Below are 94,705 nucleotides of genomic sequence, written 5' to 3'. Positions count from 1 at the left end.
GCTCGATTTCATCGCGCTGGCGCCCCAACTCGGACCGGATCGAGCCAAAAAGCTCAGGATCACGATCCGAAAGAGACTGGGTGAAAAAACCGGTGTCACGAAGATTGGCGTTCATGGGGGCTCCACATGGCTGGGAATAATCTTGCGGATTTCCTATCGGAAACGACATACATGCAAAAGTCGTAAAGCGACGAATTGGCCCGTTATGGCGTCAAGTCTGGCCTATCGGGGAAAGGTATGTTTGTTTCGGAACCAAATGTGCAGCACCGGAAACCCGTTTACATGATTCAGAGAATCGCCTTTCTTGCCAGCGACGCCAAGGTGGCCCAGATTGCGCGGGATGCGCTGGTCGCCCGATACGGCAATGCCGCGCCTCGGGACGCAGATGTTGTGGTCGCGCTTGGGGGCGACGGGTTCATGTTGCACACCCTGCACAACATGCAACATCTGGATACGCCGGTTTATGGCATGAACCGCGGAACCATCGGCTTTCTGATGAACGAGTTCAGTGAAGGTGACCTGATGGAGCGGCTGGCCGCCGCCGAGGAGGAGGTCATCAACCCGCTGGCCATGCGCGCCATGGATCAGTCCGGCAAGATGCACGAAGCGCTTGCAATCAACGAAGTGTCGTTGCTGCGCGCTGGACCGCAGGCCGCGCGGCTGAAAATCAGCGTGGATGGCAGGGTTCGCATGGCTGAACTCATGTGCGACGGGGCTTTGTTGTCCACGCCTGCCGGATCCACTGCCTACAACTACTCGGCCCACGGCCCGATTCTGCCGATCGGGTCGGATGTTCTGGCGCTGACCGCGATTGCCGCATTTCGCCCGCGCCGCTGGCGCGGCGCTCTGTTGCCCAAGATCGCGCATGTCAGGTTTGATGTGATCGAAGCGGATAAACGCCCGGTCATGGCGGATGCGGATTCGAACTCATTCCCAGACATAGATTGGGTAGAAATCCGGTCCGAGCCGTCAATCACACACCGAATTCTGTTCGATCCCGGCCATGGTCTTGAGGAGCGTCTGATTTCGGAGCAGTTTACCTAAACTGTCCAGTTTGAACATTTTTTCGGTTTGTGTGAACCAGTTCACAGGAAAGTGCTTTATCATTCGTTAATCTGAACTTGCCCGGAGAACACGCTAAGGCGGGAGTGAGTGGCCGCCAACAGCGTATTCGAAATGATTGCGCAGTTTTCGCGCTGGCGAGGGTGGGTGGTGCTACGCTCGTCATCAGAAATTCGGGCATATTTTAGTATGCGGACCCCGGGCACAAAAACCCGGGGTCTATTTTTGTCAGCTGCGTTGTCAGGGTTTAGGCCGAGGCTCAGCGTGCCCCTGATTCCATTCTGTCCCACAGCGGAAAACACATCTGCCCGACGCGGGCTTCGATCGCGGCCGCGGCATCAACCGCCAGGTCTTCACGCCACCGCCGCGCAGCGATCTGCACATTGATCGGCTGAGGGCCTTTAGGCAGGCTGGCAAGCCGGGCGGGAACGCATGCGGCCGGCAGACCCAGAAAGTTCATCGCGTACGAGTAGACGGCGCAGCCGAGAACCTCGTGAACACCTTCGGCCCCCTCTGTGTCACGATCGGGTCCAAAGAAGGGTTGCGGCAGAAATGGGGACAGAACCAGCGCGTAGTCCTCCATGAACAGTGACCATTGCCTTGCATAGTGGCTGCGTTCCGCCAGCATGCGGATCAACTCGGTTCCCACGATCGGCGGAAATTCCTGGAAATACACTTCAAAGACATCCCGGATGGTCTGCGACCCGACCGCTTCGATGTCGCTTTTCATCAGGGTCAGAACCTCGCCCATCAGTGCGCGATACCCATTGCGTCCGCAGTCGAACACATCCGGCGTTTCGACTTCGTCTACCTGATAGCCCGCGTCCGTCAGCGCATCGCGTGCGGTTTCCAGCGCCTTTTCAACTTCGGGGTGCAGGTCGTAGCCGTATGTGTTCTTCGTAAATGCAACCCTGATCGGGGTATCCGGGTTCTCGGTCCGCCAGGGCAGGGGAACGTGGAACGGATCCCGCGGGTCAGGGGTAATCAGACAAGGCATGGACAGGTGCAGGTCGGCAGCAGAACGTGCGATCAGCCCCTGCACCGACATGGACTGTGCCAGTAACCCGCGTTCGGCCTGTTGGCTGGGGTTCCAGGCTGGTACCCTGCCCAGACCGGGTTTGACCGTCACCGCGCCGTTGGCAGCTGCCGGAAATCTCAGACTGCCACCGATGTCGTTGCCATGGCCCAGTGCGCCGATGCCGGCCATCACTGCAGCGCCTGCACCGCCAGACGACCCGCCGGGCGAGATGTGCCTGCCCCAGGGGTTGTGCGTGCGACCATAAAGCGGATTGTCGGTGTCCGCGCGGAACGAGAATTCAGGTGTATTCGTCCGGCCGATCACGACCGCGCCTGCCTTCAACAGATTGGCAACCACCGGGGCGTCGTCGGGTGCGATGACATCCTTCAGGGCAGAAACGCCATTTGTTGTCGCGTGGTCCTTCTGGTCCACATTGACCTTGATGGTGACGGGAACACCGTGCAGCGGGCCTGCAGACGCGCCTTTGGCGCGCGCCTTGTCCAGTTCTCGTGCGCGTTTAAGGGCTTGCACACTCAGGTCGTCTACGACCGCATTCAGGTCCGGGTTGATCTCGTGCATCCGGTCCAGCGCGCCTTGCACAGCGGCCTCGGCGCTCAGTGCGCCGCTGCGGGTTTGGCTGGACAATTCGGTGGCGGTTAGTCGCCAGAGTTCTTGATCTGTCATGGGCCCTCTCTGTCTCAGAGTGACAGTAGGGAGCCGGTAACAGGTTGCAAGCGAAAGGCGAAAAGCGGGCGACGGTTTGTCGCCCGTTTCTGGGTTACTGAGCGTAACCGATGGTTTTCAGGGCTTCGGCGATCTCATCCAGAATGGCCGGATCGTCGATGGTTGCGGGCATCTTGTAGTCCTTGCCATCTGCAATCGAGACCATGGTACCCCTAAGGATCTTGCCCGACCGCGTCTTGGGCAAGCGGTCGACCACGACAGCAAGCTTGAACGCCGCAACAGGCCCGATCTTTTCGCGCACCATTTTGACGACATCCTGCACGACCTCGGCGTGATCTTTATCGCAGCCGGCGTTCAGGCACAAAAAGCCAACTGGCATCTGCCCTTTCAGCTGGTCCGAGACGCCGATGACCGCGCATTCGGCGACGTCGGGATGGGCGGCCAGGACCTCTTCCATCCCACCTGTGGACAGGCGGTGGCCGGCCACGTTGATCACGTCGTCGGTGCGCGCCATGATATAGAGATAGCCGTCCTCGTCGATCATCCCCGCGTCACCGGTTTCGTAATAACCGGGGAACTGATCCAAATAGGATTTGCGGAACCGGTCCTCGGCGTTCCAAAGGGTCGGCAGAGTGCCGGGCGGCAGGGGGAGTTTGACCGCGATGGCCCCAAGCTCGCCCGCCTGAACCGGGTGGCCTGCCTCATCCAGAATCTGCACGTCATATCCTGGCATCGGCTTGGCGGGTGATCCCAGCTTGACCGGCAGTTCCTCGATCCCCAGCGGGTTGCCGGCAATGGTCCAGCCCGTTTCGGTCTGCCACCAATGGTCGATCACCGGAACTTTCAGTGCGTTCTGCGCCCATGTGATCGTGTCCGGGTCTGCACGTTCACCTGCCAGGAACAGTGCCCTCAGGCAGGTCAGGTCGTAATTCTTAAGCATGTCGCCGGAAGGGTCTTCGCGCTTAACAGCGCGGATGGCTGTCGGGGCGGTGAAGAAGCTGCGCACGTTGTGTTCAGAAATCACCCGCCAGAAAGTGCCCGCATCCGGGGTGCCGACCGGTTTACCTTCGAACACGATCGTCGTGTTGCCGTGGATCAGCGGCGCGTAACAGATATAAGAATGACCGACGACCCAGCCCACGTCCGAGGCGGCCCAGAACACATCGCCCGGATCGACGTTGTAGATGTTCTTCATCGACCAGTTCAGCGCTACAAGGTGCCCTGCGGTAGGGCGCACAACACCTTTGGGCGCGCCGGTCGTTCCCGACGTATAAAGGATATAGGCTGGATCGTTGCCATCAACCGGCACACATTCCGCCGGTTCAACGCCGTATTGGAAACCATGCCAGTTGAAATCGCGCCCTTCGATCAGCTGTGCCACTTCCTGTTCGCGCTGGAAGATGACGCAGAATTCGGGCTTGTGACTCGCCATCTCGATGGCGCCGTCCAGTAGCGGCTTGTAGTGCACCACCCGACCGGGTTCCAGCCCGCAAGACGCCGCAATGATCGCCTTTGGTTTCGCGTCGTCGATCCGAACGGCCAGTTCATTGCTGGCAAAACCGCCAAACACGACCGAGTGAACAGCCCCCAACCGCGCGCAGGCCAGCATCGCCTCAAGCGCTTCGGGGATCATGGGCATGTAAATGATGACCCGGTCGCCTTTCTCGATCCCCTTGGCCCGCAGCGCCCCGGCCAGCGTTGCAACGCGGTTGCGCAGTTCGACATATGAGATTTCGCGTTTCGTATGGGTGATCGGGCTGTCGTAGATTATGGCCGTCTGCTCACCCCGACCGTTTTCGACATGCCGGTCCACCGCATTCCAGCAGGTGTTGACCTTGGCGTCACAGAACCATTCATAGAGCGGGGCATTGTCGTCAAACAGCGCTTTGCTTGGCGGCTGTACCCAGTCGATCCCCTTGGCGGCGTCCATCCAGAACGCCTCCGGATCGGATTTCCAACTCTCATAGATGTCCTGATAAGCCACGGCATCGTCCTCCTCAAAATCCCTTGCCAGTGTGTTAGGCATCTGCCGCCTGTCGGACAAGCGGCTGAAATGACGACGCGTCAGTTTACCGCGAATTATTTGCAGATACCGGGAAAATGGGCTGCAAAGTTTTGCAAATCGCCTTCCCGATCAAGGTGAATTCGCAACAAAGCCTTTGTTTTGCAAAACTGCAAATTATTAGTTGCAAATGGCCGCGGAATCACGGAGCGTTCAGTTTCCGGTCTTGGCGTATCGGGGCAAGCTGTCCTGAATATCCAGCCACGGCAGGTGATCTGTATGGAACACGTGAAACCGGGGCGAAACTGTTTCCGGGTTTTCCAGCGTCGCGATGTAAAGGTGGATGTTCACCGTGTCCCCTGCATTGCGGTACGCCATCTGAGTTCCACAGGCCGCGCAGAACAGCCGCTCGACATCCGGAGATGAGCGATAGACCGCAGGTGGATCGCCAGACCAGGTCACCGATTCATGCGGCAATCCGAAAAATGCGGTAACAGGGGCGGCGCAGTTGCGGCGGCAATCTGTGCAGTGGCAATAGCAACTCCACGCTATGTTGCCGTCACTTTCCCAACGAACGGCCTTGCAGTGACAATGCCCCTTCATGGTGCCCCCTCCCGAAAACGGCGGCCTATGTCAGAGCCACCCCATTAACCGTAATGCGCGACCGGGGTTCCGGCAATGGCCGCCATGTTCAACAAGCCGCGCGCCGTGATCGAGGGCGTCACGATATGCGCCTTGTTGCCCATGCCCATCAGAATGGGGCCGACCTCGATTCCGTCCGCTTTCATCTTCAGAATGTTTCGCACCCCGCTGGCGGCATCCGCGTGGGCAAAGATCAATACGTTGGCGGCGCCCTGAAGGCGCGAATTTGGGAAGATACGCGAGCGAAGCTCGGGGTCCAGCGCAACATCCAGGTTCATTTCACCTTCATAGGTGAAGTCCCGAGGTTTGGAGTCCAGAATATCCAGCGCGGCGCGCAGACGTTTGCCAGAACCTTCGGCCTGATTGCCGAATTGCGATTGCGAGCAGAATGCGATTTTGGGCTCAAGTCCGAAACGACGCACGTGGCGGGCCGCCCCGATTGTCGTTTCGGCAAGTTCTTCAGGTGTGGGCAGTTGCCGGACATGTGTGTCGGCAATGAAAAGGGGACCGTCTTCCAGAATCATCAGGGACAGCGCGCCCTGCGCACGAAGATCTCCGTCGTCCAGAACCTGTTCGACATAGTTCAGATGCCAGCGGTATTCGCCAAATGTGCCACAGATCATGCTGTCGGCTTCTTCACGCTGGACCATGATCGCGGCAATCGCGGTCGTGTTGGTCCGCATGATCGCCTTGGCCAGATCCGGTGTGACGCCCCTGCGTTGCATGACCTGATGGTAAGAGTTCCAGTAGTCGTAGTAACGCGGGTCGTTTTCCGGGTTCACGATCTGAAAATCCTGCCCCGGCCGGACAGTCAGGCCCAGCTTTTCGCAGCGTGCATCGATCACCTCGGGTCGGCCAATCAAGATCGGTGTTTCCGTAGTTTCTTCCAGGATCGCCTGTGCCGCGCGCAGAACCCGTTCGTCTTCGCCTTCGGCAAAGACAATTCTGCGCGACGCTGCGGCTGCGGCCTCGAACACCGGACGCATCAGCAGGGCCGATTTGAAAACAGTCTGGTTCAGGCTTTCCTTATAAGCCTCGATATCCGAGATCGGCCGTTTGGCCACGCCACTGGCCATTGCCGCCTTGGCAACCGATGACGATACAACGCCCACCAGACGCGGATCGAACGGTTTCGGAATCAGATAATCCGGCCCGAACGTCAGTTGTTCTCCCTGATAGGCGGCAGCGGCTTCCGCGCTGGTGGTGGCGCGGGCCAGTTCGGCGATGCCATCGACGCAGGCAATCTGCATGTCATCGTTGATCTCGGTCGCGCCGATATCCAGGGCACCGCGAAAGATGAAGGGAAAGCACAGCACGTTGTTGACCTGATTGGGAAAATCGCTGCGGCCCGTTGCGATGATCGCGTCCGGAGCAACCTCTCGGGCGGCATCCGGCAGTATCTCAGGGGTCGGATTGGCCAGGGCAAAGATGATCGGGCGATTTGCCATCTTTCCGACCATCTCGGGCTTCAGGACATTCGGGCCGCTGAGTCCCAGAAACAGATCTGCATCGCCAATTACATCATCCAGTGTGCGCAGGTCTGATTTCTGCGCGAACTGATCTTTGTGTGGGTTCATATCTTCGGCCCGGCCTTCGTAGACCAGCCCGTGAATATCGCACAGCCAGATGTTCTCGCGCTTGACCCCCAGTTTGACCAGCATCATCAGACAGGCAATGCCCGCCGCACCGCCGCCAGTTGACACCACCTTGATGTCTCCGAACTTCTTGCCGGCAACGTGCAGGGCGTTCTTGGCCGCGGCGCCAACGACAATGGCCGTTCCGTGTTGGTCATCGTGAAATACCGGGATGTTCATCCGCTCGCGGCACAGTTTTTCGACGACAAAGCAATCCGGTGCTTTAATGTCCTCCAGATTGATAGCGCCGAAGGTCGGTTCCAGCGCGCAGACGATATCCGCCAGCTTTTCCGGGTCGGGCTGGTCCACTTCGATATCGAAACAGTCGATACCAGCGAATTTCTTGAACAGAACCGCCTTGCCTTCCATCACCGGTTTCGAGGCCAGCGCGCCAATATTGCCAAGCCCCAGAACCGCGGTGCCGTTTGACACGACACCCACCAGGTTCCCGCGCGACGTATAAAGCTCGGCATTGGCGGCATCCGATTTGATCTCAAGGCTGGCCTCGGCCACACCGGGCGAATAGGCACGCGCCAGATCGCGGCCATTGGCCAGCGGTTTGGTTGCTTTTATCTCAAGTTTTCCGGGCTTCGGGTGGGCGTGATAGTCAAGCGCGGCCTGCCGCAGGCTGGGTGTGTCGGACATCGGTGAACAAGCTCCTTCCCGGAATTTGGTTTAGTGTTAAACTATATTTTCTGACTTGGCTATGCGGTCTAATGCGTAGGCCGGAATTGGCCGAGAGTGACAGGCTGGTTGAAATTGTTCGTGGTTCTTTTACACGGAGTGGACTTTCACTGCAGCGAAGCGCAAAATCAGGCATGAGCATAAAAGACAACACGCGGCCGGAGAAGGCCGTTTCAGGCAACCAATCTTCATTTGGAATGGAAAAGTCCGGATTCCGCGTGGCAATCGCGCTGATGGCCCTGATCCTGTGCGCCGTTGTGATTTGGCCCCTGCAGGCCGAGCAGCTCAACCAGGAAGGGGGGCCGTTCGAAACGATTTCGGCCGCCGCGCTGCTTGCTGCCGGGCTGGCGGCACTGGTGCGGTTTCCCGGATTGAAACGTCTGTACATCGGTGTGACCTGCCTGCTTCTGGCCGAGCGAGAGCTGGAAGCAGACATTTATTCCGAAGGAACCGTGCCGTTTATGATACTGAGCGGCCTGGATGACATTCTGGACATGACGCTGATCCGGGTCGTGCTTGCGGTCATCATACTGGGCGGTGCCATTTGGCACGGGGTGCCCAACGCACGGCTTGCGCTGAAACAGCGCGCGCCGTTTTTGCTGATCTTCGTTCTTGCCGGGCTGTCGGCTGTGGTGGCCCAGCTTCTGGAAGAGGTCTCGGGACTTTTTGACGAGACGCTGTCCCCGATTATGGCGATCCGTCTGTTTGCGCTGGAAGAAACGCTCGAGATGTTCTTTTCGATTGGCATTTTGGCCTCTGTTCTGATCGGATGGCCCAAATCGAATATTGAAGAGAAGCCTGATGACCAGCAGCAAAAGTCCGACACTCGCTGAATTCCGTCTGCCCACGAACGAACTGCGCGACGACATCCCGTTTTATACCAGAACGCTGGGGATGCGGATGGATATGATCTATCCCGCCGATGACCCCCGTGTTGCGGTGTTTTCGGGCCATGGCTTGCGATTGCGCATCGAAAAGGACGCGCCCGAGGCGCCCGGGACCTTGCGAATCCTGACCGAGGATCCGGATCGGTTTGCCGATGGCGAGCGTGTGCTGGTCGCCCCCAATGGAACTCGCATAGAAATTGACGACCGCAACCCGCCGCTGGTGATGCCGGAAACGGTGCATTCCTTTGTCGTGCGCAGGCTAAAGGACCAGGCGCCGTGGATCATTGGACGGGCGGGTATGCACTATCGCGATCTGGTGCCTGATCGGCTGGGCGGGTCGATCATCGCCAGCCACATCCGTATCCCCGATGGCGGCCCGGTGCCCGACATGGTGCACTTTCACAAGGTCGGGTTTCAGCTGATCTTCTGTATCCACGGCTGGGTCGATGTTGTGTACGAGGATCAGGGCGAAAAGATGCGCCTGACGGCGGGCGATTGCTTTATCCAGCCTCCGGAAATCCGTCACCGCGTGCTCGAGGCCTCGGACAATGTGCAGGTGATTGAGATCGGTGTACCCGCGGAACATGTCACGGAAATCGATCATGACATGGATCTGCCCACCCCTCATTTCCGGCCCACGCGGGAATGGCAGGGGCAGCGGTTTGTGTACAATCAGGCCAAAGATGCCGAGTGGGGGGAGTTCCGCTTGCCGGGATATATCTGCCGGGACACCACGATTGCGGAAAACACTAAGGGCGTTGCCGGGGTTCAGGTGGTAAAACGGGGGCAGGGCGATCCGGTCTGGGCCAGTCATGATACCGATATCCATTTCACCTTCGTGATGAACGGTCAGGTGACGCTGGAAGGGGAAGGACGTGATCCCTATCGGCTGGAACAGGGCGACGCCTTTGTGATCCCGCCGGGGATGCGCACGCGCCTTGCGGACCCGTCCGATGATGTCGAGCTGCTGGAGGTCACATTGCCCGGGACCTTCAATACAACGCTGGGTTAAGCCAAGATCGGATCAGGAAACATGCGCCGGGGGCTTCAAATCCCCCGGCTCTTTCCATTAGGGTATGGCATTCTGACCAGATGATCAAAAATTGGGAATCACCATGCCTTTGAAAGACGCCGCCCTGTCCGTCCGGGAAAACGCGTACGCGCCGTATTCGAAGTTCAAAGTGGGCGCGGCGATCCGGTCGAAGTCCGGAGTGATCTTTTCCGGCTGCAACGTGGAAAATGTCGCCTACCCGGAAGGCACCTGTGCCGAAGCGGGTGCGATTGCCGCGATGGTGGCCGCGGGTGAGCAGGAACTGACCGAGGTTTATGTTGTCGCCTCAAGCCCGCAACCGGTACCGCCTTGTGGCGGATGCCGTCAGAAGCTGGCGGAATTCGGCAAGCCGGACGTCAAAGTGACGCTTGCGACAGCAACCGGAACTGAGCTTGAGACAACCATCGGACAGCTTCTGCCCGGCGCGTTCGACGCCTCTCATATGGAGGATGTCTGAACCTATGGACGCCCGTTCGATCATCGCAAAACTGCGCCGGGGTGACGTTCCGACCAGTGCAGAGCTGAACTGGTTCGCCCAGGGTTTGGCCGATGGTGCCGTCAGTGACGCGCAGGCCGGGGCGTTTGCCATGGCAGTTTGCATGGGCAGTCTGGGCGCACAGGGCCGCGCCGATCTGACCGTCGCGATGCGGGACAGTGGAGAGGTGCTGAGCTGGGATCTGGACGGTCCGGTGATCGACAAGCACTCGACCGGTGGGGTCGGGGATTGTGTCAGCCTTGTGCTGGCGCCGGCGCTGGCCGAATGCGGGGCCTATGTTCCGATGATCTCGGGGCGTGGCCTTGGCCATACCGGCGGGACACTGGACAAGCTTGAGGCCATTCCAGGGGTCAGCACCCAAATCAGTCAGGACCGGTTGGAGCAGATATTGCGCGAAACCGGTGCGACCATCGTCGGCGCAACCGGCCAGATTGCGCCTGCGGACAAACGCCTTTACGCGGTGCGCGACGTGACGGCGACAGTTGAAAGCCTGGATCTGATCACGGCGTCGATCCTGTCGAAAAAGCTGGCAGCGGGCCCGGATGCGTTGGTGCTGGACGTGAAGGTCGGTTCCGGTGCGTTCATGAAAACGCTGGATGATGCCCGAAATCTGGCGCGGGCCTTGACCGAAACAGCAAACGCCGCCGGTTGTCGCACTTCGGCAGTGATCACCGATATGAACCAGCCTCTGGCCTCGGCGCTGGGCAATGCGCTGGAAATAGCCGAGGTGATGAAGGCGATGACCAGCGGCCAACCGACGCCTCTTGCCGAGCTTTCCGCCGAACTGGGCGGTGTGCTGCTTAAAGATGCAGGGATGTTTGCCTCGATTGACGAGGGGCGCAGGCAAATCGCCGATGTGATCAGGGATGGTCGGGCGGCGGATCGATTTGGCCGCATGATGGCGGCGGTGGGCGGTCCGGTCCATCTTGTCGAAAACTGGGAACGCTTTCTGCCCGAAGCGAATGTCATTCAGGAAGTTGCGGCCCAACACAGCGGCTATATCACAAGCATAGACGGCGAGGCGCTGGGTCTGGCCGTCGTCGCGCTGGGTGGCGGGCGGCAGGTCGAAGCCGACGTCATTGACCCGGCAGTGGGCATTTCTGACATCGTGCGATTGGGGCAGCAGGTATCACAGCGCGAGCCACTGGCCGTGGTGCACGCCGCACGCGAAGACGCGGCCCGGCAAGCCGCAGAGGCGATTTTGCAGGCCATCACGATCAGCGAAGCGCCCGTACCGGCCCCCGATCTCGTCCATGAAAGGATTACCGCATGAGACGGGCTTTCCTTGTCGTCATGGACTCTGTCGGTATTGGCGGCGCACCGGATGCGGATCAGTTTTTTAACGGCGAGGTCCCGGATACGGGCGCCAACACCGTGGCCCATATCGCGCAGGCCTGCGCGGAAGGGCGCGCCGAAGATGGTCGATCGGGTCCGCTGCACCTGCCCAACCTCGACGCGCTGGGGTTGGGAGCGTCTGTGCGTCTGGCCTCGGGCGATGAAACACCGGGGCTCGAGGTCGAACCAACCGGCCTCTGGGGCTGCGCGCACGAACATTCGCTGGGCAAGGACACGCCTTCGGGCCACTGGGAACTGGCCGGACTGCCGGTGCCGTGGGACTGGCACTATTTCCCGGACACTACGCCCGCATTCCCCGCTGATCTGAGCCGCGCGGCGGCAGAGGCAGCCGGAACAGACGGGATACTGGGCGATTGCCACGCCTCGGGCACGAAAATCATTGCCGAACTAGGAGCCGAACACATGCGGACGGGCTGGCCGATCTGCTACACCTCGGCCGACAGCGTGTTCCAGATTGCCGCGCATGAGGAAAGCTTTGGCCTCGACCGTCTGCTGCAGATGTGCCGGACGCTGGCCCCGATGCTGCATGACATGAAGATCGGCCGCGTTATCGCGCGCCCGTTTATCGGCTCGCCCGAGGGCGGGTTCACCCGAACCACCAACCGCAAAGATTTTGCCATTCTGCCGCCCGCGCCGGTTTTGACCAACTGGGCTCAGGATGCCGGCCGCCGCGTTCACGCTGTGGGCAAGATCGGCGACATTTTCTCGATGCAGGGGATTGATACTTTGCGCAAGGGCTCGGACGCCGAACTGATGGGGCACCTGTCTGATCTGGTGGACGAAGCTGAAGACGGCAGTCTGACCTTTGCCAATTTTGTCGAGTTTGACAGTCTCTATGGACATCGCCGCGACATCAGCGGCTATGCCCGCGCGCTGGAATGGTTCGACCGCGAAATCGGCGCGATCCTGATAAAACTGCGCCCGGGTGACCTTATGGTGCTGACCGCCGATCATGGAAATGATCCTAGCTGGACCGGCACAGACCACACACGCGAAAAGGTGCCGGTGCTGATCGCAGGGCGGGGCGCAGGGCAGATCGGTGCGGTCAATTTCGCCGATGTCGCCGCCAGCATCGCGCATCACCTGAACATTCCGGCACATGGACCGGGACGGAGTTTTCTATGACTGTCGCAGACCTGCCCAAGATCGAGTTGCATCTGCATCACGAAGGCGCGGCTCCGCCCGCCTTCATTCGCCAACTTGCGCATGAAAAACGCATTGATCTGAGCGGTATTTTCAAGCCCCACGGCTCCTATGACTTCCGCGATTTCGCCCATTTCCTGAGCGTTTATGAGGCTGCCTGCGAAGTACTGAAATCGCCCGAGGATTTCCGCCGACTGACCCTGGCTATTCTGGAAGAAAGCGCTGCCAATGGTGTGGTGTATTCGGAAACCTTCCTGAGCCCCGATTTCTGCGGCGGTGGCGATGTGCACGCCTGGCGCGATTACCTGAATGCCATTCAGGACGCCGCGGATGAGGCTGAGCGCAAGTTCGACATCACCCTGCGCGGCGTCGTCACGTGTGTTCGCCATTTTGGCCCGGACAAGGCGAAACTCAGCGCCCGTTGCGCGGCCGAAACCTCAGGCGACTGGATCACGGGCTTTGGCATGGGCGGCAACGAAGGGGTCGGCGCGCAGGGCGATTTCAAGTGGGCGTTTGATTGCGCCCGCGAGGCAGGATTGCGGCTGACCACCCATGCGGGTGAATTTGGCGGACCGGACAGTGTGCGCGATGCGGTGCGCGCCCTGGGGGTCGAGAGGATCGGACATGGTGTGCGCGCTATCGAAGACCCCGACCTGATGTATGAACTGGTCGACCGGGACATCACGCTTGAGGTTTGTCCGGGGTCCAATGTGGCGCTGGGCCTGTATCCGGATTTCAGCGCCCATCCGATCGCAAAGTTGCGCGATGCGGGCGTCAAGGTCACCGTCTCAACCGACGATCCGCCGTTTTTCCATACCACCATGCGACGTGAATATGAGATGCTGAACGCAGCTTTCGGCTGGGAGGCCGAGGATTTCAGCGCAATGAATGATACGGCCCTCAATGCGGCCTTCTGTGATGAAGACACCCGTGCGCGGGTCCAAAAAAGACTGGAGAAAACATGAGCGAACATCTGACCGTCGTTGATCATCCGCTGGTGCAGCACAAATTGACGCTCATGCGGGACAAGGGTACATCGACCGCCGTTTTCCGGCAGTTGCTGCGGGAAATCACCCTGTTGCTGGCCTATGAGGTCACGCGAGAACTAAAGCTGACGACCCGCAACATCGAAACCCCGATGGAGGAGATGGACGCCCCCATTCTGGCCGGTAAGAAACTGGCATTGGTGTCGATTCTGCGCGCTGGCAACGGGATGCTGGACGGTGTGCTGGAATTGATCCCGTCGGCGCGGGTGGGCTTTGTCGGATTGTATCGCGATGAAAAGACGCTGAAACCTGTCCAGTATTACTTCAAAGCGCCCGAAGGACTGAAAGACCGCCTGGTCATTGCTGTGGATCCGATGCTGGCCACAGGCAACAGTTCAGCCGCTGCGATTGATCTGCTGAAAGAGGCAGGCGCGACCGATATCCGTTTCCTCTGTCTGCTGGCCGCGCCCGAAGGGGTCGCGCGGATGAAAGAGGCCCATCCGGATGTGCATATCGTGACGGCCGCGCTGGATCGCGAACTGAATTCCAAGGGCTATATCATGCCCGGATTGGGCGACGCCGGCGACCGGATGTTCGGTACCAAGTAAGCTGTCTGCGGCGTTTCGGGTGTAAGGTGAGGCACGAAATCCCTGCCCCGCCTACGGCGTATTCGGGGTATTCGTGTCGGAGAGTGTTCAGGTAAATCCCGAACGCTTTATTCACCACAGATGTTTTGCAGCCGGACCCAGTCGCGGTCAGGCAGGACCTGCTCCTGGGATCGGCCCACCATCGGGTCGGCCTCGATCAGGCCCAGAACCGTTTCGCCGGTGATATCACGCGCGTAGGCGTAAGGTGTCGAGGGCAGGGCTGCCTGAGCAAACACGGCCAGCAATTCCTGATCGGGCAGGGATGGGCGCGGTTCCGAAAGGACCTGCTCGGTGTAACTGTCGATGATCTGCGGTGTCAGTTCACCGGTCGTCAGCAACCGGAATGCGGTTGTCGGGCCGGTGCGGTCCAGCAGGTCATCAAGCGGGTCATGTGCCTCGGCCCGAGCGCGTTCGGCGATGACATATCCTGCCGCCACCGCCGGGTCTTCATGATCCTCGACCAGCGTTCGGCTCAGCAGCACCGTGCCGCCGGGCAGGCTAAGGCTGTTCTGCACCCCGGCAGGCAGGATCACGATCTGCCGTACACCGGTCCTTTTTGCCAGCATATCCAGCGCGGCCTTGGCATCTTCCGATACACAGGCGCGCCCGGAGACCCTTTCGATGCGTTGCAGGATGGTATCGCCGATGTCCTGCCGCTTGATCTTGGGAACGACTGAAACAACGTGGCTTTGCAAGGCAACCGGCAGCCAGAGCAACAGCAGGGCCGCCACGGCGGCGACTACCCCGCCGACACTCAGCCAGCGCAGTCGGCCAGGGTGCGGACGTGACCGGTCGATTGCACGTTGCAGCCTGTCGATCGCTTCGATCATCGTGGTTTCGGATTCGGCCAGTTCCAGCGTTTCATCCGGGTCGCCGTCAGGGTTGAAAATGGCCGGGTAGCCGCCCGGATTTTGTCGCTCCAGCGCGGCCAGGGACCAGTGGGTCAGCGCACGGTCATTGAAATCCGATATCGTCAGCGTGGCCTCGCCAATTGACACGACCACCTCGCGCCGCTGCATATCGGGCGAGGGCCGCCACAGACCGGTGGCTTCGATCCGCTGGTACTGTTTTAGGGCCGTCATCGGGGCGAGGTCTGCTCAAAATTATTTTGATCCAGCTTAGCATGATAAATTTACGCGGCGCAAACCTGTTGAACCGTATTTGGCACTTGCGCCCGGTATCCGGATGCGGGGAAATACGCGGGTCCGGCAGCGAAGGCGAAAATTGAACAGAATGCAGACAGGCAACCCATCTTCACCCGTTTTGGCCTCTGGCCTCATGATCGGCGCAATGGCCATCATCGGGGTGATCGACAATGTCGTGGTTCTGGTGGCCGAAACGATCGGTCTGTGGCAATTCCACCTGAGCCGCGCAATATTGATGCTGCCGCTGGTGCTTCTGTTGTCACTGCTTGGGTTGGGCGGATTGCGCCCGATCCGCCCGGGCATTGTTCTTTTGCGAAGCGTCCTGATGACGCTGGCCATGCTGTTTTACTTCTCGTCGCTTGCTTTGATGCCGGTTGCTCAGGCGTTGGCGGGGTTGTTTACGTCCCCGATTTTCGTGTTGCTGATTTCGGCCCTTGGTCTGCGGCAGAAAATCGGGCCCTGGCGAATTCTGGCTGCGCTGCTCGGGTTTCTAGGATTACTTCTGGTTCTGCAACTCAATCCGGCGGATTTCGATGCCAGAACCCTGTTGCCGGTTGCAGGCGGGTTTTTCTATGCGCTTGGGGCGATCCTGACACGGTCCCACTGCGCGCAGGAAAGTACGGTCGTCATGCTTGGGGGGATGGTAATTACACTTGGTATTGCTGGCGCGCTGGGGCTGACGGGGTTCTCGATCTTTCCGGTCGGTGCGGAACCGGGCCCGGAAGGGTTCGTGACCCGTGGCGTGGTCTGGCAGATACAACCCTCGCTTCTTTGGGTGGTGGTCCAGGCCGTAGGGTCAACCATAGCCGTTTTCATGCTGATCAAGGCGTATCAGGTTGGTGAGCCATCCTATGTCGCAATCTTCGAATACTCGGTGATGATCTTCGGTCCTGCGTTTGCGTGGGCGGCCTTCGGCCAATCAATCGATGGCATCCAGATCGTCGGCATCGGGCTGATCGTGCTGACCGGAGCCCTGCTGGGCTGGCGTTCGATGCGCGCGTCGGCGGAACAGGCCGTGGCGTGATCGTTTCCCGGCGCAGGTCGTATGTGTTTGTTCACATCCCCAAAACGGGCGGCACGTCGCTTGCATCGGCGCTGGAACAGAGGGCGACGAAGGATGACATCCTGATCGGAGACACGCCCAAGGCGCGGAACCGTCATCGACGGCAAAAGGGCTTACAGGCCAGGGGGCGGTTGTGGAAACACTCCACGCTGGCGGATATCGACGGGCTTGTCCCGCCCGAGGTGTTGGAGCGCATGTTCACTTTCACGCTGGTCCGCAACCCATGGGATCGGTTTGTCAGTTACTACCATTGGCTGCGGGACCAGAAATTTGACCACCCCGCAGTGTCGCTGGCAAAGGTGTCGTCTTTTGAAGAATTTTTGCTGAAACCGGCCACGCTTAGGTCAATTCAGGCGCATCCCGCGCGGCGCTACATGACGCGGGCAGATGGGCACGAGCAGTGCCGAGCCTTTATTCGGCTTGAGAAGTTCGAGGAGGATGCTGAACCGTTGTTCGAGCATCTCGGTTTCAGGCTGACCCTTCCGCATCTCAACGGGTCCGAAAGAGAGGTGGATTATCGGCAGTACTATTCCACGCGAACCCGAAATGCGGTGTCGGATGCCTGCGCGGAAGATATCGGAAGATTCGACTACCGGTTCCACTCCTGATCCCGTCACCGTTTCCGAATTTCCGGCAAGCCTGTGAAAAACAATCGCATTGTTTGCTGATTGTGGGTCAATTGGGCCGGAACAGGCTCAATTCGGGCTAAAATATGTCAAAACTAAGACAGCGCGCCTGATCACATGATACCCACGTTTCAATGTTTATCTGTGCCAAGGGGGGCTGGGCACGTGTTTGAAGTAGTGAGTGTTACTGATTTATCAGATCATGCGCGGAAGATGGACGACGTCCTGTCGCGCAATGCAACGTTGTCGCGCCGGGGCGGGTTTGTCCACGGCACCAAGATTGCAACGACCCGAGGCTGGAAGCCGGTGGAACGCATTGCGGCAGGTGATCTTGTCCGAACATTGGACCATGGTTTCAAGGAAGTACGCCGAATTGCGACTGACAGGGTGAGCATCGCAACGGGCGAAACGCGCGCAGAATATCTGCCCGTCTACGTGCCGTCGCGTGCGGCGTATAATGGGCGTCCTGTCTGGCTGATGCCAGAACAGGGGGTGGCGCTGGACATAAGCCGGATTGAACCGGGCACCGAAGGCGTGTCTGTGATCCCGGCCCGGATGCTCAGCGGAATGTGCCGGATGACCTCGCAAGCACCGTCCACAACCTTCGATGTAAGCACGTTTTTTTTCGATTGTGACGAGGTGGTCTTCCTTGAAGGCGGGTTGCAGGCCTATTGCCCGGCAAGTCGCTTTGGATCGCGCGGGTCCCCGGATCAGCCTTCATACCAGATCGCCGAGGCGCAGGACGCCGACCACCTTGTCGATCTGATCGCATACAAGGGCGAACTATCAGCCCTTGCAAACCCGTTGGGTGCGCTGCCCGCGCCCATCCCGCAAGAACCGATTTTTCCCGTCAGGCCACAGTTGGGAGTGCGCCGCCCGGGAAGACCCGGCAGGCCGAATGTGCCAGCCCTGTTCTTGCGGCCTGAATGGCAGACCTAACCAAACACTAAGAAAACGATGCAGGCGCGTATTACGCGCCTGCATCACTTGTTCAGGCGGCCTTGGCCTCGGGCGCGAAGCGGCCATAGAACGTCTGGCCCTTATCGGCCATCTCACGCAGCAGCGGCGGGCAGGCGAACCGTTCGCCGTATTGCGCTGCCAGCTGGTCGCAGCGTTCGGCGGCGTAAGGTGCGCCAATGATGTCCAGCCAGCTTAGTGGGCCACCGGACCACGGGGCAAAACCCCAGGCCAGAATGGCACCCACGTCACCTTCGCGGATATCCTCCAGAACACCTTCTTCCAGCGCGCGGACCGCTTCCAGAACCTGTGCGAACATCAGGCGTTCTTGCACTTCGATCAGGTCGGGCTGATCTTCGGCCAGCGGGTATTTGTCTTGCAGACCTTTCCAATACCCGACGCGCTTGCCCTTTTCGTCATAGTCGAAGAAGCCTGCATTTGCCTTGCGGCCCAGACGTCCCTGTTCTTCCATCCAGAAGATCAGATCGTCCGAGGGGCTTTCGGGATAGGCATCGCCCATCGCCGCCTTGGTTGCGCGGGCAATCTTGGCGCCCAGATCAATCGAGGTCTCATCGGTCAGCTGTACCGGCCCGACCGGGAAACCCAGTTGACGTGCGGCGTTGTCAACCAATGCAGGGCTGACGCCCTCGGTAATCATGCGCGCACCTTCGTTGATGTACGGGATGATGCAGCGGTTGCAGTAGAAGAACCGCGCGTCGTTGACGACGATCGGTGTCTTCCGAATCTGACGCACGTAATCCAGCGCCTTGGCAACCGCACGATCCCCGGTTTCCTTGCCTTTGATGATCTCGACAAGGAACATCTTCTCGACCGGCGAAAAGAAATGGATGCCGATGAACTGATCCGGCCTCACGCTGGCCTTGGCCAGATCGGTGATCGGCAGGGTCGAGGTGTTGGAGGCAAAGATGCAATCTTCGGGAATGATCGCTTCGACCTTTTTGGTCATGTCGGCCTTGACTGCGGGGTCTTCGAATACCGCTTCAATAATCAGGTCGCAGCCTTTCAGATGCTCCAGATCGGGCGTCGCGGTGATGCGGGCCAGCATGGCTTCTTTCTTTTCAGCCGTGACCTTGCCGCGCTTGATACCTTTGTCCAGGTACGCTTCGGTATAGGCCTTACCCTTGTTGGCGGCCTCCTGATCGCGGTCGATGAGAACGACTTCCATCCCGGCCTGAGCGGACACCAGCGCGATGCCCGCGCCCATCATGCCCGCGCCCAGAACACCGATCTTCTTAACCGACTGGTCCGGCACACCCTGAGGTCGCACTGCGCCTTTCTCCAGCGCTTCCTTGTTCAGGAACAGGCTGCGGATCATCGCTGACGAGGACGGGTTCATCAGGATCGAAGTGAACCAGCGCGCCTCGATCCTCAGGGCTGTGTCGAAATCGACCAGAGCACCCTCGTAGACCGCGCTCAGCAGGGCCTGAGCGGCCGGGAACGCGCCTTGTGTCTTGCCGTTGACCATCGCCGAAGCGCCAACGTAGTTCATGAAGCCAGCCGGATGGTACGGCGCACCACCGGGCATCTTGTACCCCTTTGCATCCCAAGGCTTGACCAGATCCGCATCGCTGGCGTTCAGCACCCATTCCTTCGCGGCGGCCAGCGGGTCTTCGACGACCTCATCGACCATTCCCGCACCCTTGGCCTTGTTCGGCTCCAGTGTTTTGCCTTCCAGCAATAGCGGAGCCGCACCAACGGCACCCAGCTTGCGGACCATGCGGGTGGTTCCGCCCATGCCCGGGAAGATGCCGATCATGATTTCGGGCAGGCCGATCTTGGCCTTCGGGTTGTCGGCGCAGAAAATGCGATGACAGGCCAGTGGCACCTCAAGCCCGATCCCCAGCGCGGTGCCGGGCAGGGCGGCGGCAATCGGTTTGCCGCCCTTTTTGGTCTTCGGGTCCATTCCCGCCAGTTCGATCTTACGTAGAATGCGATGCCCGTTCATTGTGAAATCGAACATGGCCTGCGCTGGTTCATCGCCCGACTTCTCGCGGATCGATCCCAGCACGTTCAGATCCATACCGGCGGCAAAGCTGTCCTTGGCCGAGGTGATAACCGCACCCTTGATGTTGTCATCTGACAGAACCTGATCGATCATCTCTTCGATCAGGGCCAGCGCCTCGACGCGCAGGATGTTCATGCTTTTCTCGGGCACGTCCCAGGTGATGATGGCAACGCCGTCGGCGTCCACTTTCATGGTGAAATCAGTCATGTCTCGTCTCCGATCTGGTCAGCCGTCAGCGGGCTGCCGTCTTTGCGGGTGAAGCGAAAGCCGTGTGCATCGAACTTCACCATCATGTCTATGTCGCTGTAATATCCGGTCTCGGCCGGCGTCCGTGTGCCCACCACCAGAAAGGTCGCGGGCGCATCGGTTTTGTTTACAAGGTGATGGCCATTGGCCTCACCTGCGGGCCAGGCGGCGCAATCGCCGGGCTGCATCTCATGCTCGCCATCGTCATCTATCAGCACACAGGTGCCGCTGAGCATGATCGCAAACTCGTCCTGCTCCATATGGTAATGGCGCAGCGAAGACATGCCATCGGGTTCCAGCCGCACGATGTTGACGCCGTACTGTGTCAGCCCGCCTGCATCCCCCACAGGCTGAACAAAGCGGCCATTGCCAGCTTTGGCCAGCTTGCCGGGGTAACCCGAACCGCCCCGGAAAGGGATTTGAGAGAGATTCAGCTTGGGCATCAGACTCGCTCGATAATGGTTGCGGCACCCATGCCGGACGCAATGCAGAGCGTGGCCAGACCGGTTTCCTTGTCCTGACGCTCCAACTCATCCAGAAGCGTGCCGATGATCATTGCGCCGGTTGCACCCAGTGGGTGACCCATCGCGATCGAGCCGCCGTTGACGTTGACCAACGCCGGGTCGACGTCGAATGCCTGCTGGAAGCGCAGCACGACTGAGGCAAAGGCTTCGTTCACTTCGAACAGGTCCAGATCGCTGATCTTCATGCCGTTGTCGGCCAGAATTTTCTCGGTCACAGGAACCGGGCCGGTCAGCATGATGGTCGGGTCGGTACCGATCTTGGCAGTTGCCTTGATGCGCGCGCGCGGCTTGAGGCCGTACTTCTCACCGAACTCCTTGTTCCCGATCAGAACAGCCGCTGCACCGTCCACGATGCCCGAGCTGTTTCCTGCGTGGTGGATGTGGTTGATTTTTTCCAGATGCGGGTATTTCAGCATGGCCACCTTGTCGAAGCCGGGCATCTGCTCACCCATCATCGCAAATGAGGGGTTCAGCGCGCCAAGGCTCTGCATGTCCGTGCCGGGGCGCATATATTCGTCGCGGTCCAGAATGGTCAGCCCGTTCTGGTCCTTTACGGTGATAACCGACTTTTCGAACCGGTTGTCTGCCCATGCTTCTGCTGCGCGCTTTTGGGATTCAACCGCCAGGGCGTCGGCGTCATCCCGGCTGAAGCCATATTCCGTCGCGATGATGTCGGCCGAAATACCCTGCGGGACGAAATACGTGCTCATCGCCAGAGACGGATCAACGGCGATGGCGGCACCATCGCTGCCCATGGGCACGCGGCCCATCATTTCGACACCGCCAGCGATGTAAGCGTCGCCAGCACCGCCTTTCACCTGGTTCGCAGCCAGGTTCACCGCTTCCATGCCAGAGGCGCAGAAACGGTTGATCGCCAGGCCGGGGATCGACTGGTCCAGATCGGACGCCAGCACGGCCGAGCGTGCCAGACAGCCGCCCTGTTCCATCACCTGCGTGACATTGCCCCAGATCACGTCCTCTACGGCGTGGCCTTCGAGGTTGTTGCGCTCTTTCATCGCGGTCAGGGTCAGGGCGGACAAGCGCACCGAGGTTACCTCGTGCAGGCTGCCATCCTTGCGGCCCTTGCCGCGCGGGGTGCGCAGAGCGTCATAGATATAGGCTTCGGTCATGGGTCTTCTCCTCAAGCTCGATCCGACGGGTTGCCGGGCATCAGGTCATAGGGGTGTTTCCAGCCGGGCTGCTCGCTGAGGCGTGTCAGCCAGGCGTCGATATTTGGCCAGTCGGCGCGGTCGAAACCGAATGGTTCCGGATAATACAGGTAGCCGCAGCAACTGAGATCTGCATTTGTCACACCGTCCCCGACGATCCAGTCACGACCGGCCAGATGCTGGTTCAGAATCTCGTATGCCGCCTTAAGCCGACCTTGATTGAACGCGATCACATCCGGGTTGCGGTGCTTTTCCGGCAGGAAATTGATCAGAAAACGAGTGAGGCCAGCCATTGAACTTAGTTTGTGATTATCCCACAACACCCAACGGAAAATCTCGTAGTTCTCTTCCCGGTTCCTGCCGCCGAACTTCCCTGATTTCTCAGTCACATATGCCTGAATGGCGCCGGACTGACTGGTGCGGAAATCACGATCAATCAGAAAGGGCGCTTCGCCCATTTCGTTGGCCTCCGCGCGAAATTCACGCGTGCGGGTCTCGCCATTGAAGAAATCGACAAAGACCGGCTCCCACTCCAGCCCCGACATCTCCAAGGCCAGCGCCGCTTTGTAAGAGTTCCCGCTTTCTCCGAAACAATGCAGTTTGATAGTCATGCGATTACCCCTCCCAAGGCGCATGTGGTCAGGTTGGAATTGAGTATTTTGGAAAAGATGAAGAGCCGACATTTACCTTTGATCAACCTTGGTCTGTTTCAATCAACGAGCGGTACAGGCTGGAGAGCCGATGACCGCAAAAGGTGAAGTCGTCCCTGTCCTGATGGCGAGTGCGCCCGGTGGCAGGGGCGCATCAGGCCTTCATCTTTTCAAAAATACTCCCGCCGGAGGCGTCCGGCCTCGATGCGATCGCAGGCGAAGAATTGGCGTATTGCCTCACCGCTTTCGCGCTTCCAGTTCGGAATTGAATATGCGCAGCCGGTGAGTCAGGTTCTCCTCGTCAATGACACTGTTGAAATTCTCGAACAGAAAAGACAGCGCTTCACCCTCGTCCAGCCCCGCTTCGCGGGCGAAACCCTTGAGACGGCGATACCCGTCTTCGGTCATTGCAACCGGAAAGCGGCGGGTTAAGCGAAAGCGTTTCGGCATGTCTTGTCCTCCGGGGACCTGGTTCCGGGCGAAAGTACCCGGAACCAGACTGAGTTCAGAAATTTGCCGCGTCCAGCGCCATTACAGTATCCGCGCCGGTTTGTATCCGGGCCAGATGCATGGATGTGGCACGCAGACGGCGCGCCATATAGAAGCGACCGGTGTTGATCTTTGTCTCGTAGAAGTTCTTGTCCGATGCGCCACTGTCTAGGGCTTCCCGTGCAACCTTTGCCATTTTCGCCCACATCAGGCCCAGGCAGACATGGCCGAACATGTGCATGAAGTCATATGACCCGGACAGCGCGTTGTTCGGATTCTTCATGCCCTCCTGCATGAAGTACATGCCAGCGGCTTGCAGGTCTTTCGACGCAGCTTTCAGCGGTTCGATGAAGGCTTTGTCATAAGCTTCGTCCTTGCCACCGTTTTCCTTGCAGAAAGATTTGACCATTTCAAAGAAGGCCATGACATGCTTGCCGCCATCCTGTGCCAGCTTACGGCCCACAAGGTCCAGCGCCTGAACGCCATTCGCACCTTCGTAGATCATCGCGATCCGGGCGTCGCGTGTGTATTGCGACATGCCCCATTCCTCGATGTAGCCGTGGCCACCATAGACCTGTTGGGCCTGAACGGTCATGTCATAGCCTTCATCCGTCAGGAAGCCTTTGATGACCGGTGTCAGCAGCGAGATCAGCCCGTCCGCGTCCTTATCACCCGAGCGGTGCGCCTTGTCGATCATGGTCGCGCCCCAGAGGATGAACGCACGTGCACCCTCGGTGAAGCTTTTCTGATCCATCAGGTTACGGCGGATGTCGGGGTGAACGATCAGCGGATCGGCGAGACCGTCCGGGTTCTTCACACCTGTTACGTCGCGGCCCTGCAGGCGGTCTTTGGCATATTCGACAGCGTTCTGATACGCAGCTTCGGCCTGAGACAGGCCTTGCATGCCCACACCCAGACGCGCTTCGTTCATCATGGTGAACATGGCGCGCATGCCTTTGTGTTCTTCTCCCAGCAGCCAGCCGGTCGCCTCGTCATAGTTCATGACGCAGGTTGAGTTGCCGTGGATGCCCATCTTCTCTTCGATCTTGCCGACCGAAACGCCGTTGCGTTCGCCCAGGCTGCCGTCTTCGTTGACGATGAACTTGGGCACGACGAAAAGCGACACGCCCTTGATCCCTTCGGGGCCGCCGGGGATTTTTGCCAGCACCAGGTGGATGATGTTGTCGGCCATGTCGTGATCGCCGGCCGAGATAAAGATCTTCTGACCCGAGATTTTATAGCTGCCGTCGCCCTGCGGTTCTGCTTTGGTGCGCATCAGACCCAGATCGGTGCCGCAATGCGGTTCCGTCAGGTTCATGGTGCCAGTCCATTCACAGCTGACCATGTTGGGCAGGTACATGTTCTTCTGCTCGTCGGTTCCGTGCGCCAAGATCGCAGACGCCGCGCCGTGCGTCAGGCCCTGATACATGGTGAATGCCTGGTTGGAGCCCGAGAACATCTCGCCCACGGCAGTTCCGAGAACATAGGGCATGTTCTGACCGCCATATTCTTCCGGCATGTCGAGGCCCGTCCAACCGCCTTCCTTCATCTGCTCGAAGGCATCTTTGAACCCGGATGGCGTATAGACGATACCGTTTTCCAGCCGACATCCTTCGGTATCGCCAACCACGTTCAGCGGGTGCAGAACATTTGTGGCGATCTTGCCCGCTTCCTCCAGCACGGCGCCGGTGAACTCGGCCTCCAGATCGGAATATCCCGGAATGTCCGAGGTCGAGACTTTCAGTACATCGTGCAAAATGAACTGTGCGTCTTTGATTGGCGCGTTGTAGACGGGCATGTGAAGCTCCCTTAATTCAGATGTCCGGGGGCGGGCGAGATTATTCGGCCGCCTTCTTTTCCTGTTTCATCGAGACGATGACCTTTTCGCCCCAGCGCAACTGCTCTTTCAGATCGTCGATGGCCTGTGTCAGTTCTTCGCGGCGTGCTTCCATGTCTGCCAGACGTTCGCACGCGATCTCATAGGTGCGGGACATCTGTGTCAGTTGCTGATCACCGACGTGATACAGGTCCAGAAGCTGCCGGATTTCTTCCAGGCTGAAGCCAAAGCGCTTGCCACGCAGGATCAGTTTCAGACGGGCACGATCGCGTTTGGTGAACAGACGTTTCTGGCCTTCACGGATAGGAAACAAAAGTTCCTTGGCCTCGTAAAACCGCAAGGTACGTGGTGTGACATCATAGGTCTCGCACATTTCGCGGATGGTCATCAGGTCTTCGGTCATGGTTCAAACTCTCATCACTGGCGTCGTGAAAAAGATTTGCGCAGTTGATGGGCCTCTTACAACATGCAGATGACGTTTACGTAATGCGAACGCTACGTCACAAAAAAGTTGACGTAACATCCGTTCGCGTAAATCCGCGTTTCGGTAATCTTCTTTCCCCTGGGTAAGGGGAAATCTCGCGATTCCACGCTGCGTGTATCGACGTTCTCCACAAGAAAAATCCCGCAGCGGGACCACGGGAGCTTCAGTTTCGACCGAAATGACGCTTGAAAGGTTGTCAGCCCAGAGAATTGGCCGTCTGGTCGCGCAGTTGCTTGAGGGCGTCCATGGCTTCGTCCAGTTGCTGCCTTTGCTGGCGCAACTCCTCCATTTGCCGGTCAGCCATTTCCACAAAAGTTGCCATCTGAGCCTGGTTGCCCTGATGTTCATAGATCAGCAGCCACTGCCGGATCTCTTCCAGCGGGAACCCAAACTTGCGTCCGCGCATGATCAGCGTCATGCGCGCGCGCTCACGGGGGCCGTAATACCTGGAGCGGCCTTCGCGGTCAGGTTGCAGCAACTCGATATATTCGTAGTAGCGCAGGGTACGGGGCGTTACGTCGAACTCGGCGCACATTTCTTTGAATGACAAACGGGTGTCGGACATTCCTCATCTCCTTGCCTGCAACCTATGGAGTCGTAGCGGCAAGCGCAACAGTCGGGCTTGCCCTTTCGCTGAACTGACGATCATAAAGGGCGCGGAAGAAGGAAAATACCGAATGGTAGAAAAATTGGGTTTCGCGCGCCAGTTCATCGAGGCGATTCCACATGCCAGGGCATTGGGCATGGAGCTGACGTATGTCGGTGCCGGAGAAGCCGAGATCACCATGCCGTACAACGCGGAACTTGTCGGGGATCCGCGCACCGGCGTCATTCATGGTGGGGCGGTGTTCGCTTTGCTGGACACTTGTAGCGGTGCGGCTGTCATGAGCCATCCGTCCGCGCCGGGTGCCACGGCGACAATTGACCTGCGCATAGACTACATGCGGGCGGCTACGCCGGGGCAGAACATTACAACGCGCGCCAAATGCTATCACATCACGCGCAATGTGGCCTTCGTGCGTGCGACCGCAACGGATGACGATCAGGAACATCCTGTCGCAACCGCATCGGGGTCTTTCACCGTGGAGGGCAGGTAAATGGCGCGCAATCGACCGGAGCCGATGCAGGTGGTCAAGAACCGCCGGGACGCCGCACTGAACGCCATGGTCGATGGGGTGCCGTATATCCGGTTTCTCAACATCACCTTCGACCGGCGTGGGGATGAACTGACGGGTGTTCTGAATTTTGACGAAAAACTGATTGGCAATCCGCTGCTGCCCGCGCTGCACGGTGGGGTCACTGCCGCGTTTTTGGAAGTGACCGGCGTGATCACCCTGTGCTGGGAGACCGTGTTTCCCCGCATCGAAAGCGGAGAGATGAGTGCCGAAGACATTCGGGATGCCAGTTTGCTCCGATACCCGAAAACCATCGATTTCACGGTCGACTACCTGCGTTCGGGCTTGCCGCGCGACGCCTATGCCCGCGCTTACATCAGCCGTTCCGGGCGGCGTTATGCTTCGGTCCGAGTTGAGGCGTGGCAGGACAACCATGCGCGCCTGTTCGCGCAGGCTTCGGGGCATTTCCTGATGCCGCAATCGGATTCGGACGAAGGATAGCCTTGGATGCGGGATGCCTCGGCACCCATCACGCACAGACGGGTGCTGAAGATCGCAGCACCTATCGTTCTGTCCAATGCCACTGTCCCGATACTGGGGGCGGTTGATACTGGTGTTGTCGGGCAGATGGGGCTGGCCGCCCCGATCGGCGCTGTCGGAATGGGCGCGGTCATCCTGTCGGCCATCTACTGGATATTCGGCTTTTTGCGGATGGGCACCACGGGATTGGCTGCACAGGCGCGCGGGGCCGGAGACACGGCGGAAACCGGCGCGCTTCTGATGCGCGGTTTGCTGTTGGGCGGCGCTGCGGGGCTGTTTTTCATTCTGACGCAGGTCTGGGTGCTGTGGGGGGCATTTGCCCTGTCCCCCGCAAGCCCCGAAGTCGAAGCCCTGACCCGGCAATACCTGGAAATCCGGATCTGGGGGGCGCCGGCGACAATTGCGCTTTATGCCGTTACAGGCTGGTTGATCGCGATCGAGCGGACGCGGGGCGTGTTTGTGCTGCAGATCTGGATGAATGGCCTGAATATCCTGCTGGATCTGTGGTTCGTGCTTGGGCTGGGCTGGGGCGTCGAGGGCGTCGCGCTGGCGACACTGATCGCCGAATGGACCGGGTTGGCACTGGGGCTATGGCTCTGCCGTCAGGCATTTGCCGGCAATCAGTGGAGAGACTGGCCGCGCATTTTCGACGGCGCACGGCTGCGGCGGATGATGCAGGTGAACGGCGACATCATGGTGCGGTCCGTCCTTTTGACCGGATCGTTCACCACTTTTCTTTTTGTCGGGTCGGACCTAGGCGACGTCAATCTGGCTGCCAATCAGGTTCTGCTGCAGTTTCTGGAAATCACAGCCTTTGCGCTGGACGGTTTCGCCTTTTCGGCCGAGGCGCTGGTTGGCGGGGCGATCGGGGCAAAGGACCGCTTTCAGGTTCGGCGTGCGTCCGTGATGGCGTCACAATGGGGCGTAGGCGGCGCTTTCGCGCTGGGTCTGGTTTTCTATCTGGCAGGACCCGCGCTGATTGATGTGATGTCCACCTCGCCCGAGGTACGTGAGGCCGCGCGCGAGTTTTTGATCTGGGCTGCGATTGCCCCGGTGATCGGCGTGGCCAGCTGGATGTTCGACGGTATCTACATCGGCGCGACCTGGACCCGGGACATGCGCCAGGCGATGATCCACTCGGTAGGGATCTACGTCCTGTCCCTGTTCATTCTGGTGCCTGCATTTGGCAATCACGGGCTGTGGGCCGCGTTGATGGTTCTGAACATCGCGCGTGGCGTCACGCTGGGATGGCGCTATCCGAAGCTAGAGGCGCAAGTCGCTTAAAGCAGGGTCAGCAGGTTTTCGGGCGGACGCCCGATTGCGGCCTTGTCACCGCGAATGGCAATGGGGCGTTCGATCAGGATCGGGTTTTCGGCCATGGCACGGATCAAGGTATCGTCCGGCGTCGCTTTGTTCAGCCCCAGTTCCCTGAAGCGCTTTTCACCTGTGCGCATCATGTCGATTGCAGCAATGCCCAGTTTCGCCTGCACGGCCCGCAATTCGTCTTCTGACGGTGCGTCCTCCAGATACTTTCGGACACGGGGTTCTGCGCCGTTTTCTTCAAGCAGTGCAAGCCCCGAACGCGATTTCGAACACCGCGGGTTGTGCCAGTATTCCATCACAGCCAATCCTCTCGTTTGCTGCCAACCGCCTGTGCGACATTTTCAAACCCGTCCCGGGCCAGAAGTTCGTCCAGACCCCGGGCGATTTCCGATGCCAGCGACATGCCGCCGTAAACCATGGCCGTATAGAACTGGACGGCCGAGGCACCGGCGCAAATCTTTGCATAGGCCTGTTCCGCGCTGCTGATGCCACCCACGCCGATCAAGGGAATGCGTCCTTCGGTCAGTTGGCTGAGCTGCGCAAGAACGCGGGTCGATTTTTCGAACAAAGGCGCGCCAGACAGGCCACCAGCCTCATCCTTGTGTGCGCTTCTCAGCCCGTCGCGAGACAGGGTGGTATTCGTGGCAATGACCGCGTCAATTCCGGTTTCCAGCGCGATATCGGCGATATCTTGTATCTCTGGTGCCGTCAGGTCCGGAGCAATTTTCAGGAATACGGGAATCGGTGCCGGCAGCGCGTCTCGCGTTTTGACAACACCCGCCAGCAAAGCGCCAAGCGCGGCCTTACCCTGCAAGTCTCGCAGTTTCTCGGTGTTGGGGGACGACACGTTGACCGTGGCAAAATCCAGATGGGCGGCACAATGGGCCAGTACTTTGGCAAAATCACCGGGGCGGTCGTCGCTGTCCTTGTTGGCGCCAAGGTTCAATCCGATGACCGCATCGCGGGGACGGCTCGCGAGACGGCGAGCCATGACGTCCATTCCTTCGTTGTTGAAGCCGAAACGGTTGATGGCCGCCTTGTCTTCGGTCAGGCGAAACAGGCGCGGTTTCGGGTTGCCCGGTTGTGGACGCGGTGTCACCGCACCGACTTCAATAAATCCGAACCCGGCCCGCGATAAAGGGCCCAGAACCTCGCCATTCTTGTCGAATCCAGCGGCCAGGCCGACCGGATTGGCCAGCGTCAGACCGGCGACTTGCGTGCGCAGGCGTTGTGAGGTGACAGGGCCGGCAGCCGGGACCAATCCGGCTTTCAAAGCCCGGATCGACATCCTATGGGCAGTTTCGGGGTCCAGCCGGTGCAGGGCTGACAGCCCAAGCTTTTCGATCAGTTTCATCCGAAGGTCCCTCCGACCTGTGCTGGCGAACAACGGATCAGCCGCGAGGTCGAAACAGCCGCCTGACGATGCACCACGGCGGTGCGATAAACGGGGTCGGTTACCATCTCAAGGAAGGCGTGCGCGCTGGGATATCGGGCGATGAACACAGCATCCCAGATTTCGTCGGCGGGGCCTATCAAAGTGGTTTCAAATCCACCGCGCCACAAAATGGACGCTCCGATGCGGGCAACAATGGGCGCGGTTTCCGATCCGTAGTTCTGGTAGGCCTCAGCGCCGGTCAGGCCGGCATATGCCAGCGCGTGTCCGGAAGGGTATTCAGCCTGCGCGCGAAACCTGACCAGGTTGAGCATCTCGATCGGCTGATCGCGATCCAGTGCCTTGAACGCTTCGAACTGCTCACGATCAGGATCGATGAAGCCGGTCATACCATCTCCTTGGGGAACTGGTGTAGCGTTCCGTCAAAGGGCAGGGCGCGGGTCCAGATCACATCGGTCATCCGGATCTGCCGGTAAAGGTGGGGAAACAAGGCACCCCCGCGCGAAACTTCCCATCTCAGATCATCGCCCATGGCGTCGGCGTCGCAGGCCAAGAGGACAAGGCCATCAAGTCCGGCAAAATGCTTGGCGGCGGTTTCGGCGGCCTGTTGGGCCGTCGAGAAATGGACAAATCCGTCGGTAACGTCAATCGGCGCGCCGTCTGACGCGCCCTGATCCTGCAGCGTGGTCCATTCATCGGACCTGAAAATCTTGTAAATCAGCATGAGGTGGTGATGCCTTGCACGGCGTGGGGAATCAAGGCGGATTTCCCCCTTTGACTCTTTGTTTCAGTCGGCGCACGATCCCTGCAATCAACGACAGGGAGTTTCATTAATGTTGATCCGTTTTCTGGCATCTACTGCCATTGTGGGCCTGACCGCAGGTGTTGCGGCCGCCGACTACAAACTGACCATTCTGCACACCAATGACTTCCATTCCCGGTTTGAGCCGATCAACAAATATGACAGCGGCTGCGACGCCGAAGACAATGCCGAAGGCAAGTGTTTCGGCGGTTCTGCGCGCCTTGTGACCGCAGTGGAAGAAGCCCGCGGCCGCGCTGAGAATTCGATTCTGGTGGATGGCGGAGATCAGTTTCAGGGTTCGTTGTTTTATACCTACTACAAGGGCAAAGTCGCGGCCGAGTTCATGAACCGGCTGGGTTATGACGCGATGACCGTGGGCAACCACGAATTTGACGACGGCCCTGAAGTGCTGCGCGGTTTCGTCGACTCCGTCGATTTTCCGGTTCTGATGTCCAACGCGAACATTGCTGACGAAGAACTGCTGACCGACAAGATCGCGAAGTCGACGGTTATCGAGGTTGGCGGTGAAAAGATCGGCCTGATCGGCCTGACGCCTCAGGATACGGACGAACTGGCCTCACCCGGGCCAAACGTTACATTTTCCGACCCGGTTCCGGCCGTGCAGGGAGAAGTGGACAAGCTGACCGGCGAAGGCGTCAACAAGATCGTTGTTCTAAGTCACTCGGGCTATGGTGTGGACCAGCGCGTGGCGCAGGAAACCACCGGCGTTGACGTGATCGTAGGGGGGCATTCCAACACGTACCTGTCGAACGTGTCCGACAGGGCCGTCGGGCCTTACCCGACCGTCGTGAATGACGTTCAGATCGTTCAGGCCTACGCCTATGGTAAATTCCTGGGCGAGTTGAATGTGACATTCGACGACGACGGAAATGTGATCGAGGCCGTTGGTGAACCGCTGATCATGGACAACACCGTGACCGAGGATCAGTCCGCGCTGGACCGGATCGCCGAATTGGCGGTTCCTCTGGATGAAATCCGCAACAAGGTTGTGGCCAATGCTGCTGATGCGATTGAAGGCGACCGCGCGATCTGCCGCGTGCAGGAATGCCAGATGGGCAATCTGGTTGCCGATGCAATGCTGGCCCGTGTGGCGGATCAGGGCGTTCAGATCGCCATCGCCAATTCCGGTGGTTTGCGGGCCTCGATCGATCCGGGCGAAGTGACCATGGGCGAGGTTCTGACGGTGCTGCCGTTCCAGAACACATTGTCGACCTTCCAGATCAGCGGTCAGGGGGTCATCGACGCCCTGGAAAACGGCGTGAGCCAGGTTGAAGAAGTCAAAGGCCGCTTCCCACAAGTGGCCGGTCTGGCCTTCACATGGGATCCGTCGGTTGCCCCGAACGAGGGACGCGTAACCGAGGTGATGGTGGCCGAGGGCGATGGATTCGTGCCGATTGACCCGGCGGCGACATATCTGGTCGTGACCAACAACTATGTCCGTAACGGCGGTGACGGCTATTCCATGTTCGAAGGCGACGACAAGAAAGCATATGACTTCGGGCCGGATCTGGCGGATGTCACCGCTGAATATCTGGCCGCGAACGCGCCTTATAAGCCTTATCTGGACGGACGCATCAAGCAGAAGTAAGCATCCCGGCACCAATGACAAAGGCCGCATCCCTGATGCGGCCTTTTCTGTTCGGTGTGTTTTGTGTCAGCTAAGGTCGTATTCCGGCCAAAGCTCGGGATCGAAGCCGTTCAGCATCGGCTGGATGTGGTCTGCGACCTGATTCCAGCCGCCGATTGATTTGGTCGAAATCTTCTTTCGAACCTGATCGATGCTGGCTGTGCGCACCTGCTTTTTGTTCTTTTCCGGGTGCATCATCGTCTCGTGCCATTCGAGGCCAAGGAAGTCCGCAACCTGCCGGCTATAGGTTTCGGGGTCAGCGACGAGCTTTTCATACGGCACGGTCAGAATCCGGTCGCCGAAAATGGTTTCCCAATGGGCGATGTACTTGCGGTACATATTCGCGGAATGCCCGATTGCTTCCAGATTGGACGCATATCTCATACCCGGTGCCGGGAAGCGCCTGATCCATTTCGACAAACCGACATCGCGCGGATCGCGCATCATGTTGATAACTTTCGCATTCGGGAATGCGGAAAGTAAGAAGCCTACCTGCTGGTAGTTATGAGGCAACTTGTCGACAAACGCGATTGATGTCTCCGGGACCGGTGGCATCAGGCGGCGGAAATCTCGGGCAAACTCCTCCGCGTCTTTCGCGTCATAGGCTTTGCCTTCATGGATAAAGTCGTAGGACAAGTCCGGCCCTACAGTCAGTTCCCCACACCCTGCGACATCCGGAATCGAACTCAGCATCATTTCCATGAGCGTCGTCCCGGAGCGAGGTTGGCCGATGACAAAAATCGGGGTCGGCCCATCGACCACCTCGGAGGAGATCGGAGTGTCAATTTCGGGGAACAACTGCACAATGCGTCGAAGTTTCTGGCTTTCGTCGCCGAATTTGTACGGATTCAACTCGTGTTGCAATTCGTTGGCCCGCGCAAACCCGGGCATTGCGGCAGTCAGCCCATGCAGAACGGATGTGATTTGCGCCTTGGCGAACTCAAGCTGCGAGATAGGATGATCGCTGTTGTCGATGGCAGCAGCTACAAGCGGTTCCAGGTCGCGCGCGCGGTCCTCGTCGGCCATGTTGGACAACTGCAATAGTGACGCCACATGAGCGGGATCATTGGTGATGATCCGGTCGAGAATCTCGGCGGCATCCTTTTTCTTGCCTTCCTGATGAAGAATCGATGCTTTTTGGAATGCGACTGCGTTGTCGTCTGGCGCCAGTTCATAAGCGCGATAGGCGTCCTGCCTGCAATTGTCGCTGAACCCAATTCTGTCGTAAGCGCGGGCTCGGGTCGTCAACAGCGTGACATCGTCCGGAGATTTTTTGAGTTTTTCGGTCGCATGCTCAACAATCTCGCGCCAGTTGGATCCTTTGAGTTGGATCTCATCCACAACGCGAACAAGCTCTGCGTTATTGGGAAACTGCTCCAGCATTTTCTCGGCATAAGCCAGCGCGCGCGGGATCTGGCCCGTCTGCATCAGAGCGTTTGCAAGGTTTTCAGCAAACTGAGGGTCATCGGGTTTGCGACGCGCGGCTTCGACGAAATGGGGAATGGACTTCTTGTACTGTTTCAATTCGGTGAAAACAAAACCCGCAATGGCTTGAAAGTCCGTATCCTTTGGAAACTTCTTGATCCCCAACTGCGCTTTTTTAAGTGCCTGCGGCAACTTACCTGCCTCGAGATCACCAAGCGCTTTGCCCTTTAGGGATTTAGCTGTTTGATTTGCCATGTGACCTCGTGTGAACCTGAGCCTGGAGAAAAAAATGTCAGTGGTTCATTACCTATGTGCGGACGGTTTGCAATAACTCTTCCCAACGACGCAATGGCGCAGCTGTTTTCTGCGCGCCCGGCGAACAGCCTTCCGGGCGTTCCCAATTTCAATGTGTGCCCGACCAATCAGTTGCATGTCGTGCGGACCGGTGAAGGAGGCCGCCAGCTTGATCCGATGCGTTGGGGGTTTCTGCCGCATTGGTACAAGGCGCAAAATGATGGCCCGTTGCTGATCAATGCGCGCGCTGAAACACTGGCCCAGAAACCCGCGTTCCGCGCGGCCTGCCGCGAGCGGCGTTGCCTGATTTTGGCGACAGGTTTTTATGAATGGACCAAATCCGACCAAGGACAGAGGTTGCCTTGGTATATCTCGCGCCGCAACAACGAACCGATTGCCTTCGGCGGTGTCTGGCAGGACTGGGGTCCTGAAGGTGAACGCCAAAGCACCTGCGCCATCGTCACCACTGCGGCCAACGGAAATCTGGGCAAGATCCATCATCGGATGCCATTGATCCTTGAACCCGACGACTGGGCGCTTTGGCTGGGTGAAGCGGGTAAAGGGGCGGCCCGGCTGATGCGTCCCGGTGCGGAAGATGTGTTGACCTATCATCGGGTTGATCCTGCGGTGAACTCGAACCGGGCCAGCGGCGCAGAACTGATCGAACCAGTCGAGGAGTGAGCTGGCTTTTCTTTCAGCCAAGCCCAAGATAGACCGCAGATATGGTTCTGAAATTCACCACCCTGCCTGACCTCTACACACACGACTTCGATACCGTGATCGATGTGCGAAGCCCTGCGGAATACGCCGAGGATCATTTGCCGGGTGCCATCAATCTGCCGGTTCTGGACAATGAAGAACGGGCGAAAGTCGGCACGATCTACGTTCAGGAAAGCCCGTTTCTGGCCCGCAAGCTGGGCGCGGCTCTGGTGTTTCGCAATGCTGCCGCGCATATCGAAAACAGCCTCAGCCAGCACGAGGGAGGATGGCGGCCTCTGGTCTACTGCTGGCGCGGAGGGCAGCGGTCAGGGTCGTTTACTTGGATGCTGCAGCAAATCGGGTGGCGTGCCGACGTAGTTGAAGGTGGCTACCGCACCTACCGCCGGCTGGTGAACCGCTATCTGTACGATGACGTCCTGCCGCACCGCTTTGTGGCGCTGGACGGATATACAGGAACGGCAAAAACCGAATTGCTCGCGCATCTCGCAAAGCGAGGCGTGCAGGTTCTGGACCTTGAGGCGCTGGCCAATCATCGCGGCTCGTTGCTGGGTGAAATGCCCGGAGGACAACCCAGCCAGAAAGGGTTTGAGTCCGCATTATCCGCCGTGCTTTGTCGGATGGACGCCAGTCGGCCAGTGGTCGTCGAGGCCGAGTCGTCCAAAATCGGAAGTCTGATCCTGCCGCCAAGCCTTTGGAACGGGCTGCGTGCGGCTCCACGTATCCGAATTGATGCCCCGCTTGCGGCGCGGGCAGATTATCTGGTCGCTGCCTATGATGACATTCTTTCAGATCACGAGCGGATGCGTGACCGGCTGTCACCGCTGCGCTTTCATCGCGGCCATGACTTCGTCGATAACTGGCTGTCCCTGATGGAGGCCGGAGATAAACGTGGTTTGACGCGGGCGCTGATGGATCAGCACTATGATCCGGCCTACGCCAAGTCGCAGAAAGGTAGGGGCGCTCAGGTCATTGCGGAGCTTCAGGCCGACCGGCTGGACACCGACAGTCTTGCCGATGTCGCCGCCCGGATCGAACAGGTTCTGGCCCGGCTTTAAAGACGCAAGCCCGGGGCCTCGGTTAACCGACCGACAATAGCTGCCGGATATCCCGCGTCACGAAGTACCGCGCACAGGTCCTGAGCCTGGTCCGGGGCGACCGCAGCCAGCAATCCTCCGGCGGTTTGGGGGTCGAATAACAGGCCTGCTTTACCTTCCGCAGGCAGTTCCGGAGCAATTGCCCTGTTGTCAGCGAAAATGCTCGACCGGATGCCGTTCGAATACAACTCTTCAGCGCCGACCATTGCAGGCACGGCCTCAAGATCCAGTGCTGCACCGCAATCCGAAGCCTCGCACATTCCCTTCAGGTGGCCGGCCAGACCAAAACCCGTGACATCCGTCATCGCATGCGCGTGCCTGAGGATTTCGGCGGCTGTGCCCTGTGGGTGGGTCATGTGGCGAAATGCGGCCGCGACCCACGCGCCATCGGCCTGACCAGCCATTTCAGCGGCCATCAAAACACCGCTGCCAATAGGTTTGGTCAGGATCAGTGCATCCCCCGGCAGACCACCGGCCAGAGTAATAGGTTCCTGGGCGCAAAGACCGGTGATGGTGAAACCGATGGTCATCTCATCGCCCATAGAGCTGTGGCCGCCAACAATCTCGGCACCAGCCTGCCGCAGAACGTCGCTGGCGGTTGTCATGATTTCCGTCATCGTGCGGTGCTGCAACGTAGCGGACATGCGGGGCAGGATCACAGTTGCAGTCGCCGCCTGCGGCGCCGCACCCATCGCCCAGATATCACCAAGCGCGTGCACGGCCGCGATGCGCGTCATCAACACGGGGTCTGCGGTGAAGCTGCGCAAGTGATCCGACGTGATGACCTGACGCGCCCCACCCGTTGTCAGCAGGGCCGCATCATCGCCGGGCAGGGGGGTGACATCCGTGCGTTCGGGCGCAGGCAACGTCTGCAAGGCTTGCTGCAAGGCGCCACGCCCAACCTTGGCACCACAACCGCCGCACATCGGTTTGTCACCCAATGCTTCGCGCAAACCGTCCGCATGATGCCTGGGCAGTTTAGGTATTGCCATCTGCGGCAGGTCGCGAAATCTGTTCATGAATTTCTGGTCGATGTGGTTTTTCCAGTTCCACATCAACGGACCGCTGAATGACGTTCCCAACTTTTCCGCAAGGGCGGACTTCCTGCCCAGCGAAATCAGTTTCAGATAATCTTTCTGCGGCACGTACCGCCGCATCCGTCCCGCTCCCAATGCCGCGCGCAGATTGTCAAACAGAACCGGCGCTTCACGGACCGCATAGACACCGGCCTTGGGGCGCGGGTTGTCGGACAGGTGTGCGCAATCACCGGCGGCAAAGATCAAGGGGTCGCTGGACTGCAGATGCGCGTTGACGCTGATGTAGCCATCCTGCACCTCCAACCCTGTTTCAGCGATCCAGTCATAGGGTCGCGCACCTGCGGCTCCGGTCACGAACGCGGCTGGGATGTGGCGGCCATCCTCCAGTTCAACATAATCCTTGCCGATCTGGCGAATGGAGGCGTTTTCGAAGATCTCGATCCCCAGGCTTTCCATCGCCTGTCGGATGGTTTCCCCGGCCTTGGGGCCTGTGGCCGTCAAAGCCTTGGCGTTGTCGATCAGCGCGACTCGGGCGTCGCGGCCCTGCACCCGCAATGCATGCGCCATCGCCATGACCAGTTCGATCCCGGCAACACCGCCGCCAATGACCGCGACCGACGCGGGCCCGGGCGTCTTCAGGTAGTCGCCCCAGCGTGCCGCAAATAGGCCAAGAGGTTTCGCCGGCACCGCATGTTCTGCAAATCCGGGCAAGGCGGGCATGTCAGAAGTTATGCCCACATTGACCGAAGCGACATCAAACGAAACAGGCAGGTGTCCTGATACGTGAACAACCCGGCTTGCCGGATCCAGGCCGTTTACCGCGCCCAGAATGATGCGCGCCCCGGCAAATCGCGCCAGCTTTACCAGATCGATGTCCAGCTCGTCCCGCCTGTAATGCCCGGCCACATAACCCGGCAACATGCCGGAGTAAGGCGCGGTCGGGCCGGGATTGATGATGGTCAGTCGCGCGCCGGGCAAGGGGTTCATTCCCCACTTGCGCAGCACAAGCGCGTGCGTGTGGCCCCCGCCGATCAGAACCAGATCGCGGGTCAGCGGCAACGAAGGTGTATGCATCAGGGTCAGTTCGCTGTGTGATCCGGGACGTCTTCGACCTGCTCGACCGCGTGGGTGGCCCAAAGCTCATCCTCGCCTGCATCCGGCAGATCGCCGGGCGATTCATGGCGATGAATGTGCCATTTGGCAATGAACAGGGCCGTGATCGGCGCGGTCAGGAACAAAAACAGCGTTATCAGCAGCTCGTGCAGCGACGCGTGATCCTCCAGTAGGACGGAATGAAAGATCGACGCCAGCAGAACGCCCCCAACGCCCAGAGTTGTGGCCTTTGTCGGCGCGTGCAGCCGGGACATCGGATCCTTCAGCTTGATCATGCCAAACGATCCCACGAAACCAAATATGCCCGAGACGATCAGGAAGAAAGCGATGAGAAATTCGAAAATGAAACCCATGTCGCCCTCACTCGATAATGTTGCCACGCAGCATGAAGCGTGCGTAAGCCACCGTTGAAACAAAGCCCAGCATGGCGATGATCATGGCGGATTCAAAGAAGATCTCGGTTCCCAGCCTGAGACCGTAAAGGATCATCAACGCGATGGTGTTGATGACCATGGTATCCAGCGCCAGTACCCGCGTGCCGACACCGTCGGCCGTTACGATCCGCCACAGGCACATCATGATCGCCGCGCCAAAACAGGCAAAAGTAAAGTAGATGGCATAGGTGATCATTCGAAAATCTCCTTGAGGCGACGTTCATAGCGTTGCTTGATCTGGTCCCGAACCTCGTCAGTGTTCGGGGCGTCAAGGCAATGGACCAAAAGGTTGTGCCCCTGCGCAGACAGATCGCAGCTGACGGTGCCCGGCGTCATGGTGATCGTTCCGGCCAGCACGGTAATCGCCTCGGGTGTGCGCAGTTCAAGCGGAATACAGACCCAGTTTGGTTGCCGATCACTGTCGCGCTTGAACAGGATGATCCGGGCGACCGCGATATTGGCCATCACAATGTCCCATAGAACGACAAGCATGTATTCCACGATCATCGGCCAGTTGCGCAGTATGGGACGGTCCGGCCAGTAGGGCTGCGTGATGAACGGGATGATGATCCCCAGAATCAGACCAAACACCAGCGAATTCAGCGAGGGTTGGTTGGCAAGCAACATCCACACAAACGTCAGCAGAATGGTCAGATGCGGGTGCGGAAATATCCGGTGTAGCAGTTTGATCATTCTTCACCTCCCATGACGGCCGAGATGTAATTTTCGGGCGAGAACAATTGTCCTGCCGTGCCTTCAGCGTAGGTCAGCGCCGGGCCAGCGAACAAGGTCAACAGCATCAGGCCAAGGACCAATCCGAATACCGCCGTGAATGCCAGCGCCGGTTGAGGTTCGGGCGCAGGCAGAACGACGTCTTCATCTTCATCTTCATTTTCGGTCTCTGCTGTGGTGTTAAGCTGCGCGTCGTGGCTTTTCCAGAAGATCAGCGAACCGGCCCGGGCCAGTCCGACGATGGTCACAAAAGACCCGATCAGGATCACCGCCCAGATTGCGTTGGCGTCCGGGGCATCCCGCGCGGCGTCCAGTACCAGCAGTTTACCAACAAAACCGGACAGTGGCGGCATACCGGCCAGCGCAATTGCGCCCACGAAGAACAGCGCCGAAATCAACCCGCTTTGCGGCATCGGAGTGCCGGGCTCAATGGCACCGCCGCGCCGCTGCATCAAAAGGTCGGCCACAAGGAACAAAAGCGCCGTCGCCAGTGTCGAGTGGAAAATGTAATATAGCGCGGCAGCGGTTGCGCCGGGCGAGAACAGCGAAATCGCAATCAGCAAAGTGCCCATCGACGCAATCGCGCAGAATGCGACCAGGCGCGCGATGTGCTGTGCTCCCAGAATGCCGATTGCTCCAACCGCCAGAGTGACCAATGCAGCCGGTTGCAGCCAAGCTCCGACCAGGCCTTCTGTCACTGCGACGTCGGGACCAAAATCCAGGGTATAGACCCGCAGGATCGAGTATGCGCCCACCTTGGTCATGATCGCAAACAGCGCGGCCACAGGCAAAGGCGCGTTGGCATAGCTGGCGGGCAACCAGAAATGCAGCGGCAGAACGGCGGCCTTGATGCAGAAGACCAGCAGCAGCAGTACCGCGCCGACCCGCAGCAAAGCTGTATCTTCAGGTGGAATTTCGGCCACGCGCAGCGCCAGATCGGCCATGTTCAAAGTGCCGGTCACGGAATAGATGGTGCCAAGTGCAAACAGGAACAGGGTCGAGCCAAGCAGGTTGTAGGTGACGTACTGAACCCCGGCTTTCAACCGTACAGAACCACCTCCGTGCGTCATCAGGCCGTAAGAGGCGATCAGCAGAACTTCGAAGAAAACGAACAGGTTGAACGCGTCTCCGGTCAGAAAGGCGCCACAAACACCCATAAGCTGGAAGTGGAACAGGGCGTGAAAGTGCTTTCCCCTGTCGTCCCAGCCGGAGGCAATGGAATACAGCACGATGGGAAGGGCCAGCAATGCCGTCAGCAGCACCATCATGGCCGACAGTTTGTCCAGCACCAGCACGATCCCGAATGGCGCGGGCCAGTTGCCCAGTTCATAGACCTGAATGTCGCCGCCCGACGCTTTTGCGGTGATGGTCAGGGCGATACCCAGCAGGCCTACGACACCGGCGACCGAAAAGATGCGCTGCAGGTCCAGATGGAATCGCAGTACCATGATGATGAAGGGGGCCAGGATCGCGGGCAGGACGATCGGCGCAACGATCCAGTGATTCATGCGTCTTCTCCTGCGCCGTCCACGCTGTCCTGCGCGCTCATGTCGATGTGGTCATCCATGGACGACAGATAGGCGGACAGGGCGATCATCACGATCACCGCCGTCATACCGAACGAGATCACGATGGCCGTCAGCACGAGTGCCTGCGGCAGCGGATCGGTGTAGGGCACGTCCTTGTACTTGTTCAGAACCGCCGGCGCATTCAGCGCCAGCCGCCCGGTGGCAAACAGGAACACATTGACTGCATAGGTCAGCAAAGACAGGCCCAGAATGACGGGGAAAGTCCGGCGACGAAGGATCAGGAAGATCCCGGCTGCGGTCATGACGCCTACGGCAGAGGCTACGAGCGCTTCCATCAGGCCTGCTCCTTCTCTTGGTCTTCTTCTGGCGGATCATCCCGAAGCGGGTTGATATCCATCGGGAACTCCTGCGCCATGCCCGGTTGCCATGCAAACCGTGACAGGCTGTCCAGCGCCAGCATGACAGCACCCAGAACGGCGAGGAATACGCCGGTGTCGAACAGGATGGCAGTGGCCCATTCGAACTCTTCCAGCGGCGGCCAGTGAATGTAGCCGAAATCGCTGGTCAGGAACGGCCTTTCATTGAACCACGCGCCCAGTCCGGTCGCAGCGGCTATCAGAACGCCCCAGCCGATTGTTCCGTGGTAAAAGAACCTCTGCCGTTCAATGGCCCAGGTGTATCCGCTGGCCATGTATTGCATCAGGTAGGCGATCGCGACGATCAGACCCGCGATAAAGCCGCCGCCGGGCTGGTTGTGGCCGCGGAAAAAGATGTAGGCGCCCACCATCAGGGCAATCGGCATCATCACGCGGGTTGCAACCACCATCATAAGCGGGTGCGAGTCGCCCGATTGCGGCCAGTGCGGTTTGCGGTTCAGAAGATAGGCCCGGACATTTGTGCTCAGAACCGCCTCGGTCAGGGCAAAGATGATCAGCGCGGCAATGCCCAGAACGATGATCTCGCCAAAGGTATCAAAGCCCCGGAAGTCGACGAGAATGACGTTGACCACGTTGGTGCCGCCGCCGCCCTTGTACGAGTTCGCCAGATGGAAATCCGATATCGTCGGAAAAGCGAAATCGCGCAGCATCAGCGCATAGATCAAGGCGCCGCTGCCGATCCCGGCCACGACAGAGATCGCCGCATCCCGCCAGCGGCGCTGGGCGCTGCTGTCCCGTGGGGTTTCGGTTGGCAGAAAGTTCAGCGACAGCAGCAGCAGGATCATTGTCACCACTTCGACCGAGATTTGCGTCAGCGCCAGATCCGGGGCGGACAGGTAGTTGAACGCCATTGACACGATCAGACCCACAACACCGATCAGCACCAGTGACAACAGGCGGTTGCGGTGGAACCACATGATCGCGAGCGTTGCTCCCACCAGACAGATCCAGCCGATAATCGGTATGATTGGTGCGGGCAGCGGCACCCGGGTCTCAAGCCCGATTGTGCCGGTCGAATAGGCGTAAAAACCCATCCCCACGGTAAAGGCGATCATGATGATGGCATAGCGCGAGATGACGCCATTGTGCAGTTCGTCCGTGACCCACTGGCTGAGCTTTGTCAGCGCGCCGATCACTGCGTCGAAGATGTCTTTTGCCTCGGGCCGGGGCAGCGCATTCCAGACCTGTTCTCCGCGCTTGTGCAGCGACACCAGGAAAAAACCTCCCAGCGTTGCCACGATGGACATGTAAAGCGCCGGAGTAAAGCCATGCCACAGTTTGAGCGAATAGTAGGGCAGCTTCTCTCCGCCGATCACCGCGCTGGAGACAACGGCGACCAGCGGGCCAACGATGGCGGCGGAATACAGACCGATCAGCACAACCAGAACCACAAGAAATGCGGGGGCCAACCACAGCCCGACGGGCGGATCATGCGGATGTGCCGGGTAATCGTCCCGCTCGGGGCCAAGAAAAACGTGGCCCACAAAGCGGAAGGAATAGGCCGCTGAGAAAAGCGCCGCCAACAGGGCCAGACCGGGCACTAGATAATGCGAGTTCAGCCATGTTGTATGGACTGTTTCCTCAAGCATCATTTCCTTGGAAAGGAACCCGTTCAGCGGTGGCAGGCCAGCCATCGACAGGGCTGCAATCGTCCCGATGGTGAAGGTGATCGGCATCAGGTGCCGCAACCCGCCCAGCCGTTTGACGTCACGGGTTCCGGTCTCGTGGTCGACGATCCCTGCGGTCATGAACAGGGCGGCCTTGAAAGTTGCATGGTTGATGATGTGGAAGATGGCGGCCACGGCGGCAATCTTGGTGCCAAAGCCCAGCAGCATGGTCACAAGACCCAGATGCGACACGGTCGAAAACGCCAGCAAGGCCTTGAGGTCATCCTTGAACAGCGCAATGCAGGCACCGATCAACATCGTTACCAGACCGGTTGTTGCCACGATGTAGAACCAGGCCTCGGTCCCGGCCAGAACCGGCCACATCCGCGCCATCAGGAACAGCCCGGCCTTTACCATCGTGGCCGAGTGCAGGTAGGCCGAAACCGGTGTTGGTGCGGCCATCGCGTGCGGCAGCCAGAAATGGAACGGGAACTGCGCTGACTTGGTGAAACAACCCAGCAGGATCAGGATCAGCGCGGGCATGTAGTAGGGCGACGACTGGATCAGCTCCTTGTTCTGGAGGATAACGCTCAGGTCGTAGGACCCCACGATATTACCAAGGATCAGCATCCCGGCGATCATCGCCAGCCCGCCTGATCCGGTGACAGCCAGCGCCATGCGCGCGCCCTGACGCCCCTCGGGCAGGTGCCGCCAGTATCCGATCAGCAGGAAGGAACTGAGCGACGTGAGTTCCCAGAAAATCAACAAAAGCAGAATGTTGTCGGACAGAACGATGCCCACCATCGCGCCCTGGAACAGAAGAAGATAGGTATAGAACTGCCCCATCGGGTCTTCGCGGGACAGGTAGAACCGCGCATAGAGGATGATCAGCAAACCGATCCCCAGGATCAGCAGGGCAAACAGAAACCCCAGCCCGTCCAGCATGAAATTCGCGTTCAGTCCCAGCCCCGGTATCCAGTCGAACCTGGCCGTCACCACCTCGCCGCGCATGACGGACGGAATGTGGATCAGCAGCCCCATCAGTGCCAGAAATGTGGTCAGTCCGGCAGCCGAGGCCGCCGCGTTTCGTCCCGCCCGGATCAGAAGGGCTGGGAACACAGCTCCGAGGAAGGGAAGGGCCGCGATAAGGAATAGGGACAAGTGCGATACTCCGGTCTGGGCGGTCAAAGTGGTATTGATTTTGTAAGGATAATTCTCTGACTGTCCAGCGATTGCAAGATTATGCGCCCGTTTCGGCGTGAAGGGCGCGCGGATTTTCCTTTGGGGCGAAAATGACGCGAACTTGATCCGGCCGATGCCAATTCGATGCGGCAATGTGCTTCGCCCTGTGATAAAACCGATTTGTCGGCATGGGAGCGCGGCGTGGCAGAAAAAGTGAACCTAACGCGAAGGCGGGTAGTTTTGGGTGTTGGTGCCGCCATCGCCGCCGGCTTTGCGATACGGCAGTACCGTCTGATTCCACAGGATTATTCCGGTGGACGGGTTCAGGTCGCCGGCGCGTATCAACAGGCAGTTTCGGGGGACATCCTGCTGGTGGATATCCGTACCCCCCGGGAATGGCGCGCAACCGGGATTGGCAGGGGCGCGCATCCGCTTGATATGCGCCGCGAGGACTTCGTGCAGGCGCTCACGCAGCTTGCAGATGGCGATCGGTCTGCGCCTGTTGCGCTGATCTGCGCCCGCGGCGTCCGGTCGGCGCGGCTGAGCAATCAACTGACGGCTGCCGGTTTTACCAATATTGTCGACGTCCCCGAAGGCATGCTGGGCTCGGCCGCCGGACCGGGTTGGCTGCGCGCAGGGCTGCCGGTCGAAGCTTACAAAGAGGACATTTGATGAAAGCGAAATTCTGGCTGGCGCTGAGCCTTTCATTCGCCGGACAAACGGCTTTGGCCACTTGTGCCGAATCTGAAGGTACGTGCGAGACCCCGTCCGGCGAATACCACATCGAATTGCCAAAGGCCGAAAACCCGCCGCTGGTCGTGTTCCTGCATGGCTATGGCGGCAGCGGCAGCGGTACGATGAAGAACCGCAATATGGTCGATCCGCTGCTCGCGCGTGGCTATGCGGTGATGGCACCCGAAGGGGCAATCAGCAACGGGCGCAAAAGCTGGAACTTCTATCCCGGCTGGGAGGGGCGGGACGATACCGCCTTTCTGACCGAAGTGGTGCAGGACGCAGCCGACCGATTTGGCATCGACAGCGACCGGGTTGTGCTGGGCGGGTTTTCCGCAGGCGGGTTCATGGTGAACTATCTGGCCTGCGATGCGCCAGAGACGTTTTCGGCCTATGTGCCCGTGTCAGGAGGCTTTTGGCGGCCAAATCCCGAAAGCTGCGCAGGGCCGGTCAAGCTGTTTCACACCCATGGCTGGGCAGACAATGTAGTCCCGTTGGAGGGGCGCATACTGGGTGGGGGCCGGTTCCATCAGGGGGATATCTTTGCAGGGTTTGAAATCTGGCGGGAAGCCAATGAATGCCCGGATACCAAACCATCCGGGTTTTCGATCACGGGCAATTTCATGCGCCGAAACTGGACAGGCTGCGCCGAAAACAGCGCGCTGGAGTTTGCGCTGTTTCCTGGTGGTCACGGTGTTCCCAAAGGGTGGGCGGACATGATGGTGGACTGGTACGAAGGCCTGCCCGGAAGCTGATCATTCCGCCGGGGTCATCGTCCCCTTGCCCTCGATTAGGCGTTTCAGTTCGTCACGGTGGCGGCGGGCCGAACGGGTGATTGCGGGTTCGGCGAAGTCCTCGCGCATACCGACCATGCGCCGGGCCGTTCCTGCGGACACGCCGCTAAGCGCGGACAGCGGTATAGCCAGGGCCAGGCTGATGGCGATCGGGGCCAGCCAGACCGATACCAGCCCGGCCAGAATCCCAACGCTCAGTGCGATCCCGCTGATCGTTTCCAGAGCGTGGCACAGAACAAGGGTGCGCAGGCTATAGCTACCGCCGTCGCGGGCTTGCGGGGACCAACCTTTTTGGATGCCCAACGCTGTTCGGAAGACTGCGATCATCTGTTGTACCATCAGGATCGGGGCATAGAGGATCGACAGGATCACCTCGGACAGAAACGAGATGAAAAACCGCCGCCCGCCACCGAAATCGGAATAGCGAACACCGCTAAGGGGCAGGGCCACGACGCCCAGTACCTTGGGCGCCAGCAACATTGCATACATGACCAGAATGATCAGCACGTGGCGGGTTTCAGTCATTTCCGGCCATTGCGGAAATAGCGGGTTGTCTGGGCTGAAATAGTGTAGAACCGACGCATCCTCGCCCTGACCGATCAGCGCCCACATGACCAGCAGCGCGAACCACAGCGGTGACATCAGATAGCCGACCGCACCATGAAACATGTGGAAGCGGGACACCGCGCGGAATCCGGCAGAGCCCAGCAGTTTCAGGTGCTGCAGGTTGCCCTGACACCAGCGGCGGTCGCGCATGGCGTGGTCAATCAGGGTGGGCGGTGTCTCTTCATACGATCCGCGAATACGCGGCAGGAAACGCACACCCCAGCCGGCGCGGCGCAGCAACCCGGCCTCGACAAAGTCGTGGCTCATGATCAGTTGGTCCTGCCCACTGACAGATCGCAGTTTGGGCAGCCCGGCGCAGCAGGCAAAGGCACGGGTTCGAATGATGGCATTGTGGCCCCAGTAGTTGCCTTCCTGCCCGCACCAGCGGGCCAGTCCTTCGGCAAAGGCAATGCCATAAACTCCGTTGGCGAATTGCTGCATCCGGGCAAAGACCGACTGCGCACCGATCAGTTGCGGATAACTCTGGATCAGGCCCGCGCCTGGATCACGCGCCAGAGAATCCGTCAGGCGGGCGATGGCGCGGCCGGTCATCAGGCTGTCGGCATCCAGCACCAGCATCGCATCCCAGTCCGCGCCCCAACGGCTAACCCAGTCGGCGATGTTGCCGACCTTGCGGTCGGTGTTCTGTTCGCGGCGGCGGTAATACAACTCCAGCCCGGGTGCGAGCGAGGTTCGCAGCGCCTCGACGCTGGCCTGTTCCTGCGCGGCAATCTCGGGGTCGCGCGTGTCGGACAGGATGAACATGGCATAGTGATGCTGGCCGCCGCGCGCCCGCAATTCTTCCAGCATGGTCCGGGCATTGCCCAGAACGAACCACGGCACTTCGTTATAGACCGGCATCAACAACGCGACGCGCAGCGGGGTCGGGCGGGTCTGGTGTTTGGGCTGCTCCTGTCGCGCAAGCGACGCCATGCCCAGAAGAACTGTGCAGACCGTGAACGAGATCCAGAAGAAATTGAACGAGATCAGCGTCAGCAGAATGCCCTCGATCAGGTTGATCCCTTCGGCCCCGAACCAGTCGGACATCACCCACAACAGGCCCAGCGTTGCGGCCATCGCGGGTGAAAAAGCCAAGGCGCGCCAGAACCCGGCAGACGGATTGTCCGTCCGGGACGGAACCTGTGCGTCACGGAACCCGGCGCTGAAATCCTGCGCCGGCATGGCCAGAGGCGCCTCGAGGGGCATGATATGCAGATCGCGGTTCATGTGGTCCATCTGTACAGCCAGACCTCGGAGGCCGGTTGTTTTCCGACAAGCAACTGCGCGCGCAGTTCGACATGATCCCGTTCGGCGGGTTCAAATGAAAATGCCAACCGCATCCCGCCGGTATCGGGGTTGCGTTGCAACACACCGTCCGAGGTTTCGGCATGAGGCGAATCCACAAAGATCGAAATCGCCTCGGGGTCGTCGAACAAGTCGCTGGCCTCAAAGTCGATGACGGCCAGACGTCCTTCGCCGAACGTATTTTCGCCCATCGCCGTGTTGATTACCCGGGCCATCGGTGTACGCTGTGGATTGTCGCCCCAGATCAGGCGGTAGGATGTATCGATCTGGCTGCCCGCAGCATACGGGGCAGCCGGTCGCCAATAGGCAACGATGTTGTCGTAGATCTCCTGATCGGCAGGAATTTCGACCAGCGTAACCGAGCCTTTGCCCCAGTCGCCTTTGGGTTCGACCCACAGGCCGGGGCGTTTGTGATAGTTCGCTTCAAGATCAGCGTAATCCGAGAACTCACGCTTCCGTTGCATCAGGCCAAAGCCGACCGGGTTGGTGTCGACGAAGGAGGAAATCTGCAACCGCGTCGGGTTCGCCAGCGGCCGCCACAGCACTTCACCCGCGCCGTTGCGCACCAGCAGCCCGTCGCTGTCATGCACGGCGGGCCGGAAATCGTCGAAGCGGCTGTGATTGGTCTGATCGAACAGGAACATCGAGGTTCCGGGCGCGATGCCCACATGGGTCAGGTCCTCGCGCGGGAAGAGGGTCGCCTCGACCTCCATCACGCAATCCGCGCCTGCGGTGACATCAAAGCGGTACGCGCCTGTCACGCTGGGGCTGTCCATCAGCGCATGGACGATTATGTTGCGTTGGCCCGGCGCGGGGCGCTCCAGCCAGAAACGGATGAATTCGGGGAATTCCTCGCCATCCGGGTCGCCGGTCTTCAGCGCCAGCCCCCGCGCCGATAACCCATAAACCTCATGCAGGCCAATGGCGCGGAAATAGCTGGCACCTTGCCAAACGCAGAACTCATCGGTTTTACCGGGGCGGTGCATCTCGGTGCGCAAGCGCAGACCGGAGAAGCCCAGAGTGTCGTCCACGGGCAGGTGTGGCACGTCTTCGGATTTGTCGAACATCGCCAGATCGAACGCGACCGGCGTCGTCATGCCGTTTTCAACGGTCGAGACCTGAACAGTACGCGGAAAATAAAGGCCCGGGGTAAAGAAATCGACGTTGAAGGGTGTCTCGGTCTCGTACCACAGCGCCCGGTCCAGCCGGAACCGGATCGAGCGATACTGCTGATATGTCAGGTCCTGCCATTCCTGCGGCACCATCTCGCGTTCCGCATAGGGGCGGCTGGCCAGATCGCGGGCAAGCTTAATCACATCATTGCGGTCAAACGGAACCTCACCGCCAGTCGCAAACGCGGATGGGGCAAATGCCAGTGCCGTCGATAAGGTCAGAAATGCGCGGCGTGTAAGAATCATTTCTTAGATTTCCATGGTTGCGATTTGAACCATGCGGCCAGATAGGCCACACCGATGATCATGGCAAAGCCAATTATGTTGGCGGCAAAGACAGCGGCGGAATCCCGCCCGGTCTGGTCCAGCCCGACGCCGATAAGTCGTGCCGCTGCCATCGAAAATACGAAGACTGCCAGCGATTGCTGACCCACCTTGGTGATGACGGTCAGCAGCCATTGCCAGATCCGCGCCGCCACGCCGTGACCCGAGGCGATCAGGCGATGCCCGTGTTCCCCGGCGGCGACCCAGCCCAAATAGGCCAGTGACAGGAAATGGAGATAACGGAACAGTCCGAATTCGGTTTTGCTCCGCAATTCCTCGGTCAGGGGCCAGGCCTTGCGGATCAGCGCGCCCAGTTCCGGTGCTGCGGAATTCACCCAAAGGAACACCTTCCACGAGCCGAAGGGCGCGGACAAGATCAGGAACAGCGCCGCGATCCAGATCAGTGTTTTCGACACAGGCGGCGCGGGAATCCAGCCGCGCATGAATGCAAAACCGGTAAAGAACAGCAATTGCCAGCCAAATGGGTTGAAGAACCACTGGCGGTCCGACCACGGCTCGGCGGGCAGGGCCAGCACTCCGAACTGGGCGACAAGCCAGATCGTGATCGAGGTTGCCGCAACCGCCCAGAAACCGATCCGGGACAGGCCCATGAACAAGGGCATCATCGCAAGAACCACCAGATACATCGGCAGGATGTCGAAATAGTTCGGTACATAGGTGAGTGTGAAAATCCCGACCATCTGCGGCGCAGGATCGTTGAAGAAATGCTGCAGGTTCAGAGACGAGACATAGGTTTTCTCGAACGTGCCGGTTTGGTCCAGTGCGGCCATGGTCATGGCGACAAAGAAAAACAGGCCGATATGTGCCCAATAGACCTGCCAGATGCGGAAGGCGACCCGGGCGGTGCCCAGCCACCAGCCTTTGCGCAGAAAGGCCCCGCCAAAGGCAATCGCCGAGGCCATGCCGGAACAGAACACAAAAATCTCTGTCGCATCCGAGAAGCCGAAGCGTGCCGGAATCCATTTGGCCCACGGATCGTTCGGGATATGCGCGATCAGAATGATGAACATCGCGATGCCGCGATAGAAATCCAGCCGCGGATCGCGCGTGCTGGCAGGGGTCGCAGCCGAAGCTGCAACCGATGCAAAATCAGTAGCGGGCGAAACAGTCGCCATACGTTCTCTGTCCTTCCTGGTCTTTTTGTTGTTATTCGGCGGGCACGCTTTGCATGTCACCGCTGTCGCGTGCCGCTGCGATCAGTGCCCGACGCGCGAGGGCATAGTTGTCCTCGCCTCCGGCCCGCTTGGCACGACGGTCGTCAAGAATGTGCTCAACCTCATCCAGACGTCCGGCGCGCAGGCCGGAATCGATTGTAATACGTTCAAAAACATCACGTTGCGCATGGCTGCCACCTGCCAGTTGCATTGATCCGCGCGCGGCACACAGATGGTCAAAGGCGGTGCCATGCTGTCCTTCGGCAAATGCCTCAAGACCAAGTGCCGCGGCTACGCCGGGATCGGCCATGCGGCGGGTAGTGTCATCCTTGGCGCGTTTTGCGTCTTGCTGGATGCGGTTCAACATTTTTGCCGTGGCGTCTGCGCGATTGTCGCCGGTCAGCGCCAGCAGGTAATGCAGGTCCGCGAAAATCAAACAGCCATCTTCGGTTCGCGCGGCGGACAAATCGGCCAGTTCTTCCCAACGATTTCCGACATTTACACCCTCAAGTTCCAACCGCATCAGCAACGAGGTTCCGTTCGAGATGTCTCGGTAATCGTCGGTCTTGTCTTGGCGGATGTGGTGATCATACAGCTCCATCACCTGATCGATCTGACCCAGATCAAGATGCATCAGCGCCTTGTGCCACCACACGTGATAGCGGAAGTTGTTGCAGTGCGACCAGGCGTTTTCGCGACCGGCCAGCCAGTCCAGACCCAACTGCGCGTTACCGGTCATCTCATGCACATGCGCGACCGCATGCAGACCCCATGCGTCGTCCGAGACCATCCACAGTGCCTGACGGCCCGCGATTTCGGCCTTTTCATAGGCACCGGTTTCCTCAAGCGCGAACGAGTGGCAGCCCAGCAGGTATCCGCGCCCCGGATGATCTGGCGCATAAGCCGGCAGGATGCGTTCGATCGACCGGCGCATGCCCGGGGAATCGCCCAGCACAAATCGGGTTGCGTGGCTGAGTTTCATGGCCAGCGTATCCTGCGGATGGTCGCGCAGCACCGCTTCGAACTTCTGAACCGCCTGCTCTAACTGACCGGCCAGATAAAGCGCCAGTGCATCGACATAAAGACGTTCGCGGGCCGAGATCGGCTGCCGCGCCATTGCGGCATTTGCAGCCGTCAGCGCTTCGACTGCGACAGGCATCATTTCACGCCGGCCCAGCAATGCCATGAACAATCCTTTGACGGCATGACCCAGCGCAAAATCCGGCTCAAGCTCCAGCACTTTGCCCAAGTGCTGGGGCGTGACCGCTGAATGCGCCATGAACCCAAGCAGAACACCATTCCACGCTTCGACGCTTGCCGGCTGGGTCAAAGTGTTCATTTGTCCAAAAACGTCTTGTTTCATACTTGGGTCCAATCTGATTGCGATATTTGACACTGTTCGATTTATCAGAGTGTGCCGACGGGACGTAACAGTATCGACCCTGCTCTCGAATTGGTGAAAGGCTGTGTGTGTAAAACGCGAAAAAAACCGCCGATTCAAGGGCATGTTTCAGCAACATGCCGCCGAAACGGGCACTGTGTTTCAATCGTCGAAGGGATTTTTGGCGCTCAGAACGGCCTGGGTATCGGCGCCAAATACTGGCGGAGCCGCACGATAGGTGACCGGCGTGCGCGATAAATTGAGCGGATTTCCGATCAGTTGCACCGGTCCGGGTTGCGCTTGCATGGCGATCTGCATGTTGCGGGCCGCCGCCTGATCGGTGGCAAAAACCTGATCCAATGTTTGTACCGGACCAACGGGAACTTTCAGGTTTTCCAGACCCGCGATCACCGTTGCGGTGTCCATGCCTTGCAAGGCAGGCCGCAGCACTGCGTTCAGGGCATCGCGGTTTTCAAGGCGGACCGGGTTTGTTGAAAAACGGGGATCGTCGGCAAGGTCTTCGCGGTTGATGAAACGGCAGAACCTTTGAAACTGTGAGTCATTGCCAACCGCCAGAATGACGTGGCCGTCTGACGTTTCATAGACGTCGTAGGGCACGATATTGGGATGCCCGTTGCCTCGCCGTTGCGGAACGTTGCCGGATGTTAGGTAGTTCACACCTTCGTTGATCAGCCATGCGATCTGCGCGTCGACCAGCGCCAGATCGATCTGCTGTCCTTCGCCGGTCTGGTCGCGGTGCCGTAAAGCCGCCAGTATGCCGACGGTGGCGTACATGCCGCACATCACGTCGGCAATGCCGACACCAACTTTCATCGGCGCGCCTTCGGGGTCGCCGGTCAGCGACATGATCCCGCCATAGCCCTGCGCCATCAGATCATAGCCGGGTTTGCTCGCATTAGGTCCGGTTTGCCCATAGCCCGAGATCGAGCAGTACACGAGCCCCGGAAGCTCCTGTGACAGAGATACATAGTCCAGCCCGTATTTGGCCAGCCCGCCGGGTTTGAAGTTCTCGATCAAAATATCCGCGTACGAAGCCAGTCGCTTGATTTCGGCCTGACCCTTGGCGGTCGTGATATCGATCGCCACTGATTTCTTGTTGCGGTTGGCTGCCATGAAATAAGCACTCAGGTCCGAGCGGTTTCCGTCCGCATCCTCGACATATGGCGGGCCCCACTGCCGTGTGTCGTCGCCACCCGTTGCCGGGTTTTCGATCTTGATGACACTGGCGCCCAAGTCGCCCAGCAATTGCGTGCAGGTCGGCCCGGCCAGAATACGGCTGAGATCCAGAACCTTGACGCCTTTCAGCGGCCCTTCAGATGCGGCCATCGTAACCTCCGCGCTCAATCTCAGCGGCGATGACCGTGAATGTGTCGGCTTTTACGGCGGCATCCAGTGCCGCGCGCAATTCGGCGCGATTGCGAACAGTGTGGCCATTGCCGCCAAAGGCGCGCCCCATGGCGGCAAAATCGTGGCGGTCGAAGTCAACGCCCCGGTTGCCCATCTGACGCTGGCGCTGCTTTAGCTCAATCAGCGCAAGGCTGGCATCGACAAAGACCAGAAAGATCGGATTGCCACCCATTTCAGCAGCCGTCGAAAGCTCACCGGCGACCATCAGGAAACCGGCGTCGCCGGAAAAGCTGATCACGGGATGGTCCGGTTCTGCCAGTTTCAGGCCTATGGCCATCGGCACGGCGCAGCCCATGGTGCACAGGGCCGAGGATTGTATCAGCCCGCGCTGCTCAGAACATTCCCACATCTGGCTGAGCAGGATGCGATGCGCGCCGCTGTCGGCCGTCGCCAGGGTTTCAGGTGGAAGCGCTGCGCGGGATTCCGCGATCACTGCGGCGGGTCCCCAGTCGTCATCCATCGGGAACGCTTGCGCCAGTGCCGCTTTCACTTGTTCGGGCTCACCACCAGGCCACGTCGCGCGCGCGGGATTGCCCTTGGCGATGGCCTCCAGCGTGGCCGCTGTGTCGGCAACCAGATTGAGCCCGGCCTGATGCATGTAGTGATCGTTGACGACCGCCGAGATGTCGATCACGCGCTTTTCCTCGGGGTCCCAGATCTCGCGCCAGCCGGGGCGCATTTCGATTGGGTCATAACCCAGGCACAGGACCAGATCGGCCTGCTCCACCAATGGCACCAGATGCTTGTCCGCCAGCGGGGACAGCCCTGCAGCGCCCAGACACAGGGGATGATCCTCGGGCACCACACCCTTGGCCTTGTAGGTGGTTACAAAAGGAATTCGGAAGTGCTCAAGAAAGGCCCGCACTACACAGCGCGAGTCGTCATAGAGGACATCAAGCCCGATGATGGCCAGCGGACGCTCGGCGTCGGCGACCCAGCGCCGGGCCTTTTCAAGGCAGTTCCCTTCGGGGGCAACGGCGGCGGGCTTGGTCAGCCGGCGCCGTTTCGTGTTGCTGACACGCGTATCGGCAACCGAGATCGGCACGTCGATATGCACGGGGCCAGGACGTGGCTGATTGGCGAGCGACACGGCCTTGTCTGCGACGATATCCGCGCCCTCGGCGGTCATTACAAACGTGCCCTTCGTGATCGAGCGGTAGACCCGGGAGTGGTCCATAACCTGATGCGTATAGGTCAGCGCTTCGTCCGCGTCGACGCAGCCGGTCAGCACGATCATGGGAACCCGGTCCTGCAGTGCGTTCGCCACCACGTTGATCCCGTTCATCGCACCGGGGCCCAATGTCGCCACCAGAATCGCAGGCGCACCATCGCGATGATGTACCGCCTCGGCCATAAAACCGGCCGAGTTTTCGTGTTTGGCTAGATGAAAGGTTATACCAGCCTTCTCAAGCGCGTCGACCAGTGTCAGAACTTCTCCTCCGGGCATACCGAAAGCATGGCGACAACCGGTCTCGTACAGGCGTTGGGCCAGAATATCCGCCGCGCGGGGTGAAAGGTCCTGCATCCGTCATGCTCCGATACACAAGTTGCACAGCAGATTGCGGAGGACGCCGTCGGACGCAAGGCAGATCACGGCAGTGTGACTATTTGACTGCCGCTTCGGCCACGGCCTGAAACTTTTCGTCCAGTTCCCGGGCAATTTCGCTCAGCTTTGCGCCACCTTCTGAGGCATAGGGAGCAAACACAAATCCGGGCGTTTTATAGGACAGGGTGGCAGTTCCGTCTTCGTTTTCGGTCACGTAAAACCTGATCGGCGCCTCGATCATCGCGTTGGTCGATGTTTCCAGCACGCGCACCGCATAATCGTTGTTGAATGCGCCGATCACCTGGTTGCCGGGAATGGTGATCCCGCGCGCAGCGGCGGCCTTTGTTGGCCCGGCTTGCGTCACCACGATCAGCCCGTTTGCCTTTACCGCTGTTTTGGTGGCGTCCACCAGGTCCTCATATGACTTGTCGGTCACGTAAACCGCCCAGCCTTCGGGGATGTCGGGATCATCAGCCCAAACGGGATAGGCCAGCAGACAGAACAGGACCCGGAGCAATCTCATCACATTGCCTCATTTGGTGTGACTGACCCTGTGATGCCAGAAATTCAGTACTGGCGCATTCACATTCTTGTGGGGTGGCCCGTCGGAGGAGTGCACCGTCCATCAGACGTTCGATTGAGCCATGAGGCTTTTCGCATCGAAGCGTCCCGCCTGATCAACAAACTCACCTGCTATGCCACTTTGCGTCAGACCGCGCGCCTTTTCAGCAGATAGATATCCATGATCCAGCCATGCTCGGCTCGTGCGCGGGCGCGGGTCTCCAGAATCTCCTGCGCCACCTCGGAAAGTTGGCCATGGATCAGCAGCTCTTCCTTCATGCCGACGAACGCGCCCCACCAGATGTCATAATCCTTCATCTCCAGAGACTGGAACGAGCATTCACCATCCAGCATGACCGCCACCTTGGTCGCGGCTTCGGGCCAGCCCTGTTCGCGAAGCCTTCGGCCAGTCGTGACAACATAAGGCGCGCCAATATCGTTGACCGGAATTCCGTGCGCTGCGGTCAGAGCTTGCAACGCGGTGATGCCGGGGATTACCCTTTTCTGTGGCTGGGGGGTCAGTCGCGCGGCAATTCGCAAAGAACTGTCGTAAAGCGACGGATCACCCCAGATCAATAGCGCCACATTCCGGGTCTCTGGATCAGCCTCCATCGCCTCCTGCCAACGCAGGGCGATGGCGTCGTGCCACTCATCAACACCGCGCAGATAGCCGTCCTCGGCCCGGCGTTCAGGAATGTCGAAATAAGCGATCCGGGGCGGGGTATCTGTCACCTGCGCGATGATCTCTTCACGCAGTCCTGCCAGATCGGCCTTGTTCTCGCCCTTGCGCGGGATCAGGATCAGATCGGCCTCACGGATTGCCTTTGCCCCCTGAAAAGTCACGTGATCCGGGTTGCCCGTGCCAATGCCGATCAGGGACAGCTCATACATTGTCAAACTCCGCCAGCGGGCCATACAGGATCAGGGCCGGGGCTGTGCCGATTTCGGATTGCAACTGTTCCGCCAAAGCGCCGATGGTGGCACGGCGAAGCTTCTGGTCGGGGGTCGAGACGGACTCGGCCATCAATGCCGGAGTATCCAGCGGCAAGCCATGGGAGTGAAGTGCCTCGACTAGCAAGGGGAAGGTGCGTTTGCCCATGAAAACCACTGTTGTCGCGGAAGGGTCCGCCAGTGCGGGCAGATTCAGATCTTCCGGTAACTGGCCGCTGACATCGTGTCCGGTCACAAATTGCACGCGGCGGGCAGTCAGACGACGGGTCAACGGGATGCCCGCTGCCGCCGCGGCCGCAACGGCTGACGGAATGCCGGGAATGATTTCATAGTCGATACCAGCATCCCGCAACGCGACAAGCTCTTCTTCCAGACGACCGAACAAGCCGCCATCACCGGATTTCAGGCGCACGACATGCTGGCCAGTACGGGCATAGTCCACCAGCAATCGGCTGACATGATCCTGTTTCGGCGACGGGCGGCCGGCCCGTTTGCCTACCCCGACCAGATCGGCATCATCGCGCGCATGGGACAGGATTGGGCCACTGCTGAGATCGTCAAACAGCACCGCGTCCGCCTTTTGCAACCGATTCACCGCCTTGAGCGTCATCAACTCGGGATCGCCAGGGCCAGAGCCGATGAAGGAAACAAAACCGCTCATGCCGAGGCCTCGGCTATCAGATGAAAGAAGGTGCCTGTCACGTGTCCGCGTACCGATCCGGTCTGCGGTCCTTCGGTGCCTTCTGCGTCAAACACGCGCGCCAAAGGGGGGTCTGGCTGTTCGACAATCGACGAATAATGAAACTCATGCCCACGCAATGCCGTACCGGCGGCAAGTCCCGGCATCGGCGACAGCAATTCCGCCCGACGATAGCCCAGATTGAATTTGCGTTTTTCGTAAGATGTCACCAGACCCAGCAATCCGGCCATCCGGTGCCGGGTGCCGTCCTTGTCGATCAACCCCTCGCCCAAGGCCATGTAGCCCCCACATTCCCCGTGAACGGGCTTTGTATCGGCATGTTTGCGCAGCCCGGACAGGAACGTATCAGCCGCCGCCAGCGTTCCGGCGTGCAGTTCCGGATACCCGCCGGGCAGCCACACAAGATCAGCATCCGCGGCCGGAGCTTCGTTCGCCAGTGGCGAAAATGGCAGAACTTCAGCCCCTGCTGCGCGCCACCCTTCCAGCAGATGCGGGTAGGTGAACGAAAACGCCGCATCCTGTGCCAATGCGATCCGTTGCGCCGGAGGGCGCGGCAGCGCGGCTGACGATGGCCCTTTCGGGCCTGAGGAAGCTGCAGCCTTGATCGCTTCAAGGTCCACATGTTCGCGCAGGAATGCTGCATACCCGGCAATGGCGCTTTCCAGATCCGGGTGTTCGACCGCCTGAATCAGGCCAAGATGGCGTTCAGGCAAGGTAAGATCACCGCGCCGCGGCAGGACGCCCAGCACCGGCAGACCCGCGCGTTCCATCCCCAGACGGGTCAGGCGTTCATGCCGTGGGCTGGCACAGCGGTTCAGGATTACTCCGGCAAAGGGCAGGTCCGGATTGTACATTCGGAACCCAAGTGCCGTCGCCGCCGCAGATTGCGCCTGACCGCCTACATCCAGCACCAGTACAACGGGCCAGCCCATGCGCTGCGCTGTCTCAGCGCTGGACCCGTGCCCGAGTTCTCCTGGTTTGGCGACGCCATCGAACAGGCCCATCGAGCCTTCGGCCACAACGATATCCGCGCCTTCGGCCTGGGCTGAGATCGCGTTCAGCAAGGGGTCGCCCATCGCCCAACTGTCCAGATTGAACGAGGCCCGCCCGGCTGCCGCCCGATGAAACGCCGGGTCGATATAATCCGGCCCGCTTTTGAACGGCTGAACTGACAAACCATCTTCGGCCAGCGCACGCAAAAGGCCCAGCATGACTGTTGTCTTGCCGGTTCCCGAAGAAGGGGCGGAAATCAGCAATCCCGGGGGGTTAGTCATCGCCGTGGCTCCAGCTCGACCAGGGGCTTTCCGCACTTTGCGGGCGGTAGCGACGATCATAGGTCTTTGAATACAGGCAACTTTCGTCAAACCCTTCACCTGCCAATGCAGGACCGACAAGGATCAGCGCGGTACGCGAAATGCTCTCGTCCAGCGACTCTTTCAATGTGTTCAGCGTCGCGCGGATGATCCTCTCATCCGGCCAGCTTGCCCTATACACGACGGCGACAGGACAATTCGCGCCATAGGCCGGTGTAAGGTCGGCGATCACCTTGTCCAGATTGCCAATCGACAGGTGGATGGCAAGTGTTGCGCCGGTGCGGGCAAAGTTTTCCAGCGTCTCGCCTTCGGGCATGGACGATGCGCGGCCCGGCGTACGGGTCAAAACAACAGATTGTGCCAGTCCGGGCAGGGTCAGTTCCGTGCCAAGCGCCGCGGCGGCCGCGGCGAAGGACGGAACGCCGGGGGTGACGCTGACCGGGATGCCCATCTGTTTCAGGCGCCGGATCTGTTCGCCCATTGCCGACCAGACCGACAGGTCGCCGGAATGCAGCCGCGCCACGTCGTGACCAGCCTGATGCGCGGTCTCGATCTCCGCCATGATCTGATCCAGATCCATCGGTGCGGTGTTCACGATCTTCGCGCCTTCGGGGCAATGATCCAGAATTTCTTCGGGCACCAGTGATCCGGCGTACAGGCATACCGGGCAGGACGCGATGATATCGCGCCCGCGCAGCGTCAACAGGTCGGCGGCGCCCGGTCCGGCGCCAATGAAATGAACGGTCATGTTTGTCCTCCGATGGCGACGGCGCAGGTCGCAAGCCGGTCGTCCGAAATCAGTCTGGGTGAGAGAAGCCGCGCCCCGGAACCGGCGGCGGCAAGGGCGGATGCTTCGGCCACGCTGCCGGTGCCATAAGTGGCCCGGCTGCGGTTCGAGCAGGTGAGGGTCCGCTGCCCGGCCAGATCGGCGGGCGCGATGAAATGCAGAGGCAAGGCCAGCTTTTGGGCAAAATCAGTCAGGGCAGTGTGGCCTTGCTTGTCGGCAACAGTGGCCAGCGCATCCACACGATGCCCGGATGCGGCCGCCTTGAATGCCGCCTGCAAACTGTCCGCCGTGGCGGATGACGAAAAGCCAAGGCCCGCGACGATCATAGTGTCACGCTCCATTGCACCACCGGATAAGCGGCCTTCCAGCCGCGACGCGGGCCAAGCGGTGCCGCATGAGACAGGTCAATGCGCAACAGGTCGCCGCCGCGTTCCTCGTGCCATTGGGCCAGCAATGCCTCGCTTTCCAGCGTGACGGCGTTGGCCACCAATCGCGTACCTTGGGGCAAATTGCTCTGCAGCCATTCCAGCAGGTCAACACTCAGCCCGCCGCCAATGAAAACAACGTCAGGCGGGGTCAAGCCATCCAGCGCCCCGGGGGCCGTGCCATGCACCACTTTCAGTCGATCCTGCCCCAGTGTATCGGCATTCCGGCGGATACGCTCGGCCCGGTCGGCGCGAGGCTCGATCGTGGTCGCCGTCAGGCTCGGGTCGCACATCAGCCACTCGATACTGATCGAGCCCGTGCCGCCTCCGATATCCCACAGATGTTCGCCGCGTTGTGGCGCCAGCGCAGACAGGGTCAGCGCGCGGATGGGGCGCTTGGTGATCTGCCCGTCGGTTTCGAATATCTCATCCGGCTTGCCCGAGGCTTTGGGCAGGGCGCGGCCCGCACCCGCGACGTCAAGCCCGACGCAAACCGGGTGCTCGAAGGTTCCCAGAAGCGCCTCGGTGAGCGAGACACTGCGGGCCCGCTCACGCGGGCCGCCAAGCGCCTCCATCACGTGAAGTTGCGTGTCGGCAAAGCCGGTCTCGGTCAGGTAATTGGCCAATTCGGCCACCGCCGCGCCATTGCGCAGCAGCAGGATTGCACGCAATCCCGGGGACAGATGTGGGCGCAGCCGGGTCAGAGGGGCGGCATGCAACCCGAAGGTCAAAGTGCTTTCCAAGGGCCAGCCCAGCCGCGCGGCAGCCAGGGAAAAGGTCGACTGACCCGGCAGGGCCAACCACTCACCGGGATCGAAATTGCGCGCGATCACCGACCCGGCACCGAACCAGAACGGATCACCCGAGGCCAGTACCACAGTGGCGCGACCGCGCAGCCCGGTCAGAATGGGCAACCCATCGGCAAATGGCACTGGCCACGCGATCCGCTCGGCCCCGTTTTCGGGAACCAGCGCCAGATGGCGCGGTGGCCCCATGACGACTTCTGCGCGGTCCAGCACTTGACGGCTTGCCGGCGACAGGCCATCCAGTCCATCTTCGCCCAGTCCAAGAACGGTCAGCCACGGAGCTTCATGCATGTCCCACCTCCTGATCCTTGGCGGCACGACCGAGGCCAACGCGTTGGCCAAGGCGGTTGCCGACCGGGGCATAGCTGCAAACTACTCCTACGCAGGCCGGGTGGACAATCCGCGACCGCAGCCATTGCCGGTCCGGGTGGGCGGGTTTGGCGGGGCGGAAGGGCTGGCGCGTTACATTCGTGATCACGGTGTCAGCCATGTGGTTGATGCCACCCATCCCTTTGCCGCGCAGATGAGCCGGAATGCGGTTCAGGCATGTGATGAAAAAGGTATTCCGCTGGCCGCGCTGACCAGGCCAGCCTGGACCCCGCAGAACGGAGATTGCTGGACACACGTGGCGGACATCGCCGCGGCGGTGGATGCCCTGTCCGGGGCGTCTCAGCGCGTTTTTCTTGCGGTAGGCCGGATGCATCTCGGGGATTTCGCCGCCCAGCCCCAGCATCACTACCTGTTGCGGCTGGTGGATAAGCCCGAATCCTTGCCGCTGCCGGATTGCGACGTCGTCGTTTCCCGCGGACCGTTTACGGTGGAGGACGACAGGGCGCTGATGGCGCAGCACGGCACAGAACTGGTGGTGTCCAAGAACGCGGGCGGAACCGGCGCACGGGCCAAACTGGACGCAGCGCGGGCGATGGGCTTGCCGGTGCTGATGATCGATCGTCCGGTCCTGCCGCAGCGAGCCGAGTTGTCGAATGTTGCAGACGTTCTGGACTGGCTGGGTCATTCCTGATCCCTGGCCTGAGTAAACCTTGGCGTGTAGACAATTGGCCCGCGGTCCCTGTCTATCACACGGGTCAGTGAAGATCCGACAATCACCACGGTCTGCATGTCGGCCATGTCAGGTGTCGCCTCGGCAAGGGTCGAGATGCGAATGGCCTCGTCGGGCCGCGTAACCGCTCGGGCGAACAGGATCAGACGCTCTGGCTCACATTCCTCGCGCAGGATTTCCAGTGTCTTTACAAAGCCTTCTGGACGGGACTTGGAGCGAGGGTTATAGAATGCCATCGCGAAGTCCCCCTGCGCGGCCAGACGCAGACGTTTTTCAATCAAAGACCACGGCTTGAGATTGTCGCTGAGGTTGATGGCACAGAAATCATGACCCAGCGGCGCACCGGCGCGGGCCGAAGCGGCCAGCATCGCCGTAATCCCGGGCAGCACGTCAATCGGAATTTCACGCCATTCCGAGGGGCCGTTTTCCAATGCCTCGAACACGGCGGCGGCCATGGCAAAGACACCCGGATCGCCCGAAGACACAACCACCACGCGCTTGCCCTCTGACGCCATCTGCAACGCGTACTGCGACCGGTCGATCTCGACTCGGTTGTCGCTTGCGTGCAGCGTCAGGCCGGTGCGCTCTGCCACCCGGGCGACGTAGGGAATGTATCCGACAACGTCGGTCGCTTCGGCCAATGCAGCCGAAACCTCGGGAGTGACCAGATCCTCATTGCCGGGGCCTAGCCCCGCGATTTTGACCCAGCCGCTCATGGACGACGACCCTGGCCATGGACAACGATGATCGAGAAATAGGGCGTGATCTTGCCGCACGCCTCGGACAGCTTCGTCACTGTTTGGTTCGGCATTTGCGCGTATTCAACGATCCAGGCACGGTCATAAAGCCCGGCTGTCTGCAATGCGCGTTTGACCTTGTCGATATTGCGGCCGATTTTCATCACCACCAGCGCATCCGTCTGGGCCATGCGCTGGGCCAGATCGTCCTCGGGCAGGGTGCCGACCAGTACTGTCAGCACGTCATCGCCCCAGGTTATCGGATCGCCGGTTGCGGTCCACGCGCCCGACATGCCGGTGATGGCGGGCACCACCTCGACCGGAGCGTTGTCGCGCAACCGGCTGTATAGATGCATGAACGAGCCGTAAAAGAACGGGTCACCTTCGCACAGAACCACCACGTCTTCGCCGTTTTCAGACAGCGCCTTTAGATGCGCGGTGCAGTCTTCGTAGAACTCAGACAGCAATTCGTTGTAGCGCGGGTCCGTGACGGGAATTTCCGTGGTGACGGGGTATTCCATCGGGAATTCAACTGCCCCTTCCGGGATCATCCCGTTTACGATCTTGCGGGCCTGACCGCTGCGGCCCGGCTTGCGGAAAAAGGCGACGTGTTTTGCGTTGCGCAGCAGGCGATCCGCCCGAACGCTCATCAGGTCGGGATCGCCGGGGCCAAGGCCCACACCGTATATTGTGCCCATCTTCATTCCGCCCGGCTTGCGATGGCGTTGATCGCTGCCACGGTAATGGCGCTGCCGCCCAGCCTGCCTTTGACGATGCAGGACGGCACGGGCTGCGCTTCCCATAAGGCGTCCTTGGATTCCATCGCGCCGACGAACCCCACGGGGCAGCCGATGATGGCGGCGGGACGGGGGCAGCCGGGGTCTTCCAGCATGTTGAGCAGATGAAAAAGGGCGGTAGGCGCGTTGCCGATGGCGACCAGAGCGCCTTCCAGATGGGGGCGCCACAATTCCAGCGCGGCGGCGGACCGGGTGTTGCTCATCTCGGCGGCCAGCGGGCGCACGCGTTCGTCATGCAGGGTGCAGATCACCTGGTTGTCGGCGGGCAGGCGAAAACGGGTCACGCCTTCGCTGACCATGCGCGCGTCACACAGGATTGGGGCGCCGCTTTCCAGCGCCGTGCGGGCCGCGGTCACAAATCCCGGCGAGAAATGCACGAACTCTTCCAGCCCCACCATTCCGGCGGCATGGATCATGCGAACGGCGACCTGTTCCTCGTCGGCGTCGAACCGGGCCAGATCTGCCTCAGAGCGGATGGTGGCAAAGCTTTCCTTGTAGATCGCGGCACCATCGGTTTCGTATTCATAGGGCATCAGGTCAGGTCCATAGTCATGAGTGTTTCGGGGCTCAGCCCGCGCTGGCTGGGCTCATCCCCCGCGCGGCCCTGATTTACAAGATCAAATCGGCCGTTCCGGCCAATCAAAGTGACGTCGGCCGGGCCCATTCGGGCACATCCCTTGGAGCAACCGGACACGTGCAGTGTGCCGGCCACGCGCGGGGCCAGGGCACGGGCAATGTCGCGGGTTTCTGCCTGCGCCTGAGGGCAGAATGGCGCACCGGGGCAGGCATCTGTGGTCATGAGTGGGTCGGCGTCATCGGTGACAAAGTCTGCAGCAGGTATCGACGCCCCGCCTTCCAGCAGGATCAGCCGCCAGGGAGTGACACGCAGAGCAGTCGCGCCGGTCACCGCGATCAGTTCGGCAAGTGGCTGGGCGGGCAGTTGCCCGAACGCCGCGCCATAGAATGTACCCAGATCGTGAGTGCCAGGCTGAAGCGGATCGCCAGTCGCGGCAGAGTTGCTGCCCTGCCACTCCTGCGGCAGGCCTAGTGCTGCCACGACCCGCGCCATGCGGCGATTTTCCGGGGTGAAGTTCCTTGAGAACCATTGTGCCAACGCGATCAATTGGTCGATCGCCTTGGCCTCGGTGACACGTCGCCCGGTGTCAGACCCGTCCGCGCGCAGGATCAGGCCGTCAGGACCGGTCTCCAGCCGAATATCCGCTGAATCCGCTGCAAGCAGACGGTTCGGGCCGGTGTCGATGGCAAAGCCGAACTTGGCGGGCAAGTCGGGCAATTCACCCAGCCGGTCAGTCAACTCCGTAGTCAGACGGCTGGTCAGATCGCCGGTTTGATACAGCGGCGAGACGAGTATGTTGCGCCGCACTTCAATGCCGGGCTCTGCATCCAGCAAGTCCAGTGCAGAGAGTTTTTGAAGCAGAGGCTGGTGATCAGCTTCGCTCACGCCGCGCAATTGCAGGTTGGCCCGGTTGGTCAGATCGATGGTGCCGTTGCCGAATTGCCCTGCCAGCTCGCACAGGCCCAATGCCTGTTTGGCATCCAGCCGCGCCAGCCGAGGGCGCACACGAACGACCAGCCCGTCGCCGGACATCATCGGTCGATGCGCGCCGGGGCACCAGCCTTGTACGATCGGTGCGCTCATCTCAGACCCTCCAGATCGGCCCGGATCGAGTTCCGGCGCGTGTTCCAAAGCCCGGCCTCCAGCAGCGCGCGGAACCGGTCCTGCATGGCCTGATGCGCTTGCGGGTTGGCCCGTTGCAGGAACGCGTCCACCTCGACATCGCCCAGCGTCGCGTCATGGTAGAGGTCAAAAAGATGTGGCGCGACCGTACCGGACAGGTGGGCAAAAGAAGCCATGTGATCCAGCGTCGCCGCGATCTCGGCCGCCCCGCGGAAACCGTGGCGCTGCATCCCCGCGATCCAGGCGGGATTGGCGGCCCGGGCATGGACGACGCGGCTGATCTCTTCCGGCAGGGTGCGGGCGCGGGGTTTATCCGGATTGGTGTTGTCGAGATGGTAAAGTTGGACCTCGCCGCCGGTAATCTTCTTGGCCGCCGCGAAACCGGCCTCATGCGTGGCATAGTCGTTGGCCAGCAGCAGGTCGGTTTCGGTCAGGTCCTGAAGGTGCACGAAGCTGTCCGCATTGGCGACTTGTCGGGTAATGCCGTCGATATCCTGTGCGACGTGTTCGCCTTCCAGTGCGAATGAACTGGCCTGTAGCCAGGCCTCACCCGCCTGCGTGCGGGCCTCGTCGGTGTAGGTTTCCGACAAGTGTGTCATATTCAGGCCATAACTGCCCGGAGCCGGGCCAAAGACCCGCGGGTTCGGGGTCTGCCCCGCGAAGGGATTCCAGTCCGGTGCTTCGTCCCGTTGGGACAGAGCCCGAACGGCCTGGCCAAATAAAGCGGAGAGCGTCGGGAATACATCCCGGAACAGGCCCGAAACACGCAGGGTCACGTCCAGACGCGGACGGCTGAGGTCGGTAATTGGAAGCACTTCGATGCCTGATACCCGCTCTGATCCCTTGTCCCAGACCGGTTTCACGCCCAGCAGGTGCAGCGCCATCGCGAATTCCTCGCCCGCCGTGCGCATGGTGGCAGACCCCCACAGATCGACGATCAGCCCTTTCGGATAATCGCCTTCCTCCTGCAGGTGCCGCCGAACCAGTTCCTCGGCCAGTTTCACGCCTTGTGTATAAGCCGCGCGGGTCGGGACCGACCGGGGATCGGTAGTGTAGAGGTTCCGCCCAGTGGGCAGCACATCCGATCGTCCCCGATAGGGCGAACCCGACGGGCCAGCCTCAATTCGCTTTCCGGCCAGCGCGTCCAGCAACGCGGTGCGTTCGGCGTGTGCAGATGGCGCGGGGTCGAAATTGCCGGTCATTTCAGGCACGCGGCCAAAAATATGCAGCCCGTCGCCAAACTGGCTTTCCTTGATGTCGCAGACAAAGCGGTCGATGCAAGTGATTGCCTCGGCGATACAGGTGGCCTGGTCAAGACCAAGATCGCTTTCCAGACCGATGGCCTGCGCTTCCTGCCGGATATCTTCCTGCAAGCGGTCGCGTCGTTTGGGGTCAAGCCCGTCTGCGTTCGAGAATTCGTCCAGCAGCGATTCAAGCCGAACCATTCTGTCCGGCGTGCCGCTCTCCTTCATCGGGGGCGGGATGTGACCCAGCGTGACGGCTCCGATCCGGCGCTTGGCCTGTGCGGCTTCGCCTGGGTCGTTGACAATGAAGGGGTAGATCACCGGCAAATCACGGATCAGCGCCTCGGGCCAGCACTCGGCGGACAGGGCAACGGATTTTCCCGGCAGCCATTCCAGAGTGCCATGGGCGCCAATATGGATCAGTGCGTCGGCGTGCAGGCTTTTGCGCAGCCAAAGGTAAAACGCGACATAGCTGTGACGCGGTGTGCGCGAAAGGTTGTGATAGTCGTCATCGCGCAGTTCAGGCGTGCCACGTTCGGGTTGCAGCGCGACCAGCGCCTTGCCCCGGTGAAGCGCGGTGAAATGGAACGCGCCATCAACAAAGGTCGGATCATCCTCGGGCTTGCCCCAGACTGTTTGCAGGTCCGTATTAAGTTGATCCGGCAACATTGCAAGCGCGGCCTGATAATCTTCGAGCGACCAGGAAATCCGGGCGCCCAGCAATGTGTCGGCGATCGGTTCGGCAGGGGCTGTGTCATACCCGGCGCATTGCAAATCTGACAGCATCGCTTCGGCTGACGCCAGCGCATCAAGGCCCACCGCATGGGCCATCTGCCAGTCCTTGCCGGGATAGGTGGACAGGACCAGAACCGGCACCTGTTCCGCTTTGGGCCGGTCGTTCAGGTTCAGCCAACCGGTTACACGATCAATGATCGCTTCGATCCGTTCAGGTTCAGCGCGGTGGGCAAAGCGGGAATACTCCAGGTGCGGATCGCGTTTGCCCGGTTCCTTGAATGAAGCGATGCCCGCCGAGATCCGCCCATCCACTTCGGGCAGCACGACGTGCATGGCAAGGTCGGCGGGCGAAAGACCGCGTTCGGCCGCGGCCCACGCTTTGCGGCGTGAAGTTGCCAGAGCGACCTGGAAAACCGGCACACCAGCCGCGTCAAGCGGAGAGGTTCCCGACGCGCCTTTGCCCGAGAAGGAGGTGGCATTTATGATCGCCGAAGGTTCCAGTGCAACAATGTTTCGGCGCATCCAGTCGGCGGCAACAGGCGTTTTGAGGGAAGGGGCAAACATGCCCATTGCCTCGAACCCTCGCGTACGCAGGCTGTGGATCAGCGCGGCGACCGGGGCGGTGTCGGCGGAGGTCAGGTAGGCGCGATAGAAAGTGACAATGATGCGTTTCGCATCGTTCGTAAATGCGGCTTCGACCGGGGTTACGCCGCGGTCAGGGCACCATACACCGCATTCCGGAAGGGTTTTGGCCCCCAACACCGGTCCGGCATAAAGACCTGCCGCCAATGCCATCTGCGCCAAAGCGGCCTGCGCCGCGACCTCGCCGCCGGTGTCGCAGAGATGCGCCAGCCGCCGCAGGGTCGAGACGGGCAGGGTGGAATAGTCGTCCAGCCGGGTATCCTCACGCCCGTCGGCGGGCAGAACCGCCAGCGCGATGCCTTTGGCCTGCGCCAGCGCAAGAACCTGCTGCAGCCCGTATGACCAGTAAGGTACCCCACCAATCAGGCGGATCAGGATACCTTTTGCGCCGTCAAGCGTTTGTTCCACATATGTGTCAACGGACAGAGGGTGTTTCAGCGCCGTCAGATTGGCCAACCGCATCGTCGGCATTCGCCCTTCCGGCCCACCGCCGCGATGCCAGCCTGCCGCGAAAGCACCGAGATCGCTGTCCGAAAAGGACAACATCACCAGATCCGCCGGGCTCTGGCCCAGATCGGTCGGGGGCTCGTTTTCTTCAAGCCCGTGGCTTTCGCGGAAGACGACGTGCATGGCTTACTCGGCGGCCTCGGTCACACCCACGAGGATATCCCGGATTTCGGCCTCTTTGATGTCGTCGTGCTCGGCAATGACCACAAGACGCGAGCGGCGCTCCTCGCCGGGTTCCCAGGGGCGGTCGTACTGATGACGCACCCGGGCACCGACAGCCTGAACCAGCAGACGCATCGGTTTGCCGGCAACTGCCGCATACCCCTTGACGCGCAGGATGTTCAGTTCCCTGGCCAGACGTTCGATCTTGGCAACCAGATCGAGTGGGTCACTTTGCTCCGGCAGTTCGACGATGATGCTTTCGAAATCGTCATGTTCGTGGTCGTGGTGACCGTCGTGATGCGACGGACGCGCGTCCATGTCATCCTCGGCTGCGGCTTCCAGACCGAGCACGACGCGGACGTCTACGACGCCTTCGGCAACCTCTACGACGGGCAGCGGGCGCGGGGCCTCGGCTGCGATGATCTCTTTGGCTTTGGCAACACACTCTGGCCCGGCCAGATCGGGCTTGGTCAGCAGGATGATATCGGCGCAGGATATCTGATCCTCGAACACCTCGGAAAGAGGCGTTTCGTGGTCGATCGAGTCATCGGCCAGGCGCTGGGCATCCACCGCCTCGACATTCGGAGCGAAGCGACCTGCCGCGACCGCCTCGGCATCGGCCAGAGCGATCACGCCATCCACAGTGATTTTCGAGCGGATATCGGGCCAGTCAAAGGCTTTCAGCAGCGGCTTGGGCAGGGCGAGGCCGGAGGTTTCGATCAGAATGTGATCGGGGCGCGGGTCCAGCGCCATCAGCGCTTCGATGGTCGGAATGAAATCATCGGCCACGGTGCAGCAGATGCAGCCGTTTGCCAGTTCCATGATGTTCTCTGCCGGACAATCGGGAATGGCGCAGGATTTCAGAATATCGCCATCGACGCCCACGTCGCCGAATTCATTGACCACGACCGCCAGACGTTTGCCCTGCGGGTTCTGCATCAGGTGCTTGACCAGCGTTGTCTTCCCCGAGCCCAGAAAGCCGGTGATCACAGTGACGGGTAATTTCTCAAGAGTGCTCATTTCAGGGCTCCAATCGGGGGAATGCGGGAGGCGCAGTTTTTGCGGAAATGTTCGGGGCGCTCACGCCATTTGACCAAGCCGTCCTCGGTCGCCAGATATTTGGTCGCACCGTCGACAATGGCGTCAACGTGTTCGGCTTCGTTCAGGTTCTCATAGACAAAGGTCCAGCGACCCGGTCCACCGCGCAGCACGATCGAGCAGCCCTGATCGCAGTTCGACAGGCATTCGACGGGTTTCAGCGTGATGCCTTCGGGCAGGTCGGCCTGTTGCAGCGCTTTGTGCAGCAATGTGCCGGGGCGTTTTTCATCATCCTCGACGGGCAGTCCACGGCGGCACGTGGTACAGACCAGCAACTCGACTGGTGCGGTCTCGGTCATGTCTCTCATCCCCCCAAATCCTCTTCGCGGGGGACGGGGTTTCATGCGGGCCACGCGTCTGCACATGGACCCGACACCGGAACACCCCGCCCGGTTTCTTCTTCGGGTGCTGGCAGGTCTCCCGGCTTGCGGATGTCAGAGACTTGCTCTGGCAGATGTCCCGCCTTCCCGGCCTTTCGGCCAGTGGCTATGGGCACCCTCTCCGGTCACGGTCGCGGGGGCGGCTGCGTTTGACGGAAAAACCGCTGACGCATTCCCTTTTCATCCATCCAGGGATGGACACCAACGGGTCGGACATGCGGCACAGGCGGGGGACTTGTCAAGCTTCAGGATGCGCGGTTTCGCCGCCGGAAGGAAAAAGCGACCTGAGGTGGTCACTCAGCGGCATCGCCGGGCGTTCACGGCGCCCGAAAACCTGCGTGATTGAGGTGTTCCGTGTGATGTTCGCTGATTTTGGAAGGGGTCGGCGGGAACCGGACGGGCGGGGCGGATTCGGCTTCAGAACCACTGGGGCAGGCCGCGTGTGGACGTTGCGGCGACCAACCGCCTGTCATTTCGGGCATCGCTAAACTGAGGGATTGGGGTTTCGTTGATTAAGTAACCGCTATTCCGACCGGCTCGGGATACTCCATTTCAGTATTCGCGCAAGACCCGGCAAAAACGACCGCTTCGAGATCAAATCTGATGGCCGTCTTGCCGTGCTCAGAGTAGCCAGATTTCTTGCAAAATTATGCCTCAAACTGCCCTTAGCGGGCGTCGGCGAACAGAATTTGCCAGGAAACAAAAAATGAAAAAGTTAGCAGCCTTTCTTGTGTACTTACCCGTCGCTGCAGTTGCGGAAGACCGGGTGTTCGAGTGTGAAGCGGCGGATGCAAAATACCCGGAAATGGCGGCCACGCTGGTCAAATACGAGGGCCAGAACAAAGGGCATATTACCATTGGTGATATCGACAATAAGGCTGAGGTGTATCCCGGCCTCGACACCCTGACTTACCTGTATATCGGTGACGGCTTTACCCTGAATTACAACGTGAATCTCAAGACTGGCACGTTTGACTATTCGGCTTCGGGCAGCAAATCCGGATGGGGCAAAGGCAGCTGCAAGGAAGTTGTGGCCCAGTAATTCGCTAATGCCCGGTCTGCGGGTTGGGCCTTTCGGTTGCCGAGAAAAGTACTTGCCTGGTTCCGTCCTGAGGCCAATGTAGTTGGCCGTGGACGGAACCCGGTTAAAAGCGGCCGATCCAGTATGTGTCCAAGCCATCTGGGCGGCGTGCCAACCAATCAAATCTTTTGATCAGCAAGGTTCGGCACGCCCCGAACACGCGGGCGCGATTGATCTGCCGGCGCTGAAGGTATTCGCGTTGGACCAGATATCCCGCGCCACGCGCCATGTTCCGTCATCTTCGAGATGGTAGATATTGATGCCATGGCCGGTGGAAACAGTGGCAGGGCCCGGTTCACGCGGAACATCGGCGGCGGTAAACTCATAACGCTCAAACGCCCAGCTCGCCGCCACAACAAACTCCACTGATTGCTTTTTCCAACGGGTGTGAACGGCGTCGAAATACCCGCGCACCCAAGGCCCGACCTTGGCTTTGCCTTCCATAACAGGCGCGCCGGGTGCGATGAAGACCACGTCATCAGTGACCGTCTCAAGGAATTGATCCAGTTTGTTCGAGTTGATCGCTGCAAGATACGCTACGTGTGCGGCTTGCGGAGTGTTGGCTCTGGTGTCGGGCAGCGCCGGTGTCGCGATAGCCAACCCTATTCCAGTAAAAAGAATGGTTATCCTGATAGTCATATCGGCCTCCAAGCATTTGCGGCGATTGGACCTTGCCGGTTGTTCAAACCCGCCTATCAACGCAAAACGCATTGCAGGACGATCGTATTGCAACGCAATTCGACAGGCTTTTAGGGCAATCGCAATTTCAGATAGCTACACCACTGATTGTTCAACTCGTATCGGGTGTATTTCTCGACAATAGTTACGTTTGGTGTACCTTGCGAGGCAGGAAAAAATAGCAATCATTAAGTATTTCTACTGAATGAACCTTATTGACTGGCATAAGTTGCCGCCGCTTTCGACCCTCAGGGCGTTTGAGGCGACCGGCCGTTTAGGCGGCTATTCTGCTGCGGCGCGTTCACTGAACGTAACCACTGCCGCAATTGCCCAACAGGTGCGAAAGCTTGAGGCTGATCTGGGGATTCCACTTGTGCGCCGAGAGGGACGTGGACTTGCTTTGACCGAGGCCGGTCGGACGCTGGCCAGCACGCTCAACGACGCATTCGAGCAGATCGCAAAAGGCATTGATGATGTGACGGCTCAGGAGGCCGCTCGCGGTGTGAGTGTGTCTACGACTGTCCGATTTGTCGACGCGGTCATCATGCCACGACTTGGCGGCTTCTGGGCGGAACACCCCGGCATCCAGGTGTCTTTCGCTGCGGAAGGAAATTCGTGGGACGTCGATCTCGAAGCCTTTGACATTGCGATACGCGGAGGCCCGCCAAACCATGTTTGGAGCGGCGCGGCCCAGAAACTGCTTCTAAAGTCGCCGTTCGTATTATGCGGCACACCAGAGCTTGTCAGGTTGGGTGCGAAAAACCTGACCGATGTGCCGTGGATACAGGACAAGAGCATCGGTTCCCAAGTCTTTGAAGGTGTCGTCCGGGACTTCGGCCTGCGCGTCGACGACCTTCAGCTTGTTGATCCGGGGGGATCGAAGTTCGAGCTGGACGCCGCCTTGCAAGGCTACGGATTGCATCTAAGCCCTCTAGTGACCGTCAAAAAGTACCTGGATAAAGGCAGACTGGAAGCTATCGACGTGCCGCCGAAATGGGTGGCCTGCTACTTCGCGGTCTACCGAAAGGGGCGCATTTCCGATCAGGTAGGTGCTTTCCTGAAATGGCTTGAGTTGACGTGCGCACCACTTTCTCAGGAGGCTTGAGAACCTCGAACTGGATTCCGTCCAGCGTCATATCGGGCACTGGCCCGTCATTATGTTCACGCTATCGGGCCTGGGGCTGATCAGAGTTGCCTCGTGCAGGATTGGTTTTTTTGATTTCAATCGCTTATCCTTGCCGGGGATCATTTTGAAACAGGAGGTTCACGTGAACAGCTCTATCTCTGATGAGGCGATGGCGCGGCTCCCGTTTTGGGTGACACCTCCTGGGGAAACAGACGGCTTTTTGATCGTTGTTGGGTTTCTTCTTGTCGTTGTCCTGCTGGGTTTCGGCGCATTGTATTTTACCGTGCAGGCCATCCCCGACCGCATGGCGGCAGGCGCGCACAAGGTTCAAATGCAACTGGTTGGTGTGCTTGGGTTGATCTCGCTGTTCACACTGAACAATGCGTTCTGGATCGCCGCCATTCTGATTGCCGCTGTGCCACTGCACGAGATATTCCCGCTCAGGACCGAAGTGGACCTTTCGGAGAGCCACGATGCTTGAGTTGGTATTCTCTGCATTGATCACGATTGTCCCGGATTACCTGTACCGCCGCTACAAGCAGGGCAAGAGATGGGGCCATGAAATAACCCTGTTCAACGTCTGGTATGAATTGCGGTGGGGTTTGACCGCCTGCGCAATACTGGCCCTTACGCTGATCACAGTGATCTTCTATTTTCACCCCTCAACGCGGAACGTGTCCGCCGCATTTCGCACGGTTACTATACTGTCAGACCGCGGTGGCCGCGTCTCAGAGGTCTATGTCGCCAACAATGATGCGGTTAGTGCCGGTGACGCCATTTTCCGGTTGGACACGACCCGACAGGAAGCAGCAGCAGATACCGCTCAACGCCGCATAGCAGAGATCGAGGCCGCTTTGGGCCTGACCGCAACAGAAATCACGGCAGCCGCTGCTGGTGTTGAGGCGGCAGAATCAGATCTTACGCAGGCCACAAGCGATCTGGATCGACGCCTAGAGCTTGCCGAGCGAAACGATACTGTTGTGAGCGAGCAGGAGCTGGAGCGGTTGCAGACGGCAGTGTCCGGGGCGGAGAGCCGTCGCGCAGCCGCACTCGCGGCACTCGATGGTGCCAAGCTTCGCCAAACCTCACTTCTTCCTGCGCAGCTTGAAAGCGCGCGCGCCGTGCTTCGGGAGGCCGAAAACGAGATATCGAAATCAACCGTATTCGCTGAGGTGGACGGGGTTGTGACCCAATTCCTCCTGAAGCCGGGCGACATCGTTAACCCAATTCTGCGTCCCGCTGGTATTCTGGTGCCAGACGTCTCAGGACAAGGGCGTTTCATAGCGGCTTTCGGTCAGATTTCAGCCAGCGTGCTCAAGCCCGGCATGCTGGTGGAAATCACCTGCGCATCCAAACCCTTGACTATAATCCCGATGGTCGTGGACGAGGTGCAAGACGCGATTGCTGCGGGGCAATTCCGACCAGGTGATGCGCTGCTGGATCAGCAGGATCGGGCGCGACCCGGCACTGTGACAGCCTTTCTTGCGCCAATCTTCCCGAAACATCTGGAAGATATCCCCCCGGGAAGTTCATGCGTCGGCGTTGCCTATACAAGCCGGGCGAAGGAAATTGATGCCGGTGAAATAACGGGTTTTTCGGCTTTTCTTGCACGGATTGTGGACGGGATGGGTATCGCAAACGCGATCGTTTTGCGCGCACAGACAATTTTGCTGCCCGTCAAGGCGTTGGTCTTCAATTGAGGCCCAACTCGTTGAGAGGGAGGGCTTTGCCGTAAACGGCAAGGTCAGCAACAATATCCTGTTTCTGTCAGGCTTTTTGGGGGCCTGATATATCTGTCATCTTAACTTTGGCTCCACACTCATAACGCGACCCTTTGCTACTAATAAATCCGCTGAATTCTTCACGCCGGAACGCACATCGAACCGCATCGAAGCGACTGCTTACGCGAAGTCGCCATTCTTTTTGGATTTCCTGCCATCTTGTTTTAGCGCCCTAGAAGACGTGGAAATCAGGAACTAACTGAAATCCGGCAAGTTATTTGGCCTTATGAAGAAGCGGAGATGAACCGTCGCAAAGCGCACCCAGTGACCTTTTTGGAGAGGCAATGATGTCACATCTCATTGGGTGAATATGATATGCTCTAGAAATTCAACCTTGGCGTGTTCTTGAGTTGATCCAGTTCTAGTGAAGCCATTGTTTCTGACAAACTATGGGAGACCTGTTTCGTGGAAATCTTGATAGTATTGGGCGTGGTTCTGGCAGGTGCGGTTTTTTTGGCGCTTCGCAGCAACAAACCTGACAACACGATTGCGCGACCCTGGCAGCCTCGAGTGGGCGAAAAGCCCAAGATAACCACCGGCCCGCAGCAAAGCTCTTCGCAGCTGCCGCGTTTCGACCCAAGCCATACGGTCCCGCGTCCAGAGGTATCGGTATTGACTGGTTCCGCGTATGTAGTTGATGGCGACACTCTGGTGATCAAAAAAACCCAGATCCGTTTGTTTGGTGTAGATGCACCAGAGATGAGCCACCCATATGGAAAGAAAGCGAAGTGGGCGCTGGTGTCCCTCTGCAAAGGACAAAAAATCAGGGCGGAAGTAACCGAGCAGGACACCCACGGGCGAACTGTCGCCAGATGCTTTTTGGAGGATGGTCGTGATTTATCGGCAGAAATGGTCAAACTTGGGCTTGCGATAGACTGGGGAAAGTACTCGGGCGGGAAATATCGATCTTTGGAAATGCCTGATGCTCGAAAAAAGCTCTGGCTCGCAAACGCGCGGCAAAATGGACATATGGGGCTATGGGAGCGATATGAAGCAAAGCAGGCTGCCCGGAAACTGAACAACTAGCTGTAATAGAATGCATCGCCCATGCGCCCCGAATTTGCACGGCCACCGGTACGCGCCGCAAATTGAGCGCCATCAGCGTCCTACTTCTGTGCGGGTCTGGGGGGGTGAGACGGGGGAAAACCGGAGTGTCTTCAAGAAGGTTTGGTGGAGCCTAGGGGAGTCGAACCCCTGACCTCTTGCATGCCATGCAAGCGCTCTCCCAACTGAGCTAAGGCCCCATGCAGGTACCGCCCGTGCGGTGGACGGACGTTTATGAGACGGTGCCGGATAGTGCAAGTCCAAAAAATCGGTTTTGCAAAATTTTTGCCGTCTTGCTGATCCGCAAAAATGAAACGAGGCGGCCGGGGGCCGCCTCGGGACGAATTCAGTTTTCGTCTTCCGATGACATGTCAGTGATGTCGTCCAGCGACACGTTGTCATTGTCATCGTCATCATCCAGCAGATCATCGTCCAGATCGACATCGACGTCATCGTCCAGAGCGATGTCATCGTCAGACTGCGATTCACGCGCCTTGGCGGATGCAGCATCCTCGGCGTCGGCGGCGATCATCCGGCTTTTGCCGGTTTCCATAACCACGATCTCGCCGGTGTAGGGGCTTACGATCGGGTCCTTGTTCAGGTCATAAAACCGCTTGCCAGTGGTCGGGCAAACGCGCTTTACGCCCCATTCTTCCTTGGGCATGTCAAATCCCCTTGATATCAGGTGAGTCGTATCAACGATTCAGGTCACGTGCCACATGCGGCGGGCACTGTCAAAGCCTTTGCGCAGGAGAAGTTGGGATATGGGGAAACATGCATTGCCCGGGACGCCTCCGGTGCCTTTGACATTGCGCAAGTCGGCGCGGGCACGGCGGATCAGTCTGCGGATTTCCCAACTGGACGGGCGGGTCACGCTGACCTTCCCGCAAGGCGTGCCCGAGGCCGAAGCGCTGAGTTTCGCCCGCACAAAAGAAAACTGGATCCGGCAGCATCTGCAGAACCAGCCCGGCCGGACGCCGGTGGAAATCGGCGGTTTCCTTCCAATCGAAGGGTCCGAGCGAAAAATCGTTGCCGCGACGGGGCGAAGGATCCAGATGCATGACGACCAGATCGCGGTTCCTTCGGGGGCCGAGGGGCGACGACTGGCGCGATTCCTCAAGGAACTCGCGCGCGACCGGTTGACAGAAGCTTGCGATGACTATGCCGCCATGTTGGGCCGTCCGTACAAAAGCCTGACCCTTCGGGATACGCGGTCGCGCTGGGGATCGTGCAGTTCCGCCGGTGCGCTGATGTTCTCGTGGCGCCTGATTCTGGCACCCTCAGAAATTTTGCATTATGTCGCGGCCCACGAGGTGGCTCATCTGGTTGAGATGAACCACTCTCCGGCCTTCTGGGCGCAGGTCGAGCGGATTTTCGGACCCTGCAAGGATCAGCGGCGGTGGTTGCGCGACAACGGTGCGCGGCTGCATCAATACCGATTTGAAGCCGGGACGAGTTGACCCGGCTGATATTTGTGATCACATGGGCGCATGTTGAGCACACGTTCCACCGAGTCCCAGACCGCAACGCACGACCGCGTCTACCGGACGCTCAGGTCGCGTATCATGCATGGGGATATTGCCCCGGGGCAGGCGTTGACCCTGCGCGGGATCGGCAAAGAGTTTGGCGTATCTATGACACCGGCCCGCGAGGCGGTGCGCCGTTTGGCGGCCGAAGGGGCCCTGACCCTGTCGTCGTCAGGTCGCGTGTCGACCCCGGAACTTGGCAATGACCGGATCGAGGAACTGGCGGCCTTGCGCGCCCTGCTTGAGGTTGAACTGGCAAGCCGGGCACTGCCGCGGGCGCACATGGCGCTGATTGACCGGCTGCAGAGCATCAACATGACGGTTGCGGAAATGGTAACCAAACGGGATGCGGTCGGGTATATCCGCGCCAATCTTGAGTTCCACCGCACTTTGTACCTTCGGGCGCAGGCGCCGGCGATGCTGGCAATTGCGGAAACCGTTTGGTTGCAACTGGGTCCGACGATGCGCGCGCTCTATGGGCGGCTCAGGCGCACAGAGCCGCCGCACTACCACAAGCTGATCATAGCTGCGCTCAAGGCTGGTGATGAGCCAGGATTACGGCTGGCGGTACGGTCCGATGTGACGCAGGGCTTGCGGTTGCTGGTCAGCTAGGCGGCTTATTGCCGACGATACCCCGGTTGCCCCATTCGCGACAGGCGCAGGCCAGCGACGTTCTGGCTCAAAAGCGCGGTCTGCGTTACTCTGGCCAAAACCACAACAAGAGCAGATTTCAGAAATGATCAATCGACGGACCTTTTCTATGGGGCTTGGGTCGGCGCTGCTGGCCGCCTGTTCCGATATCAGTTCACCTGCGCGCGCGCCGGCTACACGGATGCAGGCTGTGCCCAATGCAGGCTGGGAGGCCTGGGTTGCCGGGTTCAAGGGACGCGCGGCGTCTCAGGGTATTTCGCAGACCACAATCAATCGTGCGTTTCAGGGGGCTGGATATTTGCCCGGCGTGATCGAACGCGACCGCAACCAGGTCGAGTTCAAGCGCTCGCTCGAGGATTATCTGGCCATTGCGGCCTCGGACGAGCGGATCAGCACCGGCAAACAGATCCTGCAGCGCCATGGCGCAACCTTGTCGCAAATTGAAGCCCAATACGGCGTCGACCGTGAAATCGTGGTGGCGGTCTGGGGGCTGGAAAGTCGCTATGGCGCGCGTCGGGGCGATGTGCCGGTGATCTCGGCTCTGTCGACGCTGGCCTACGACGGACGGCGCGGGGAGTTCTTTGAAAAGCAGTTGATCGCAGCGATGAAGATCCTGCAGAACGGCGATACGACGCCCGACAAAATGACCGGCAGCTGGGCCGGGGCGATGGGGCATACCCAATTCATTCCGACGTCGTATCTGGCCTACGCGGTGGATTTCACCGGTGACGGGCGACGGGATATCTGGTCGGACGATCCGACCGACTCACTGGCCTCGACCGCAGCCTATCTGGCGCGCGCCGGTTGGGTGCGGGGCCAGAAGTGGGGTGGCGAGGTCGGAACGGTGTCAGGCACACCTGTCGCAGTGCTGCAGCCGCAGACGCCCGGACCGCGCATCGCGGTGTTCCGCAATTTTCAGGTGATCAAGCGCTACAACAACTCGGACAGCTACGCGATCGGTGTCGGGCATCTGGCCGACCGGATCGCCGGCGGCGCGCCGTTTCAGGCCTCATTCGGTCCGGACGAGAACGGCCTGACCCTCGAGGACCGCAAGGAGTTGCAGCGTCGTTTGACGTCGGCCGGGTATGATACGGAAGGGGCGGATGGTGTGATCGGCAAGAAGTCCGAAGCCGCCATCAGCGACTACCAGCGGGCCAGTGGTCTGGCGGTAACTGGGACACCTTCGGCAGACTTGCTGCGCAGGCTTGGGGGCTGACGGCTCAGGCCGCCAACCCTTTCGATCCGATGTCGAGGAATTTCTGGCGGCGGTCCTTAATCAGGGCCGCTGCGTCTTTGCCTTCCAATTCGGCCAGCATGGCCGTGATTGATGCACGCACTGCCTCAACTGTCGCCGGACGATCACGATGGGCACCGCCCTTGGGCTCGGCGATGATGTGGTCACAGACGCCCAACTTGTGCAGATCCTGCGCGGTCAGGCGCAGGGCCTCGGCCGCTTCGCGCATTTTCTCGGAGTCCTTCCACAGGATCGAGGCGCAGCCTTCGGGTGAGATCACCGAATAGACCGAATGCTCCAGCATCGCGACACGGTTTGCCGTAGCGAACGCAACCGCACCGCCCGAACCGCCTTCGCCGATGATGACCGAGACCAGTGGTACACCGATTTTCAGACACATCTCGGTCGACCGGGCGATTGCTTCGGACTGGCCGCGTTCTTCGGCGCCTTTGCCGGGATAGGCGCCTGCGGTGTCGATCAGCGTGATCACCGGCAGGCCAAAACGGCCAGCCATCTCCATCAGACGTACGGCCTTGCGGTAGCCTTCAGGGCGGGCCATGCCGAAATTGCGTTCAATCCGCGACTTGGTGTCCGAGCCTTTCTCGTGCCCGATCACCATCACCGGCTGGTCTTCGAACCGCGCCAGACCGCCAATCACGGCCAGGTCGTCGGCAAAGTTCCGGTCACCGGCCAGGGGCGTGAACTCGGTAAACAGCGCGTCGACATAATCGTTGCAATGGGGGCGTTCCGGGTGGCGCGCCACCTGACATTTCCGCCACGGGGTCAGATCGCCGTACAGTTCATCCAGAAGTTTGGCCGCCTTGGCGTCCAGCGCAGCAGCTTCTTCGGCCACGTCCATCTCTTCGTTGGCACGGGCCAGCGCGCGCAGTTCCTCGGCCTTGCCTTCGATCTCGGCCAGGGGTTTTTCGAAATCCAGATACTGGGTCATGACGCCTCTCAACGCGGAAGTTCCCCGCTATATGAACTTGCCGCCAGAGGAATGCAACACAAGGCAAGCGGGGTCCTGAACCTGATCCGTAACGGGTATGGCTGTTTCTCAGGCGCAAGGCCATTGGCGCCCGCCTTCAGCATTTAGACACCTTTCTCGCTTTCATCCCGTGTTTTTGGCTCGACAGATCTGACTATCGCTCGTGGCATCGACGGATCCCAGATGTTGATGAACCGCATCCGTAATGTCGCCGAACGGATCGCTGATCAGTTTCCGACCAAGGCTTGGCTGATCTTCAATTAGGGTTTCAGACCTGGGATCGTTCTGAGCCAAATGCCCGGCGATCATGCCCTGCGTCGGCAGAAGAGTGTTTTTGGCTTCTCTGCAAGTAGTCAAAAAATGCGGAAGCAGCCAAACCGCGGCCAAACTAGTGAGTGAGACATGTCATGCAACTCCATTGTTTTGGGCCATCGTTCGGGCTCAGGATTGGTCCAAGCGAAGATCGTAGCGTTTCAGTGGGTGGGGTGTTGGTTGGTGAGAATTCAGCAAGATTTGTGGTCGCGGAATATGCGATCCCGGTGCGGCAGGAAGAAGGAAGGGAACCGATGACAGCCAGTTACGAAGATCGTATCCTGCGTGTTTTGGCCTACATTCATGACCACCCGGCAGGCGATCTGTCACTGGACACGCTGGCCGACGTCGCCGCCATGTCGCGGTTTCACTGGCATCGTGTGTTTCGCGCCATCACGGGCGAGACCTGTGCGCAGGCCGTGCGCCGGATCAGGTTGCATCGGGCGGCGTGCTGGCTGGTGCAATCCGACAAGCCGGTTGCGCAGGTGGCCACTGATATCGGCTATCACAACCTGAAATCCTTTGCGCGGGCCTTTTCCGAGGCCTATGGCAGCAGCCCCGCCGGTTTTCGCAAGGCCGGGCAATGCCTGCCAGCCAACCCACATTTCAGAACCGGAGAATATCCAATGCACCCTGTTACGAAACGAACCGAACCCGCCCGCCGTGTCGTCGCGCTGCCTCACAAAGGCGCGTATGCCGAGATCGGCAAAAGCTTTGAAGCCTTTGGTGCCTTGTGCGAATCCCGCCAACTGTGGCCGCAGATGGGTCCTGTTATCGGGGTCTACCTCGACAGTCCCGATGACGTGCCCGAAGATCAACTGCGCAGCTATGCCGGTGCCGAACATCGGGGTGGTGCGACCCCCGATGGTATGGAAGCGCTGGAAATCCCCGGCGGCAATACCGCTGTGCTGACCTACAAGGGCCCGTATTCAGGTATTCACGCTGCCTATCACAGCCTGTTCGGCAACTGGCTGCCTGAATCCGGCGAGGAACCGGCGGATCGGCCTTGCTATGAAATTTACCTCAACGATCCGCGCGATACCGCGCCAGAAGACCTGCTGACTGAAATCTGTCTGCCACTGAAATAGCTCAACTCGGCCACAGCACCGGATAAAGCGAGGCCACCAGCAGCACCGCCATGGTCCAGTTGAAGGCCAGCAATCGGCGCGGGTTTGTTAAAACGCGCGCCATCTGTTGCCCAAGTACGGTCCAGACGCTGACCGAGGGAAGGTTGACCGCTCCGAAAACCAGCGCAACCACCATGATCGCACCCAGCGTCTGATCCGGCGTATAAGCGGCAGTTGCTGTCAGGGCCATGGCCCACGCCTTGGGGTTGACCCATTGAAACGAGGCGGCCTGAAGAAACGTCATTGGTGTACCCTTCGCGGCCTGACCCTGCGTCGGCGCGGCATTGGCAATCTTCCACGCCAGATACAGCAGATAAATCACAGAGGCTATTTTGAGTATCGTATAGCTGACCGGATAACGGTCGAAGGCCTGAACCAGCCCGGTTCCCACCAGCAGAACCATGAAGGTAAAGCCCAGCCCGACCCCCAACATGTGCGGGACGGTGCGCCGGAACCCGAAATTGGCACCCGACGCCATCAACATCAGGTTGTTCGGCCCCGGCGTGATCGAGGAAACGAATGCAAAAGCGATCAGGGCGAGTAGAAGTTCATAGGTCATGAAGCGAATAATTGCGGCAAAACCGGCAAATGAAATTGCGTTTTGATGCGTGTTTCCCTTAGTTTTGCAACCAATGACCAAGATTGACGAAATAAACCGCCAAATATTGCGAGAACTGTCCCGGGACGGTCGTATCAGCAACCTGGACCTTGCTGACCGTGTTGGTCTGTCGCCATCTGCTTGTCTGCGCCGCGTGCAGGAGCTGGAACGTGCTGGCGTCATCACCGGTTATCGCGCGGTTCTAAACCCCGCAGCCCTGGGAGTGGGGTTTGTGGCCTATATCGGCGTAGGGTTGGGCGAGCACACCAAAGCCGCGCAGGAAGGGTTCGAGCGCGCATTGCAGCGTGCGCCGGAAGTGGTTGAATGCCACAATATTACCGGAACAATCGAGTATCTGCTGCGGGTGGAGTGTGCCGACCTGCCGTCCTACAAGACTTTTCATACCGAGGTGCTGGGAACCCTGCCGCATGTGACCTCAATTACGTCCTATGTTGTAATGGATTCACCAAAGGACGTAAGGGCCTGACGTTGAGATTGTGAACTTCAACCGACTTGCGAGGTGAATTTTCACGTCCTAGTGTCTTCTCAAGAACCAGGTCGAAAGGGGAGCAACCCCAAAGGACCACACTCAGGGAGAAGACCATGAAACTCTTTCGGATCGGTGCGCTGGCCGCAGTCGCGGCGGTAATCGGCAGCACGGCCATGTCCGCGCCATTGAAACTGCAACCCGCAAACCCGCAGCCCAACGCGAAGGCGGGACTGAATGTGAAATACGCATGGGAGGGGAATCCACCGCGCAAGATTCAGAACCTCGCCAAAGTTGATTTCCTGTTGAAAAAGGCCAAGGCGGGTCCGCCTTTGAGGGGACTGGATTACCGTGACACATCGGATGGTGATCCTGTCATGACTTTCAACGAAGCCTATAATGTGGCGGCGGAGGTTACCGGGTTTATCCGTTTTGACTCCCCCGGTATCTATGAGCTGGAAACCTGGTCCAACGATGGAATTGACGCTTATGTCGGCGGTCAACAGATCGGGTATGTCAACGGACGCCAGGGCTGCGAAGCCAACCAGCGCACCGAGGTCGAAGTGCCAAAGGCCGGGTGGTACCCGCTGAATATTAAGTATTTCCAGAAATACGGAACATCCTGCCTGATGATGAAATGGGGCAAAGCGGGTGAAAAAATGAAATGGACCCCGAACAGCGCATTCGGGCGCTGACGCCAAGCGGGGCAACAGTCGGTTGGCCCAACAGGTCTGTTTGATCGGGCATGTCGGGCTTTTCCCAAAAAATGCACGAATTTTCACAAGGCCGCCTGCAAGTCTTTTTCATCGCACCTATCTTGGGTATGAAAACCACACCCCGGGTGCGATCCCCGGGGTCAACAAAGTAACTGCTGAACCTTCGGGAGCCCGCACATGTTAATTCGACGTCTCGCGCTAGCCGGGCTCTTTCTGGGAATGTTGCCCGCCATGGCGCTGGCGCAATCTGATGAAAACTCTGCGGCGGAACTGTTTGTCGAACTCAACACACTTCAGGATATTGATGACGCCTGCCAGATGACTTTCGTGGTGAGAAATGACACGGGGCAAGGTGTTGACGCTGTTTCGTTTGAAGCCGTGATTTTCGACACCTCCGGAGGCGTGGATCGCCTGACGCTTCTGCTTCTGAGGGACCTTCCCGAGGGCCGTATGCGCGTGCGCCAGTTCAACCTTTCCGGATTGTCCTGCGAGAAGATCGGTCAGGTTCTTTTTAATGGTACGAATTCCTGTCAGGTCAACGGGGCAGAAAGCGACATATGCCGGGAAACGCTGACGCTTGGCAGCCGTGTCGACGTGGAGCTACTGGGATGAGCCCGCTGGTTGCGCTGCGCGAGATCGTGGCCCTGGGTGGGCCGGTGGTTGCGATCCTGATCGTGATGTCGGTGCTGACGCTCGCCGTCACGCTGTACAAGCTCTGGCAGTTTGCCGCGTGCGGCGTGGGTCGGCATCGGGTGCTGTCTCAGGCGCTGGCGGCCTGGGATGCGGGTGATCGGCAGCTTGCGCGTGACCGTCTGACACAAAGCCACAGCTACCTTGCTCCGCTCGTGAATGCGGCGATGGACGCACCGGATGCACCGGGCCTGTCCGAGCGGCTGGATGCCGAGGCCGGGCTGGCGCTGGCGGGGTTAGAGCGGGGTTTTCGCCTGCTTGATACCGTTGCGCAACTCGCGCCGCTGCTGGGGCTGTTCGGAACTGTTCTGGGTATGATCGAAGCGTTCCAGAGCCTGCAATCCGCCGGGGCTTCGGTCGATCCCTCGCTTTTGGCTGGCGGTATCTGGGTTGCGCTGATCACCACGGCAGTCGGGCTGGCGGTTGCTATGCCAACCTCGATGGTGTTGTCGTGGTTCGAAAGCCGGACGGCACGCGAGCGTGTGTTCGCTGACAAGGCACTGCGGACCGTGCTGGTTCCGGGGCAGGGCATTCAGGCCGCGACGGGCAGAGCGCATACCCCGGTCGCGCCCGAACATGCGTAATACCGCACCCTTCGTTCGCCGCCCATTGTCGATGACGCCACTCATTGACGTCATTTTCCTGCTTTTGTTGTTCTTCATGCTGTCCTCGACCTTTTCCCGCTTTGGCGAGATCGAACTAAGCAGCGCAACCAGCGGTGGGGCGGCCTCGGATGCGCCGTCGGAACGCGCTTTCGTGCAATTGGGGGCGACCCGGCTGGTACTGAACGGCGCGCCGGTCACGCCCGAGGAACTGGCGGTCCGGGTCGAAGCGGGTCAGGTTCTGATCAGCATGGACAACGACGCCACAGCACAGCATCTGGTTGATATTCTGGCTCTGCTGCGCGGCCGTGAAGACCTCAGCGTTCTGGTGCTGGAGTAAGGCCATGATCCGCCGTACCCGCCCCAGCCGTAAACGTGATTCCACCATCGCGCTGATCAATGTCATCTTCCTGATGCTGATTTTCTTTCTGATCACGGGCACGCTGGCACCACCAATGGACGGGGACCTTGAACTGGTGAACACGTCCGATCTGACCGGGCGCGAACCACCCGACGCGCTGGTGCTGCACAGCGATGGAACACTTAGTTTTCGCGGTGCTCCATCCAGCGCCGAGGCCTATATGCAAACACATGATGCAGGTCCGGTACGGATCGTTCCGGACCGCAACGCGCAGGGTCAGCGCCTGATCGAAATCACCACTTCCTTGCGCCGTCTGGGGGCAACATCGGTCTTTGTCGTGACCGAACAGGCGCTCGAATGATCCGCGGGTCTGCCCTGATTGCCGCCGTGGCGATCGCGATTTCGGTGATGGTTCACTTGATGGGGCTTACCCTGACGACACCGGCGCTGCCCGGATCTGAGACACCGGATACCCGGCCTGACAGGGTGGCAATGGGCAATGCCTTCGAGGACCTGGTCGAGCCCGTGGCGGAACCCGTCGAACCCGAGCCTGCTGAAACGCCCGAGCCGCCAGAGGAAACGCCGCCCGAACCCGAACGGACGGAACCGGTTCCGATCACCGAGGCGCTGGTCGCCTCAAACGACCCAAAACCGGTGCCGTCCCCTGATACCGGCGAAGCCGAAATCGTTCAGCCAGAGATTGCAGAGCCGGTCCAGCCTTCAGTTACAGCCGAAGAAGCCGATGGTGACGACAAACCCAGTGCCGATGAAGCCAACTCCGACCCCATTGAGGCGGAAACCGCGGCCAAAGCGCCTCAGGGCGATCCTGATGCAATCGAGGCAGCGGCAGAACCCGAACAGCTTGCCGCTCTGCCTGTCGTACCCGAAGCAGCCGCCACCCCGCCGGTCACGGCCATCGTTCCACCCGTGCAGGAAGCGGTGGAACCGGAGATCGCCGCTCTGTCACCGATACCGGAAGCGGCGGAAACAGTGGAAGAATCTGAAGATTCAGAGCTCGCCGTGACCACCTCAATCAGGCCACGCCTTCCGGACCGGCGACCAACAACGGCACGGCAAGGTGTATTGAAGGGATCGAGGGATTTCAGCGACTTGCGCTTTCCTGATCAGGTAGTCGATTCGCCTTTGACCGTATATCGCCGCGAAGGCATCGATAGGTTCAGGCAGGGCAGCGGGGGATCGCGCTCGGGCGGGCGCGGGCCTGGGAACTCCGATGTAACCAACTATGCCGGGCAGGTTCTGGTACATCTGAATCGTGCACCGGTTGTGTTTGTTTCGGCCCGAGGTTTTGCGCAGGTGTTTTTCCAGATCGATCCCGACGGTTCACTGGCCTGGGTCGAAATCGTGGACAGTTCCGGCTCGCTCGAAGTTGAACGGGCGGCCCGCGAACAGGTCAGGCGCGCAGCGCCGTTCCCACGCCCGCCCAGCGGAACCAGCCGCAAGCTGTCATTCTTCTACCAGAACAACTGATTACGGCGGGAAGTTGATGTCAATCGAACAGGGTGACAGTCGACCCGTTCGTGAGTGCCGTAAATGCGGCTTCGATATCTGACCGCAGATTCCGAACCAAAGACAGCTCCGGAAGATCCTGGGGCGCAAAAAACGCGACCTCACTTGTTTCCATGCCGGGTTCTGGTGCTGTGACGCTGCTTTCCTCGCACAGAAAGAACAGTTTGTAGAAATCCCGTATGTCCGCCGGATACGGGTGGCGTGCCTTGTGTCGCAGCGCGTAAAGCTGACGTGCGCGGACCCGCAGTCCGGCCTCTTCCCAGACTTCGCGTTCAATGTTTTCCGCCGGGGAACTGCCGATATCGGCAAAACCGCCCGGCATCGCCCATCGTCCGTCGCTGCGTTCACGGACCAGAAGGATTCGGCCGTCGCGAATAATTGCGCCGCGAATATCAATGCTGGGCGTTGCGTAACCGCCGGTATGGTCGGATATCAGCCCTTCGATCCGTGACAGCGGGACGTGGCCAAGATCAGCCAGCATGGCGCGCGCCAAAGCGGCGATCTCGTCATAGCGTTCGCGGTCAAAACCGTCCGTGGTAAAGTGCTGCCCGGTCTCGGACAGCGCCAGCAGACGTTTCGCCCGCGCAAGCCAGGTATCCTCCAGCGCGGTCGGATCCTGGCGCATCCCGGTCAGCGACGGCGGTCGCGGCGGGCGCTCATGGGTTGAAAGGCCACGCCCACATGCGCCTCGCAATAGGGTTTGCCCTGTTCAACCGGCAGACCGCAGAACCAGAAATCTTCGGTTGCGGGGTCGCCGACCGGCCATTTGCAGGTTTTCTCGGTCAGTTCCATCAAAGTCAGCTTTTTGGCCTTCTTTTCGACCTCGTTGACCTTGGCCAGCGCTTCGGGGCTGATCTCGTTGGCCGACGGTTGCGGCGGCAAGGGCTGACCGGCCGGGATGATCTGACGACGGGCCGGAATGGCGGGCTTGGCTTCGGCTGCCGGGGCAGGGGCCGGGCGTGCCGGTTCAGTCTTAGGTGCAGGTTTTTGCTTGGCTTCCGCCTTTGGTTCGGGGGCTGGTTTTTCCTTGGGTTCAGCCTTGGCCGGTGCCGCGCCCGTGGTCCGGTTCGACAGGCCCAGACGGTGCACCTTGCCGATCACGGCGTTGCGGGTCACACCACCCAGTTCCTTGGCGATCTGGCTGGCCGACTGGCCCTCGCCCCACATCTTCTTCAGTAGTTCTACACGCTCGTCAGTCCAGGACATCATTTGCCTTTCAAAAGCGGAAAGCGGCCCCGGATTCGGGCCGCCTTGGGAATTCGTATCAGCCCCCTATTTTAATCACTGCAGCCCGAGTTACAAGCTGTCTTCGAATCAGGTTGAGGTCAGATGATGCAAATTCCCGCAGATCAGAATACGCGCCATTTCGGAGTAGTGAACTGGATGGGCCTTTACACGCTGGCGCAGCGCGAGACCCTGCGCTTTCTGGCGGTGTGGACGCAGACTTTGCTGGCCCCGCTGGTGACCGCGGGGTTGTTCCTGCTGATCTTCAATATCGCTATCGGCCCCGGCAGGCCGGACGTGATGGGTGTGCCGTTCCTGATCTTCCTGGCCCCGGGCATCATGATGATGACAGTCATTCAGAACGCCTTTGCCAACACATCATCATCGATGGTGATCGCCAAGGTGCAGGGAAACATTGTCGACACTCTGATGCCTCCGCTTTCGCCGCTGGAGATTTTGCTGGGCTATCTGGCCGGCGGCATCGCACGTGGCGTATTGATAGCCTGCGTTGTCGCCATCGCGCTGGCAGTGGTTCTGGGGCTGGTGCCGCAACATCCGCTGACAGCGCTGATTTTTGTGCTGCTTGGCGGCGCTTTCATGGGGGCACTCGGGCTGCTTGCCGGAATTTTCGCCAACAAATTCGACCAGATGGCGGCGATCACCAATTTCATTGTCACACCGTTGGCCTTTTTGTCGGGCACCTTCTACTCGGTCGAAGCCTTGCCACCGGTGCTAAACCGCCTGAGCCATCTGAATCCCGTCTTTTATCTGATTGACGGGTTGCGTTACGGGATGATCGGCGTGTCCGACAGTTCGCCGTGGCTGGGCATGGCCGTCTGCGCAGGCGCAACGGGCCTGATAGGCGCGCTGACGTGGCAGATGCTGCGCACAGGGTATCGGCTAAAGGCCTAGGCGGCTTCGGCCAGCGCACCCGGCTGCAACGGGACCCGGGGTCGTCCCAGCCTGGGGTGCAACCGTGCAGCTACCGCCCATGCCCCAAACAGGGCAACGCCGCCGGCCGCAAACACGCCTGCAACCGGCGTAGCCAGAAGGACCAGTGAGGCCACGCCCGGCGTCAGAATGCCCGATACGTCCCGATAGCTGGAATAGATAGCTGACATCTCGGTCCGCTCCGACGGTTTCACGGCCATCAGAAATGGCAACCCGGCGCAGATATCCAGCACGATCAGCCAGACCGACCCCAAAACCAGCGCCGCAACCGACGCGGTGGGCCATCCCGCCACCGCCCCGGCGACGACGAAACAGACCCCACAGGCGGCAAAACCCGTCCGAACCGCAGCCCGCAAAGACCGCGCCTGGACCCAGCGCAGAATCAATGGGGCGACAAACAGCATTGCATTGGTTCCCGACAGCAGAATGCCGCCAAGCTGCTCACCCAGCCCGTTCTGAATGGCAAAGATTGGCAGGTAGACCACATAGATCCACCAGCCGCACGAGCGGATCATCGCAAACAGATATCCGGCCACCAGCCGGGGCTGGGAGAAGAAACGAGGCAGAAACGCCAGTGGATTCGTTGCCGGTCCGCGTGCTTTGGTGATCAGTTTGCCATTGCCCAGGCGCATGCTCCAGAACAGGATCAGCATGCCAAAAGAGGCGACCGCGCTGATCACGAAAGGCGCTGGTGCCCATAGTTCCATCAGCAATACGCCGGCCATCGGTCCGCCAGTCCAGCCCAGCGCGCTGTAAAACATGCGGCTGGTTTCGCAGCGTCCAAGTTCGATTTTGCTGATGTAATCCAGCACGTAAGCGTTGAAGCAGACAAATGTCACAACTGTCGCCACCGTGTTTATGGCCAAGGCAGTCACCACGGCGGTCGGGCTGCCCTCGATGGCCAGCACAGCGCTGACCATGAACATCACGCAGCCGATGGTGTACGCCCAGCGCCGCGGAATGAAGCGAATGATGAATGGCACCATCAGACCGGCCGTCAGTGACACGATCCCCACCAGAAAATACACAAAGGAAACCGAAGACGCGTCGCCCAGCGCGCGATACATCACCAGCGGAAAGACCGAAATCAAAATGCCCCGAACAATCGCCTCAAAACCCGCAAGCAGTCCAAACTCGCGAACCGACGGGGCAGGAGCATGGCGGACCCATTCCGGGATTCGGCGTTCGTGCATCGCGTAATCTCTCTAAACAACAAACAACTTCGACCAGAATGCGGGTCTCGGATCAGGTGTCGTGAAGATTTGCGACACCGAGGTCGCCCTCGGGCCAAAGCGTTGGAAGTTTCCGGATATTTTTATTGCCGCGCGCGGGCCTCGCGCCAGACCAGAATCAGGGCGCCGGTCAGGATGATGGCCGAGCCTGCCAAGCTGACCGCATCCGGAATTACGCCAAAAACAGCAAAATCGTACAGGGCGGCAAAGATCAGGGTCGCGTAGCTGATCGGCGCCACGAATGAGGCGTCAGCCCTGGCCATACCGTTGACAAAACAGGCTTGCGCACAGGCCATCAGCCCACTGATCCCCGCCAGAGCGACTCATTGTGCTGCGGTGGGCGGCTGCCAAACCGCAATTACCGCGACCGTTGCGATGCCCAGCCCCATAGAGTTGTTCACCAGCAGAATCTGGATCGGAATTTCACGACCCGAGAGTTTCTTGATAAATATCAGCTCCATCCCGATCACCGCAGCCGCCGTCAGCGCCAAAAGCGCTGCGGACTGAAAACTGGCCGGCGTGGGGCGCAACAGGATCAGCGCGCCTGTCAGGGCCACCGCTGCCACCAGCCAGCGCCAGGGACCGACCCCCTCTTTCAGAAGTGGGATAGCAAGCATCATCGCAAAGACGGGGTTCAGGAAGGAAATCGCAGTCGCATCCGCTATTGGAATATACGCGACCGAGGCAAACATCAGCGTGACCCCCAACCAGCCAAAGCTGGTCCGCCCGACATGCAGCCCCCAATGAGGTCGCCGCAGGTTCGGACGCAGCGCGAAGACCGCGCTGATGATCACGACAAAGGCAAACAGAAACCGCCCATGGCTGATCTGTATCGGATGCAGCGCCGGACCAAGCGTATCGGTGCCCAGCGCCTTGGCCAGCAGTGTTGTGCCCGCGATCAGCGCGCTTGCAACAAAGATGAGAATAGCCGCAAGGGCAGGGTTCTGGCGCGCCGGGGTCATGGTTCAGCGGTGCGCGACGCAGGGCGAAATGACAAGTGCCAAATGCTTGTGTCAGAGTGAAATTATGCGATCCACTCAATTTCGGGGTTTTCAGAAACCGAAGGTCCCGCTATACGGCCCGCATGATCAAACACGCACATATCCTGCGCCTCCGACGCCGACGCCTGACCGCGTAACCGGCCCAGTTGATCCTTTGTGCTGTTCAAATCAGCGCAATCTCCACCAAATCAGTTGACGAAACCGGGCTTCGTGCATCACTCACGGGGCTTAACCAATCTGAAAAGGATGATCCGATGATCCCGTCCGTTCTGCCGACCTACAATCGCGCACCGCTTTCATTCGTGAAAGGCGAAGGTGCCTGGCTGACCGAGGCGGACGGCCGACGTTTTCTGGACCTCGGCGCCGGGATCGCGGTGAACGCGCTGGGTCACGCGCATCCGGCACTGGTTGCGGCTCTGACGGATCAGGCGCACGCGTTGTGGCATGTTTCGAACCTGTACCAGATCCCTCAACAGCAGGCGCTGGCCGACAAACTGGTCGAACACACATTCGCGGATACCGTATTCTTCACCAATTCCGGTACCGAAGCCTGTGAACTGGCCGTCAAGATGGCTCGGAAGCACTTCTATGACAAAGATCAGCCGGAGCGGATCGAGATCATTACCTTCGAGGGATCTTTTCACGGGCGTTCCTCGGCAGGTATCGCCGCCGCCGGGTCCGAGAAGATGATCAAGGGCTTCGGTCCGCTGCTACCCGGTTTTGTTCATGTAGCCTTCGGCGATCTTGACGGTGTCACAAACGCCATCACTGAACATACAGCCGCGATCATGATCGAACCCGTTCAGGGCGAAGGGGGCATTCGCCCGGTTCCGGATGCGGAACTCAAGGCGCTGCGCCAGATCTGCAACGATAACGGAATCCTGCTGATCCTGGACGAAGTGCAATGCGGTGTCGGCCGTACCGGAAAGCTCTTTGCTCATGAATGGGCGGGTATTACACCTGATATCATGTTGGTTGCCAAGGGTATAGGAGGGGGCTTCCCGCTGGGTGCCGTGCTGGCAACCGAGGATGCGGCGAACGGCATGACAGCGGGCACACATGGGTCCACCTATGGCGGCAACCCGCTGGGTTGCGCGGTAGGCTGTGCAGTGATCGATCAGGTCGCCGCACCGGCCTTCCTCGAAGGCGTGAACCGCAAGGCCGGCCTGCTGCGCCAGAAACTCGAAAGCCTGATCGCCAATCATCCTGACGTGTTCGAAGAAGTGCGCGGCGCCGGTCTGATGCTGGGCCTCAAATGCAAGCCGACAAACATAGACGTGGTGAATGCCGGCTATGACAACGGGGTCATCACCGTCCCTGCCGCGGATAACGTCATTCGGCTCCTGCCACCGCTCACGCTGACCGAGGACGATATCGCGCAGGCCATGATCCGCCTGGAAAAAGCCGCCCGACAGGTCGAAGCCAGTCTCGCAACCGCCTGATCTTCATCTTTTCCCAAATACTCCGGGGGTCCGGGGGCTGGCCCCCGGCGTCCGACAGCCAAAAGCGAAATGAAATGAACCATTTTCTCGACATCCACAAAACCGATGCAGCAGCCCTGCGCAGCATGATCGACCAAGCCGACGCCATGAAAAAGGCGCGCCTCGGCCGCCCCAAGGCGGCTCATGACGATGAACAGCCTCTCAAGGATCGCATGGTCGCGCTGATCTTCGAAAAACCTTCGACCCGGACCCGCGTGTCGTTTGATGTGGGCGTGCGCCAGATGGGCGGGCAGACCATGGTGCTGTCCGGCAAGGACATGCAGCTGGGCCATGGCGAGACCATCGCCGACACCGCGCGTGTTCTGTCGCGCTATGTCGACATGATCATGATCCGGACCTTTGATGAAACGATCCTGACCGAGATGGCCGAATATTCCGACGTGCCGGTGATCAACGGCCTGACCGATCGTACCCACCCCTGCCAGATCATGGCCGATGTGCTGACCTTCGAAGAACACCGCGGCCCCATCGCCGGCAAAAAGGTTGTCTGGACCGGTGACGGCAACAACGTCTGCGCCTCGTTCCTGCATGCGGCGGGTCAGTTCGGGTTTGATCTGACGTTTACGGGACCCGCTCAATTCGATCCGGAAGAAGAGTTCATGGGCTTTGCCCGCCAAAAGGGCTCGAAGATCGTGGTCGAACGTGATCCCTACAAAGCGGTTGAAGGTGCCGATCTGGTGGTCGCCGACACCTGGGTCTCGATGCACGATTCCCAGTCTGCCAAGGAACGCCGTCACAACCTGCTGCGCCCCTATCAGGTCAATGCCGAACTGATGGCCCACGCCAAACCCGACGCGCTGTTCATGCACTGCCTGCCGGCGCACCGGGAAGAGGAAGCCACGTCCGAGGTTATGGATGGCCCGAACTCGGTCATTTTTGATGAGGCCGAAAACCGTCTTCACGCGCAAAAGGCGGTCATGCGCTGGTGTCTGGGTGTTTGACGCCGGAGGGCAATACCGGGGCAGGGCCGTCGCGCCTTGCCCTTTTGATCGTCTGCGCCCATAAACGCTGCAACGCAGAAACGACAGGAGAGCACAATGATCGGACGTTTGAACCACGTCGCCATCGCCGTTCCGGACCTCGAAGCCGCATCCGCGCAATACAGCAACGCGCTGGGCGCAAAGGTTGGCGCGCCTCAGGATGAGCCGGACCACGGTGTAACCGTCGTTTTCATCGAGTTGCCGAACACCAAGATCGAACTGCTCTATCCGCTGGGCGACAACAGCCCGATCAACGGGTTTCTGGAAAAGAACCCTGCGGGCGGCATTCACCATGTGTGTTACGAGGTCGAAGATATCATTGCCGCTCGTGACCACCTGAAGGAAACCGGTGCCCGTGTTCTGGGGTCGGGAGAGCCCAAGATCGGTGCCCACGGCAAACCTGTTCTGTTCCTGCACCCCAAGGATTTCAACGGATGTCTGGTCGAACTCGAGCAGGTCTGACCACAGCCTCAAAGGATCTGATATGACGATCACGGCAGCGATTGTTTTGTTTGCGGTCATCTGGTTCATGACCTTGCTGGTGGTGTTGCCCATCCGGATCAAAACGCAGGGCGATCTGGGCGAGATCGTTCCGGGCACCCATGCGGGTGCTCCGGAAGTGCATCACATGAAGAAAAAGATGTGGATCACCACCGGGATTTCGGCCGTCCTGTGGGCCATCATCGCCGGTATCATCGTGTCCGGCGTGATCTCGGTGCAGGATTTCGACTGGCTGAACCAGCTTGACCGCCAGGGATAGCCCTTACAAGTCCGTGGCTGACAGTTGATGGTAGATATGCGTGAACGTGGCTGCTCCGATAATGGGGATCAGCAGGTTTACAAGCGGCACTGACAGCGGAATTGCCATCAACGTGCCGGCTATCCAGATGGTTGCGGAATGCTTGGCGCGCAGCTTGCGCGCGCCGTCGCGGCCCAGCCTGCGCATCGCTGCCAGAGTGAAGTATTCACGCCCCAACAGGAATCCGTTCAGCGCCCAGAAGATAAACGGGGCAAGCGGCGTGAAGATCACGTATAGAACCAGCGCCAGCAGGTTGGCCGCGATCAGAACGCCCAAAAAGTTCACTGTATCCTTCAACGCCTCGGCTACCGGAATTCCTGCAACCGGTGGCAGATTGGGATAGTGCCTGTCCTCGACGGCCTGCGCGACCTCATCCAGAAACATCGACGTGATGGCCGAGGCGACGGGCACCATCAGAAACACGGACAGTACCATCATCAACAGCAGCGAGGAGACACTGAGCAGATCGTTCAGCCACGTGACCTCACCCAGCAAGGGTAAAGTGGCCTGGTCGCCGACAAGCGCATTGATAAGCCACAGGAAACCGGCATAAGCCACGACCAGCAATGCGAAAGTCAAGCCGACGCCCAGCAGCAGGACCTTGCGGAATCTCGGATCTCCGATCTGGCCGAGCGCCAGAAAGAACGACTGAAAAATAATCATTCAACAACCCATTGCGTCAGTGCCATCACATCCGGGCGCGGGCGCTCCGGTGGTTCCGCTCCTTCTGTCGCGATGTGAATCAGGCCCGCTACACGCTCGTGATCGGCCAGGCCCAGAGCGTCCTTGCAGAACTTGCGGTCATGGACTTGCCAGCCTGACAGCCAGTTCGCGCCCCAGCCGGCGGCCAGCGCCGCGTTCAAAAGCGCCAGACAGACCGCTCCGGCGGAGTAGGTCTGCTCGATGGCGGGAATTTTTTCCGATGGTTTCTGAACCTCGATCACAGCGACGGCCAGATGACCCATGTCGAACTGGCTGCGGGCCTTGGAAATATCTTCAGGCGATTTCCCCAGTCGAGCGCCGCAGTCCCCGGTCAGCTCCGAAAGACGGGCCATCGCCCCTTTTTCCAACACAAGAAAACGCCAGGGCTCGAGCTTGCCATGATCCGGACTGCGAGCCGCGGCCGTAAGCAGAGGCATCAGCTCTTCCCGCGTCGGGGCCGGTGCAATCAGCGTTTTGGCCGGACGTGAGCGGCGGATTTGCAGAAACTCCAGAGCAGCCTGATTCTTGAGAGGCATATGTTAAATTCCTTTACATAGGCAGTTTGTATCTTGGGTGGCACTGCCTCTGATTCAAGGGCAAGCTGTTTTGGTGTCAGATCAATTTCACTCTGTCCCCGTTCATGCAAGGGTGTTGCGAACAGGGAAGCAGGATGGCCAAAGCAAAACTACGAAATTTACCGGATCTGAGCGCACTTGCCGTGCCGGGCAAACAGATTTCGGTCAGGGTTACTCCAAAAGCAGCGCGTGACAGCATTGCAGTGGACG

At 59.7% G+C, this 94,705-nt stretch carries 96 protein-coding genes, 1 tRNA gene, 1 pseudogene and 1 riboswitch (1 of these 99 cut by a window edge); of the genes and pseudogenes, 42 read left to right on the top strand and 56 right to left on the bottom strand.

Annotation, left to right across the window (positions count from 1 at the left end; translation table 11 throughout):
• The first annotated feature begins 282 nt into the window (after positions 1-282).
• Positions 283-1,044, top strand: a complete 762-nt coding sequence (locus tag ACR0MI_RS16355) for an NAD kinase (protein ID WP_170609519.1) — start codon at positions 283-285, stop codon at positions 1,042-1,044.
• A 277-nt stretch (positions 1,045-1,321) separates the two neighbouring features.
• On the opposite strand, the gene ACR0MI_RS16350 is transcribed toward ACR0MI_RS16355, so the two are convergent.
• From ACR0MI_RS16350 to ACR0MI_RS16335, 4 genes are all read right to left on the bottom strand, one after another.
• A complete protein-coding gene (locus ACR0MI_RS16350) occupies positions 1,322-2,764 on the bottom strand; it encodes an amidase family protein (protein ID WP_170609521.1) in 1,443 nt (480 codons plus the stop codon).
• 94 nt (positions 2,765-2,858) lie between these two features.
• Positions 2,859-4,748, bottom strand: a complete 1,890-nt coding sequence (gene prpE / locus ACR0MI_RS16345; RefSeq protein ID WP_170610867.1) for a propionate-CoA ligase PrpE — start codon at positions 4,746-4,748, stop codon at positions 2,859-2,861.
• A 231-nt stretch (positions 4,749-4,979) separates the two neighbouring features.
• On the bottom strand, positions 4,980-5,369 hold the full coding sequence (locus ACR0MI_RS16340) for a GFA family protein (RefSeq protein WP_170609522.1): 390 nt from the start codon (positions 5,367-5,369) through the stop codon (positions 4,980-4,982).
• Positions 5,370-5,413: 44 nt separating this feature from the next.
• The gene (locus ACR0MI_RS16335) at positions 5,414-7,687 is read right to left on the bottom strand and encodes an NADP-dependent malic enzyme (RefSeq protein ID WP_170609524.1); all 2,274 of its coding nucleotides are present in this window, start codon (positions 7,685-7,687) and stop codon (positions 5,414-5,416) included.
• Between the two features lie 173 nt (positions 7,688-7,860).
• Between ACR0MI_RS16335 and ACR0MI_RS16330 the strand changes: the two genes are divergently transcribed.
• From ACR0MI_RS16330 to upp, 7 genes are all read left to right on the top strand, one after another.
• A complete protein-coding gene (locus ACR0MI_RS16330) occupies positions 7,861-8,559 on the top strand; it encodes a hypothetical protein (RefSeq protein ID WP_170609526.1) in 699 nt (232 codons plus the stop codon).
• Positions 8,528-9,625 (top strand): cupin domain-containing protein, encoded by a 1,098-nt coding sequence (locus ACR0MI_RS16325; RefSeq protein ID WP_170609528.1) that lies wholly within the window; start codon positions 8,528-8,530, stop codon positions 9,623-9,625. Before ACR0MI_RS16330 ends, ACR0MI_RS16325 begins: the two co-directional genes overlap by 32 nt.
• Positions 9,626-9,728: 103 nt before the next feature.
• Positions 9,729-10,121 carry a cytidine deaminase gene (locus ACR0MI_RS16320; RefSeq protein WP_170609530.1) on the top strand — a complete coding sequence of 131 codons (393 nt, stop codon included), beginning with the start codon at positions 9,729-9,731 and terminating at the stop codon, positions 10,119-10,121.
• Between the two features lie 4 nt (positions 10,122-10,125).
• On the top strand, positions 10,126-11,433 hold the full coding sequence (locus tag ACR0MI_RS16315; RefSeq protein ID WP_170609532.1) for a thymidine phosphorylase: 1,308 nt from the start codon (positions 10,126-10,128) through the stop codon (positions 11,431-11,433).
• Positions 11,430-12,641, top strand: coding sequence for a phosphopentomutase (locus tag ACR0MI_RS16310; protein WP_170609534.1), 1,212 nt, complete (start codon positions 11,430-11,432; stop codon positions 12,639-12,641). The genes ACR0MI_RS16315 and ACR0MI_RS16310 overlap by 4 nt, the downstream gene beginning before the upstream one ends.
• Positions 12,638-13,624, top strand: coding sequence for an adenosine deaminase (locus ACR0MI_RS16305; protein WP_170816719.1), 987 nt, complete (start codon positions 12,638-12,640; stop codon positions 13,622-13,624). Before ACR0MI_RS16310 ends, ACR0MI_RS16305 begins: the two co-directional genes overlap by 4 nt.
• Complete coding sequence (upp, locus tag ACR0MI_RS16300) at positions 13,621-14,253, top strand: uracil phosphoribosyltransferase (protein WP_170609538.1); 633 nt, start codon at positions 13,621-13,623, stop codon at positions 14,251-14,253. Before ACR0MI_RS16305 ends, upp begins: the two co-directional genes overlap by 4 nt.
• 107 nt (positions 14,254-14,360) lie before the next feature.
• On the opposite strand, the gene ACR0MI_RS16295 is transcribed toward upp, so the two are convergent.
• The gene (locus ACR0MI_RS16295; protein ID WP_170609539.1) at positions 14,361-15,374 is read right to left on the bottom strand and encodes a hypothetical protein; all 1,014 of its coding nucleotides are present in this window, start codon (positions 15,372-15,374) and stop codon (positions 14,361-14,363) included.
• Between the two features lie 151 nt (positions 15,375-15,525).
• Here ACR0MI_RS16295 and ACR0MI_RS16290 point away from each other — a divergent pair, with 151 nt between their 5' ends.
• The 3 genes from ACR0MI_RS16290 to ACR0MI_RS16280 all read left to right on the top strand — a co-directional run bounded on the left by ACR0MI_RS16290 (position 15,526) and on the right by ACR0MI_RS16280 (position 18,065).
• Complete coding sequence (locus ACR0MI_RS16290; RefSeq protein ID WP_170609541.1) at positions 15,526-16,461, top strand: DMT family transporter; 936 nt, start codon at positions 15,526-15,528, stop codon at positions 16,459-16,461.
• Positions 16,458-17,108 carry a sulfotransferase family 2 domain-containing protein gene (locus ACR0MI_RS16285; protein WP_170609543.1) on the top strand — a complete coding sequence of 217 codons (651 nt, stop codon included), beginning with the start codon at positions 16,458-16,460 and terminating at the stop codon, positions 17,106-17,108. The genes ACR0MI_RS16290 and ACR0MI_RS16285 overlap by 4 nt, the downstream gene beginning before the upstream one ends.
• A 231-nt stretch (positions 17,109-17,339) precedes the next feature.
• Complete coding sequence (locus ACR0MI_RS16280; RefSeq protein WP_170609545.1) at positions 17,340-18,065, top strand: Hint domain-containing protein; 726 nt, start codon at positions 17,340-17,342, stop codon at positions 18,063-18,065.
• A gap of 52 nt (positions 18,066-18,117) precedes the next feature.
• Here the strand turns inward: ACR0MI_RS16280 and ACR0MI_RS16275 are convergent, their stop codons facing one another.
• From ACR0MI_RS16275 to ACR0MI_RS16240, 8 genes are all read right to left on the bottom strand, one after another.
• The gene (locus ACR0MI_RS16275; protein ID WP_170619494.1) at positions 18,118-20,316 is read right to left on the bottom strand and encodes a 3-hydroxyacyl-CoA dehydrogenase NAD-binding domain-containing protein; all 2,199 of its coding nucleotides are present in this window, start codon (positions 20,314-20,316) and stop codon (positions 18,118-18,120) included.
• Positions 20,313-20,798: a cupin domain-containing protein gene (locus ACR0MI_RS16270; RefSeq protein WP_170609548.1), complete on the bottom strand. Its 486-nt coding sequence runs from the start codon at positions 20,796-20,798 to the stop codon at positions 20,313-20,315. The genes ACR0MI_RS16275 and ACR0MI_RS16270 overlap by 4 nt, the downstream gene beginning before the upstream one ends.
• Positions 20,798-22,009, bottom strand: coding sequence for an acetyl-CoA C-acetyltransferase (locus ACR0MI_RS16265; RefSeq protein WP_170609550.1), 1,212 nt, complete (start codon positions 22,007-22,009; stop codon positions 20,798-20,800). Before ACR0MI_RS16265 ends, ACR0MI_RS16270 begins: the two co-directional genes overlap by 1 nt.
• 11 nt (positions 22,010-22,020) lie before the next feature.
• A complete protein-coding gene (locus ACR0MI_RS16260) occupies positions 22,021-22,659 on the bottom strand; it encodes a glutathione S-transferase (RefSeq protein ID WP_170619492.1) in 639 nt (212 codons plus the stop codon).
• A gap of 276 nt (positions 22,660-22,935) precedes the next feature.
• Positions 22,936-23,148 carry a hypothetical protein gene (locus tag ACR0MI_RS16255; protein ID WP_170609554.1) on the bottom strand — a complete coding sequence of 71 codons (213 nt, stop codon included), beginning with the start codon at positions 23,146-23,148 and terminating at the stop codon, positions 22,936-22,938.
• Between the two features lie 55 nt (positions 23,149-23,203).
• A complete protein-coding gene (locus ACR0MI_RS16250) occupies positions 23,204-24,985 on the bottom strand; it encodes an acyl-CoA dehydrogenase C-terminal domain-containing protein (protein ID WP_170609556.1) in 1,782 nt (593 codons plus the stop codon).
• Positions 24,986-25,025: 40 nt separating this feature from the next.
• Positions 25,026-25,427, bottom strand: a complete 402-nt coding sequence (locus ACR0MI_RS16245; RefSeq protein ID WP_170609557.1) for a MerR family transcriptional regulator — start codon at positions 25,425-25,427, stop codon at positions 25,026-25,028.
• A 277-nt stretch (positions 25,428-25,704) separates the two neighbouring features.
• A complete protein-coding gene (locus ACR0MI_RS16240; protein ID WP_170619491.1) occupies positions 25,705-26,073 on the bottom strand; it encodes a MerR family transcriptional regulator in 369 nt (122 codons plus the stop codon).
• A 112-nt stretch (positions 26,074-26,185) separates the two neighbouring features.
• On the opposite strand from ACR0MI_RS16240, the gene ACR0MI_RS16235 reads away from it, so the two are divergent.
• The 3 genes from ACR0MI_RS16235 to ACR0MI_RS16225 are packed head-to-tail and all read left to right on the top strand — an operon-like array spanning position 26,186 to position 28,447.
• Positions 26,186-26,605: a PaaI family thioesterase gene (locus ACR0MI_RS16235; protein WP_170816720.1), complete on the top strand. Its 420-nt coding sequence runs from the start codon at positions 26,186-26,188 to the stop codon at positions 26,603-26,605.
• Positions 26,606-27,124: a PaaI family thioesterase gene (locus ACR0MI_RS16230; RefSeq protein ID WP_170609560.1), complete on the top strand. Its 519-nt coding sequence runs from the start codon at positions 26,606-26,608 to the stop codon at positions 27,122-27,124. It begins immediately after the preceding gene.
• Between the two features lie 6 nt (positions 27,125-27,130).
• Entirely contained in the window at positions 27,131-28,447 is a 1,317-nt protein-coding gene (locus tag ACR0MI_RS16225; protein ID WP_170609561.1) for an MATE family efflux transporter, read from the top strand.
• Here the strand turns inward: ACR0MI_RS16225 and arsC are convergent.
• Genes arsC through ACR0MI_RS16205 form a run of 4 tightly spaced genes read right to left on the bottom strand, consistent with a single transcriptional unit; the run spans position 28,444 to position 30,603 of the window.
• On the bottom strand, positions 28,444-28,785 hold the full coding sequence (gene arsC / locus ACR0MI_RS16220; RefSeq protein ID WP_170609562.1) for an arsenate reductase (glutaredoxin): 342 nt from the start codon (positions 28,783-28,785) through the stop codon (positions 28,444-28,446). The genes ACR0MI_RS16225 and arsC overlap by 4 nt on opposite strands.
• Positions 28,782-29,840 carry a quinone-dependent dihydroorotate dehydrogenase gene (locus ACR0MI_RS16215; RefSeq protein WP_170609563.1) on the bottom strand — a complete coding sequence of 353 codons (1,059 nt, stop codon included), beginning with the start codon at positions 29,838-29,840 and terminating at the stop codon, positions 28,782-28,784. The genes arsC and ACR0MI_RS16215 overlap by 4 nt, the downstream gene beginning before the upstream one ends.
• A complete protein-coding gene (locus ACR0MI_RS16210; protein WP_170609564.1) occupies positions 29,837-30,268 on the bottom strand; it encodes a DUF1330 domain-containing protein in 432 nt (143 codons plus the stop codon). Before ACR0MI_RS16210 ends, ACR0MI_RS16215 begins: the two co-directional genes overlap by 4 nt.
• Positions 30,265-30,603: a DUF952 domain-containing protein gene (locus ACR0MI_RS16205; RefSeq protein ID WP_170609565.1), complete on the bottom strand. Its 339-nt coding sequence runs from the start codon at positions 30,601-30,603 to the stop codon at positions 30,265-30,267. The genes ACR0MI_RS16210 and ACR0MI_RS16205 overlap by 4 nt, the downstream gene beginning before the upstream one ends.
• Before the next feature lie 109 nt (positions 30,604-30,712).
• Between ACR0MI_RS16205 and ACR0MI_RS16200 the strand changes: the two genes are divergently transcribed.
• Positions 30,713-32,290 carry a bifunctional metallophosphatase/5'-nucleotidase gene (locus ACR0MI_RS16200; RefSeq protein ID WP_170609566.1) on the top strand — a complete coding sequence of 526 codons (1,578 nt, stop codon included), beginning with the start codon at positions 30,713-30,715 and terminating at the stop codon, positions 32,288-32,290.
• A gap of 66 nt (positions 32,291-32,356) precedes the next feature.
• Here the strand turns inward: ACR0MI_RS16200 and ACR0MI_RS16195 are convergent, their stop codons facing one another.
• Positions 32,357-34,009 (bottom strand): tetratricopeptide repeat-containing sulfotransferase family protein, encoded by a 1,653-nt coding sequence (locus ACR0MI_RS16195; protein WP_170609567.1) that lies wholly within the window; start codon positions 34,007-34,009, stop codon positions 32,357-32,359.
• A gap of 54 nt (positions 34,010-34,063) precedes the next feature.
• On the opposite strand from ACR0MI_RS16195, the gene ACR0MI_RS16190 reads away from it, so the two are divergent.
• Both ACR0MI_RS16190 and mnmH read left to right on the top strand, forming a co-directional pair.
• A complete protein-coding gene (locus tag ACR0MI_RS16190; RefSeq protein WP_170609568.1) occupies positions 34,064-34,729 on the top strand; it encodes an SOS response-associated peptidase in 666 nt (221 codons plus the stop codon).
• Positions 34,730-34,770: 41 nt separating this feature from the next.
• Positions 34,771-35,823: a tRNA 2-selenouridine(34) synthase MnmH gene (mnmH, locus tag ACR0MI_RS16185; protein WP_170609569.1), complete on the top strand. Its 1,053-nt coding sequence runs from the start codon at positions 34,771-34,773 to the stop codon at positions 35,821-35,823.
• On the opposite strand, the gene selD is transcribed toward mnmH, so the two are convergent.
• Genes selD through ACR0MI_RS16150 form a run of 7 tightly spaced genes read right to left on the bottom strand, consistent with a single transcriptional unit; the run spans position 35,820 to position 43,912 of the window.
• On the bottom strand, positions 35,820-37,973 hold the full coding sequence (gene selD, locus ACR0MI_RS16180) for a selenide, water dikinase SelD (RefSeq protein WP_170609571.1): 2,154 nt from the start codon (positions 37,971-37,973) through the stop codon (positions 35,820-35,822). The two genes, mnmH and selD, sit on opposite strands and share 4 nt — an antisense overlap.
• A gap of 5 nt (positions 37,974-37,978) precedes the next feature.
• Complete coding sequence (locus ACR0MI_RS16175) at positions 37,979-38,365, bottom strand: Na+/H+ antiporter subunit G (RefSeq protein ID WP_170609573.1); 387 nt, start codon at positions 38,363-38,365, stop codon at positions 37,979-37,981.
• A 7-nt stretch (positions 38,366-38,372) separates the two neighbouring features.
• Positions 38,373-38,642: a K+/H+ antiporter subunit F gene (locus ACR0MI_RS16170; protein ID WP_170609575.1), complete on the bottom strand. Its 270-nt coding sequence runs from the start codon at positions 38,640-38,642 to the stop codon at positions 38,373-38,375.
• Positions 38,639-39,136 carry a Na+/H+ antiporter subunit E gene (locus ACR0MI_RS16165; RefSeq protein ID WP_170610870.1) on the bottom strand — a complete coding sequence of 166 codons (498 nt, stop codon included), beginning with the start codon at positions 39,134-39,136 and terminating at the stop codon, positions 38,639-38,641. Before ACR0MI_RS16165 ends, ACR0MI_RS16170 begins: the two co-directional genes overlap by 4 nt.
• The gene (locus tag ACR0MI_RS16160) at positions 39,136-40,686 is read right to left on the bottom strand and encodes a monovalent cation/H+ antiporter subunit D (protein ID WP_170816721.1); all 1,551 of its coding nucleotides are present in this window, start codon (positions 40,684-40,686) and stop codon (positions 39,136-39,138) included. Before ACR0MI_RS16160 ends, ACR0MI_RS16165 begins: the two co-directional genes overlap by 1 nt.
• Positions 40,683-41,042: a Na+/H+ antiporter subunit C gene (locus ACR0MI_RS16155; protein ID WP_170609578.1), complete on the bottom strand. Its 360-nt coding sequence runs from the start codon at positions 41,040-41,042 to the stop codon at positions 40,683-40,685. The genes ACR0MI_RS16160 and ACR0MI_RS16155 overlap by 4 nt, the downstream gene beginning before the upstream one ends.
• On the bottom strand, positions 41,042-43,912 hold the full coding sequence (locus ACR0MI_RS16150) for a monovalent cation/H+ antiporter subunit A (RefSeq protein ID WP_170609580.1): 2,871 nt from the start codon (positions 43,910-43,912) through the stop codon (positions 41,042-41,044). Before ACR0MI_RS16150 ends, ACR0MI_RS16155 begins: the two co-directional genes overlap by 1 nt.
• A 222-nt stretch (positions 43,913-44,134) precedes the next feature.
• Here ACR0MI_RS16150 and ACR0MI_RS16145 point away from each other — a divergent pair, with 222 nt between their 5' ends.
• Both ACR0MI_RS16145 and ACR0MI_RS16140 read left to right on the top strand, forming a co-directional pair.
• Positions 44,135-44,605: a rhodanese-like domain-containing protein gene (locus tag ACR0MI_RS16145; RefSeq protein WP_170609582.1), complete on the top strand. Its 471-nt coding sequence runs from the start codon at positions 44,135-44,137 to the stop codon at positions 44,603-44,605.
• Complete coding sequence (locus ACR0MI_RS16140) at positions 44,605-45,420, top strand: alpha/beta fold hydrolase (protein WP_170609584.1); 816 nt, start codon at positions 44,605-44,607, stop codon at positions 45,418-45,420. The genes ACR0MI_RS16145 and ACR0MI_RS16140 overlap by 1 nt, the downstream gene beginning before the upstream one ends.
• Here ACR0MI_RS16140 and mdoH read toward each other — a convergent pair whose 3' ends face one another.
• The 13 genes from mdoH to cbiE form a co-directional block, all read right to left on the bottom strand.
• On the bottom strand, positions 45,421-47,292 hold the full coding sequence (gene mdoH / locus ACR0MI_RS16135) for a glucans biosynthesis glucosyltransferase MdoH (RefSeq protein ID WP_170816754.1): 1,872 nt from the start codon (positions 47,290-47,292) through the stop codon (positions 45,421-45,423).
• The gene (locus ACR0MI_RS16130) at positions 47,289-48,788 is read right to left on the bottom strand and encodes a glucan biosynthesis protein G (RefSeq protein ID WP_170609588.1); all 1,500 of its coding nucleotides are present in this window, start codon (positions 48,786-48,788) and stop codon (positions 47,289-47,291) included. The genes mdoH and ACR0MI_RS16130 overlap by 4 nt, the downstream gene beginning before the upstream one ends.
• The gene (locus tag ACR0MI_RS16125) at positions 48,785-50,002 is read right to left on the bottom strand and encodes an OpgC domain-containing protein (protein WP_170609590.1); all 1,218 of its coding nucleotides are present in this window, start codon (positions 50,000-50,002) and stop codon (positions 48,785-48,787) included. The genes ACR0MI_RS16130 and ACR0MI_RS16125 overlap by 4 nt, the downstream gene beginning before the upstream one ends.
• Before the next feature lie 31 nt (positions 50,003-50,033).
• Complete coding sequence (locus tag ACR0MI_RS16120) at positions 50,034-51,404, bottom strand: tetratricopeptide repeat protein (RefSeq protein ID WP_170816724.1); 1,371 nt, start codon at positions 51,402-51,404, stop codon at positions 50,034-50,036.
• 180 nt (positions 51,405-51,584) lie between these two features.
• Complete coding sequence (locus ACR0MI_RS16115; RefSeq protein ID WP_170609594.1) at positions 51,585-52,769, bottom strand: CoA transferase; 1,185 nt, start codon at positions 52,767-52,769, stop codon at positions 51,585-51,587.
• Positions 52,756-54,375 carry a thiamine pyrophosphate-binding protein gene (locus ACR0MI_RS16110; protein WP_170816725.1) on the bottom strand — a complete coding sequence of 540 codons (1,620 nt, stop codon included), beginning with the start codon at positions 54,373-54,375 and terminating at the stop codon, positions 52,756-52,758. The genes ACR0MI_RS16115 and ACR0MI_RS16110 overlap by 14 nt, the downstream gene beginning before the upstream one ends.
• Positions 54,376-54,454: 79 nt before the next feature.
• Positions 54,455-54,919, bottom strand: coding sequence for a DUF302 domain-containing protein (locus ACR0MI_RS16105; protein ID WP_170609597.1), 465 nt, complete (start codon positions 54,917-54,919; stop codon positions 54,455-54,457).
• 185 nt (positions 54,920-55,104) lie between these two features.
• Positions 55,105-55,848: a precorrin-6A synthase (deacetylating) gene (gene cobF / locus ACR0MI_RS16100; RefSeq protein ID WP_170609598.1), complete on the bottom strand. Its 744-nt coding sequence runs from the start codon at positions 55,846-55,848 to the stop codon at positions 55,105-55,107.
• Positions 55,841-56,569 (bottom strand): uroporphyrinogen-III C-methyltransferase, encoded by a 729-nt coding sequence (gene cobA / locus ACR0MI_RS16095; RefSeq protein ID WP_170816726.1) that lies wholly within the window; start codon positions 56,567-56,569, stop codon positions 55,841-55,843. Before cobA ends, cobF begins: the two co-directional genes overlap by 8 nt.
• Entirely contained in the window at positions 56,566-57,882 is a 1,317-nt protein-coding gene (locus ACR0MI_RS16090) for a cobyrinic acid a,c-diamide synthase CobB (RefSeq protein ID WP_170808264.1), read from the bottom strand. The genes cobA and ACR0MI_RS16090 overlap by 4 nt, the downstream gene beginning before the upstream one ends.
• Positions 57,875-58,669 carry a precorrin-4 C(11)-methyltransferase gene (gene cobM / locus ACR0MI_RS16085; protein ID WP_170816727.1) on the bottom strand — a complete coding sequence of 265 codons (795 nt, stop codon included), beginning with the start codon at positions 58,667-58,669 and terminating at the stop codon, positions 57,875-57,877. The genes ACR0MI_RS16090 and cobM overlap by 8 nt, the downstream gene beginning before the upstream one ends.
• Complete coding sequence (locus tag ACR0MI_RS16080) at positions 58,666-59,034, bottom strand: cobalamin biosynthesis protein (protein ID WP_170808278.1); 369 nt, start codon at positions 59,032-59,034, stop codon at positions 58,666-58,668. Before ACR0MI_RS16080 ends, cobM begins: the two co-directional genes overlap by 4 nt.
• Positions 59,031-60,230, bottom strand: coding sequence for a precorrin-6y C5,15-methyltransferase (decarboxylating) subunit CbiE (gene cbiE, locus ACR0MI_RS16075; protein WP_170816728.1), 1,200 nt, complete (start codon positions 60,228-60,230; stop codon positions 59,031-59,033). The genes ACR0MI_RS16080 and cbiE overlap by 4 nt, the downstream gene beginning before the upstream one ends.
• On the opposite strand from cbiE, the gene ACR0MI_RS16070 reads away from it, so the two are divergent.
• Positions 60,229-60,960: a cobalt-precorrin-6A reductase gene (locus ACR0MI_RS16070; protein WP_170816729.1), complete on the top strand. Its 732-nt coding sequence runs from the start codon at positions 60,229-60,231 to the stop codon at positions 60,958-60,960. The genes cbiE and ACR0MI_RS16070 overlap by 2 nt on opposite strands.
• Here ACR0MI_RS16070 and cobJ read toward each other — a convergent pair.
• Genes cobJ through ACR0MI_RS16035 form a run of 7 tightly spaced genes read right to left on the bottom strand, consistent with a single transcriptional unit; the run spans position 60,951 to position 68,919 of the window.
• On the bottom strand, positions 60,951-61,715 hold the full coding sequence (gene cobJ, locus ACR0MI_RS16065; RefSeq protein WP_170609605.1) for a precorrin-3B C(17)-methyltransferase: 765 nt from the start codon (positions 61,713-61,715) through the stop codon (positions 60,951-60,953). The genes ACR0MI_RS16070 and cobJ overlap by 10 nt on opposite strands.
• Positions 61,712-62,440 carry a precorrin-2 C(20)-methyltransferase gene (locus ACR0MI_RS16060; RefSeq protein WP_170808268.1) on the bottom strand — a complete coding sequence of 243 codons (729 nt, stop codon included), beginning with the start codon at positions 62,438-62,440 and terminating at the stop codon, positions 61,712-61,714. Before ACR0MI_RS16060 ends, cobJ begins: the two co-directional genes overlap by 4 nt.
• Positions 62,437-63,066, bottom strand: coding sequence for a precorrin-8X methylmutase (locus ACR0MI_RS16055; protein WP_170609609.1), 630 nt, complete (start codon positions 63,064-63,066; stop codon positions 62,437-62,439). The genes ACR0MI_RS16060 and ACR0MI_RS16055 overlap by 4 nt, the downstream gene beginning before the upstream one ends.
• On the bottom strand, positions 63,066-64,193 hold the full coding sequence (cobG, locus tag ACR0MI_RS16050; RefSeq protein WP_170816730.1) for a precorrin-3B synthase: 1,128 nt from the start codon (positions 64,191-64,193) through the stop codon (positions 63,066-63,068). The genes ACR0MI_RS16055 and cobG overlap by 1 nt, the downstream gene beginning before the upstream one ends.
• The gene (gene cobN / locus ACR0MI_RS16045) at positions 64,190-67,483 is read right to left on the bottom strand and encodes a cobaltochelatase subunit CobN (RefSeq protein ID WP_480854868.1); all 3,294 of its coding nucleotides are present in this window, start codon (positions 67,481-67,483) and stop codon (positions 64,190-64,192) included. Before cobN ends, cobG begins: the two co-directional genes overlap by 4 nt.
• A 3-nt stretch (positions 67,484-67,486) precedes the next feature.
• Positions 67,487-68,542: a cobalamin biosynthesis protein CobW gene (cobW, locus tag ACR0MI_RS16040; protein WP_170816732.1), complete on the bottom strand. Its 1,056-nt coding sequence runs from the start codon at positions 68,540-68,542 to the stop codon at positions 67,487-67,489.
• Positions 68,539-68,919 (bottom strand): DUF1636 domain-containing protein, encoded by a 381-nt coding sequence (locus tag ACR0MI_RS16035; protein ID WP_170609617.1) that lies wholly within the window; start codon positions 68,917-68,919, stop codon positions 68,539-68,541. Before ACR0MI_RS16035 ends, cobW begins: the two co-directional genes overlap by 4 nt.
• 94 nt (positions 68,920-69,013) lie before the next feature.
• Positions 69,014-69,221: riboswitch (cobalamin riboswitch) on the bottom strand.
• A gap of 485 nt (positions 69,222-69,706) precedes the next feature.
• Between ACR0MI_RS16035 and ACR0MI_RS16030 the strand changes: the two genes are divergently transcribed.
• The gene (locus ACR0MI_RS16030; protein ID WP_170609619.1) at positions 69,707-70,042 is read left to right on the top strand and encodes a hypothetical protein; all 336 of its coding nucleotides are present in this window, start codon (positions 69,707-69,709) and stop codon (positions 70,040-70,042) included.
• Between the two features lie 171 nt (positions 70,043-70,213).
• On the opposite strand, the gene ACR0MI_RS16025 is transcribed toward ACR0MI_RS16030, so the two are convergent.
• Positions 70,214-70,720 (bottom strand): YybH family protein, encoded by a 507-nt coding sequence (locus ACR0MI_RS16025; protein ID WP_480854866.1) that lies wholly within the window; start codon positions 70,718-70,720, stop codon positions 70,214-70,216.
• Between the two features lie 244 nt (positions 70,721-70,964).
• Between ACR0MI_RS16025 and ACR0MI_RS16020 the strand changes: the two genes are divergently transcribed.
• The 4 genes from ACR0MI_RS16020 (at position 70,965) to ACR0MI_RS16005 (ending at position 74,692) form a co-directional block, all read left to right on the top strand.
• Positions 70,965-71,864 (top strand): LysR family transcriptional regulator, encoded by a 900-nt coding sequence (locus ACR0MI_RS16020; RefSeq protein WP_170609623.1) that lies wholly within the window; start codon positions 70,965-70,967, stop codon positions 71,862-71,864.
• 163 nt (positions 71,865-72,027) lie between these two features.
• Positions 72,028-72,366, top strand: a complete 339-nt coding sequence (locus tag ACR0MI_RS16015; protein WP_170609625.1) for a hypothetical protein — start codon at positions 72,028-72,030, stop codon at positions 72,364-72,366.
• The gene (locus tag ACR0MI_RS16010; RefSeq protein ID WP_170609627.1) at positions 72,359-73,585 is read left to right on the top strand and encodes an HlyD family secretion protein; all 1,227 of its coding nucleotides are present in this window, start codon (positions 72,359-72,361) and stop codon (positions 73,583-73,585) included. Before ACR0MI_RS16015 ends, ACR0MI_RS16010 begins: the two co-directional genes overlap by 8 nt.
• Positions 73,586-74,071: 486 nt before the next feature.
• The gene (locus ACR0MI_RS16005) at positions 74,072-74,692 is read left to right on the top strand and encodes a thermonuclease family protein (protein ID WP_170609629.1); all 621 of its coding nucleotides are present in this window, start codon (positions 74,072-74,074) and stop codon (positions 74,690-74,692) included.
• Between the two features lie 142 nt (positions 74,693-74,834).
• Here ACR0MI_RS16005 and ACR0MI_RS16000 read toward each other — a convergent pair.
• Both ACR0MI_RS16000 and ACR0MI_RS15995 read right to left on the bottom strand, forming a co-directional pair.
• Positions 74,835-74,910: transfer RNA gene (locus ACR0MI_RS16000), tRNA-Ala, on the bottom strand.
• Positions 74,911-75,056: 146 nt separating this feature from the next.
• On the bottom strand, positions 75,057-75,374 hold the full coding sequence (locus tag ACR0MI_RS15995) for a TIGR02300 family protein (RefSeq protein ID WP_170609631.1): 318 nt from the start codon (positions 75,372-75,374) through the stop codon (positions 75,057-75,059).
• Positions 75,375-75,474: 100 nt separating this feature from the next.
• On the opposite strand from ACR0MI_RS15995, the gene ACR0MI_RS15990 reads away from it, so the two are divergent.
• From ACR0MI_RS15990 to ACR0MI_RS15980, 3 genes are all read left to right on the top strand, one after another.
• Positions 75,475-76,170, top strand: a complete 696-nt coding sequence (locus tag ACR0MI_RS15990; RefSeq protein WP_170609633.1) for a YgjP family zinc-dependent metalloprotease — start codon at positions 75,475-75,477, stop codon at positions 76,168-76,170.
• 30 nt (positions 76,171-76,200) lie between these two features.
• Positions 76,201-76,848, top strand: a complete 648-nt coding sequence (locus ACR0MI_RS15985) for a GntR family transcriptional regulator (protein WP_170609635.1) — start codon at positions 76,201-76,203, stop codon at positions 76,846-76,848.
• Between the two features lie 124 nt (positions 76,849-76,972).
• Positions 76,973-78,103: a lytic murein transglycosylase gene (locus tag ACR0MI_RS15980; RefSeq protein WP_170816733.1), complete on the top strand. Its 1,131-nt coding sequence runs from the start codon at positions 76,973-76,975 to the stop codon at positions 78,101-78,103.
• Between the two features lie 4 nt (positions 78,104-78,107).
• On the opposite strand, the gene ACR0MI_RS15975 is transcribed toward ACR0MI_RS15980, so the two are convergent.
• Complete coding sequence (locus ACR0MI_RS15975) at positions 78,108-79,070, bottom strand: acetyl-CoA carboxylase carboxyltransferase subunit alpha (RefSeq protein ID WP_170609638.1); 963 nt, start codon at positions 79,068-79,070, stop codon at positions 78,108-78,110.
• A 605-nt stretch (positions 79,071-79,675) separates the two neighbouring features.
• On the opposite strand from ACR0MI_RS15975, the gene ACR0MI_RS15970 reads away from it, so the two are divergent.
• A complete protein-coding gene (locus ACR0MI_RS15970) occupies positions 79,676-80,509 on the top strand; it encodes an AraC family transcriptional regulator (protein ID WP_170619479.1) in 834 nt (277 codons plus the stop codon).
• A 1-nt stretch (position 80,510) separates the two neighbouring features.
• Here the strand turns inward: ACR0MI_RS15970 and ACR0MI_RS15965 are convergent, their stop codons facing one another.
• Complete coding sequence (locus ACR0MI_RS15965) at positions 80,511-81,107, bottom strand: LysE family translocator (RefSeq protein WP_170609642.1); 597 nt, start codon at positions 81,105-81,107, stop codon at positions 80,511-80,513.
• A 73-nt stretch (positions 81,108-81,180) separates the two neighbouring features.
• Between ACR0MI_RS15965 and ACR0MI_RS15960 the strand changes: the two genes are divergently transcribed.
• The 7 genes from ACR0MI_RS15960 (at position 81,181) to ACR0MI_RS15930 (ending at position 85,490) form a co-directional block, all read left to right on the top strand.
• On the top strand, positions 81,181-81,633 hold the full coding sequence (locus ACR0MI_RS15960) for an Lrp/AsnC family transcriptional regulator (RefSeq protein WP_170609644.1): 453 nt from the start codon (positions 81,181-81,183) through the stop codon (positions 81,631-81,633).
• 116 nt (positions 81,634-81,749) lie between these two features.
• On the top strand, positions 81,750-82,328 hold the full coding sequence (locus ACR0MI_RS15955) for a PA14 domain-containing protein (protein WP_170609646.1): 579 nt from the start codon (positions 81,750-81,752) through the stop codon (positions 82,326-82,328).
• A gap of 198 nt (positions 82,329-82,526) precedes the next feature.
• Positions 82,527-82,961 carry a hypothetical protein gene (locus ACR0MI_RS15950; RefSeq protein WP_170609648.1) on the top strand — a complete coding sequence of 145 codons (435 nt, stop codon included), beginning with the start codon at positions 82,527-82,529 and terminating at the stop codon, positions 82,959-82,961.
• A complete protein-coding gene (locus tag ACR0MI_RS15945) occupies positions 82,958-83,623 on the top strand; it encodes a MotA/TolQ/ExbB proton channel family protein (RefSeq protein WP_170609650.1) in 666 nt (221 codons plus the stop codon). Before ACR0MI_RS15950 ends, ACR0MI_RS15945 begins: the two co-directional genes overlap by 4 nt.
• 31 nt (positions 83,624-83,654) lie before the next feature.
• On the top strand, positions 83,655-83,981 hold the full coding sequence (locus tag ACR0MI_RS15940; protein ID WP_170610876.1) for a biopolymer transporter ExbD: 327 nt from the start codon (positions 83,655-83,657) through the stop codon (positions 83,979-83,981).
• 4 nt (positions 83,982-83,985) lie between these two features.
• Positions 83,986-84,363, top strand: coding sequence for an ExbD/TolR family protein (locus ACR0MI_RS15935; protein WP_170816734.1), 378 nt, complete (start codon positions 83,986-83,988; stop codon positions 84,361-84,363).
• A complete protein-coding gene (locus ACR0MI_RS15930) occupies positions 84,360-85,490 on the top strand; it encodes a TonB family protein (RefSeq protein ID WP_170609654.1) in 1,131 nt (376 codons plus the stop codon). The genes ACR0MI_RS15935 and ACR0MI_RS15930 overlap by 4 nt, the downstream gene beginning before the upstream one ends.
• Before the next feature lie 19 nt (positions 85,491-85,509).
• Here ACR0MI_RS15930 and ACR0MI_RS15925 read toward each other — a convergent pair whose 3' ends face one another.
• Positions 85,510-86,154 carry an NUDIX hydrolase gene (locus tag ACR0MI_RS15925; protein WP_480490312.1) on the bottom strand — a complete coding sequence of 215 codons (645 nt, stop codon included), beginning with the start codon at positions 86,152-86,154 and terminating at the stop codon, positions 85,510-85,512.
• A gap of 5 nt (positions 86,155-86,159) precedes the next feature.
• Positions 86,160-86,735 carry a GcrA family cell cycle regulator gene (locus ACR0MI_RS15920; RefSeq protein ID WP_170610884.1) on the bottom strand — a complete coding sequence of 192 codons (576 nt, stop codon included), beginning with the start codon at positions 86,733-86,735 and terminating at the stop codon, positions 86,160-86,162.
• Positions 86,736-86,861: 126 nt separating this feature from the next.
• Here ACR0MI_RS15920 and ACR0MI_RS15915 point away from each other — a divergent pair, with 126 nt between their 5' ends.
• Complete coding sequence (locus ACR0MI_RS15915) at positions 86,862-87,665, top strand: ABC transporter permease (RefSeq protein ID WP_480441854.1); 804 nt, start codon at positions 86,862-86,864, stop codon at positions 87,663-87,665.
• On the opposite strand, the gene ACR0MI_RS15910 is transcribed toward ACR0MI_RS15915, so the two are convergent.
• Both ACR0MI_RS15910 and ACR0MI_RS15905 read right to left on the bottom strand, forming a co-directional pair.
• The gene (locus ACR0MI_RS15910; RefSeq protein WP_170619478.1) at positions 87,662-88,897 is read right to left on the bottom strand and encodes an MFS transporter; all 1,236 of its coding nucleotides are present in this window, start codon (positions 88,895-88,897) and stop codon (positions 87,662-87,664) included. The two genes, ACR0MI_RS15915 and ACR0MI_RS15910, sit on opposite strands and share 4 nt — an antisense overlap.
• A 122-nt stretch (positions 88,898-89,019) precedes the next feature.
• Positions 89,020-89,898: pseudogene (locus ACR0MI_RS15905) on the bottom strand (DMT family transporter).
• Positions 89,899-90,191: 293 nt separating this feature from the next.
• Between ACR0MI_RS15905 and ACR0MI_RS15900 the strand changes: the two are divergent.
• The 4 genes from ACR0MI_RS15900 (at position 90,192) to ACR0MI_RS15885 (ending at position 93,179) form a co-directional block, all read left to right on the top strand.
• On the top strand, positions 90,192-91,379 hold the full coding sequence (locus ACR0MI_RS15900) for an aspartate aminotransferase family protein (RefSeq protein WP_170609662.1): 1,188 nt from the start codon (positions 90,192-90,194) through the stop codon (positions 91,377-91,379).
• A gap of 74 nt (positions 91,380-91,453) precedes the next feature.
• A complete protein-coding gene (gene argF, locus ACR0MI_RS15895) occupies positions 91,454-92,380 on the top strand; it encodes an ornithine carbamoyltransferase (protein WP_170609664.1) in 927 nt (308 codons plus the stop codon).
• Between the two features lie 96 nt (positions 92,381-92,476).
• Positions 92,477-92,881 (top strand): methylmalonyl-CoA epimerase, encoded by a 405-nt coding sequence (mce, locus tag ACR0MI_RS15890; RefSeq protein WP_170609666.1) that lies wholly within the window; start codon positions 92,477-92,479, stop codon positions 92,879-92,881.
• 22 nt (positions 92,882-92,903) lie between these two features.
• Positions 92,904-93,179 (top strand): DUF1467 family protein, encoded by a 276-nt coding sequence (locus ACR0MI_RS15885; RefSeq protein ID WP_170609668.1) that lies wholly within the window; start codon positions 92,904-92,906, stop codon positions 93,177-93,179.
• Positions 93,180-93,182: 3 nt separating this feature from the next.
• On the opposite strand, the gene ACR0MI_RS15880 is transcribed toward ACR0MI_RS15885, so the two are convergent.
• Both ACR0MI_RS15880 and ACR0MI_RS15875 read right to left on the bottom strand, forming a co-directional pair.
• Positions 93,183-93,881 (bottom strand): EI24 domain-containing protein, encoded by a 699-nt coding sequence (locus ACR0MI_RS15880; protein ID WP_170609670.1) that lies wholly within the window; start codon positions 93,879-93,881, stop codon positions 93,183-93,185.
• Positions 93,878-94,456 carry a nitroreductase family protein gene (locus ACR0MI_RS15875; RefSeq protein ID WP_170609672.1) on the bottom strand — a complete coding sequence of 193 codons (579 nt, stop codon included), beginning with the start codon at positions 94,454-94,456 and terminating at the stop codon, positions 93,878-93,880. The genes ACR0MI_RS15880 and ACR0MI_RS15875 overlap by 4 nt, the downstream gene beginning before the upstream one ends.
• 134 nt (positions 94,457-94,590) lie before the next feature.
• On the opposite strand from ACR0MI_RS15875, the gene ACR0MI_RS15870 reads away from it, so the two are divergent.
• On the top strand, positions 94,591-94,705 hold the start of the coding sequence (locus tag ACR0MI_RS15870; RefSeq protein ID WP_170609673.1) for a DUF167 domain-containing protein. Its footprint extends 161 nt past the window's final position; 115 of the gene's 276 nt are visible here — the first part of the coding sequence; its start codon is at positions 94,591-94,593; the stop codon falls past the right edge of the window.

This window comes from Ruegeria sp. D4 (assembly GCF_056534475.1).
The sequence above is the reverse complement of the archived record's forward strand: the minus strand, read 5'-3'. Positions and strand labels throughout refer to the sequence as shown.

Bases quoted from the DNA above. Each gene is read 5' to 3' on its own strand.
- ACR0MI_RS16355 (WP_170609519.1), top strand. From the start codon at position 283: ATGATTCAGAGAATCGCCTTTCTTGCCAGCGACGCCAAGGTGGCCCAG.
- ACR0MI_RS16350 (WP_170609521.1), bottom strand. From the start codon at position 2,764: ATGACAGATCAAGAACTCTGGCGACTAACCGCCACCGAATTGTCCAGC.
- ACR0MI_RS16340 (WP_170609522.1), bottom strand. From the start codon at position 5,369: ATGAAGGGGCATTGTCACTGCAAGGCCGTTCGTTGGGAAAGTGACGGC.
- ACR0MI_RS16335 (WP_170609524.1), bottom strand. From the start codon at position 7,687: ATGTCCGACACACCCAGCCTGCGGCAGGCCGCGCTTGACTATCACGCC.
- ACR0MI_RS16330 (WP_170609526.1), top strand. From the start codon at position 7,861: ATGAGCATAAAAGACAACACGCGGCCGGAGAAGGCCGTTTCAGGCAAC.
- ACR0MI_RS16325 (WP_170609528.1), top strand. From the start codon at position 8,528: ATGACCAGCAGCAAAAGTCCGACACTCGCTGAATTCCGTCTGCCCACG.
- ACR0MI_RS16320 (WP_170609530.1), top strand. From the start codon at position 9,729: ATGCCTTTGAAAGACGCCGCCCTGTCCGTCCGGGAAAACGCGTACGCG.
- ACR0MI_RS16315 (WP_170609532.1), top strand. From the start codon at position 10,126: ATGGACGCCCGTTCGATCATCGCAAAACTGCGCCGGGGTGACGTTCCG.
- ACR0MI_RS16310 (WP_170609534.1), top strand. From the start codon at position 11,430: ATGAGACGGGCTTTCCTTGTCGTCATGGACTCTGTCGGTATTGGCGGC.
- ACR0MI_RS16305 (WP_170816719.1), top strand. From the start codon at position 12,638: ATGACTGTCGCAGACCTGCCCAAGATCGAGTTGCATCTGCATCACGAA.
- upp (WP_170609538.1), top strand. From the start codon at position 13,621: ATGAGCGAACATCTGACCGTCGTTGATCATCCGCTGGTGCAGCACAAA.
- ACR0MI_RS16295 (WP_170609539.1), bottom strand. From the start codon at position 15,374: ATGACGGCCCTAAAACAGTACCAGCGGATCGAAGCCACCGGTCTGTGG.
- ACR0MI_RS16290 (WP_170609541.1), top strand. From the start codon at position 15,526: ATGCAGACAGGCAACCCATCTTCACCCGTTTTGGCCTCTGGCCTCATG.
- ACR0MI_RS16280 (WP_170609545.1), top strand. From the start codon at position 17,340: ATGGACGACGTCCTGTCGCGCAATGCAACGTTGTCGCGCCGGGGCGGG.
- ACR0MI_RS16275 (WP_170619494.1), bottom strand. From the start codon at position 20,316: ATGACTGATTTCACCATGAAAGTGGACGCCGACGGCGTTGCCATCATC.
- ACR0MI_RS16270 (WP_170609548.1), bottom strand. From the start codon at position 20,798: ATGCCCAAGCTGAATCTCTCTCAAATCCCTTTCCGGGGCGGTTCGGGT.
- ACR0MI_RS16265 (WP_170609550.1), bottom strand. From the start codon at position 22,009: ATGACCGAAGCCTATATCTATGACGCTCTGCGCACCCCGCGCGGCAAG.
- ACR0MI_RS16260 (WP_170619492.1), bottom strand. From the start codon at position 22,659: ATGACTATCAAACTGCATTGTTTCGGAGAAAGCGGGAACTCTTACAAA.
- ACR0MI_RS16255 (WP_170609554.1), bottom strand. From the start codon at position 23,148: ATGCCGAAACGCTTTCGCTTAACCCGCCGCTTTCCGGTTGCAATGACC.
- ACR0MI_RS16250 (WP_170609556.1), bottom strand. From the start codon at position 24,985: ATGCCCGTCTACAACGCGCCAATCAAAGACGCACAGTTCATTTTGCAC.
- ACR0MI_RS16245 (WP_170609557.1), bottom strand. From the start codon at position 25,427: ATGACCGAAGACCTGATGACCATCCGCGAAATGTGCGAGACCTATGAT.
- ACR0MI_RS16240 (WP_170619491.1), bottom strand. From the start codon at position 26,073: ATGTCCGACACCCGTTTGTCATTCAAAGAAATGTGCGCCGAGTTCGAC.
- ACR0MI_RS16235 (WP_170816720.1), top strand. From the start codon at position 26,186: ATGGTAGAAAAATTGGGTTTCGCGCGCCAGTTCATCGAGGCGATTCCA.
- ACR0MI_RS16230 (WP_170609560.1), top strand. From the start codon at position 26,606: ATGGCGCGCAATCGACCGGAGCCGATGCAGGTGGTCAAGAACCGCCGG.
- ACR0MI_RS16225 (WP_170609561.1), top strand. From the start codon at position 27,131: ATGCGGGATGCCTCGGCACCCATCACGCACAGACGGGTGCTGAAGATC.
- ACR0MI_RS16215 (WP_170609563.1), bottom strand. From the start codon at position 29,840: ATGAAACTGATCGAAAAGCTTGGGCTGTCAGCCCTGCACCGGCTGGAC.
- ACR0MI_RS16210 (WP_170609564.1), bottom strand. From the start codon at position 30,268: ATGACCGGCTTCATCGATCCTGATCGTGAGCAGTTCGAAGCGTTCAAG.
- ACR0MI_RS16205 (WP_170609565.1), bottom strand. From the start codon at position 30,603: ATGCTGATTTACAAGATTTTCAGGTCCGATGAATGGACCACGCTGCAG.
- ACR0MI_RS16200 (WP_170609566.1), top strand. From the start codon at position 30,713: ATGTTGATCCGTTTTCTGGCATCTACTGCCATTGTGGGCCTGACCGCA.
- ACR0MI_RS16195 (WP_170609567.1), bottom strand. From the start codon at position 34,009: ATGGCAAATCAAACAGCTAAATCCCTAAAGGGCAAAGCGCTTGGTGAT.
- ACR0MI_RS16190 (WP_170609568.1), top strand. From the start codon at position 34,064: ATGTGCGGACGGTTTGCAATAACTCTTCCCAACGACGCAATGGCGCAG.
- mnmH (WP_170609569.1), top strand. From the start codon at position 34,771: ATGGTTCTGAAATTCACCACCCTGCCTGACCTCTACACACACGACTTC.
- selD (WP_170609571.1), bottom strand. From the start codon at position 37,973: ATGCATACACCTTCGTTGCCGCTGACCCGCGATCTGGTTCTGATCGGC.
- ACR0MI_RS16175 (WP_170609573.1), bottom strand. From the start codon at position 38,365: ATGGGTTTCATTTTCGAATTTCTCATCGCTTTCTTCCTGATCGTCTCG.
- ACR0MI_RS16170 (WP_170609575.1), bottom strand. From the start codon at position 38,642: ATGATCACCTATGCCATCTACTTTACTTTTGCCTGTTTTGGCGCGGCG.
- ACR0MI_RS16160 (WP_170816721.1), bottom strand. From the start codon at position 40,686: ATGAATCACTGGATCGTTGCGCCGATCGTCCTGCCCGCGATCCTGGCC.
- ACR0MI_RS16155 (WP_170609578.1), bottom strand. From the start codon at position 41,042: ATGGAAGCGCTCGTAGCCTCTGCCGTAGGCGTCATGACCGCAGCCGGG.
- ACR0MI_RS16140 (WP_170609584.1), top strand. From the start codon at position 44,605: ATGAAAGCGAAATTCTGGCTGGCGCTGAGCCTTTCATTCGCCGGACAA.
- mdoH (WP_170816754.1), bottom strand. From the start codon at position 47,292: ATGAACCGCGATCTGCATATCATGCCCCTCGAGGCGCCTCTGGCCATG.
- ACR0MI_RS16130 (WP_170609588.1), bottom strand. From the start codon at position 48,788: ATGATTCTTACACGCCGCGCATTTCTGACCTTATCGACGGCACTGGCA.
- ACR0MI_RS16125 (WP_170609590.1), bottom strand. From the start codon at position 50,002: ATGGCGACTGTTTCGCCCGCTACTGATTTTGCATCGGTTGCAGCTTCG.
- ACR0MI_RS16120 (WP_170816724.1), bottom strand. From the start codon at position 51,404: ATGAAACAAGACGTTTTTGGACAAATGAACACTTTGACCCAGCCGGCA.
- ACR0MI_RS16115 (WP_170609594.1), bottom strand. From the start codon at position 52,769: ATGGCCGCATCTGAAGGGCCGCTGAAAGGCGTCAAGGTTCTGGATCTC.
- ACR0MI_RS16110 (WP_170816725.1), bottom strand. From the start codon at position 54,375: ATGCAGGACCTTTCACCCCGCGCGGCGGATATTCTGGCCCAACGCCTG.
- ACR0MI_RS16105 (WP_170609597.1), bottom strand. From the start codon at position 54,919: ATGAGATTGCTCCGGGTCCTGTTCTGTCTGCTGGCCTATCCCGTTTGG.
- cobF (WP_170609598.1), bottom strand. From the start codon at position 55,848: ATGTATGAGCTGTCCCTGATCGGCATTGGCACGGGCAACCCGGATCAC.
- cobA (WP_170816726.1), bottom strand. From the start codon at position 56,569: ATGAGCGGTTTTGTTTCCTTCATCGGCTCTGGCCCTGGCGATCCCGAG.
- ACR0MI_RS16090 (WP_170808264.1), bottom strand. From the start codon at position 57,882: ATGACTAACCCCCCGGGATTGCTGATTTCCGCCCCTTCTTCGGGAACC.
- cobM (WP_170816727.1), bottom strand. From the start codon at position 58,669: ATGACCGTTCATTTCATTGGCGCCGGACCGGGCGCCGCCGACCTGTTG.
- ACR0MI_RS16080 (WP_170808278.1), bottom strand. From the start codon at position 59,034: ATGATCGTCGCGGGCCTTGGCTTTTCGTCATCCGCCACGGCGGACAGT.
- ACR0MI_RS16070 (WP_170816729.1), top strand. From the start codon at position 60,229: ATGTCCCACCTCCTGATCCTTGGCGGCACGACCGAGGCCAACGCGTTG.
- cbiE (WP_170816728.1), bottom strand. From the start codon at position 60,230: ATGCATGAAGCTCCGTGGCTGACCGTTCTTGGACTGGGCGAAGATGGA.
- cobJ (WP_170609605.1), bottom strand. From the start codon at position 61,715: ATGAGCGGCTGGGTCAAAATCGCGGGGCTAGGCCCCGGCAATGAGGAT.
- ACR0MI_RS16060 (WP_170808268.1), bottom strand. From the start codon at position 62,440: ATGAAGATGGGCACAATATACGGTGTGGGCCTTGGCCCCGGCGATCCC.
- ACR0MI_RS16055 (WP_170609609.1), bottom strand. From the start codon at position 63,066: ATGCCCTATGAATACGAAACCGATGGTGCCGCGATCTACAAGGAAAGC.
- cobG (WP_170816730.1), bottom strand. From the start codon at position 64,193: ATGAGCGCACCGATCGTACAAGGCTGGTGCCCCGGCGCGCATCGACCG.
- cobN (WP_480854868.1), bottom strand. From the start codon at position 67,483: ATGCACGTCGTCTTCCGCGAAAGCCACGGGCTTGAAGAAAACGAGCCC.
- cobW (WP_170816732.1), bottom strand. From the start codon at position 68,542: ATGAGCACTCTTGAGAAATTACCCGTCACTGTGATCACCGGCTTTCTG.
- ACR0MI_RS16035 (WP_170609617.1), bottom strand. From the start codon at position 68,919: ATGACCGAGACCGCACCAGTCGAGTTGCTGGTCTGTACCACGTGCCGC.
- ACR0MI_RS16030 (WP_170609619.1), top strand. From the start codon at position 69,707: ATGAAAAAGTTAGCAGCCTTTCTTGTGTACTTACCCGTCGCTGCAGTT.
- ACR0MI_RS16025 (WP_480854866.1), bottom strand. From the start codon at position 70,720: ATGACTATCAGGATAACCATTCTTTTTACTGGAATAGGGTTGGCTATC.
- ACR0MI_RS16020 (WP_170609623.1), top strand. From the start codon at position 70,965: ATGAACCTTATTGACTGGCATAAGTTGCCGCCGCTTTCGACCCTCAGG.
- ACR0MI_RS16010 (WP_170609627.1), top strand. From the start codon at position 72,359: ATGCTTGAGTTGGTATTCTCTGCATTGATCACGATTGTCCCGGATTAC.
- ACR0MI_RS15995 (WP_170609631.1), bottom strand. From the start codon at position 75,374: ATGCCCAAGGAAGAATGGGGCGTAAAGCGCGTTTGCCCGACCACTGGC.
- ACR0MI_RS15990 (WP_170609633.1), top strand. From the start codon at position 75,475: ATGGGGAAACATGCATTGCCCGGGACGCCTCCGGTGCCTTTGACATTG.
- ACR0MI_RS15985 (WP_170609635.1), top strand. From the start codon at position 76,201: ATGTTGAGCACACGTTCCACCGAGTCCCAGACCGCAACGCACGACCGC.
- ACR0MI_RS15980 (WP_170816733.1), top strand. From the start codon at position 76,973: ATGATCAATCGACGGACCTTTTCTATGGGGCTTGGGTCGGCGCTGCTG.
- ACR0MI_RS15975 (WP_170609638.1), bottom strand. From the start codon at position 79,070: ATGACCCAGTATCTGGATTTCGAAAAACCCCTGGCCGAGATCGAAGGC.
- ACR0MI_RS15970 (WP_170619479.1), top strand. From the start codon at position 79,676: ATGACAGCCAGTTACGAAGATCGTATCCTGCGTGTTTTGGCCTACATT.
- ACR0MI_RS15965 (WP_170609642.1), bottom strand. From the start codon at position 81,107: ATGACCTATGAACTTCTACTCGCCCTGATCGCTTTTGCATTCGTTTCC.
- ACR0MI_RS15960 (WP_170609644.1), top strand. From the start codon at position 81,181: ATGACCAAGATTGACGAAATAAACCGCCAAATATTGCGAGAACTGTCC.
- ACR0MI_RS15955 (WP_170609646.1), top strand. From the start codon at position 81,750: ATGAAACTCTTTCGGATCGGTGCGCTGGCCGCAGTCGCGGCGGTAATC.
- ACR0MI_RS15950 (WP_170609648.1), top strand. From the start codon at position 82,527: ATGTTAATTCGACGTCTCGCGCTAGCCGGGCTCTTTCTGGGAATGTTG.
- ACR0MI_RS15945 (WP_170609650.1), top strand. From the start codon at position 82,958: ATGAGCCCGCTGGTTGCGCTGCGCGAGATCGTGGCCCTGGGTGGGCCG.
- ACR0MI_RS15940 (WP_170610876.1), top strand. From the start codon at position 83,655: ATGACGCCACTCATTGACGTCATTTTCCTGCTTTTGTTGTTCTTCATG.
- ACR0MI_RS15935 (WP_170816734.1), top strand. From the start codon at position 83,986: ATGATCCGCCGTACCCGCCCCAGCCGTAAACGTGATTCCACCATCGCG.
- ACR0MI_RS15930 (WP_170609654.1), top strand. From the start codon at position 84,360: ATGATCCGCGGGTCTGCCCTGATTGCCGCCGTGGCGATCGCGATTTCG.
- ACR0MI_RS15925 (WP_480490312.1), bottom strand. From the start codon at position 86,154: ATGCGCCAGGATCCGACCGCGCTGGAGGATACCTGGCTTGCGCGGGCG.
- ACR0MI_RS15920 (WP_170610884.1), bottom strand. From the start codon at position 86,735: ATGTCCTGGACTGACGAGCGTGTAGAACTACTGAAGAAGATGTGGGGC.
- ACR0MI_RS15915 (WP_480441854.1), top strand. From the start codon at position 86,862: ATGCAAATTCCCGCAGATCAGAATACGCGCCATTTCGGAGTAGTGAAC.
- ACR0MI_RS15910 (WP_170619478.1), bottom strand. From the start codon at position 88,897: ATGCACGAACGCCGAATCCCGGAATGGGTCCGCCATGCTCCTGCCCCG.
- ACR0MI_RS15900 (WP_170609662.1), top strand. From the start codon at position 90,192: ATGATCCCGTCCGTTCTGCCGACCTACAATCGCGCACCGCTTTCATTC.
- argF (WP_170609664.1), top strand. From the start codon at position 91,454: ATGAACCATTTTCTCGACATCCACAAAACCGATGCAGCAGCCCTGCGC.
- mce (WP_170609666.1), top strand. From the start codon at position 92,477: ATGATCGGACGTTTGAACCACGTCGCCATCGCCGTTCCGGACCTCGAA.
- ACR0MI_RS15885 (WP_170609668.1), top strand. From the start codon at position 92,904: ATGACGATCACGGCAGCGATTGTTTTGTTTGCGGTCATCTGGTTCATG.
- ACR0MI_RS15880 (WP_170609670.1), bottom strand. From the start codon at position 93,881: ATGATTATTTTTCAGTCGTTCTTTCTGGCGCTCGGCCAGATCGGAGAT.
- ACR0MI_RS15875 (WP_170609672.1), bottom strand. From the start codon at position 94,456: ATGCCTCTCAAGAATCAGGCTGCTCTGGAGTTTCTGCAAATCCGCCGC.